The sequence below is a fragment of the Kineosporia sp. NBRC 101731 genome, assembly GCF_030269305.1.
Taxonomy (GTDB): domain Bacteria; phylum Actinomycetota; class Actinomycetes; order Actinomycetales; family Kineosporiaceae; genus Kineosporia.
On sequence record NZ_BSTC01000011.1, the window covers coordinates 1 to 113,454 of the forward strand.

Here is a 113,454-nt window from a genome sequence, read left to right on the forward strand (position 1 = left end):
CAAGCCCATGATCAAAGGAAGATCACGTACCAGCCCGACCGCGACACCGACCTCCACCGCCGCCGTCAGCGGATGCAGATTCAACTCCGGAGCAAGCCGGGCCGAGAGCAACTGCTCAGCAGAGATCTTCGACCTCCGAACCTTCGTACCGTCCTCATCTTCGCCATGCTCCGGACGGCCCGTGTCATCCTCGTGGTCTCGATGCGCGCCGGTGCCGGTCGCCGGATCGTGCAGGGGATCGCTCGCGGCAGCTCGCGCGGTGCGGTCACCTGCACGCCGCGCGTGAGATCGCCCGCTACGTCGGGCCGGCTCGATCAGCGCCACCGCCTCGGCCACGGTCCGCATCTGCGCAGCCTGCGTTCGCCGGACCATCAGCTCCTGCGCCAGGATTCGCCCCACGAACCGATAACCCGGTGGGCGAGCGCCTTCTGGCATCTCATCGGTCATGTGCCCGGAGCCACCCCCGGCAGGAGAATCGTCGATCGCCTGCAGTTCTTCCAGCAACCAGTCGGCCACGTCGAGAAACTGGATCGGTAGTTCGCCTGTCAGGCGACCGTCACTGAGTCTTCCCACCCCGTACACCCCCCGATGGCAACGTATTTCACGACCCCCATCGCGACAAACCCATACTAAACGTCGCCACCGACAGAATGAGAAACAGTGGTCTGGCGCTCCCTGCGCAGGAGACTCCCCGGTCCGGGTGCTGTTCGTCTTCACCCCGTCCGGGGCCGGGGATTTCTTCGTCGAGGCCGGGGAACCAGGAGCGCCGGGCCGGCCCATACCGGTCGCGACGACGGAACAGACGGCCCGCGCCGTCGACATCGTCCGGCGTCATCATCTGGTCGCTGCCGCGCCGCCGGGAGGGAACGCCGGCGGCGCAGCAGGGGGCCGGTGAGGGCCAGCACGGCCAGTTCCGTCACCAGAGGAACAAGTACGGCGATTCCCTCGCTGTGCTCGTGTCCCTGAACCGGGGCCGCTTCCTGAACCGGGGCCGCTTCCTGAACCGGGATCACCACGACCTGATGGTGCCCCGTGGCGGTCGCGCCGAAGGGGGCCACGGTGGCGAACAGGTAACCCAGGTGCAGCACGATCATGGCGGCGGCCATAGCCGCCGTCATGATCAGACTGCGCGCCGATCCCGAACGGGCCAGGTGGGCGGCGCATCCCAGGCAGGTCAGGGACATGACCCCGAACAGTGCCGTGTGCGACGACCAGCCGGGGTGCTGCAGCAGCACGGCCAGGTGCGTCGCCGCACCGGCCGCCCCGAGCGCCGCGACCGTCCGGGCACCCATCAGCTGTCCTGCACCACCGGCAGAGCACCGGCCCCGGGCCGGACCGCGGCCAGCACCGGCCCGGCCACCAGCGACAACACCAGCACCGCGTCGATCCCCAGGGCGAGGGTCTGGGATCCGCCCACGAGCAGCGGCAGGTTCTGCACGGTGATCGCCAGGCAGGCCGCGAGCCCGACCAGGCCCAGGCCCGGCGCGATCCGGGTGTGCCAGAGGCGGGTGTCGGCCCGCGAACGGTGGAACCAGACCAGCACGGCCACGCTGGTCACCAGCATGAGCAGCAGGATGCCCGCCGTGGCGGCACCCGACAGCCAGGCGAAGACCTCGGCTACCGGATCCAGCCCGGCGCCCGCACAGACCACGAGGAGCGCCGTGGCGGTGGCGGTCTGGGCGAACGAACCGTTGTGCGGGGAGTGGTGCCGGGTGTGGCTGCGGCCCAGCGCCGACGGCAGCACGGCGGCGTTGCCCAGCGCGAAGAGGTAGCGCGAGAGCACGTTGTGGAACGAGAGCACGCAGGCGAACAGACTGGAGACGAGCAGCACCTGTACGACGTGACCCGCGGCGGGACCGAGGTACTGCTCGGTGGTGGTGGCCACCATCGTCCCCGGGTCGGAGGTCGCCTCGGCCACGGCCGCGGTGTCGCCCCAGCCGCTGATGACGGCCCACGCCGACACCGAGTAGAAGATCCCGATCAGGGCCAGCGCGGCGTAGGTGGCCCGGGGGACGGTGCGGTCGGGATCGCGGGCCTCGTCCCGGAACACGGCGGTCGCCTCGAACCCGATGAAGCCCGCGATGGCCATCATCAGGCCGATGCCCGGGGCGCCCGAGGTGATCGTGTCGAGGTGGAACACGCCGGTGGACAGCCCTTCCGCGTCACTGCCGCCGCGCACGACCACCGACGCGTCGAGCAGCAGCACGATGGCGATCTCGGCCACGAGCAACACCCCGAGCACCTTGCCGGAGAGATCGATGTGACGGTAACCGAGCAGGCCGGTGACGGCGATCGCCACGAGCGACCAGAGCCACCAGGGCAGCGACGGCGCCCCGTAGGTGACCAGCAGCTCGTTCAGCGCGAAGCCCAGGTAGCCGTAGACCGCGCCCTGTACCGCCGTGTACGTGATCAGGGCCAGGAAGGCCGCCCCGAGACCGGGCCCTCGTCCCAACCCTTGCTCGACGTAGCTGTAGAAGGCCCCGGCGCTGGGCACGTGCCGCGTCATCGCGACGAACCCGACGGCGAAGAGCATGAGGATCACGGCCGCGACCACGTACATCGCCGGGTAGCCGGCGCCGTTGCCGAGGCTCATCCCCAGCGGCACGCTGCCCGCGACGACGGTGAGGGGCGCCGCGGCGGCCACCACCATGAAGACGATGGCACCCGGCCCCAGCGTGCCCTGCAAGCGGTTCTCGGTGTGGTTGCGGGCGGCGGTCTCAGTCATGGCACGAACCTCCGGTGCTTGAGGACGAGGTGGCACAGTGCGCGCTCGTGGACGCGGGCACATCGAGAGTCGGGTTGCGCCCGAAGAAGCCCACCGGCTTGAGGGTGAATCCGGTGTAGTCGACGGGCATGATCGGCCAGTCCTCCGGCCGCGGGGTGTGGGTCAGGCCGAAGGTGTGCCAGAGCACCAGGTCCTGGCCGTCCAGGTCGCGGTCGCCCGCCACGTAGGCGGGAAGGCCCGCGTCCCCGGGGTGCTGATTGACGAAATCGCCCGCCGGGTAACGCTGTGACCGGTCGTACTGCGTCACCCAGAGGTGGTTGGTGGCGAAGGCGGCGCGGTGGGCCACGGAGGATTCCGGGTCGGCCAGCAGGGTGGGCAGGCCCTCGGGGATCAGGGCGTAGGCGACGGGCCGGCCCAGTCGGTTGAGCTGGTCCGGGTTGCTGATGTGCCACACCCGGTTCTTCGCCGGGTCGGCGTCGCGGCGCGCTGCGGCCTCGCTCGCGAGCACACTGGACTGCGTGCGGAAGGCGTTGCCGCGCGGGTTGTCCGGTCCCATCGGCACGCGGACCACGTCGATCTCCTCGATCCGGTTGTTCACGCCGTCGACCGCCATGTCGAGGCGGGCGCTGAACAGGTGCTGGTGGAACGGCGCGCCGAGGCCGGGCGCGATCTCGGTGGCATAGGGGTAGTCGCCGCCCGGGTGGGCGCTGGTGAACACGACACCCGTGGCCTTGGCCTCGAACTCGATGGTGCCGTCGAGGCAGAGGTACCAGTAGAAACCGTAGTCGTAGTTACCGATCGTGGTGAAGAAGCTGACCACCAGACGGCGCTGGCGGCGGGTGTGGTGCGAGCCGGACCACAGGTCGGAGTGCTTCCAGAGAATGCCGAAGTCTTCCTCGTGAATGCAGACGGCGTTGGGAAGGCGCTTGGCCCGGCCCTTCTCGTCAGCGATGACCGCGTCCAGGTAGGTGATCTCACCCAGGCAGTCGCAGCCCAGCTCGAGGGCGTTCGCGTACCGCCCGACCAGGTACTCGCCGGTGTCGAAGTAGTTCTGCCAGGAACGTACCGGCGCCGGGTCGGCATAGGGCACGACCATCTCGGCGATAGAGGCGCGGTGGATGACCGGTCGCACCCCCTCGCCCTCGTCGAAACCGATCTGGTGCAGGACGAGTCCCTCACGGGCGTCGAAACCTACTCGTAGTGACCATTTCTCCCACGTCAGCAGGTTGTCCTCGTCGACGCTGAGGCTGGACCCCTGAGGTTGCGTGATCAGCAGCGGCTTCTGGGTGATGCGCGGCGGACCGCTGACCGCGGGGTCGTCGAAGTTGCCGGACTCGGCCGGTACCGGCACGATTCCGTAGTCGATGACCTGGTCGACCACGCGGTTCACGGTGTCGACGTAGGCCACCAGGTTGTCGATCGGGTGGGCCCAGGCCGAGTCGGCCGGGTGTTCCTGGTAGAACGCGAGCCCGCGCAGCACCCGGCGGCCCGACTCCTGGGGGTACTCGTCGGCGTAGACCCCGGCCGACAGCGGTGCCACGCGGACTTTTTCGATGTCCAGTCCGCGGACCGCGACGGCTGCCAGCCAGCGTTCGTCCTGGGTCAGCAACTGCTCGACGAGCTCGAACTCCTCGTCCAGCACCGGCAGCTGACCGGTGGCGGCGACGTCCAATACGGTGTCGGAAACCACTGTGCCGCAGCTAATGTCGATCACGACGTCACGGGATACCTGGCTGTTCAGGTCGAGCAGCAGGGCCCGGAACCGGCGCGCGGACGGGGTGCCGGGGGTCCAGGCGAGAACGTCGGCCTTGTCCGGTTCTTCGAGGCCGATGTAGACGAAGCGGGTGCTGTCGGTGAGCAGTCCGGCCGTGTCGGCCAGGGCGCGCACGGCGTCGATCTCGGTCTCGGTCACCGGGCTCAGTGGATGCCGGTCATGAGGTGAAGTTGTCTGAATCACAGCAGTTTTCCTTCGGGAGCGGGCTCCGGCCCGGACGGGAGCGCACAAGGGGCACGGAGGAGGCGCAGGAGTGCGAGGTGGCGGTGGCGACCCGACGGCCTCGGCGGCTGCGACATCAAGGTAAATCAACAGATGTACAAAATAAGATGTCGGCTCGTTACATCGAGGTAAACCCGGGACTGGTGGCCGGGAGGGGACGGGCCAGAGGTCCCGTTCTGTCCCCTACTAGGCTGTGGGGACGCGCGTACCAGGGAGGCCGGCGAGGTGCCGAAGATCGTTGATCACGACGAACGGCGGCGGGAGATCGTCGAGACGGTGTGGCGGTTGGTCGCCGACGAGGGCATCCAGGCGGTGACCACGCGGCGCATCGCCGAGGTGTCCGGCACGTCCAACGGGGCCCTGCGCTACTACTTCCCTAGCAAGGAAGCCGCGCTGACCGCGGCCTTCGAGCACATCGTGGCCGCGACCAACCGGCGGGCCGACGCCGCCGATCCGCGCCGGCACGGGCAGGACGGCCTGCGCACGCTCTGCCGGGAGATCATGCCGCTGGACGCCGAGCGTCGGGCCGAGGCCCGGCTGGCGATCAACTTCTGGCAGCAGGCCCTGAACTCACCGGACAAGGCCGAGCTCTACGCCGGCATCACCGGCCGGTGGCGGGTGGAGATGGCCGAGCGTCTGGCCGAGGCCGAGCGCGACGGTGACGTCGCGCCCGGCGCCGTCAGCCCGGCCACCGTCGACGGGCTGCTCTCCCTGCTCATGGGGCAGCAGATCGAGGCGGTGCTGGCCCCGGCACGCAGCACGCCGGAACGGATGCTGGCCCAGCTCGACGACTTCCTCGCCCGGTTGCGGGGCTGAGCAGGGTTTCAGGCCCGGCGGGTGTCCAGGAACTCGGCGATCCGGCCGATCGCGTCTTTCAGCACGTCGGCGGAGGGCAGCGTGACGATGCGGAAGTGATCGGGCGCCGACCAGTTGAAGCCCCGGCCGTGCACGACCATGACCTTCTGCTCGCGCAGCAGGTCGAGCACGAAGGCCTCGTCGTTCTCGATCGGGAAGACCTTCGGGTCGAGGCGAGGGAAGCAGTACAGGGCGCCCTGCGGTTTCACGCAGCTGACCCCGTCGATCTGCTGGAGCATCTCGTAGGTGACGTCGCGCTGCTCACGCAGGCGGCCGCCGGGCAGCAGCAGGTCGTTGATGCTGCCGTGGCCCGCCTCCAGCCGGTTGCCCAGCGCCGTGGCGATGATGTGCTGCGAGGGCACGTTGGCGCACAGCCGCAGGTTGGCCATGATCTGCAGGCCCTCGAGGTAGTCCTTCGCCTGGTGCCGGGGGCCGGACACCACCATCCAGCCGGCCCGGAAGCCCGCCACCCGGTAGGCCTTCGAGAGGCCGTTGAAGGTCAGGCAGAACACGTCGGGAGCCAGTGAGGCGGTGGCCACGTGCTGCGCGTCGTCGTACAGGATCTGGTCGTAGATCTCGTCGCTGAGCAGCATCAGCCCACGCCGGCGGGCGATCTCGACCAAGCCCTCGAGCACCTCGCGCGGGTAGACGGCGCCGGTCGGGTTGTTCGGGTTGATGATGACCATGCCGACGGTGCGGTCGGTGATCTTCGCCTCGATGTCGGCCAGGTCGGGCATCCAGCCCGAGGCCTCGTCGCAGCGGTAATGCACGGCCTGGCCGCCGGCCAGCGTGGTGGTGGCGGTCCACAGCGGGTAGTCGGGGCTCGGCACGAGCAGCTCGTCGCCGTCGTTCAGCAGGGCCTGCAACGACATGCTGATCAGTTCGGAGACGCCGTTGCCGAGCCAGACGTCGTCGATGTCGATGTCCTCGACGCCCTTGGCCCGGTGATACTGCACGACCGCGCGCCGGGCCGGGACGATGCCCTTGGCGTCGCTGTAGCCGTGGGCCGCCGGCAGTTGCTGGATCATGTCGCGCAGGATGTCTTGCGGCGCGTCGAATCCGAAGGGTGCCGGGTTGCCGATGTTCAGCCGCAGGATCTGGTGGCCCTCGGCCTCCAGCCTCATGGCCTCGTCGAGCACCGGCCCACGGACGTCGTAGGCGACATGATTCAGCTTCCGCGACTGCCTGATCTCCACGCCCGCCAGAGTAGACCGACCCACCGGGGCGCCGGGGCCGGGTGCCCGGTGTAGTTTCCGCCGGAGCGGCCCGTTCGTTTCAATTCGGTCCTCACTTCATTAATCGTGTCGTGCCTGCCGGAGTCGCCTGATAACTTCTGGTCAAGGAATTTGAGATATCAAGTTTCCGTCCTTGGGGGAGGGAATCGATATGGCGATCTCGTCGTCGGTGCCGGTTATTCAAGACCGGGGGAAATCACCTGACAATGACCCGGACTGGGCCAGTAGCGAGGCCACGCGATATCTCTGCGTAGGCGTCTACCTGGACCGCGACTTCCGCCGTCAGGTGCTGCACGAGGTGCTCGAGGCCGGGCACCGGGCGGTCGCGCCGTCGTACGGCATCGACATCGTTCCCGTTCTGCGGCATGCCATTCAGGCGCAACGGCGGGAGTTCCTGCGCAACCTGGCCTTCGTCGTCGTCCTGCTGGTGATGCTGTTCATCGACAGCACGGCGGTCATTGCCGGGCTGTTGCTGGCGCAGTCGCTGAGCCAGATCGTGCGGGCCTGGAAGGCCTTCGCCGCGGGGCGCATTCTCCGGGGGTTCATGCACGCGTTCGTTGCGATGCTGTTGAACTTCCTGACCCTGGTTTTCCTCAACGGCGACGCCCAGCTGGCCAATTCGACCGACGGTGTGCTCGGGTCCGGCCAGGGCACCGGAACCGAGGGCGCGCTCAAGGCCTCGGTATTCGTGTTTCTCGTGCTGTGGGGGCTGGCCTGGGCGGTGCGTCTGGTCGAGCTGCTGGTCAACCACCACACGATCCTGACCGAGCTGTCGCCGGGCCGCTTCGTGCCGCAGCTCGCGCCGCGCGAGCCCGAGCGTCACGCCGGCCGTGTCGCCTTCCTGGCCGACGCGCAGAAGGGCAATGTCACCTACTACTCGCGTTCGGTGGCCGACCGGCCGTTCGTCGGGTCGGGCTTCCTGGAGCAGCCGTGGCACCTGGCCATCCCCCTGCGACCGCGTTCCGAGGGCGGGCCGTCGGGAGACGAGCCGGCCGACACCCCCGCGCCTTCGCCCGGCGAGCTCTCCCCGCAGACCCTGTACCGCCGGATGCGCCTGGCCATGCTGTCGCTGGCCGACCCGAACACCCCGGCCGGGCGCCGCATCGTGGGTCTGTCCATGCAGCCCCGGCTGTTCGTGCCCGGCCTGCTGCGCCGCCAGGACGGATTGCTCGACGTGGCCCAGAGGTTGCCCCGGCACCATCTGAGCCGGGCCGAGCTGGACAGCTTCGAGCAGTACGACCGCAATCGCGCCACCGAGTACCTGACCATCCGGATCGGGGCCTGGGAGGGTGAACTCGAAGTCACGGTCTTCCTCTACTTCAGTGTCCGGGGCGAAACGCTCTACATGGAGTTCGTGGGCGCCCAGCTGCCCTCCATCCGCGAGCTCTACCACAGCGCCGACAGCTACCAGCAGCTCGAACCGGCGGTGTACCTGCAGCTGGCCCGCAGCGCCCTGGGCGGCCTGCCGATGAAGCTGCTGCGCTCGCCGCTGGATTTCGTCCGCTCCACCCGCGACCGGGTGCGGGAGCAGCTGACCTACCGGGGCGAGATCCAGGAGATCGGCAACCGGCTGGCCTTCGACTACGGCGTGCGCACCAGCGTGCGGGAGCTCGGGGCCGAGAACACCTCGGAACAGTTCTTCCAGAGGCTCGACGGGCAGCGCTACATCTATCTGGTCGAGCGCCGCGTGCGGGACGCGGTGGCCGAGGTGCTCGAGGAGTTCGGTTACTCCAACGAGGAGTTCATCGAGCGCACCACCACGATCATCAACAACTCCACGCAGATCAGCGGCGGCACGTTCAACGCGTCGTCCCTGGCGGTGGGGGCGAACTCGGTGGCCGAGACCACGGCGCCGAACCGAGGGGGAGGAGCATCATGACATCGGACGAGCGGGTCACCATCAGTGGCGGTACGTTCACCACGCAGGGGGCCATGGCGGTCGGGGCGCACAGCCGCGCGACGGCGAACGTCACGGAATCCGGGCAGGAGTTGCCCGAGGTCCTGGCGGCCGACGAGATCCGTCTCCTACAGGGACATCTGGCCGACCTGCGAGGTCGGCTCGAGGCCCTCGACGACCAGGACACCGAGGCTGCGCAGCTGCAGATCGGCACCGTGGAACAGGCCCTGGCCGCCCCCGCGCCGAAGCGCCGCACCGTGCTGACGATCCTGACCGGGGCCGCGACCATGACCGAACAGCTCACCGGCATCGGAGAGTTCGTGAAGCGACTGGTGAATCTGGTTTCCACGGGCGTTTTCTGATGGCAGTGCCACCGGTTGCGCCCTGCCCCGTGTGTGGCACCGCGCCGCGCGACGGAGACCGGCTCTGCCGTCTGTGCGGTGAGGAACTGGCGGGTGGGCAGGCCGTCACGGGTTCGTTCACGCCTCCCCCTCCTACGGTGGGGCCGGGAACCACCGCCGAGATCGACGTCCCCCCGTTGTCCCGGAACCGACCCTGGTACGCGCAGCGCCAGTTCCAGGCCGTGGGGGCGGGGCTGGTGCTGCTCGTGCTGGTGCTGTCGATCGGCCTGGCCCTGGGGCGGCGTGAGAACAGTGAGTCACCGGCGGAACCGGCTGCGGCACAGGACATCGACGAACCGGCGACGCCGTCGTACGGGACCGACGACTTCTGGACCACCGACGACCCCGCCACGTACACCGCCACCCCGACTACACCGACCACGCCGGCACTCTCCGCCGACGAGCAGGCCAGGCTGGACCTCGACGCGCTCGCCGACGAAGGGCTGAACGGCGCCGGCGAGGTGTACGGCACCTGGCTGGCCCAGCTGTCGTCGAAGGCCCCGGGCGTACGGGACGCGTACCAGACCACGGCAGACGGCTCGCACGTCTTCGAGGCGGCCGACATCCTGGCGCAGGTGCAGGAACTGTCCGCCCGCCCGGACCTGGGCCGGATCATCGTGCTCCGCAGTACCGACTACGGTGAGCGGCAGACTTATCAGGGTCAGACCATGTGGGTCGTGTTCTCCGACAACGGCTTCGGGTCGAAGAAGGAAGTTCGCGCCTGGTGCCGGGAGCATTTCGACGGCACCGGTGACGAGCTGGAGAACGCCTGCACCCCCCGTCGGCCCAGCCCGTAGAAGGCGACCCATGGTGGACGCCGACGGGCCCCCTGGGGGGCCAACGACGTCCACCATGGGTTGCCTTTAGATCAACTGGTCGAACTGGCCCGCCTTCGCGCCCTCGACCCAGGCCGCGAAGCCGCCGGGAGCCAGGCACAGAACGGCCCCCCGCTCGCCCTGCTTGGAGTCCCGTACCCGGACCTGCCCGTCGCCGGCCAGCATCTCCACGCAGTTGCCGGAGTCTGCGGACGCGGAGGCCTTCACCCACTGCTCACGCTGATTCATGGTCCTAGATACTCCTCGAGAGGGACCGACATTGCCTTGAGCGAGGCATACCTCCACCTCAGCTCCTCCATAACTTTGGGCTTGCTGGAATACTGGCCGGACAGGTAGGTCTCGACGTACGCGACGTCCGGTTCCTCGTCGCTGTCGAACTCCAGCACGATGAACTCGCCCTTGCCACCGGCGTGCGCGCCGGCCTCCAGCGGCAGCACGTACACCTGCGTCCCGGTCCGCGAGGCGAGTTCACGCAGGTGCGCGACCTGCTCGGCCATGACCTCCTTGCTGCCCACGACCCGCTGCAGCGCCGACTCGTCGATGATCGCGGTGACCGCCACGTCGCGGTCGAACACCACGTCCTGCCGCCGGGCCCGCACCGCCACCTCGCGCTCGGCGTAGGCCTTGTCCGTGACGTAGCCGGGGTTCATCTGGAACCAGGCCTTCGCATAGGCCGGTGTCTGCAGCAGGCCGGGTACCAGGGAGCCGCTGTACAGGTAGATGCGGTCGGCGACGCCCTCCAGATCGAGCAGCAGGGTGAACCAGTGCTGCACCGTTCCGTACGCCTCCCACCAGGTGTCGGTGTCGGCCTGGTCGGTCATCGCCAGCAGCCGGTCGGTGGTGGCCTGATCGGCCCCGTAGACCTGGCAGGCACTGCGGACGAAGGTGTGCTTCGGCCGGGCCTGTCCCGCCTCGATACGCTGCAGGTTCCGTACGCTGCCGAGGTGTGCGGCCTGGGAGTCGGCCAGGGACTTACCCGCGCTTTCGCGGAGCTGGCGCAGTTGCCGCCCGAGTGATCTACGCACGGTACTCGCGCTGCGCCTTTCGGTCATCATGGCAGGTTATGGGACACCCCACACATGTCGCCAGGGCCTGGACAAAATGGCCGCGCCAAAATGTCATGTAGTGATGGAGGTCGGCAGGCGCTGACAGTGGGACGTGGGAACCGGCACGGGGTCCGCCGCAACGGGGAGGGGACGATGGACATGGGACTGGACAGCGGTCCGGAAGAAATCGACCTGGCGGTGATGACCACGCACGGCGAGGCCTCACACGTGCGGGCCCGGGTGAAGGAACCGGATTCGGTCGAGTTCTGGTACGCGGAGATCCTCCACGGCGTGGTGCCCCGGCCCTGGCTGCACGCCTGGGCGACCTCCCGGCCGCCCCGCGCGGTGACCCGGTTCGACGGGGTGGTGCTCTCGTCGGGCCCGCTGGGGCAGGTGCTGCTGTCCATCCCGCCGGAGGTCGTCGACCATGCCCTGACCGACGACGAGGTGGGGTTGCTGTTGAAGGGACTCCCCTGAGCCCCTCGTAGTCGTTCGCCTGTTGTTCGCTCGCTGCCGCCCGTTCCGGTGGCGCTGCGTTCAGTCCCCCCTCCCCATGATTCCGCCATGAAGCCACGGGAGTTCGTCGTTGCGCACCGGCGGGTGGTGCGCAACGGGTTGTTGCTGCTGTCGATCCCGGCCGTGCTCTGGCTCGTCGTGCGCACGGTCGCGGCGATGGGTGCCGGGTGGTCGCAGGTCGGGCAGACCGTGCTCGGCCTGGAACTGCTGTGGCTCCCGGTACTCCTCCTTCTCTGGTGGGCCGGGCACTGCGCCCGGGCCGGCCAGGTCTCCGCCTGCCTTCCCGGTCTCAGCGTGGGCCGCGCCCTGAGCCTGTGCTTCGCGGGGAGTGCCGTGGCCAACAGCCTGCCGCTCGGCGGGGCGCTCAGCTACGGGGTCAGCGCCGCGATGATCCGCTCGTGGGGGTTCGACGCCCGGGCCATGACCAGCTACTTCACCCTCAACCAGGTCAGCACGGTGCTGCTGCGGGTGGGCTTCGGCACCGTGTCCCTGACCGGATTCCTGCTCTACGGCCCCGGTGCCGAGATCGCCTCGGCACCGGTGATGATCAGTGCCGGGGCCGGCGTGGTGCTGTTGGTGCTCTGTGGGATCCTGGCCCGCGGACGCGTGTCCCGCCGGGTCGGGGAACGCGCCGGTGCGGTGGTGGCCGCGTTGCGCGAGGACATGGGAAAAGCGTTGCGGCGCTCAGGAATCCAGTTGGTGCTCAGCGGTCTCGGCTACATGGTGCTGCTCGGGGTGCTGCTCGACACGTGCCTGCTCGGGCTCGGCGTGCACCAGCCCTTCCTGCTCATCCTGGCCGTCGTCGGCATCGAGCGCATGATCACCACCGTGCCCCTCACCCCCGGCGGGGCGGGTGCGGCCGAGCTGACCATCTTCAGCTGCCTGACCGCTGCCGCCGTCGCCCCCACGAGTGCGCTCGCGGGGGCCCTGCTGTACCGCTTCTTCACGTTCCTGCTGGAGATCCCGGTCGGGGCGGCGGTGATCGTGGGGTGGCGGTTGCGGCACCAGGCCACCCCAGCCTTCAGTGCTCCTGCCAGCCGTTCATGACATCGGCGGGGGTCATGTCGGGGGTGAGGACGACGTGGCCGCTGTAACCCTGGTCGACGAGCCAGAGCTCACCCGTTGCGGAGAAGGCCTGCATCGCCCAGACCGCGAACTCGGCGGCCTGCTCCTGGGTCCCGTCGGTCGAGAGCATGTCGTCCCTGCGGTAGTGGATGACGAGAAAGCCTGGCTGCCCAGGCCGATTCACGTCGAGGTAGGCATCGGTACCGTGATCGTCCGGTGGCACGGAGAGCGTCGCGTCCGGGCCCCAGTAAGAAATGGCGGAACGGAACTGCTCCAGGGTGACCTGGAAACTCCCCGGTTCCGGTGACGTCACGATCCAGGAGCGGCTCATGGTCGGATGACGCCGTGCCAGCCGGAGATCCGGCACCGCGCGACCTGGCGCTCGGCCAGGGCCAGCCCGCTGCCGGCGCGTTCGCGGGAACGGCCGGCAGCGGCGGCGAGGGCCCGCAACACTTCCGGAATACCCTGCTGCTGATCTCCCCGGTACGCGGCATCCCGGCCCCTGTGCGTGCTGACCCCGGTGTGTGCTGATCGGACAGCACATTTCAGCGGACGGCAGGTCGGGGCCGGTGGGAGGCGGCATCACGGGGGCCGGTTGTGGGAACCGTGTGGCGTCAGTTCTTCTTGAGGGCGCGCTCCAGGATCCAGGCGTAGACCAGGGCCTCGTCCTTCCAGGAGTCGTAACGCCCCGACGGACCGCCATGACCTGCGCCCATCTCGGTCTTCAGCACGATCTCGTTCGGGCCGGTGTTGTGCTCACGCAGCTTCTGCACCCATTTGGCCGGCTCCCAGTAACTCACCCGCGGGTCGTTCAGGCCCGCGGTCACCAGGACGGCCGGGTAGGCCGCGTCCACCACGTTGTCGTAGGGCGAGTAGCTCTTGAGAACGTCGTAGAACTTGGGCTCTTCGGGGCTGCCCCACTCCTCGTACTCGTGCACCGTCAGCGGCAGCGACGGGTCGAGCATGGTGGTGAGCACATCGACGAAGGGCACCTCGGCGATGATCCCGGCGAACAGGTCGGGGCGCAGGTTGGTGACGGCGCCCATCAGCAGGCCGCCCGCGCTGCCGCCGCGCGCGATGAGCTGCGACGGTGAGGTGTAGCCGGCCTGCACCAGGTGGTCGGCCGCGGCGACGAAGTCGCTGAAGGTGTTGGGCTTCTTCTCGAACTTGCCGTCTTCGTACCAGAGCCGGCCCAGGTCACCGCCGCCGCGCACGTGCGCGATGGCGAACACGAAGCCGCGGTCGAGCAGGCTGAGACGGAACGAGGAGAAGTACGGGTCGGTCGAGATCTCGTAGGCGCCGTAGCCGTAGATCAGGGCCGGGCCGCCGTCTTTCGCGCGGTCGGAACGGTAGACCAGGGAGATCGGGACCTCGACACCGTCGGGAGCCTTGGCCCAGACCCGCTCACTGGTGTACTGCGAGGAGTCGTAGTCACCCAGCACCGGCTGCTGCTTGAGCAGGGTGCGCTCGCCGGTGAGCAGGTCGTACTCGTACACCGAGCGCGGTGTCACCAGCGAGGTGTAGGTGTAGCGCACCACGTGGGTGTCGAACTCGGCGTTACCGCCGGCCCCGGCCGCGTAGACGGTCTCCGGCTGGTCCATCACCGAGTGCGTGCCGGTGGCCAGGTCGTACAGCGCGATGCGGGCCGTGCCCTCGGCACGTTCGGAGAGGATCAGGTGCCCGGCCATGGTCTCGGCGCCGTCGAGCTTCACGTCGGGGCGGTGGCCGATGACCTCGCTCCAGTGCTCCCGGCCGGTTGTGGCGGCCGGGGTGACCATGAGCTTGAAGTTGGGGGAGTCTTCGTTGGTGACGACGTAGAACTCGTCGCGCTCGGCGTCCTTGTAGTGCGACAGGTGGTACTCCACCCCCTGCCGGCGGGGCTCGAACACGGTGAACTCGCCGGTCGGGTCGTCGGCCCGCAGCACCCAGCTCTCGCTGGTGAGCGAGCTGCCCAGTGAGATGACCAGATACTCCTCGGACTTGGAGCCGCCGACGCCGACGAAGAAACGCTCGTCGTCCTCCTGGAACACCAGTACGTCGTCGGCGGCGGGCGAGCCGATGACGTGCCGCCACACCTGGTAGGGGCGCTTGGCCTCGTCCTGACGGGTGTAGAAGAGCACGCTGCCGTCGCGGCTGAACGTGGCGCCGTAGTAGACGCCCTCGATCACGTCGTCGAGGTCGGTCAGCGTGCCGAGGTCGCGCACCCGCAGGGTGAAGGTCTCGCTGCCGGTCAGGTCGGTGGAGTAGGCCAGCCGGTTGCCCGTCGGCGCGACGGTGAAGGCGCCGAGCGCGAAGAACTCGGCGTCGCCGGCAACCTCGTTCTGGTCGAGCAGCACGATCTCGTCGGGGCCCGGCTCACCGTCGACATCAGCCTTGCGGCAGCTGATGCCGTACTGGCGGCCTTCCTCGGTGCGGCTGTAGTACCACCAGCCGTGCTTGCGGACCGGCACCGACAGGTCGGTCTCCTGGATGCGGGAGCGGAACTCCTCGAACAGGTCGCTCTGGAGCTGGCCGGTGCCCTCCAGCTGGGCGGCCAGGTACTCGTTCTCCGCCTCGAGCAGCGCGATGACCTCAGGGTCGGTCTTCTCCCGCAGCCAGTACCAGTCGTCGGTGCGATCGTCGCCGTGCTTGCTGAGGACAGTGGGGCGCTTGGGCGCCACCGGGGCGCTGGTCTGAGGGGTCTGCGAAGTCACGGCAACAGCTTGCCGTAAGCCCCCGACAGTCTTCGAGCCTGTTCAGCTCTCAGCCGATCCGCTCGCGGTGGAAGAGCCGGGCGGTTCCTGGGCAGCGAACGGCCGGATCTTGACCTGGAGCGGACCTGGAGCGGACCTGGACCGGACCTGGACCGGACCTGGACCGGTCCTGGACCGGGCCTGGAGCGGGCCCACCGCCGACGATGCCCAGGTCACGGCTCTGGTCCGCTCCAGGTCTTCCCGGATGACCGGGGAGGTTTGCCTGATCACGGCAGAAATGGTGGATGATCAGGCAAGCCTTCCTCGGCCGGCCCGATGGACCAGGGGGACGAGCGAGGGATCAGCGGCGGAACACCCGCACGGCCCCCGCGGGGATCTTCGTGCTGCCGGTGCAGGGTTCGCCGGTCAGCAGGTCGACACCCTCGACCGGCAGATCGGCCGGGGCCCCGGCGTGGTTGATCGCGAACACGTACTCGCTGCCGTCGGCACCGTGGCGGGACACGATCTCCAGGTCCCACGGCAGGTCGCGGTCGATCGTGACGCCCGCCCGTTCCAGCACCGGGTCGAGCACCACGGTCAGGGCGTGGTGGTCGAGCACGGTGGACACGTACGTCGCCGTACCGCCGCCCAGGGCCCGCCGGGTCACGGCCGGGCGCCCGGCGGCCGGGCCGTCGGTGTACTCCAGCACGGTCTCGGCGTTCTGAGGGGCCAGATCCTCGGCCCAGACACCGGCGCGGGTGCCGCCGGTCAGGGTGACGGCGCCGTTCTCCGGCAGGGGCAGGACCTCCTCGACGCTGACCTGGAGCAGGTCGCGCAGCACACCGTTCCAGCCGCCCGGGTGCACGGCGTCGTCCTGGTCCACGACCCCGGAGAACGGCCCGACCACCAGATGGCCGCCCGCCTCGACGTAGGCCGTCAGGTTGGCCGCGGCCTCGCCGGTCAGCAGGTACGACGCCGGTGCCAGCACCACCGCGTACCGGCTGAGATCGGCCGTGGGATGGGCGAAGTCGACGGTGACCTTGTCGTGCCAGAGACGCTCGTAGTACTCCCGCACCTGCCGGCGCGGCTCCAGGTCGACGCTCGGGCGCCAGTCCAGATCCTGGGCCCACAGCGACTCCCAGTCCCAGAGAATGGCCACCGGCGCCTGCACCCGGGAATCGAGGACGTCGGTGAGGCTCCCGAGAGTGGCCCCCAGTTCGGTGACCTCCCGGAACACCCGGCTGTTCTCCCCGGCGTGCGGGAGCATCGCGGAGTGGAACTTCTCGGCACCCCGCCGGGAGGCCCGCCACTGGAAGAAGAGAATCGCGTCGGCCCCCCGGGCCAGGTGGCTGAGGGAGTTGCGGGCCAGCTCGCCCGGGCGCTTGGCCAGGTTGCGCGGCTGCCAGTTCACGGCCGACGACGAGTGCTCCATGAGCATCCACGGACGCCCGTCCGCCAGCGACCGGGTCAGGTCCGCGTCCAGCGCCAGCCCGACCTGGCTGCGTGGGTCGGCGGCGGTCAGGTAGTGGTCGTTGGCCACCACGTCCACCTCGCGCGACCACTTCCACAGGTCCATCGACGGGCAGTTCGTGGCCATGAAGTTCGTCGTCACCGGGACACCGGGCGACTTCTCGTGCAGCACGTCGCGCTCGCGGGTGAAGCAGCCCAGGAGCTCGTCGCTGGAGAACCGGGCGAAGTCCAGGCGGTGCGCGGGGTTGGACATGCTGGCCGACTGCGCGGGCGTGCCGACCTGGGCCCAGTCGCCGTAGGTCTGCCCCCAGAAGGCCGTTCCCCAAGCGGTGTTCAGTGCATCAAGGGTGCCGTAGCGAGCCTGCAGCCAGACCCGGAAGGCGGCCGCGCTGACCTCGCAGTAGCACTCGGAGATCGGGGCGCCGTACTCGTTGTGCACGTGCCACAGCACCACAGCCGGGTGCTTCCCGTAGCGCTGTGCCAGCTCGGTGGTGATCCGCAGGGAGGCCTGGGCGTACTCGGGCGAGGAGGGGCAGCAGATCCCCCGGGAACCGGGCGCGAGGACCGTGCCGTCGCGCAGCACCGGCCGCACGTGCGGGTTCTGCTGCCAGAACCACTGCGGGGGAACGGTCGTGGGAGTGCCCAGATCGACCCGGATGCCGGCCTCGTGCAGGCCCTCGATGACCGCATCGAGCCAGGCGAAGTCGAACTCGCCGGGCCGGGGCTCCAGCAGGCCCCAGGAGAAGATGCCGATGCTGACGATGTTCACGCCCGCCCGGCGCATCAGGTCCAGGTCCTGTGCCCAGATCTCCTGCGGCCACTGCTCGGGGTTGTAGTCACCGCCGAAGCTCAGTTCCCGCACCCCGGGCAGCCAGCCGTCGCGCAGCAGGCTCTGGTCGCTCATGGATCCACCCTCGTTCGCAGATGACGTCGTTGTGCACCAGGCACGGGCGCCGACCGGTCCGGAAGGGCCTGATCGACGAGATGTGTGTGCACGGTCCCACACCTGTCGAGATTCGCCAAGACCGGGCTGTAGTCGACGAATAAGATTCTTGTTTTCGTTGACAAGTGCGTGTGTGGCTGTCACGTTGTGACCGGTCCCATGCGGCGCAGCACGGCGGCGCCGCCACGCTTCAACGACGAAGCTGATGCTTCGCAAGGAGGACGTCATGCGGCGAACGCTGCGCGGCAGTCTGGTTGCACTCTCTGTCTCGGCCCTCTTCCTCACCGCCTGTTCGGGCGGCTCGTCGGACGGCGCGAGCGGATCGCAGGACGAGGCCACCAAGCCCGGTGAGAAGGTCGAGCTGAACTTCTGGGCCTGGGCCCCGGAGATGGATAAGACCGTCGAGGTCTGGAACGAGAGCCATCCCGACATCCACGTCACGGTGAACAAGCAGGACGGGGGCGACCCGGCCGTGACCAAGCTGCTCACCGCGACCAAGGCGGGCAGCGGTGCTCCCGACCTGATGCAGGCCGAGTACCAGGCCCTGCCGACCATGGTCGCGGCCGGTGCACTGGCCGACATCAAGGGTGAGCTGTCCGGCGAGGCCCAGGGTCACTTCTCGGACGGGGTCTGGAACGCCGTGACCCTCGGCACCGACGCGGTCTACGCGGTACCCCAGGACGCGGCGCCGCTGATGTTCTTCTACCGCAGCGACGTGTTCGACAAGCTCAAGATCAAGGTGCCGACGACCTGGGACGAGTACGCCCAGGCCGCGCGCACGATCCACCAGGACGACAAGAAGAAGTACCTCGGCACGTTCTCCTCGAACGACGCCGGCCTGTTCGCGGGTCTCACCCAGCAGAACGGGGCCAGTTGGTGGGGCATCGACGGTGACGCGTGGAGCGTGAACATCGACTCCGACGCCTCACGCAAGGTGGCGCAGTACTGGGGCGGGCTGGTCGAGGAGGGTGTCATCGACAACACCCCGATGTACACGCCCGGCTGGAACTCGGCCCTGAACAAGGGCACCCAGGTCGGCTGGGTCAGCGCGGTCTGGGCCCCCGGCGTGCTGGCCGGCAACGCCGCCGACACGAAGGGCAAGTGGAAGGTCGCCCCGATGCCGCAGTGGACGGCCGGTGCGAACGTCAGCGGTTCGTGGGGTGGTTCGTCCACCGCCGTGACCTCGCAGTCCAAGCACAAGGCGGCCGCGGCCCAGTTCGCCGAGTGGCTGAACACCAGCGCTGACGGCGTCAAGGCCCTGGCCACCATCTCCAACGTCTACCCGGCCGACCAGACGAACTCCGCGGCCGCGCTGAGCGAGCCGCCGGCGTTCTTCGAGAACCAGCCCGACTTCTACGAGGTGGCCGCGAAGATCGCGGGCACCACGGCTCCCTTCACCTACGGCCCGAACACCAACGTCGCCTACAGTGCCTTCAACGACGCCTTCGGCAAGGCGGCCCAGTCGAAGTCGGCCGCGGCGTTCACCCAGGCGCTGACCAGCATGCAGACGCAGACGGTCGAAGACCTGAAGTCCAGCGGGTTCACCACCAAGTAGCCCGGGAGCGACCGAAGATGACCAGCCTCACGAACGACCGTGTCTCGTCCCCACCGGAGAAGCTTCCGGACCCGTCGCCGGGCAGTCGGCGGGTCCGGAATCCCCGGGCGCCCTACGTGTTCATGCTGCCCGCCGTGGTCCTGTACGTCTTCTCGATCGCGGTACCGATCGGGTACACGGCCTTTCTCAGTCTGCGCACCGTCAAGGTGCAGGGGCTGGGTCTCGGGCCGGGTTCCCGGACCGAGGTCTGGGCAGGACTGTCCAACTACGGGGGCACCCTGAGTGACGCGGACTTCCTGTCCAGCGTGCTGCGGGTGCTCGGCTACGGTCTGGTCGTCATCCCGGTGATGCTCGGCCTGGCCCTGCTGTTCGCCCTGCTGCTGGACTCCGTGCGGGTGCGGGCGAGGCGCTTCGCCCGGCTGGTCATCTTCATGCCCTACGCCGTTCCGGCCGTGATCTCCTCGCTGCTGTGGGGTTTCCTCTACCTGCCGGCCGTCAGCCCGTTCACCTACGCGGCCGACCAGGTGGGGGTCACCCTGCCGCAGCCGATGGCGCCGGGCCTGGTGCTGTTCGCCATCGCCAACATCGCGGTCTGGGGAGGCGTCGGCTTCAACATGATCGTGCTCTACACCGCGCTGCGCTCGATCCCGTCCGAGCTGTACGAGGCCGCGCGTATCGACGGTTGCAACGAGCTCCAGATTGCCTGGCGGATCAAGATTCCGGTGATCCTGCCGTCGCTGATCATGACCAGCGTGTTCGGCATGATCACCACGCTTCAGGTGTTCGCCGAGCCGACCGTGCTGCGCCCGCTGACCAACAACATCTCCACCAGCTGGAGCCCGCTGATGATGATCTACCGGGATGCGTTCACCCGCAACGACATCTACTCGGCCTCGGCCACCTCGGTCGTGCTGGCCGTGGCGACCTTCTTGCTGTCCTTCGGATTCCTGCGCCTGGTGCAGAACCGAGCCTTCGCCCAGGAGAACCGATGAGCACCTCCACCCGTGAGAAGCCCAGCATCGTGGGCTCGGGGATCCTCGTGATCGGCGCGATCTACTGCCTGGTCCCAGTGGTCTGGGTGTTCATGGCCTCGTCCAAGAGCCCCAGTGACCTGTTCTCCACCTTCACCTACGCTCCCGGTGGCAGCCTGTTCGACAACATCGCCGAACTGACCGACTACCGCGACGGCCTGTTCTGGCGCTGGATGCTCAACACCGGTCTCTACGCCGGGGTCGGCGCGGCCCTGTCCACCCTGGTCTCGGCGATGGCCGGCTACGCGATGGCGAAGTACCGGTTCCGCGGCCGCACGGCGATCTTCAACATCCTGCTCGCCGGGGTGCTGGTGCCCGGTGTGGTGCTGGCCGTGCCGCAGTACCTGCTGTTCGCCAAGCTCGGAATGACGAACACCTACTGGTCGGTCCTGCTGCCCAGCCTGATCAGTCCGTACGGCATCTACCTGGCACGGATCTACGTGTCGGCGGCGGTGCCGGACGAGGTGATCGAGGCCGCCCGCACCGACGGGGCCAGGGACGCACGGGTTTTCCGCTCGGTGGTGATGCCGATGATGGTGCCCGGCCTGGTGACGATCTTCCTGTTCCAGTTCGTCGCCATCTGGAACAACTTCCTGTTGCCCTACGTGATGCTGGGCGACGACCGGTTGTTCCCGGTCACGGTCGGGCTCTCCAGCCTGCTGAACCAGGGCGCGCAGCAACCGGCGTTGTACTCCATCGTCGTGACCGGCGCTCTCTTGTCCATCCTGCCCCTGCTGGCGCTGTTCCTTCTGCTCCAGAGGTTCTGGCAGGTCGATCTGGCCGCCGGGGCGGTCAAGAGCTGAGAGTAACCTTCCGCCGTGCACCATCAACCGGGCGATAAGCGCCCCACCATCCGTGACGTGGCGAGTGTCGCGGGCGTGTCCCGCGGCACCGTCTCGAGGGTGCTCAACGGGGGCGACCGGGTCAGCCCGGAGGCACAGGACGCCGTCACCCGGGCGATCGCCGAGACCGGGTACACCGCGAACCATGCGGCGCGCACCCTGGCCCTGGGTCGCTCGAACACGATCGCCTTCCTGCTCAGCGAGCCGCAGCACATCCTGTTCGAGGACCCGACCTTCGCCCGGCTGATGGGCGGTTGCACCCGGGCCCTGGCCGAGCACGGTCTGCTGCTCACCCTGGTCACTGCCGGCACCCCGGCCGACCGGGAACGCGCCGTCGGCTACGTCGCGGCCCGGCACGTCGACGGGGTGCTGCTGGTCTCCAGTCACGACGTCGACCCGGTGGCGGGAGAACTCATCGCCACCGGGGTGCCGACGGTGGTGTGTGGACGATTTCCCGGCCTGGAGTCGCGGATCAGCATGGTGGGTGCCGACGACCTCGACGGCGGCCGTCAGATGACCAGCCACCTGATTGACCGGGGTGCGGGGAAGATCGCGCACATCACCGGCCAGATGGACACCCCCGGTGGGTTCGCCCGGCTGGAGGGCTACAAGCAGGCCCTGGTCGCCGCCGGGCTCCCGGTGCGACCGGAACTCATTGTGCACGGCGACTACTCGCGGGAGAGCGGCGAGGCCGGCATGCGGGCCCTGCTGGAGACGACGCCCGATCTGGACGGCGTGTTCGTGGCCTCCGACCTGATGGCGGCCGGGGCCTGCGCGGTGCTGCAGGAGACCGGGCGCCGCATTCCCGACGACGTGCGGGTGGGTGGCTTCGACGACGCCGGGGTGGCCGAGCACCTCACGCCGTCACTGACCACGATGCGTCAGCCGTTCGACCGGATCAGCCGGGAGATGGTGCGCCTGCTGCTGGCCCGGATCGACGGCGACTCGGACGCCTCGGTGTTCCTGCCCTCCACCCTGATCCAGCGAGCCTCCACCTGAAAACAAAACCCTCCGTGATCATGCAAAACCTCCCTGGAGTTCTAGAACTGCCAGCGCTGGAGTTCTAGAACTCTGGGGAGGTTTTGCATGATCACGAACAAAGGGGGGTTGGGGGAGGGGCTCAGCGCAGGACGACGTCGGCCAGCACCGTCATCGGCAGCGAGCCGTGGCCCAGGACGCGGCGGTGGAACTCGGTCAGGTCCAGGCCCGAGGCCTCGCGTAGACGCAGGATCTCCTGGCGGCCGGTGGCGTAGCCGAGCGCCTGGCCGGGCCAGCCGATGTAGCGGGTGATCTCCTGCTGGATCTCGGTCTCGGTGGCCGTGGTGTTGTCGCGCATGTATTGCACGGCCCGCTCGCGCGACCAGCGGTGTGCGTGCATACCGGTGTCGACCACCAGCCGGGCGGCCCGCAGGGCGGACAGCGAGAGCATGCCGAGTAACTGCAGGTCGTCGGAGTACAGCCCCAGGTCGTCGGCCAGCCGCTCGGCGTACAGGCCCCAGCCCTCGGTGTAGGCGCCCAGCTCGATGTCGATGTGCCGCCGCCAATAGGGGATCTCGAGCTGCTGCAGGCCGGCCAGCTGCAGGTGGTGGCCGGGCACCGACTCGTGGAAGGTCAGGGCCTCGCAGTCGTAGCGCGGGGTCTGCGGGGCGCCGGCGGTGCTGAGGAAGAACACCCCGGGCCGGGATCCGTCGAGAGCGGCGGGCCGGTAGTAGGCCGTGGCCGCACCGTCGGCGTCCGCCCCGCTGATGGACTCGATCGTGCAGGGCGGGATCGACCCCAGGTCGAAGGCCCGGCCGGCGGCGGCCTCGGCCTTGGCCAGGGCGGCCTGGCTGCTGGCGATCATGTCGTGCGCCGAGGTGTACCGCAGCGCCGGATCCTCGCGCAGCCGTGCGGCGATCGTCGGCAGGTCACGCAGACCGAAGGCCCGGGAACCGATCTGCGCCCAGCGACCGTTCAGTTCGTCGATCAGCTGCAGGCCCAGGTCGTGCAGTTCCTGGGCGCTGTGCGTGCTGGTGGTGTGACGGCGCACCGCGTCGTCGTACCCCGCCTCGCCGCCGTCCACCCAGCTGATGCCGACGGCATCGTCGTGACGGGCGTCTTCAAGCAGTGATCGATGGGCCGCCGCGAGCTCGGCGAGAGCCGGGCGGATCTGCCCGCGCACCACGTCCACCGCCCGGTCCCGCACGGCCTGACCGGCGACGGAACCCGTGGGCGCGAGCAGCGCGTCCTGGGCGAGATCGGTGCCCAGCGACGTCTCGATCTGGGTGAGAGCCTGTTCCAGGCCCACCCGGGTGGAACGTCGGCCCCGGGCGGCCTCGGCCGCGCCGCGCCCGGCCAGGGCCCGTAAAACTCCCGGAATGCCCTGCAACCGCTGCAGATACCGGTCGGCACCGGCGGAATCGGTGATGGTCATGGCCGGCACGGCCTGGAAGATCAGGCCCTGCCGCGAGACGTAGCCGCCCGCCGAGGTGCTCGCCGCCCACAGGGCGTGCGTGGCGTCACCGTGGGCACCCCGCACCAGTTCATGAAGGACGCCGTGGTCGACGCGCTCGTCAGCGCTCAGTCGCGTGGTGTCGAGGGTCTCCAGCTCGGTGAGGATCCCGGCGAACACCGAGGCCGCCTCGGCCCCGGCCTCGATCGACGGATCGCCCGCCAGGTGGTCGAACTCGGACAGCCCCAGCATCGTCGAGTTGAACGGCTCCAGCGTGTGCTGGGTGCGGAAGTACCTCTCGCCCAGTTCGTTCAGCGTGCTCATCGCAGGTTCGCGAACGTGTCGGTGGCCGTGATCAGCGCGTCGAGGATGCTCGGCTCGTCGTAGGCGTGGCCGGCGTCTTCCAGCAGGACGAACTGCGCCGAGGGCAGGGCCTGGTGCAGGTCCCAGGCGGTGATCGCGGGGGTACAGACGTCGTAACGCCCCTGCACGATGACGGTCGGGATGTTGGCCAGGCGCGGTGCGTCGGCGATCAGCTGACCCGGTGTGAACCAGCCGTCGTGACGGAAATAATGGTTCTCGATGCGCGCGAACGCGGTGGCCCCCAGCGGTTCCTGGGCGCTCTCGATCAGGTCGGGCCGTGGCTGCACCGTCAGGTTGGAGAACTCCCAGGTGGCCCAGGCGACGGCGGCGGGCTGGTGCACGGCCGGGTCCGGGTCGAACAGCACCTTGCCGTAGTTCTCGATGAGACGGCCCGGAACCCGCTCGCTCTCGGGCAGGCCCCCGACGAAACCGGCCCAGGTGTCCGGCGCGATGTTCGACGCCGGTCCCTCGTAGAACCAGTCCAGCTCACCCCGGCGCAGCGTGAAGATGCCGCGCAGCACCAGCTCGCTCACCCGGTCGGTGTGCTTCTGGGCGTAGGCCAGGGCCAGCGCCGAGCCCCAGGAACCGCCGAACACCTGCCACTTCTCGATCCCGCGCTGCGTACGCAGCAGCTCGAGGTCGGCGACCAGGTGCCAGGTGGTGTTCGCGCCCATGTCGGCGTCCGGCGTGCTCGCGTGCGGGGTGCTGCGCCCGCAACCGCGCTGGTCCATCAGCAGGATGCGGTACTTCGCCGGGTCGAACAGCCGACGGTGCGAGGGGGTGCATCCGCCGCCCGGCCCGCCGTGCAGGAAAACGACGGGCTTGCCGTCCGGATTGCCGCACTCCTCCCAGTAGACCGAGTGTCCGTCCCCGGCCTCCAGCAGGCCGTCGGCGTAGGGTTCGATCGATGGGTAGAGCTCGCGCACTTCAGTCCTTCGGGTTGATCGGCGGGTCTGTCGTCACTGTAGCCAACCCGTTGGCGAACCCGTTGGAATGAGTGTCAGGACAGGGGCTCGACCCAGAAGAGAGCCTCGACGGCGCCGGCCACCGAGGCGTCGCGGGCGACCCGGTACAGGCCCTCGGCCAGCACGGGCAGATGCACCTGGAACGAGGTCTCCTCCGAGCTGAGGTCGCTGTCGATCGTGCGGATGGTGGCGGACGGCACCGCGACCCAGCGCTCGCCGTCGTGTCGCTCCACCCGGGCCGTCGAGGTGTAGCGGCCCAGGTGCTCGTCCTGGTCGAAGTTCCGGCCCACCGGATCGCGCAGCTGGGCCTCGAGGGTGAGTACCGCCGCGGACCCGGCCTCGACCACGGTGGTGCCGTCGAACGTGACCTCCGTGGTGGGGCGCTCCACCGTGAATCCGTCCGGCCCTCCGACCTGCACGATGCCTGTCGCACTGCCCAGGGTGAGCCGGTACCAGCCCGCGTCGACGCCCTGCAGACTGGTCCAGACCGGATCGGCGAACGAGCCGGGCCGGGCGACCAGGGCGATCGCGGGCACCATGATCTCGTCGTCCAGGGCCTTCACCCCGCCGGCGGGCCGAAGCGGCCCCAGGCCGGTGGTGATCTGGCGGAATTCCTGCCACCCGGTGCCGTCCCAGCGGTCCAGACGGCCCAGCGGACCGAACGTCACGTCGGTCGTGCCGGGATTGGCCAGAATCAGCGCGATGTCGGCCTCCGGAGCGACCGAGGCAGGACTCACGATCAGGTGCGGACCGCTGGTGTCGCCCGGCGGAGGGCCGGGTTCCGACAGGGCAGGATTCGTCGTTGCATCGGACATCGGCTCTCCTCGCCAGGGGCCTACCACCACGGTCACGATGGCCACGATCGCGGTCACGGCCATCGCCGTTGCCATTATGTGCTGTCGCCTGGTCGTGTCCATGTCGTCCGTCATGCCCTTCATGGCTGATCGCCCCCTCCGGCAGACCGGTGCGGGCCGGTGTCGTCCCACCGCCCTGGACGTAGGACGCGCTGTACGGCGGTCGCGTTCCCGGTTGCGGCGCGCCCTTCGCCCGGCGGGGCGAACCGCGCCGGGCGGTGCGAATGTCCGCCCCGGCCGTGTCGATCAGAAAGGACGAAGTGACCGGCGGATGTCCGGCCCGTCCGGGTGCGGAGGTGGACCGGTGCCGACAGAGGAATCGTCTCCCTGGTTGCGGGCCCCCTGGGACCAGCTCGCGGCGCAGGTGAAGTGCCCCACCTGTGATCTTCTCGTGCAGGACGACTGGGACTTCTGCGAATACTGCGGCACCGAGATCGATCACGCGGCGCTGTCGGAGGACGGTGAAGGCCGTGGTCCCGCTCCCTCGACGCCGGGCCGCTCCGTGCGCGACCAGGCCCCGGCCGCCCATCTCGACCAGACCCCGTCCCCCCTGGCCGTGCTCCAGACGACCCAGCAGCAGGGCCATTCCGCCGTTCAGCCGCACCTCCAGGCGGCCCCCGCGCCCGGGCCGGGCCTGTCGCAGACGCCGGGCCTGTCACAGACGCTGGGCCAGATCGGCGCCGACCTGGCCCGGTTGACGGCCGGTCTGTCGGCCCAGGCCGGTGCTCAGCCGGGGCAGTTCGGCGCTCACTCGGGGCAGGCCGGTGCTCAGCCGGGGCAGGCCGGTCCGCCGGACGGGACATCGGTGCCGGGCCTGGCGAACCTGCTGCGCGCCGAGTTGCTTTCGGCGTACGAGGGCAGGTCGGTCGGGGCGGTCGGGCATCACGCCTCGTTCGGGCCGGGATCGACCGGATGGCCCGGGCCGACCGGTGGCACCGGTCCGGGTGCGGCGCCCGGTGTCGGAGGTGTGCCGGGGGCGGGGCATCTCGGGGGAGTTGGAGCCGTTCCGGGGGCCGGGACGATACCGGGCGGGGGAGTGGGCGCCGGTCATGGTGTGGGAGCCGTCCCGGGTGTGGGAGCGGCGCCGGGTGCTGGTGTCGTTCCGGGCGCGGGTGCGGGCGCCATGCCGGGCGCCGGAGCTGTGCCGGGGGCCGGAAGTTTTCCGGGAGTCGGAGGTTTTCCGGGAGTCGGAGGGTTGCCCGGCGGTGGGCTGCCGGGCGCCGGAGTGTCCGGATCCGGGGTGCCCGGGGGAGTGCCCGGTGCTGGGACGGTACCTGGCCTGGGCGGGGCCTCAGGGCCCGGAGCTGTCTCTGGTCCGGGCGGTACCGGCCCGGCGGTGATCCCGGCCCCGGGTATCAGCGGTTCCCCCGGAAGGCCCTCCGCGGCCAGCAGTCCACCACCGGCCGTCGGTACGGCGGGCAGTATTCCGCGGGTGGCCCAGCCCCCCGCGCTGGGGGGACCGACAGTGCCGGCGCGTTCCTCGTCCTCCATCGGTGAGACGAAAACCCCAGCACCGCCAACGCCCCCTCCACCGAAGGCCCCCGAACGCCCCGCCCCCACCTACCAGGTGGGCCCCCGCAGCTACACGAACCCGGTCTCCGGCCCCGGCCGCATCTGACACGAGCCGACCCGACGTCGAGCGACATCCAGCGCAACCGGGCGAGGGGGTGCGGTGCCCCAGCCTTCGGCCGGAAGGTGCCCCACGTCCCCGGGAAGGTTTGCATGATCACGAACAGAAGAAGGGGTTGCGGTCGATAGGCCCGAATTTCACATCCGCGATAACAGGCTTTCGTGTGGTTAACGGGCCGAACGGGTCCCCGTGCACCAGACTGGCGCCATGACCAGTGAGGTTGAAGAGCGCGTCGTACGGGTCGTCCGGGACATTGCCGCGACGCCCGGGAGGATCTTCGAGTTGATCGCCGATCCACGCCTGCAGCCGGTCTGGGACGGTAACGACAATCTGGCCCGGGCGGAGTCGGGTCAGCGGGTGCGGGCCCTGGGCGAGGTGTTTGTCATGGCCCTGACCCGGGGCGGGATCCGGGAGAACCGGGTGGTGGAGTTCGAGGAGGGCCGGCTGATCGCCTGGAACCCGTCCGAGCCCGGCTCGACGGCGCCCGGCCATCTGTGGCGCTGGGAACTGGAGCCCTTGGACGATGCGAACACCCAGGTCACGCACACCTACGACTGGTCGCAGCTGACGGACGAACGGCGCTTCGAGCGGGCTCGCGCCAACACCGAGGAAGCCCTGGCGTCATCACTGCGCAGGCTGGCTGTGGCGGCCGAGGCTCCCAATCGGTCCTAGGGTCCGCCGACCTTGGTCCTCCCGGGTGAGGCCCTCCGCCGCTAGCCGACAGGTGTCGCTTATCCTGGTGTGGTCGGCCACCGCGGGTCGTCATCCCGGATGGCCCGCGCCCGTTAGCACGAGGAAGTTCGGATGATTACCGCCTGGCAGTTCACCAACACGCACGAGCCGCTCCGTCGCGTCGAGCTCGACGACCCGATCGCCGCCGCCGGCGGGGTTGTCGTCGACGTCAAGGCGTCCGGCATCTGTCACTCTGACGTCGGCATGCTCGAGGATGAGGGCTGGCTGAAGATCCTCGCCAAGCGCCCGATCACCATGGGCCACGAGGTCGCCGGCGTGATCTCGGCCGTCGGTGCGGGCGTCACCGAGTGGAAGATCGGCGACCGCGTCGGCCTCTGCCCGACCACCAGCGCCGGTACTCCCGGTTACACCTTCGACGGTGGGTACGCCGACAAGGTGGCCATCGGCCAGGAGGCCCTGGTCCGGATCCCGGACGGCGTCAGCTTCACCGACGGCGCGTACGCCACCGACGCCGGGATGACGAGCCACCATGCGGTGGTCGCGCTCGGCGGCGCCACCACGGGGATGAAGGTCGGCATCATCGGGCTCGGGGGCCTCGGTCAGATCGGTGCCCGGGCGGCGGTGCTGAACGGGGCGAGCGTTGTCGCCGCGGAACCGAACGAGAAGGTCTGGGAGATCGGCCGCTCGCTCGGAGTGGGCGACATCCGCAAGGACATCAGTGATTTCGACGGCGATGATCTCGATCTGATCGTCGACTTCGCCGGTTTCGGGAGTACCACGGCCGGTGCGATCGACGTCGTCAGGCCCGGTGGCACCGTCGTTCTCGTCGGCATGGGCCGGCTCACCTCGGAGATCAACACCTACAACCTCATTGTGAACCGGATCCGGTTGCTCGGTTCGGCGGGCGGCGACCCGTCCGACATCGCGAAGATCTACGGGTACATGGCGGACGGCTCGCTCACCACGACGACCACCACCGTCTCCTTCGACGAGATCCCCGACGGGCTCGGTCGTCTCGCGCGCGGTGAGGTCGTCGGTCGCCTGGTGGCCTCGTTCGGGGACTGAAACCCTAGGTGCCCCACACTGCCACGCTGCGCCGCACGGGCACGGCGTTCGGATCGGCGGCGAAGAGCTCGGGGGAGCGGCGGCGCACGCGCTCGATGTCTTCGAACACCGCGCGCAGATGGCCGCGTAGCGTGGCGCGGGCTGCTTCGGTGTCGCCCGACAGCACCACGCCGAGCACGTCGGCGTGCTGGTCGATGAAGGGCCGGGGTGAGGCGGCGTCGTAGAGGCCGAGGCGGCGGGCCCGGTCGAGGTGCCCCTTGGCGGAAGCCACTGCGGACCAGGAGTTCCCGTGCCCGCTGAGGCTCATCAGGTGATGGTGGAACTCTTCGTCGAGGCGGAAGAACTCTTCCCGGTCGATGTCCGGGACCTGTTGCTGCGCCAGGTTCTCGCGCAGGGCGGCGACAATGTCCGGGTCGGGTGAGGCGGGTACGTCGTCCAGGGCACTCAGTTCCACGGCCTCGCGCAGGAACTGGGCGTCGGCGACGCGACCGGCGTCGACCCGGGAGACGAACGTGCCCACCTTCGGGAAGACCTGCACCAGGCCCTCTTCCGAGAGCAGAATCATGCTCTCGCGCACCGGTGTGCGAGAGACCCCCATCTCGGCGGCCAGGTCGTTCTCCGACAGCGCGGTGCCCGGGGCCAGCTCGAGGCCGAGGATGCGGCGGCGCAGTGAGTCGTAGACGGCCTGCCGGCTGCTGCCACCAGCTTTTCGGGGGGACATGCCCGCCATCGTAGGGGACCGCCCTTCTGTGGCCCAGTTCTGATGAACAAGTTCTTGTATACTAGGGCTGCATCGCACGGTGGCCGCCGAAGGAGATGGGTCAAATGAGCACGATCGAACGTGCGGAGGTCTTCGTCGCCTCCCCGGGACGGAACTTTGTCACCCTGAGGATCACCACGTCGGACGGGGTGACCGGTCTGGGTGACGCCACCCTCAACGGTCGGGAGCTCGCGGTGGCGAGCTATCTGAAGGACCACCTCGTCCCCCTGCTCATCGGTCGTGACCCCGCCCGCATCGAGGACATCTGGCAGTACCTCTACAAGGGTGCCTACTGGCGGCGCGGCCCGGTCACCATGACGGCGATCGCGGCCGTGGACATGGCCCTGTGGGACATCAAGGGCAAGGTCGCGAACCTGCCCGTCTACCAGCTGCTGGGCGGGCGCTCGCGAGAGGGCGTGATGGTCTACTCGCACGCCTCCGGCACCGACGTGCCCTCGCTGCTCGACGACGTGGCCCGCTTCCGTGACCTGGGCTATCAGGCCATCCGCGCGCAGGCGGCGGTGCCCGGCATCGGCGGTTCCTACGGGGTGCGCAAGGGTGTGGTCTACGAGCCGGCCAGCACGAGTCTGCCCGACGAGCAGCCCTGGTCGACCGAGGCCTACCTCGACTTCGCCCCCACCTACCTGACCCAGGTCCGGGAGAAGTTCGGGTTCGGGTTCCACCTGCTCCACGACGTCCACCATCGGCTCACCCCGATCGAGGCCGCACGCTTCGGCAAGGCGGTCGAGGACGTTCGCCTGTTCTGGATGGAAGATCCGACGCCGGCCGAGAACCAGGACGCGTTCCGGCTGATCCGGCAGCACACCACCACGCCGATCGCGACCGGTGAGATCCTCAACTCGATCTGGGACGTCAAGGACCTGATCACCGGGCAGCTCATCGACTACGTGCGCACGACCGTCACCCATGCCGGCGGGATCACCCACCTGCGGCGTATTTTCGACCTGGCCGCGCTGTACCAGGTGCGCACCGGGTCGCACGGCGCCACCGACCTGTCACCCGTGAGTCTGGCCGCCGCGGTGCATGTCGACCTGACCGTGCCGAACTTCGGTATCCAGGAGTACATGCCGCACGTGGCCGAGACGATGGAGGTCTTCCGCACCGGCGTCACGCTCGAGAAGGGCATGCTGAACCTCTCCGACGCACCGGGTCTCGGCGTCGAGTACGACGAGAAGGCCGCCGAGCGGTACCCCTACGACCCGAAATATCTGCCGGTGGCGCGTCGTCTCGACGGGTCGGTGCACGACTGGTGAATGACGAAAATCCCCTGAGGGACGCGGGTGGGCCCCGACCGTCGTATCGCCGCTGATCACCCACACCTTCGAGCTCGACCAGGCGGCCGAGGCGATGAACGTGGCCCTCGACCCGGACAGCGGTAGCAGTAAGGTCATGCTGCACATTGGCTGACAACCGCGACGATCGGAACTTCACGTGGCTCTGACGGGTAACGGAGTGGTCACCCTCGGCGAGACCATGGCGCTCCTGACGCCTCCGGCGGCCCCCCGGCTGCGGGACGGCACCCAGATGCAGCTGGGTATCGGGGGCGCCGAGTCGAATGTCGCGATCGGCCTGGCCCGGCTGGGTTTTCCGAGCGCCTGGATCAGCCGGGTCGGCGACGACGACTTCGGCACCCTGATCGTGCGGGAGATCCGGGCCGAGGGCGTCAGGGTGCTCGCCGATCGCGACGCCGGGGCCCCGACCGGGCTGATGGTCAAGGAAGGGCGGGCCGGGCGCACCACCCGGGTGCGCTACTACCGGGCCGGGAGTGCGGCGTCGCGTCTGGACGCTGCCGATGTCGGCCGGCACGCCGGGGCGATTGCCGAGGCTGCGATCCTGCACGTCACCGGGATCAGCCCGGCGCTGGGCGCCGGTCCGGGCCAGGCTGTGCTGGCGGCGGTCGAGATCGCCCGGAAGAACGGCACCTTCGTCTCTTTCGATGTCAATCACCGTGCGGCGCTGTGGTCGTCCGAGCAGGCCCGTCCGGCGCTGGCCGATCTGGCCCGGCGGTCCGACCTGACCTTCGCGGGCCCGGAGGAGGCGTGCCTCCTGCTCGGTGAGGAGCCGCGAGCGGTGGCTTCTTTCGAGGAGGGCGAGACGCTGGCCCGGCTGCTCGCCGCGGCGGTGGGTGGCATGGTGGTGCTCAAGCTGGGGGCGCTGGGCGCTATCGCCCTGACCGGGGAAGACGCGCACCACGGCCCGACCACCCCGATCGTGGCGACCGACCCGGTCGGTGCGGGGGACGCGTTCGTCGGCGGGTACCTGGCCGCCCTGCTCGAGTCCGGCTCGCCGCAGCAGTGTCTGGCTCTCGCCAACCGCGTCGGCGGGGCGGTGTGCCAGGCCCCCGGTGACTGGGAGGCCCTGCCGACCCGTGCCGAACTGGACGCTCTCGACGCGTCCACCGACGTCGTCCGTTAATTTTCGCTCTGACCCCCTGAACTCATTGGAGTCGTCCCCATGACCGCCCCGTTGCTCGCCGCCCACCCGGTCGTCCCCGTCGTCGTGATCGACGCCGCCGACCAGGCCGTACCCCTCGGTGAGGCCCTGCTGGCCGGGGGGATCGCGGTGATGGAGGTGACGCTGCGCACCGCCGCCGGGCTGGAGGGTATCCGCCGGCTCTCCGCGCTGGAAGGCATGACGGTGGGCGCGGGTTCGGTGCTGACGGTCGAGCAGGTGGACGAGGTGGTGGACGCCGGGGCCACGTTCGTGGTCAGCCCGGGCATCTCACCCGAGGTGGTGCGACGGGCACAGGCCCGGGGAGTTCCGGCGCTGCCGGGCATCTCGAGCTCCACCGACCTGATGACCGCGGTGTCGCTCGGCCTGGAAGAGGTCAAGTTCTTCCCGGCCGGCCTGCTCGGCGGCCCGGCCATGATCAAGGCCCTGTCGGCCCCGTTCGGTGGCCTCACCTTCATGCCGTCCGGTGGCGTCGGCCTGGGCAACCTGCACGAGTACCTGGCGCTGCCCTGCGTGCCGGCGGTCAGTGGCTCCTGGATGGTGGAGAGGTCGCTGGTGAACGCCGGGAAGTGGGACGAGATCAGCGCTCTCGCCGCCGAGGCGGTCGCGGCGGCGAGAGCTGCCCTGGCCTGATCCGCGGTAGGCACTCAACGGTAGGCACGCGGGTCTGCGTTCGAGCGCCCGAGGACGGCAAGATGTGCGACAACTGTCGAACCGATCTCGACGGGTCGGGAGTGTCCGCCCGCCGTATCGTCAACTCGTGCCACGTCATACCGTCGTACCTGTGAACCGCACGGACGTACCCGGCCGGCAGCGGGAGGGGTCCGGGCGCCCGGACCTGGCGACGGCGTGCCGTCAGGCCTCGCGCCAGTCGCTGGCGGCGGTCGAGCAACTCGCCAGCGGTCTGAGCACCGCGACGGTGGCGTTCTTCGTCCTCTTCCTCGTGATCGTCACGGCCGTGCTGTGCCTCGTCGGCGTGGGGCTCCTCCTGGCCCCGGCCGTGTTGTACCTGGTACACGGTGCGGCCTCCCGCGAGCGCGACCGGCTCTCCCGCTGGGGTGATCCGGTGCTCGGTCCGCCGCGGCGCATCACGGATCTGCGGGCGGCGCTGGCTGATCCGACGACGCGACGTGAGCTGGTGTGGCTCGCCGTGCACGCCTGCGCCGGTTCGCTGCTCGGCCTGATCGGGGTGCTGCTGCCGTTGATGGCGGTGCGGGACGCCTCGTTCCCGCTGTGGTACCCGTTCCTGCCGCCGGGGTGGGGTAGCGCGTCGATCGGGTTGTGGACCGTGGACACCTGGCCCGGGGTGCTGGTGGTGTTCCTGATGGGTGTCGGCTGGACCGCGATCCTGCTCGGCCTCACCCCCGGAATGGCCCGGCTGCAGGGGCGTGCCGGCCGTCGGCTGCTGGCCCCGCCGCCGGGGACCGACCTGACCGGGCGCATCGCCGAGCTGACGTCGTCCCGTGCTAACGCCCTGGACGCGCACGCGACGGAGTTGCGGCGGATCGAGCGCTCGTTGCACGACGGTACGCAGAACCGGATGGTGGCGGTCACGATGCTGCTGGGTACGGCGCGGCGGGCGCTGGCCCGGGAGGACCGGGAGCTGGCCGACCGGATCATCGCGCAGGCCCAGGACGCCGCCGAGGACGCGCTGAAGGAGTTGCGCGGGGTGGTGCGCAGCATCCTGCCGCCGGTGATCGAGGACCGGGGCCTGGCGGGGGCGTTGTCGGGTCTGGCCGCGAACTGCGGGGTGCCGACCGCGGTCGATGTCGAGGTGCCCGGCCGGTGTGCCGCATCGGTCGAGGCCACAGCGTATTTCGTGGTCGCGGAGGCGTTGACGAACGTGGCGCGGCACGCGGGGGCGGGTGCGGCCGCTGTTAGGCTGCGCCGCCGTGACGAGCGTCTCCTGGTCGAGATCGAGGACGACGGTCACGGCGGCGCGGACGAGGCCGGCGGTTCGGGTCTGGTCGGGCTGCGCCGCCGGGTCGAGGCGCACGACGGCGTCGTCACGATCGACAGTCCCGTGGGTGGGCCGACAGTGCTGAAGGTGGAGTTGCCGTGCGGATCGTGATCGCCGAGGACGACGCCCTGCTGCGGGAGGGGCTGGCCTCGCTGCTGCGGGCGGAGGGGCTTGACGTGGTGGCGACGGCGAGCGGGCCGGAGTTGTTCCTGGAGGCGGTGGACGAGCAGACGCCGGATGTGGCGATCGTGGATGTCCGGATGCCGCCGACGCACACCGACGAGGGCATCGTGGCGGCGGTCGAGGCGCGCCGGCGGCATCCGGGGCTGGCGGTGCTGGTGCTGTCGGCTTACGTCGAGCGGTCTTTCGCCACGGACCTGTTGGCCGGTGGGGCCGACGGGCTGGGGTACCTGCTGAAGGAGCGGGTGGGGCGGGTCGAGGAATTCCTGGTGGCGCTGAACCGGGTGGCCGGAGGCGGGACGGCGATCGATCCGGAGGTGGTGGCGCAGCTGATGACGCGTCATCGCCCGGACGCGGGGATGGAACGACTGAGCCCGCGGGAGCGGGACGTGCTGGCGCTGATGGCCGAGGGGCTCGGTAACACGGCGATCGCGGAGAAGCTGGTGGTGACGGAAGGTGCCGTGCACAAGCACATCCGCAGCATCTTCGCCAAGCTCGACCTGGCACCGGCCGACCACACCGACCGGCGCGTGGTCGCCGTCCTCAAATACCTCGACGAGAACCGGACGTCCTAATGGTTCACTGGGCGGATGGGAGACACGGCTGAGATCCTGAGCCTGTATCAGCGCGGCGAGTCCACGCTGCCGCGGGCGGTCGCGGTGCTGATGCTGGATGTGTGGGACGTGTCCGACGACCGGCCCCTGAGTGCGCGGGTGCTGGTCGAGGTGCACGAGCCCGGTCTGCCCGCGCATCCGCGGGTGGTGCTGCGCGGTAATGGGGTGGCGTTCGCCATGTTCCTGCGGCAGGACGGTTTACGGGTGCGGTCGCTGGCGGCCCGGGCGGTGGCGCTGACGGAACAGTCGGTGGGTGCCGATCATCCCTACGCGGCCACGCAGCTGGGGCATCTGGCGGTCGCGCTGACCCGGGTCGGGGAGTGGAGTCAGGCCGCTGACCTGCTGGAGCGGGCGCTGGGGGTGACGGTCGCCGCGGTGGGGCGCTCGGACCTGCGGGTGGCCCGGCACATGAACAACCTGGGTCTGGTGCGCCTGCGGCTGGACGACGTCGATGCGGGCCTGGCGATGCTCGAGCGGGCCCGGTCGATCGCCGAGCAGGAGGGGTCGGCGGGGCCGGAACTGGCCGCGGTGGCGAGCAACCTGGCCCGGGCGCGGCTGATGGCCGGTGACGGCGAAGGGGCCCGGCAGGCGCTGGCGGAGGCCACGCAGCTGGCCGAGCGGCTCAGCCGGGTGCGCCGCCCGGAGGCCGCGGCCTACGCGAACAATCTCGCGGTGATGCTGTCGGCGCACCTGGGTCTGCCGATTGCCGCCCGGCCCCTGGCCCGGCAGGCGCTCACGCTGGGCGAGAGCAGCGGGCACGGCACGATCGACACCTACCTGCGCAACCTGGCCGCGGTGATGCGGGGGCTGGGCGAGGAGGAGACCGCGCGCGACCTGGAAGCCCGGGCGGTACGGCTCATTTCCTAGGGGTAGCGGTTTCCTAGGGGTAGCGGCGGAAGTCGCGGCCGGCGGCCAGGCGCCGGTCGAGGAGTTCGCGCAGGGACATGGACTCGCCGTCGCGGGCGCCGCGGCCGACGGCCAGGGGCGGGTCGCCCGGGGCCAGGTGGACCCCGCGCAGCCGGGCGATCAGGCCCGCGGGCGCGATGAGGGTGTAGAACCCGCCCTCCTGGTCGATGGCCAGGGATCCGCTGGGCTGTAGGTACCAGCCGATCAGTCCGGTGCGGTAGGTGGCGCTGCCGCTGTAGGCGCGCGCCCGCAGCGGCTGGGTGGGAAGGCCCAGTGCGCGGGCCCGGGTCACGAAGTCGGCAACGATCTGCCGGGCCTGCTCCGCCTCGGCCTGTTCGGCCCGCTGCCGGGCCCGGTCGTGGGCCTCGAACGCCTCGCGTCGTCGCGAGGGCCAGTCATCCATGAGGTGGACGTTACGCCACGGACAGTTCTAGAACACGGGGGAGGTTTTGCATGATCACGACCAAAGATTTTTTGTGATCATGCAGAACCTCCCCGGAGTTGCCGGGTGATGGCGGCCTCGGTCTCGGCCCAGTTCGCCACCCGGGTCGCGTCGCCGGAGACGCACGGGCGCTGGGGGCCGAAGAGGTAGCGGTGGGGCACGACGTCGGCGATGGCGGCGTGCACGTCGGGGCGGTCGTCGACGACGTGGGTCAGGCCCAGGTCGAGGCAGTGGATGCGCTTGTCGCGGCGTTCCCGGCAGAACCGTAGGTGCTCGGGCGGGATGCCGGTGCGGGCGTGGAAGTCGTGGGCGGCCAGCCAGCGCCGGCTGCGCTGCTGCACGCGCTCGCCGCACTTGGAGACGAGCCAGGCCCGTCCCTCGAAAAGCTCGGTCAGGCGGGCGATCGCCGCGAAGGCGCCGGCCATCTCGGGGGTGGCGAGCATGATCTGCTCGGTCCCGCTGAAGAAGGCGGTGTCGCCGCCGCCGGGGTGGGCCGATCCGTCGATGATGACCCGGCCGATGTCGATGCCGAGCCGGGGCTGATGTTGTCTGTGCATGATCCCCAGCCTGGAACCGGCGAGGCTAGGGCGGAACTATTCGTTCGTGGCCTGGAAATAGGTGCAGGCTATAGTTGAGATATGGACTCGGACGGGCTGCGGGCCTTCGCGGTGTTCGCCCGGCACCTCAATCTCACGGCCGCGGCCGCGGAGCTGCACATCGCCCAGCCATCGCTGCACGCCAAGATCCGCAAGCTCGGGCGCACGCTCGGCGTGGAGCTGTACGAGCGGGAGGGCAGAGGGCTGCGCCTGACTCCGGCGGGTCTGAACCTGGCCCGTTTTGCCGCCGAGAACACCCGCCGCATGAACGATTTCGTCGCCGAGATACAGGGCCGGCCGACCTCGGTGACGATCGCGGCCGGGCAGGGCGCGTTCCGCTGGGTGATCGGCCCGGGGATGCGGCGCATCGTGGGCGGCCGCCGGACCCTGCAGGTACGCACCCAGAACCGGGAAGGCAGCCTGCGTGACGTGCGCTCCGGCCGGGCGGATGTCGCCGTGTTCGCCGGGGACCCGCCGCCGGGTGGCTTCGCCCGGAGCGAGATCGCCCGCTATCCGCAGGTTCTCATGGTGCCTGCCGGTCATCGTCTGGCGGCCCGGACCACGGTGACGGTGCGCGACCTGGCGGCGCAACCCCTGGTGCTGCCACCGGCCGAGCGACCGCACCGACGGCGCCTGGACCGGGCCCTGCTCGATGCCGGGGTCGACGTCACGGTGGCGGCGGAGGTGGACGGCTGGGACCTGATGACCCATTTCGTGGCCCTGGGTCTGGGGGCCGCCGTGGTGAACGGCTGCGTGCTGCCGCCCGAGGCAGTGGCCGCCGTTCCTGTCCGCGACCTGCCGGAGGTGCCGTACTGGGCGGCGTGGCGTCCGGAACGCGACGACCTGCCCGCCGACGTCGTCGAGCACCTGGTGGCCGGGTGAACCACAGTCGCTTCCTCAGCTACGTGCTGAGGCACCGTCCGGAGGTGATCGGGTTGCACCTGGACCCGGCGGGCTGGGCCGACGTCGGCGAGCTGCGGCAGGCCCTGGCCTCACACGGGCGGGTGCTGACGCGGCTCGACCTGGAGGCGCTGGTCGCGGCCTCGGACAAGCAGCGCTTCCAGCTGGAAGACGGCCGGATCCGGGCGGCCCAGGGGCACTCGATCGATGTGGACCTGCACCTGGAGCCCCGGGTGCCGCCGGAGATCCTGTTCCACGGCACCCACCCGGGCGCCCTCGACCTGATCGCCGCCGGGGGACTGCTGCCGATGGGCCGCCGGCTGGTGCACCTGTCGGCCGATGAGCAGACCGCCCGAACGGTGGGCGCGCGCCGGGGCCGCCCGGTGGTCCTGCGGGTGCTCGCCCTCGCGGCCCACGAGAGCGGTCACCCCTACTACCGCGCGGCCAACGGCGTCTGGCTCACCGATCGGGTGCCGTCCCGGTTCCTGCCCGCCCTACCGTCGTGACGGGCGTCCTTACTCGTTGCGTTACTTGTTGCGTTCCTCCCAGGTGTGCAGGTCCACGTAGTCGCGCACCTGGCTGATCAGCCCGTCCTCGAGCTCGATCACCCCGACGCACTCGATGAAGATCTCCCGGTCGTCATGGGTGAAGAACCGGTCGAGACGCTCCACCCAGACCCGGTCACCGTCCACCGCGGACTCGGTGACCTCCCAGCTGATGCGTTTGTACATGGTGGCCTGGCCGGAGAACATGCCCCGGATGTGGTCACGCCCCTGCACCGGCGGATGCGGCATCGCGTAGTAATAGACGGCGTCTTCGGTGAAGCACTCGGCGGCACCGATCGCATCGCGATTGCTGATCCGCTCCAGCCACTGGGTGACGATCGGCGGCAGGACTTGGCTCATGACGAAAGATATTACTGCGCGTGGCGACGCGATAACGGAATCGACACATTGATCACCGCGTCGGCGCAGTCGTGGCCGGCCATCAGGGTGAACTTCGCCGTGTGCTTGACTGCGGCCTGTGCTGGACGTGCTGCTGACAGGTGGTCGGATCGCCGACGGTACCGGGGCCGAGCCCCGGAGAGCTGACGTCGGTGTGCTCGACGGCCGGATCGTGTCGGTCGGATCAGCGGGTCCGGTCGAGGCCCGGCGGCTGGTGGACGTCAGTGGTCGCCTGTTGCTGCCCGGCCTCGTGGACGCCCACTCACACGCCGAGACGCTGGTCGGCACGCCCGACCTGGAGCTCGCCTGCCTGCGGCAGGGGGTCACCACGGTGATCATCGGCCAGGACGGCGTCTCGATGGCCCCCACGGCCGGTGCGGTCGCGACCGAGACCTCCCTGTACTTCGCGGCGGTCAACGGGCCGTTCGGGCGGGGGTTCACGGTGGCGGAGCTGCTGGACCACTACGACCGGCGCGGCGCCCTGAACGTGGCCTACCTGGTGCCCGGAGGCACCCTGCGGGCGTCGGTGCGCGGGTTCGGTGCGAGCCCTCCGGGCCCAGCGGGAAAGGAGGACGAGGACCTGGCCCGCGAGGTCACCCTCCTGGAGAGCGGGCTGGCGGCGGGGGCCGTGGGACTGTCCACCGGTCTGGAGTACGTGCCCGGCGGCCTGGCCGGGATCCCTGAGCTCATGCGGTTGTGCCAGGTGGTGCGGGAGGCCGGCGGGGTCCACGTCTCGCACATCCGCGGCTACGAGCAGGACGCCCCGGCCGGGATGGCCGAGTTCCTCGCGATCGGTGCGCAGTCCGGGGTGCGCTCGCACGTCTCGCACTTCCACGGGCCGGCCTCACTGCTGCTGCCCGAGGTCGCCCGGGCCCACGACCTGGGCGTCGACCTGACCTACGACACCTATCCCTACCGCCGCGGCAACACCATCCTGGCGATGCTGGCCCTGCCTCGTTCCCTGCAGGACGCGGCTCCTTCACAGACCCTGGCCCGGCTGCGCTCGCCCGCGGTGCGCGAGCAGCTGCGGGCCGACTGGTTCCCCGGCCTGGCCGATCTCTTCCCCCGTGTCACCCTCTCGCACGTGCCCGCACCGTCATGGAACTGGGCCGAGGGGCTCTCGCTGACCGAGGCGGCCGACCGGGCCGGCCGGGAGGTCGGCGACCTGGTCTGCGACCTGGTGCTCGCCTGCGACCTGGCCGTCGGCTGCGTGGTGCGCCAGCCCGCCGCGAACACCCCCGACGACATCCGTACCCTGCTGAAACAGCCCGAGCAGATGGGCAGCTCGGACGGCATCCTGATCGGCGGCCACCCGCACCCGCGCGGGCGCGGGGCGTTCGCCCGGATGCTGGCCCGTCATACCCGCGACCTGGGCGACTGGACCTGGGGCCAGGCCGCCGTGCACCTGTCCGCCCGGGCCTGCGAGCGCTTCGGCCTGGCCGGGCGCGGGCAGATCCGGGAGGGTTACGCGGCCGACATCGCGGTGATCGACGTGCCCGCGCTGGCCGACACCGCGACCTACGAGCAGCCGCTGAACCTGGCCCGGGGCGTCGACACGGTCTTGGTGAACGGCGAGATCGTGCTGGAGAACGGGCAACTCACGGGCGCGACGTGCGGCCGGGCCCTGCGGCGAGGGGAGATCATGCGGTGAGCACTCTGGAGGATCTTCCGGTCGCACCGACGGAGAAGGGCTGGGGGCCTCTGGCGGCGCGGGGCGAGGTGAGCGCGCGCTCGCTGCGGGCGGCGCCGATTGCCCTGCACGGCGGTGATTTCAGTTTCCCGCTGGCGGTGCTGGAGCGTGCGGCCCTGGCGGGGAACATCGCGGCCATGGCGACCTGGTGTGCGGCGCAGGGTGTCGAACTGGCCCCGCACGGCAAGACCTACATGTCGCCCGAGATCGCGCACCAGCAGATCGCCGCCGGGGCGTGGGCGATCACCGTGGCGAGCGTGGCGCAGTTGCAGGCGTATCACGCCCACGGGGTGCGCCGGTTCATCGTGGCGAACCAGCTCGCCGACCGGGCCTCGATCGCCTGGCTGGCCGGGGTGGCGGATGCGCAGGTGTGGGTGAACGTCGACTCCGTCGAGGGGGTCGGTTTCCTGGCGGACGAGCTGGCGCGCGCCGGTGGGTCGGTGAACGTCTTCGTGGAGCTGGGGCATCCGGGTGGGCGCACCGGGGCCCGGTCGGTGGCGGTGGCGCTGGAGGTGGCGCAGGCGGCGGCTGCCCGGCCTCAGCTGCGGGTGGCCGGGGTCAGCGGGTACGAGGGCACGCTGGGCCATCACGGGCTGCCGGAGGAGAACGCGCGGGTCGCGCAGTGGGCGCAGGAACTGGCGTCGCTGGGGGCCACGCTGTACGGGAAGGGGCTCCTGCCGGACGGTTACGTGGTGACGGCCGGTGGCAGTGCCTTCCCGGACGTGGTGGCTGCGACGCTGAAGGGTTCGGTGGGTCCCGGTGATCCGGTGGTGGTGCTGCGCAGCGGTGCCTACGCCGTTCACGACGACGGCTACTACGCCTGCGTGACCCCGCACGACCGGGGGGCCGACGGGCCGGCGCTGCGCCCGGCTCTGTCGTTGTGGGTGCCGGTGCTCTCGCGCCCGGAGCCGGACCTGGCCCTGCTGCTGCTGGGTCGCCGTGACGCCGGGTTCGACGAGGGGCTGCCGATCCCGCGGGAGGTGCTGCACCGCGACGGGCGCCGGGTGGCGGCGCCGGGCCTGACCGTCACGGCGCTCAACGACCAGCACGCCTTCCTGTCCCTGCCCGCCGGCTTCGACCTCGGGCCGGGAGACCTGGTGCACGTGGGCATCTCGCACCCGTGCACCACGCTCGACAAGTGGCGCGTGATCCCGGTGATCGACGAGGACGAGCGCGTGGTGGACCTGGTGCACACTCTGTTCTGAGCTGTTCCGAGCTGTTCCGAGCTATTTCTGGGTGCTCAGCGAGCGCACGTCGGGGTCCAGCGCCAGCCGGGCCCCGACGGCGAGCACGGGCAGCGCCGCGATCGCGAAACCCCAGGGCAGGCTGCGGCTGAGCAGGACCCCGAGCACGGCGATCGAGACCGGTTCGAGCACCACCCGCGGGAGGTTCATGACGCTGCTGACCCGGCCCAGGACGTCCACCGGTGTGCGGGTCTGGATGATCGTGGGCAGGGCGACGTCGCTGGAGTAGGCGACGCCGGCCCCGAGCAGCGCGAGCACGGGCACGGCGACCTGGACGCTGGTGGTGATCCCGATGGTCAGGAAGGCTGCTCCCTCGAGCAGGCTCATGCCGACGATCAGCAGCCCCCAGCGCTGCGGGAGCCCGGTGACGGCGGCGGCCAGCGTGCCCACGAGCTGCCCCAGGCCCCAGGCGGACAGCAGCAGTCCCAGGACGATCGGGCCGTCGGGGTAGGTCTGTGCCAGGGCCGGCAGCCCGACCGAGAACAGGCCGCTGTAGGTCAGGGTGGCGGCGCTGATCAGCAGCAGGGCCGTGCGCAGCGGTTTGCTGCGCCGGGCGTGACGCAGGCCCTCGGCGATCTGTGGGAAAACGCTGCTCCGGGGCAGTTCTGGGGTGGCGGTCCGGGGTGCTCCGGCGACGGTGGCCGCCGCGACGAAGAAGCTCACCGCGTTGATCGCGCAGGCCCAGGCCGGCCCGGCCGAGGCGACCAGCACACCACCCAGCACCGGCCCCAGCAGGCGGGCGATCTGCTCGCCGAGACCGGTGAGGGCGTTGCCCCGGGGCAGGAGCGGTTCGGGCAGGAGGCTGGGCAGCAGGCTGTCGGACGCCGGCCAGAAGAAGGCCTCGGCCACACCGGTGACCACGCCCAGCGCCACGAGATACGTCAGATGTGCCGGACCGGCGGCGAGCAGGACCGCGAGAAGCCCCACCGCGCAACCCCGCACCAGGTGCGAGGCCAGCATCACGGTGCGCGGTGAGAGCCGGTCGGTCACCGCGCCACCCAGCAGCAGGAGCAGCCCTCGGGGCACGGCCTGGGCCAGCAGCACGACCGCGAGCGTCGACGGCGACCCGGTGGTCTCCAGCACCAGCCAGATGAAGGCGGTCTCGAAGCTCAGATCACCGACGACCGAAACCGTCTCCCCGAACCACACCCGCCGGAAGGCACGGTGGCGCAGGGGCTGGAAGACGGGGCTGGACATCGGGACACATCATTGAGTGCCGCGGATTCGATGTGCCAGCGATTTACCTACCCCCTCAGTTCTTGCCGTGATCACGAGGGGTGTGGGGCGCTCTTCCGGCAACCAACTGCCTCATCGTGCTCACCGGCCTCTGCAGCGTCAATGTGCGTTGACAGGTCCACCGGCGTCAACAAGCATTGACGGATGGACAGTGCCCATCTCGTCGACCTGGCGCGTGACGCCCAGGCCCCCGACCCGCTGAGCGCCCTGAGTGCCACGGCCGAGCTGGCCCGGGGCCTCGAGCAGCGCCAGGCCACGCTGGTGTGTCGCGCCCGCCACGACGGGGTGACCTGGGCGCAGATCGCGCAGGCCCTCGGCGTGACCAAGCAGGCCGTGCACCGCCGGTACGGCGGCGATCGACTGCTGGGGGCGCATTCGTGAACACCTTCTGGGGGGACCCGGCGCTGGCCGAGAGGGCGCAGGGCCTGCTGGGCGCGCGGCACCCGGTGGCCGCGGTGGCGACCGTGACGCGTAGCGGTGTGGTGACGGCGGGCTGGGGCTGCGCGCCCGAGGCCGACTTCGAGATCGGTTCCATCAGTCAGGGAATCACCGGTCTGCTGTACCGCGACGCGGTCGAGCGGCAGGTGGTGCGGGCCGACACGGCACTCGGCGAGCTGCTGCCGCTGGACGACGGCCCGGTGGCCGGGATCGGGCTGGGCGCGATCAGCCAGCACCGTTCCGGGCTGCCGAGCATCCCCTCGTCGCTGCGGCGGTTGCTGAAATACCGTGTCCGGGGCGAGAATCCGTACGGCGATACGCTCGATGAGCTGCTGGCCCAGGCCCGGCGGACCATTCCCGGACCGTCCCGGCCGCGGTCCTCCCCCTTCGCCTTCGAGTTGCTCGGCCACGCGCTGGCGGGCGCGGCGGGCACCACCTATCCGGAGCTGGTGGCCGATCGCCTGGCCGGGCGGCTCGGGCTGAAGTCCTGGTACGCGCCGTCGTTGCCGGTGGAGCTGCGGGCCATGTCGCTGACCGGGCGTGACCGGCGGGGCCGGCCCCGCCAGGTCTGGACCGGTGAGGCGCTGGCGCCGGCGGCGGGAGTGCGCTCGAGCGTGGGCGACCTCGCCGACCTGGCGAAGGCGCTGCTGGAGGAGCGGGCCGTGGGGCACTCGGCACTGGATCCGGTGGCCCGGTTCGGTGGCGGCGGCGTGATGATCGGGGCCGCCTGGATGACGCAGGAGCACAAGGGCCGGGCCGTGACCTGGCACAACGGGGGCACCGGGGGGTTCCGTAGCTGGCTCGGGCTGGACCGGGAGGCCGGTACCGGCGCGGTGGTGCTGTCGGCGACCTCGGCCTCCGTCGACCGAGCCGGGTTCCGGCTGCTGCCCTAGCCCTGAAGACCAGGCAGTCCTGAGGACCGGGACTCGCGGGCGTTGAACCGCAGCCCGTCGATCAGGAGCCGGACCATGCGCAGCGTGTGGTCCGGGTCTTCGGCGGAGGGCAGTGACAGGTTCGCGACGGCCCGCAGCAGGTCGATGGGCTCCACGTCGGCCGCGTTGATCTCACCGGCCTCCTCGGCGGCGTACAGCAGACGGCCGAGGACGGGGGAGAAACGGGTGTCGAAGTAGCCGGGCAGCTGCTCGAACGCCGGGTCACCGGACTGCAGGGCACCGGCCAGGCCCCGCTTGGTGATGATGAACCGGGTGAAGCGCATCAGCCAGCGGATCAAGGCCTCGAGCGGATCGTGCTCGGTCGCCAGCACCGGCGCGACCTGCGCGCAGGCGTCCACCTCGGTCTTGAAGACCGCCACGATCAGGTCGGAACGCTGCGGGAAGTGCCGGTAGAGCGTGCCGACCCCGACACCGGCCCGGACAGCGATCTCCCGCACCGGTGCGTCCACCCCCGACTCGGCGAATACCGCCGTGGCCGCCTCCAGCAGGAGATCGACATTGCGCTGCGCATCGGCGCGCACCCGTCGAGACGGTGCTGTGCCCATGTGCGGCGGCCCGGGTGATGTCGGCCCGGGTGATGTCGGCCCGGGTGATGCAGGCTCGGGCGCGGCTGGCTCGGACATGCGGTGGTACTCCCAGGAAGACCGGACAGAGGTGACCGCGAAGTTTACCGGAATGCTGTTCCGGCTCATCCGCCGAGCTTGCGGAGTACATCGCGGAAGCCCCAGGGCCCGGAGCGAAAGCCGTGCGTTGTGTACACCTGGTACATCCGGTACACCCGGTACCAGGTGGACCGTGTGTACACGAAGCTCGCGCCTCGTTCGGGCATAGATCGCCGGGGAGAGTGGGGTGCCCGCCGGCGCGGGTTCTCACCGGGGCGGGGTGCCTGCCGGAGCCTGGTTATGCCGATCCGGGTGATTCCGGAGGTGGGCGCCGAACGGTGGTGCGGTCCGTGACGGCGGTTCGTCACCTGATGCTGAACTGGTCCAGGTCCGGTGCCGGGCCGACGGGGTTGTGGAACAGGAGGGTGTTGCTGCCCTTCTTCAGGTTGATGCGCAGCGTGGTGCCGGCCGGGGTCTCCCAGTCGCCCCGCCCGGGCAGGCCGGCCAGGTGCTGGTCGGCGCCGCCGTTCACGCTGACGTACAGGTCGCGGGGGCCGTCGCTCTCGTAGAGGATCGTCAGGGTGCGGGTGCCCGCGACCGCCACCCCGGTCACCGGCACGGTGAGACCGGCGGCCCCGGCCAGGTAGGCGATGCGGCTGCCCGCCGCACACGTGGGGCAGGCCACGGCCTGGACGTCGGTGCGGGTGTTACCGCCGTCGGTGGCGTTGATGGTCACCGGGGCGAACGTCGGGGACGGTGGCGTGCTGGTCGAGGTTGTCCGTTCGGGCGCGGCGGTTCTCGGGGCACCTGCGGTAGTGGTGGACGAAGCGGCCGGCTGGGTGGTGGACGCCGAGGGGGCCGGTGGTGTGCTCGCGGCGGCCCGGGACGTCCCGGCGGCCTTGGCGGCCTCGGCGGCCTCGGTCGCCCGGGTGGCCTCGGTCGTCTGCGTCATCGCCGCCGGGACGCTGGGCTCGTTCGTGGGGGCCTGTGCCCTGACGGCGGAGGGCGTGGCCGGGGGTGACCCGGCCTCGGCGAGCACCGGCGGCAGGAACGGCACGGCCAGCGCGGCCAGGCCTCCGGACAGACCGATGAGGCTGATCAGCCAGACCGGGCGCCCGGAGGGCCACAACGAGGTGGTGGGCGAGGCGACCAGGGAACGGCGGGAGGTGGCGCTCATGCCGGCAGCCGTACGCTGATCGTGGTGCCGGAGTACAGCTCGGACGTGACGGTCAGCGTCGCGCCGATCCCGGTCGCGTGGGCGGTCATGAGCCTCAGTCCCTCGTAGCGGCCGGTGTTCAGGACCTCGTCGTGGCTGGGGACGGTGAACCCCCGGCCGTTGTCCTGGATGGTCAGTTCCACGTGCTGTCCCTGTCCGCGCAGTTCCAGGCCGGCCCGGGTGGCGTGGGCGTGGCGCAGGACGTTCTCCAGGGCCTCGTCGAGGATCACCGCCAGGGCGTGACGCACGGGCGGGGAGGGCGCGAGCGGGGCGAGTTCGGTGCGCACCCGGATCGGCCGGCCGGTCGCCCATTCCCGCGACATCCGGCCGACCAGATCGGCGAAGTCCGTCCGGGGGTCGTCGAAGCGCAGCCCCCGCACCGGCGTGCGCGCCAGTTGCCGGGCGGTCGAGGCGTCGTCGACGAGGACCTGGGCGAGCCGGTCGGCGAGGACGGGCCGGCTCCCGGCCCGCACCACCGAGAGCGAGGCCGAGCGCAGCAGGCTCCGGACCCGATCGGCCGCCGGGGCGTCGTCCTGCTCGAGTTCCTCCTGGAGCCGGGCGAGCAGCCGGCCGGTGGCGCCGGAGGCCGCGGCACCAGCCAGGAACACCAGGGTGGGCACGACCAGCACGAAAGCCACCCCGGCCGGTGAGGTGGCGCTCTCGCCGAGCACGACCCCTTCGGTGGCGGCCGCGAGCAGGGCCTGCCCGACCCAGACCGGCATGGCCATCCGGCCCAGCAGGGCGCCGGCCAGGGCGGAGGTGCCGACCTGGTAGATCAGGCAGACCGGGTCGCCGATGCCCAGGAGCAGGACGCCCAGTCCGATCACGGTGTCGGCGGCGATCAGGGCGACGCGGGGCCGGCCGGGCCCCAGCCGGTCCAGCACCCGCTCCTGGACCAGCGTGATGGCCAGGACCAGGGCCAGGGGGAGCAGGAACCGGGCCCAGGTCTGCGGGCCGTGGACGGCCAGCCCGGTCAGGGCCGCCATCAGGCAGCCGACCAGCCGCAGGACCAGGACCGCGCGGGCCAGGGTGAGGGCCGCCGCGGCCTGGGCACCGGGACGGCCGGTGCGGACGATCCCGGGCCGGGCGGGGAGGGTGCGCTGGACCAACGTGCTGCCTCCGGGGGAGGGGATGCAGGACCGGTGCAGCCCTGCACCTGTCCTGCATCACGTGCGCATCCCGGGCGGGGTTCAGCTCAGCGTGATCTGGTCCAGGTCAGGGGCCAGGCCGAGCGGGTTGTGGAACTTGATCTGGTTCTTTCCCGGCTTCAGCTCGACCGTGACGCTGGTCCAGCCCGGGGTCTCCCAGCCGCCGGTGCCCGCCACGGTGATCTTCTGCGACGAGCCGCCGTTGACGCTCACGTACAGGTCGCGCTCTCGGAGGGTCTCGTACGCGATGGTCAGCTGCCGGCTGCCGGCTGTGTCCACCTCGACGGGCACGGTGAGCGTGGCGAGCAGCCCGATGCCGATGACCCGGCTGCCCGAGGCGCAGGTCGGGCAGCCGGTGCTGCTGGCCAGGAACCGCTGGTTGCCCGGGTCGGACGCGGCGAGGGTGACCGGCTGGGTGGCCGGGTCGGTGGCGGGGTCGTCGATGAGGGGCGGTGTGGTCGCCGGGGTGCCGTCGGTCGCGGTCGGTGTGGGGACGCCGGTGGCGGCCGGTCCGGCGGTCGGCGTGGCGGTCGGGGTGGCCCGGGGGTCCTGCGACGGGGTCGCCCCTGACGTCTGCGACGGGGTCACCGCGGTGACGGTGGGCACGGAGGCCGGGTCGGTACCGGGGGAACCCGCGGAACCGTTCCCTCCGGACACCGTGCCCTCGATCCGGCCGCTGTCGTCGGTCACCGGGGCGGCCTGGGTGTGCGCCGGGGCGGGCTTGTCGGGCAGCACCGTGGGCAGGGCCGGTACGGCCACAGAGGTCAGCGCCACGGCGGCACCGAGCGTCGAGATCTGCCAGATCGGCGGCCCGGCCGGCCACAGCCACGAGGTGGGCAGCGCGGTGAAGGTCCGGCTGACGGGGGCCTTGAGCTTCGTTCTCATAGCGACATCCGGACCTTGATCTCGGTGCCGGAGTACGGCGCGGTGGTGATGGTCAGATCGGCGCCCAGGTAGGAGGAGCGCGAGATCATCCGGCAGATTCCCGCGTACTCCCCGCCCCGCAGCTGGGCGGGGTCGGTCGGGACGGTGAACCCCTGGCCGTTGTCCTTGACGATGAGCGTCACGACCTGCTTCCGTTCGGTGATCTCCACCTGGGCGCGGCTGGAGCGGGCGTGATCGGCGACATTGGCCAGCGCGTCGTCGACGATCAGGGCGAGCTGGTGGCGCACCGGGATCCGTAGCCAGACCGGCCGCAGGTCGGTGCGCAGGTTCAGGTGGGCCGTGTCGTCCCACTCCTGGCACAGCAGGGCCAGGGCGTCGGCGAACTCCTTGCCCGGGTAGTCGAAACGTACCCCGCCGACCGGCCGGCGGGCCTGTTCCAGGGCGATCATCGTGTCCTGGGTGAGGCGGCCGGCCAGGGCGTCGGCGAGAGACGCGCGGGCGCCGAGCGCGGCCAGGGAGACCGCGCGCAGGGTGCGGGTGGCGCGGTCGTGCACGACGTGGGCGGGCTGTGCCGGGTCCAGGTCGTGGTTGAGCCGGTCCCGGACGAGCTGGCTCAGGGTGACCGCCGTGGCCCCCGCGGCCACGATCAGGGCGGGAGCGGTGACGAGCAGCACCGTGGTGGGCAGCGGGGCGACCTTGTCGGCCAGCACCACCCAGCAGGTGACGCCGGCCTGGACGGCCTGACCGATCCACAGCGGGGTGCCGTTCAGCCCGAGCAGTGCCCCGGCCAGGGCCGCGGCCCCGACCTGGAAGATCACGTAGACCGGGTCGGCCGTCCACAGCAGGAAGATCACGAGTGCGACCGCGCTGTCGCCGAGAACCAGGAGCACCCGCGGGGGTCCGGACGAGACCCGCGGCAGGGCGCGCAGTTCGATGATCGTGACGACGGCGATGATCACGAACGGGACGGCGTAACGCATCAGGGAATCGGTGTCGGCGCCGCTGAGAAGCACCGAGACAGCTGCATAGACGACAGCGGTGGACATCCGGGCGATCAGGATCGCCCGGCCCAGCGCGAGCACGGAGGCGGCCTGCACCCCCGGCTGTCCGGGCGGGATCAGCCCCGGGGCCGCACCGTGCACAACGGTGTCCCCGACGACGGTCTGGACCAACGAGCCCTCCGGGCAAGAGAAAAGGACGATCAGGTGTGAACCATGTCCGCCGTGACATGCCGGAGTGTAATAGTTGCAACTGGAGTTCACCGAAGGGGTCCGGAATCCGGGCCGGGATCAACAACTTTCAGGCTGTTTCTGTGAGCTTCCGTGACCCAGCGTGTAGTTGGCCGCGGGTCAGGACTCGGTGTGGATATCGGCCCGGGCCGCTCCGGTGGCCGCTGACGCGTCTTCGAGAAACTGTGCGATCACAGCCAGTTCGCCGGCGCTCCGGGAGGCCAGGACCGGTGCCATCCGGGCTCCGACGCGTCCGAACATCGACGCTCCCACGGTGTGGGCGTGATCGGTGGCGACCACCACGATCGAGCGCCGGTCGTGCGGATGTGGGCGCCGCGTCACGTGGCCCAGTCGTTCCAGCCGGTCGAGCATGGCCGAGGTCGCCGGGGCGCTCAGTTGCAGCGCCTCGCTCAGCCGCCGCGGGGTGACGGGCTCGTCACCGGCCGACATCACCACGCGCAGGCCGTTGAGGTCGGTGCGGTGCAGGGCCTCGTCGCGCCCGGTCGCGGCGAGGTACATCTCCGACTCGGTCGCGAACGCCGCCATCGCCCGCACGGCCCGCACCGCCTCCGGCCTCCGGTCGCCGTGGGCGGGGGAACGGGGGGTGGCCTCGGCGTGTGTCGAATTGTGGTCCTGCACGTCATCATTCTACTCTTTCGACTGTGGAACTATTCGACGGTGGAACTAAGCGCCGATTGCCGCATCTGGTGGGCCCGCGACTGAGCTGGCTGGTCGTACTCGTCGCCGTGGTGTTCTCCGGTCTCGCCCTCGCCCTGCCGATCACCGCGCAGGAGTCGGACGCCGGGGTGGCCAACGTGCCCACCAGCGCCGAGTCCCGGCAGGCCGAGCAGGTGCGCGACGACCTCGGGGGCAGCGAGATCGTCCCCGCGATCGTGGTGATCGATCGCACCGGCCAGGGGGGCCCGAAGCTCACCGACGACGACCGCGCTACGGTCGAGACCCTGGTCAAGAGTCTCCAGCGCTACGCCGTCGAGGGTTCGTCGGTGTTCCAGCAGTACTCCGACGACGGGGCGGCCGCGATCGTCGGGGTGCCGCTGTCGGCCCGGGCCTCCAACGACGAACTGGTCGCGACGGTCGGCGACATGCGCACCTACCTGGGCCAGGAGCTGACCGGCGGCCTGCGCGCCCAGGTGACCGGCGGCCCGGCCTTCACCGTCGACCTGGCCGGAGTGTTCGACGGCGCCGACACCCGGCTGCTGATGGTCACCGCCCTGGTCGTCGCCGTGCTCCTGCTCCTGACCTACCGCAGCCCCTGGCTGTGGCTGGTGCCCCTGATCGTGGTCGGGGTCGCCGATCAGGTGGCCGTCTCCGTCGTGGCCATCGGCACGAAGGTGCTGCCGTTCACCACCGACGGCGCCTCGGTCGGCATCACCTCGGTGCTGGTGTTCGGCGCCGGCACGAACTACGCCCTGCTGCTCATCGCCCGTTACCGCGAGGAGCTGCGGCGTCACGAGAACCGCTACGAGGCCATGCGGATCGCCGTCGACCGGGCCGCCCCGGCGATCCTGGCCAGCTCCGGCACGGTCGTACTCGCGCTGCTGTGCCTGGGCTTCGCGCAGAGCCCTTCCAGCCGCAACATCGGCCTGGGCGGCGCGCTCGGCATCGTCACCGCCGTCCTGTACGCCCTGCTCGTGCTGCCCGCCGCCATGACCGTGCCCGGCCGGCGACTGTTCTGGCCGTTCGTGCCGCGAGCCGGGCAGGAGGTGGCCGAGCGCTCCGGGTTCTGGTGGCGCGTGGCCGAGGGCGTCACCCGGCGTCCCGTGCTGGTGGGTTCCGCGAGCCTGGTCCTGCTCGCCGTCCTGATGATCCCCCTGGTCGGCCTGCGCACCGGCCTCTCACAGACCGAGCAGTTCCGGGCCACCCCGGAGTCGGTCACCGGCCAGGAGACCCTGGGCGAGCACTTCCCCGCCGGATCGTCCCAGCCCACGATCGTGGTGGTCGCCCGGGACGCCGCCGAGAAGGCGCAGACCGCGCTCGCGGACCTCGACGGGGTGCGCTCGGCCCGGCCCGAGCAGAGCACCTCCGCCACCGCCGACCGCACCGTCATCGACGTGGTGCTCGACGCGGCCCCGGCCTCCGACGCCGCGTTCGGCACGATCGAGCGGATCCGCACCACCGTGGACGGGATCGATCCGCAGGCACTGGTGGGTGGCTCCGACGCCCAGGCCCTGGACGCCGACCGGATCGCCGACCGCGACCGCCGCATCGTCATCCCGCTGGTGCTGCTCGTCGTGCTGGCCGTGCTGCTGGTCCTGCTGCGCTCCCTGGTCGCGGCGGTGCTGCTGGTGCTGACCGTGGTGGCCACCTACGCCGCCGCGATGGGCGCCGCCTGGTTCGCGTTCGACCGCTGGTTCGGCTTCCCCGCGCTCGACCTGATCGTGCCCCTCATGGCCTTCCTGTTCCTGGTGGCCCTGGGCGTCGACTACAACATCTTCCTCACCACCAGGGCCCGGGAGGAAGCCGCGAAATCGCCGGAAGACGTGGCCCGTGGCCCGATCTCGCTAGCCCTGGCGGTGACCGGAGGGGTGATCACCAGCGCCGGCATCCTGCTCGCGGCGGTGTTCGCGGTGCTCGGGGTGCTGCCCCTGATCACCCTCACCCAGATCGGCGTGATCGTCGGGTTCGGCGTGCTGCTCGACACCCTGCTGGTGCGCAGCGTGCTGGTCCCGGCCCTGGTCACCCTGCTCGGGCGCTGGTTCTGGTGGCCGGGCGAACTGTCCCGCCGGCCCGCCGAGCAGGAAGAACCGGAGAAGACCCCGGTGCAGCCCATGCGGTGACCACGAACGTTCGCCACCCCCGCACGGGGCCAGGCGTTAGGCTCGGGCGTCATGCGGGAGCTGACCTACTACGTGGCAACGAGTCTCGACGGCCGGATCGCCGCCCCCGACGGGGACTGGAGCGCCTTCCCGGCCGAGGGCGACCACCTGGAGGCCATCGTCCGCGAGTACGCCGACACCCTGCCCAGCCACGTGCACGAGGCGCTGGGAGCCCACGCCGACACCTCGCGGTTCGACACGGTCTTCATGGGCTGGGGCACCTACACACCCGCCCGGGAGGCCGGGATCGACAGCCCGTACGCGCACCTGCGGCAGGTCGTCGCCTCCCGGCAGCCCCGGCCGGTCCCGGGGAGTATCGAACTCACAGCCGATCCCGCCGGCCGGATCGCGGAACTGAAGCAGGAGCGGGGCTCCGGCATCTGGCTGGCCGGCGGAGGCACCCTGGCCGGTGCCCTGATCGACCAGATCGACCGGCTCGTGCTGAAGATCAACCCGGTCGTGCTCGGCGCGGGTATCCCGCTGTTCGGTGGGATTCCCTACCTTCCAACGCGTTTCGAACGGATCGGCTGGCGCCCGTTCGAGTCCGGAGTGGTTTTCGCCGAATATGCCCGGCGCTGATCACCCAGAATGGTGGACGCGGATCACGACGGTCGCCGTCGTGGCGGCCACGGGTCTGCTCACGGGATGAAGCGCTGCTGACGTGCCGACTGAACGGCGCTGTACCGGTTCGTCGCCTGGAGTTTGTGCATCGCGGTGCGCAGATAGCCCTTGACCGTCTCGGTGGTCACCCCCAGGCGCTCGGCCGCCTCGCTGTTGGTGGCGCCCACCCCGACCACGGCCAGCACGTCGACCTCCCGCCCGGTCAGGTGCTGGGGATAGACGACCCGGCTACGCCGGGGCCGGCTGGTCGACGAGGAGGACAGCCCGGACGGGGACAGGCCCTCCAGCAGCAAGGACGCCTTCTGCTGCAGATGCCGTTTCGCCTCCGGATCGCTCGTGGCACCGGCCAGGCAGCGCAGCTGCGCGAACATGCGCCGGGTGTCGTCGAGCTGCGACGCCGTGACGGTCATGACAGCACGCCGAACCGCTCGCTGACACCCAGTTCCTCGCGGGCCCGGCGCACCCGCTGCGCGGCCACCCCCGAGGTGGTGGCGGTCAGGCGGGCGATCTGGCTGGCGGAGTATCCCTGGGCGCTCAGGGCCAGGGCGTGGCGCGCGGGGGTGGTCAGGCGCAGCACGGTCGCGGCTGCCACGCCGGAGTGCAATCCACTGAACCAGCCGCTGCGCCCGGCAACCGTCGGCGGTGTGCTCTCGCCAGGGAAATCCATTGCCAAACGGCGGATCTCGGCAATGATGCAGGCGACGTCGTCGTGCATGTGGGCTCATCCTCCCGTGGCCGTACGCACCCCATTACAGGCAGCCACCTAACGGGAAGTCAACGGCCTTAAGCTCCCGATATGCCCCTTTCTCGTCGAGCGGTTCCCGGCATCATCGGCTGCGCACCCGGTTTGGGCTGACCATCAGGGATTTTCGCGAGAGCCGATAGCCTGGGCCGACCACGAGGACGTCTGATCAAGAAGGAGCACCGTGAAGCACGGCGTCACCATTCTCACCGACCAGCCATGGGCGCAGTCACGCCCGATGTGGGCCGCGACGGAAGAGATGGGGTTCGACCACGCCTGGACCTACGACCACCTGATCTGGGGCGGCCTGCCGGACTCACCCTGGCTGGGGGGCATCCCGACCCTCACCGCCGCGGCCACCCTCACCTCCCGCATCCGGCTCGGCACGGCGGTGTGCGCGCCGAACTTCCGCCACCCCTTCGCCCTGCTGCGCGAGGCCCAGGCCGTGCACGACATCTCCGGCGGCCGGTTCGTGCTGGGCGTCGGCACCGGCGGTGACCTCGACTCGCGCGTGCTCGGCCAGGCCCCGATGACCACGAAGGAGCGCGTCGACCGGTTCCAGGAGTTCACCGGTCAGCTGCTGCGCCTGCGCAGCGAGGACCACGTCACCGAGCGGGGCCGCTGGTTCTCCACCGACGACGCGCGCACCCTCCCGCCGGTGCCGGACCTGCCCGTGGTGATCTCGGCCAACGGCCCGCGCAGCGTGCGGTACGCGGCCCGGGCCGGCGACGGCTGGATGACACTCGGCCCGGCCGCCACGACCCTCGAGGAGTGGTACACCGGGCTGGCCGGTCAGCAGAAGCTCCTGGACGAGGCCCTGGCCCTGGCCGGTCGCGAGGGGGCGACCTTCCCCCGCTACCTCATGCTCGACGCGCCGGGCTCCCGCCCCGACGTGCCGTTCTCACTGTCCAGCGCCGACCTCTACGAGGAGATCACCGGCCGGGCCGGCGAACTCGGCTTCACCGACGTGATCAGCCACTGGCCGCGCCCCTCCGGTCCGTACCGGGGAGAGGTGAAGGTGCTCGAAGAGGTCGCCTCCCGTCTGGCGACCCGGGCGACCCTGACGACGCGCGCCTGACCTCGTTCGCGCTGCGTACTACCGGCGGGCCGGTCAGGCTCGAGAGCGCAACCGGCTCCGGCGTCCGGACCCGGAACGTGTGCGACTCGCCGGCGAGGAGCGAGACCAGCGCCTCGTCGGCGGCCGCGTCCGGGTGGGCACGACCGGCCAGCAGCGTGACGTCCCGGGTGAACGACTGAGCGGTCACGGTCACCGCGTAGCCGTCCCGGGTTCGCCGGGCCGACGTGAGCACCGGCGCGGGCGCATAGGAAAGATCCCGGTCCCGGGCGAAAAGGTGCGTGGCGCGGAGGTTTCCGGCCTCAGCCACCAGGGTCTCGCCGACCGGGTCGCCGGGGGTGGCCAGCACCCGTGGCACCGTCAGCACCTGGGTCGACCAGGCCGCCACGTCGTGGGCCACCGACGCACCGGCCAGCACCGCCCCGCCGAACGTGATCCGGCGCAGAGTGAGATGGCCCCGGAACGGTTCGTCGCTGTCGTTGACCACCGCCACCCGCAGGCCCCCGGCGCCATCCGGCCGCAGACTCAGCAGGCGCGGCGCGTAGGCCCGGCGCAACGCGAACCAGGCCGGGAGCGGCCGGTTCTCGCCGTCCACCAGGGCCCAGGACGTGCCCGGGGCATCACCGGCCGGCCCGATCACACAGCCACCCGGGCGGGGCACCCGGGCGCGGGCCTGGTCAACGGCGAACATCGTGGCCCGTGCCTGCCGGAGCTGGCTCTCCCACTGCCGATCAGCGTGCCGATCAGCGTGCCGATCAACCTGCCGGTCTCCGGAGCTCTCCGGGCCGGGCACCTCACCCACCGGCGTGTGCCGGCTGCCGCACACCACCAGCGAGGGGTGCGGGTCGGGCCGGGGCGTGTCCTGCCACACCAGCACCCCCTGCTCGTCGCACGCCTCGTAGAACTCGCGACTCTCCCCGCGCCCCTGGCCCCGGATCCGCAGCAGGTTGACGTTGGCCGCGACCACCCGGCCTACCACCGCATCCCGATCGCGCCGGGTAAGACGCTGGGGCAGCGTGGCTCCCGGAGACCAGACGACCCCTTTGACGAACACCGCGCGTCCGTTGACCGTGAGCCCGCAAACCTCACCGTCCGCGTCCACCGGCTCCTGGACCCGCACCGAGCGGAACCCGATCCGTCGCTGGTACCGGTCTAGTTCGTCGTGCTCGTTGGGCTCGTCGTGCTCGTTCTGAGCGGCGAGAGTGACCACCAAGGTGGCCAGTGGTTGCTCCCCGTAGCCCACCGGCCACCACACGGGGGCGTCCGGCACGGTGAGGGCGAGGGTCGCGGTGGTGTCGCCGGCATCAATGACGGACGTCGTGGAGCCCCGGTCTCCCGGGTCACCGAGCGGGTCGCTGACTGCGAGGCGAACCTTCAGCGGCCCGGCGCTGCCGGGCGTGCGCCCGATCGTCACGTGCACCTCGACCCGGCCGGTGCCGTCCTCGTCCAGCGTCACCAGCGGACGCACCTCAACCAGCCTGGCCACGACCACGCGCCCTCCTTGGCGATCACGGGCCGGTAGCGCGCCCGAGATGCCATCTTCACCTCAGCAGCGATGAAAGTCCGCTGAGAGATGGCGGTCCGTGCCGGAAAAGTGGCGATCGCCGGTGATGTGCGGTGAACGGTCAGCTCTCGCGGACCACCAGATGGCCCGCCACCACGTGCTGGCCCGGCGCCGGCGATCCGGCGATGGCCTCGAGCAGCAGTTCGCCCGCGCGGCGCCCGATCTCCTGAAGGCCCAGGTCCACCGTCGTCAGCGGCGGGCGCGCCGCCTCGGCCACCACGCCCCAGTTGTCCACCCCGACCACCCCGACCTGAAGGGGCAGGGAGGCGCCGGACTCGCGCAGCGCGTCCGTCGCCCCGCGCGCGATCACATCGGCACCGCAGAACACCCCGTCGACGTCCGGGTGTGCGCGTAGCAACTGGGTCACCGCGAACCGCCCCCACGCCTCGGTCCAGCCCCCGAACCACGGCTCACCGACCAGCTCCAGACCATGGTCCGTGAGCGCTTCGATCGTGGCCGACGCGCGCTCGCGGGCCGAGGCGTGCGAGTGCGGCCCGGTGATGTGGGCGATGCGCCGGCGCCCGGTGCGCACCAGGTGCTCGATGGCCAGCCGGGCCGCCCCGCCCTCGTCGCTGGTGACGCTGATGTCGCCCTCGTCGGCGCTGGGGGCCAGGGCGTAGACCACGGGCACGGGCAGGTGCGTGCCGATCGGGGGCCGGGCGTCGGTGCGGCGTCCGGCCACGATGATGCCGTCCACCCGGCGTTCCAGAAGTCGCCGCAGGTGATGCTGTTCGCGAATCGGGTCGTCGCGGCTGTCGCACAGGAAGGCCAGCATCTCGCCCAGGCCCAGGGCGTCCTCGGCCCCACGCATGATCGGGATGCTGAAGCGGCCGTAGCTGTCGGAGGTGATGATCCCGACGGTGAACGTGCGCCCGGTCAGCAGGCTGCGCGCGACCGTGCTGGGGGCGAACTCCAGCTCCTGGGCCGCGGCGCGCACCCGGGCCCGGGTCTCCTCCTTCAGGGTGCCGCGCCCGTTCAGCGCCTTGGAGGCGGTGCCCACCGAGACTCCCGCCCGCGCGGCGACATCGGCGATCCCGGCCCGGCGGGGGGAAGCGGGGTTGGTCGGGGGCACAGAGCTGGGGTCGGTGTCGCTCATGGTCGTCGGGGGTCCGTTCCTGGTCGACGTACCCCCTGTTCGTGATCATGCACAACCTCCCCCGGGGAGGTTGTGCATGATCACGAACAGGGATGAGAGGAACCAGGTAAGCAGGAAACCGTTTGCCTAGCAACTCGCCGTTCCCCGACGTCCATCAATCGGTGGCTTTTGAGGTCTTGACCGGTCTAAACCAGCGACTTACGTTATGTCACGGACAAACGGTTTCCTCAGTTTTCCGGCAGTGGGGCGACGGGCTCCGGGCCGGCCCGCGAACGAGAGGGCGACACGTGAGCCTCGAAACCGATCTCCGGGCCCCGGGACCGGCCGCACCTCGCCGGCCGACCGCTCTGAGCCCGCTGCCGTTGCGGGGCGCGACCCTGGACCCGGCGTCGATGCTCGGCGACTGGCAGCGGCGCAACGGTGTGGCGACCATTGCGCACTGCGTCACGCATCTCGAATCCTCCGGTGTCGTGCAGAATTTCCGTCGTCTGGCCGAGGCCGGGGCGGACGGTCCGGCGGGGGAGTTCGCCGGGTTCTGGTTCGCCGACACCGATCTGTACAAGACCCTCGAGGCGATCGGCTGGGAGATCGGGCGCACCGGCACCGACCGGTGGAACGACTGGCTGGTCGACCTGGCCGGGCTGCTCGAGAAGGCGCAGGCCGACGACGGGTACCTGAACACGTTCGTGCAGGGCGTGGAGGGGGAAGAGCGCTTCGCCCAGCCCGAGCGCACGCACGAGCTGTACACGGCCGGGCACCTGATCCAGGCGGCGGTGGCCCTGCACCGGGGCAGTGGTGACGACCGTTTCCTGGGTATCGCCCGGCGCGTCGCCGACCTGGTGGTGACGCTGGACGACGGGCAGGGCAACCCGATCCTCGACGGGCATCCCGAGGTGGAGACCGCGCTGGTCGAGCTGTACCGCGAGACGGGGGAGGCGGACTACCTCACCACGGCGCAGCGGCACATCGATCACCGGGGGCGTCATGCCTTGCCCCGTGGGCATTTCGGATCGATCTACCTCCAGGACCATCTGCCGGTGCGGGAGAACACCGAGGCGATCGGGCACTCGGTGCGGCAGCTGTACCTCGCGGCCGGAGCCACCGACGTGTACCTGGAGAACGGTGACGAGACGCTGCTGCGGGCCATGGAAGGGCTCTGGCGCAGCGCCTTCGGCACCAAGATGTACATCACCGGTGGGCACGGCTCGCGGCACCGTGACGAGGCGTACGGTGACCCGTTCGAACTGCCGCCCGACCGCGCCTACGCCGAGACCTGTGCGGCCATAGCAGCTTTCCAGTGGTGCTGGCGGATGCTGCTGGCCACCGGGCAGGCGCAGTACGCCGAGGAGATGGAACGCGCCCTCTACAACACCATCGCCGCCTCGACCTCGCACAGCGGCACGGCGTTCTTCTACTCCAACCCGCTGCAACTGCGCACCGGGCACGAGGGCTCGGACGAGGACTCGCCGAGCGAGCGCCTGCCCTGGTACCGCTGTGCCTGCTGCCCGCCGAACATCGCCCGGCTCCTGGCCTCGTTGCAGGCGTACGTGGCCACCGGCGCCGACCGGGCTCTTCAGCTGCACCTCCTGCACGCCGGAACCTACGCCACTGAGGGCTTCTCGGTGACCGTGGAGACGGGTTACCCGTACGCCGGAGAGCTGGTCGTCACCGCGGCCGGCTCCGGTGAGCTGAGTGTGCGCATCCCGTCCTGGGCCGGTGGGGCAGTGGCGCGGATCGGTGACACGCCGGTGGACGCGGTCGCCGGGCACTACCTGAGAACCTCGCTGACGGACGGACAGGAGCTGCGGATCAGCCTGCCCCTGCTGGCGACGCCGGTGCGGGCGGACGAACGGGTGGATGCCGTGCGCGGCTGCGCGGCCATCACCTACGGGCCGCTGGTGTTCTGTCTGGAACAGGCCGACCTGCCCGAGGGCGTGCTGGTGGAGCAGGTGCGCCTGGACCCGGCCGCGGCCATCGTGGTCGGGGCCGGGGACATCGCACCGGTCCGGCTGCGGCTCTCGGGTGCGGTGAAGGCCCCGGAGCCGGCGCTCTACACCTCCGGTGCATCGGTGAAACCCGTTCAGGAGATCGATTTCACCATGATTCCGTACCATGCCTGGGCCAACCGTGGTCCGGGCGCCATGCGAGTGTGGCTCCCCCTGCTCTGAGCTCTTTCCCATCATCGCTGAATCCGGCAGCCCGCTGTGCCAAGGACGGACGCGGGCGGAAAGCGAAGTCGTCATGCGCAGAACGGTCAGGACAACGAGGTTCGTGGCAGTTGCCGCCGCTGTCGCTCGGCCCAGCTGATGATCGTGCTGGGCGCGGTGAGCGCCGTCCAGATGCTCCTGCTGCGGAAGACGGACTTCTCATGAGAACTCTCACCGACGTGCGCCAGAGTCTGCCCCGGGCTGCCTGGTGGGCCGCCTGCCTGTGTGTCAGCGTGATCGTGCTGTACCCCCTGTGGATCATGCTGAGCCAGTCGCTGAAGAGCTCGGCGGAGGCCACGCAGAACCCGCCCACCCTTTACCCGCACGGGATCTCGCTGGACAACTACCAGGCCCTGGGAAGCACCGGGGCCGTGAGCATCTGGACCCATGTCGGCAACAGCGTGCTGGTCTCGGCCGGTGCCACCCTGCTGACCGTCGTTCGCCACGCTCGCCGGGTACGGTTTCGCCCGCCTACGGTTTGTCGGCAGCGGGGGGTTGTTCTTCCTGATCCTGGCCACCTTCATGATCCCGTTCCAGGCGGTGATCACCCCGCTGTTCTCGATCCTGCACACCCTGGGCCTGAACAACAGCCTGCTCGGTCTGGTGCTGGTCTACACCACGTTCCAGCTGCCGTTCGGGATCTTCCTGATGCGCAACAGCTTTGCCGCCCTCCCGGCCGGCATCGAAGAAGCGGCCCTGATCGACGGCTGCGGCTACCTCTCGGCCCTGTACCGGGTGATGCTGCCCATCGCGATCCCCGGCCTGATCAGCACCGCCTTGTTCACGTTCTTCACCTGCTGGAACGAGTTCTTCGCGGCCCTGGTCCTGGTGACCGACGAGGCCAAGTTCACCCTGCCGGTCACCCTGACCGTGCTCGCGTCCAACCAGCTCGGCGCGCTGAACTGGGGCATCATGCAGGCCGGGGTCGCGGTGACGGCCATCCCCTGCGTCGTGCTGTACCTGCTGCTCCAGCGGTACTACGTGGCCGGGCTGGTGGCCGGGGCGGTGAAATAGGCTTAGTGACAGGCTAAATGATGGACGAGAGGGTCAGGTCCCGAGGAATCCCGGCCCCAGGGCGGTGACCAGAGGACGCAGCCGGTCGGCGACGTAGGCGTCGAGGTCGCCGGGTGGGTCGGTGTGGGTGGCCCATTCCTGGGTGGCGCGGGCCGCCACCGCCATCAGGGCGTGGGTCAGGTCGCTGATCAGGGTGGCGCCGGCGTGCGGGGCGCGCTCGAGCACGAACGTGACGATCTCGCCGGCGAGATCGGTGGTGCTCAGAGTGGTGTAGGCCCGCAGCTCCTCGGAGCTCTCCATGATGCGCAGGCGGCGGGTGAACTGCTCCTGTTCGTCCGCCCGGTACTGGGCGAGGACACAGATCGAGCCGGCCACGACGTCCACCATCGACCCCGGCGGCTCATCGGCCAGATACGCGCGCAGGCGGGTAGCGCGGTCGTCGAACTCCTGCCAGAGCAGGTCCCGCTTGGCCGGGAAGTAGGAGAAGAGGGTGGTGCGGCTGATGCCGGCGGCCCGGGCGATCCCGGCCAGCGAGGTCTGGTCGTAGCCGTGCTCCTCGAACAGGGTCAGGGCCAGGGCCCGGATCTGGGCGTGGGTCGTCTGCCGGGGCCGGCCCGGTGGGCGTGAGCTCACGGATCATCCTCCCACGGGGTTTCCGAACACTGTTAGGTTATTGCCTGGCATCTGTATTCTCCCCGAGAGAGGGAAGCCCTCATGAGGTCCATCCGCGTCACCGGCCCGGGTACGAACGAGTTCGTCGAGATCGACCGGCCGCCGGTCGGCCCCCACGACGTTCTGCTGCGGATCCGGGCGTGCGGCATCTGTGGATCCGACGCCCTGTACTCCCAGGTCGGGGGCATTCCCCCGCGACAGGGAGCGACCCCGCTGGGCCACGAACCGGCGGCCGAGGTGGTCGAGGTGGGCGAGCAGGCCGAGGGGGTGCGGGTCGGCGACCACGTCGTCATCGACACCATGGCGTTCACCGACGGGCTGCTCGGCTCCGGTGGCGCCCAGGGGGCCCTGTCGGAGTTCGTCGTGGTCCGCGACCACGTGCCGGGCCGGCAGCTGAGGGTCATCCCGCCGGAGATCCCGTGGACGGTGGCGGCCCTGAACGAGCCCATGGCGGTGGCGCACCATGCCGTCAACCGTTCCGGCGCGAAGCCCGGGGACAAGGCCGTCGTGTTCGGCGCCGGGCCGATCGGGCTCGGGGCCGCGATCAGTCTGCTGTCCCAGGGCGTGGCCCACCTGGTGGTGGTGGACATTCAGCCCTCCCGGCTCGAGATCGCCCGGCAGATCGGGGCGCACGAGGTGATCAACTCGGCCGAGGACGACGTGGTGCAGCGCCTGATCGAGCTGCACGGCCCGGCCACCGACGGCCTGGGCCGACCCGGTTTCGCCGGGACAGACGTCTACATCGACGCCGCCGGGGTCGGGGCTGTCGTCCAGACGGTGCTCAAGGTCGCAAAACACCGCGCCGTGCTGACCATCCCGGCGGTGCACAAGAAGCCGGTGGAGGTGGACTTCGGGGCGATCCTGGGCGCGGAGCTCGACATCCGCACCGCGATGGGCTACCCGAGCGAGATCTTCGAGGTGACGGACGCGATCATCGCCAACGTGGAGAAGTACGAGAAGATCATCAGCCACACCTTCCCGTTCGGCCAGGCCCTGGAGGCCCTCGAGCTGGCCCGCACACCCGGGGCGGCGGACAAGGTCGTGGTGACCTTCGACTGATGCCGTTCCTGACGAATCCCACGGTGGCCCGGGCGATCACGGGTCTGCTGTCGCGAGGGCCGGGCCCCCGCGTGCCCGCCGAGATCGCCTTCGCGGAGATCCCGGCCACGACCGAGAGCACCCGGATCCCGACCCGGCACGGCGAGATCGGTGCCACCGTCTATCACCCGCCCACCGGTGTGGCGGGCGCTCCGGTCTACCTGAACTTTCACGGTGGCGGGTTCGTCATCCGTCATCCCGAGCAGGACGACGCGCTGTGCCGCTACCTCGCCGCGAAAGCCGGTGTGGTGGTGCTGAACGTCGACTACGACGTGGCACCCCGTCACCCCTTCCCTATCCCCGTCGAGCAGGGCTACGACGCGGCGGTCTGGGCAGCCGACGAGGGCCGCCCGTGGGACGGCACCCACCTCGTGGTGGGCGGCCAGAGTGCGGGCGGCGCGATCGCCGCCGCCATCGCCCGGCAGGCCCTGGACCAGCACGGCCCTGACATCCAGCTGCAGGTGCTGCACTATCCGCCCCTCGATCTCGCCACCCCCGGCGAGCAGAAGCGGGCGGCCGGCAAGAGCATCATCTCGATCCCGATGACCCACCTGTTCGACACCGCCTACATTCCCGACCCCCAGGCCAGGCATCACCCCCTGGCCTCCCCGGCCTGGGGCGGCAACGCCGAATGCATCGAGGGCATCGCCCCGGCCCTCGTGGTGAGCTGCGAGTACGACCGCCTGCACGACGAGAGCGTCCGGTACGCGGAAAGTCTCCGGGCGGCAGGGGCTCTCGTCGAGCATCTCGACCTGCTCGGGGTCGACCACGGCTACAACCTCATGGGCGCACCCCGGGAGCTCGTCGAGCGGGTCTACGCGACGATCGCCGATCGGGTCCGGGAGACGACAGGCCCGTGACGATCGCGTGATCAGGCCGGGCTGCGCAGCTCGTCGACCAGCGCCGCGAGGGCCGGGTGGAACTGCGGGAAGGTCTTTTTCACGCAACCGGGGTCGTCCAGCGTGATGCCCGGGGTGCGGAGGCCGGTGACGCTGAACGCCATCGCGATGCGGTGGTCGCCGTAACAGGTGATCTGCGCCGGTACGGGCTCGCCGGGCCAGATCTCGATCCAGTCGCGGCCGGTCTCCACCTGGATCCCCAGCGCCCGCAGGTTGGTGGCGCAGGCCTCCAGCCGGTCGCACTCCTTCACCCGGGTGTTGTACACGTCGATGATGCGGGTGGGCCCGTCCGCGAACGGGGCGATCGCGGCGAGGGTCGGCATCGTGTCGGAGATGTCGCGCATGTTCACGGTGATGCCGTGAAGCTGCCCGTTGCCGGTGACCGTGGTCGCGTGCTCGTCCTTGCTCACCGTCGCGCCCATCCGGGCCAGCACGTCCACGAAGCCCAGATCTCCCTGCAACGAAGAAGAACCCAGGCGCGGCACCGTGATGGTCTCGCCGAGCAGTGCGGCGGTGGCGAAGAAGTAACTCGCGGACGAGGCGTCGGGTTCGATCGGGTAGGTCCGCGCGATGTACGGTTGCGGGGCAACGCGGTAGGACCGGTTGCTGACCTCGACGGTGACCCCGAAGGATGCCATCATCGCGATGGTCATCTCCACGTAGGGCACGGAGACCAGATCGGTGACGTCAATCTGCAGGCCGTCTTTCGTGAGCGGGGCCAGCAGCAGCAATGCGGTGAGGAACTGCGAGGAGGTGCCCGCGTCCAGGGTGAGGTGGCCGCCCGGGATGCCCGAGGTGGTGAGGGTGAACGGATGGTGATCCGGCTCGCCGTGGAAATCGAGGCTCACGCCCAGCTGCTGCAGGGCTTTCGTCAGCGGGGCCATCGGCCTGCGGCGCATCTGTTCGGACGCGTCGAATTCCACCGTGCCCTTCCCGCACGCTGCGAGCGCCGGCAGGAAACGTGCCGTCGTCGCTCCGTCGCGGCAGAACACCGAGGCGCCGTCGGCACCGGGCCACTGCGGCTGTCCGGTGATCGTCCACGCCTGGGGTGTGAGATCGACCTGGTAGCCCAGTCGTTGCAGCCCTTCGGTGAACGCCTCGGTGTCGTCGGAACGCAGCGGCGCGACGAGGGTGGTGGGCCCGGCGGCGGCCGCGGCCAGGAACAGGGCTCGGGCGGTGATGGACTTCGAGCCGGGAATCTCTACGTGAACCACGGCGACACAGTAGTACGCCGCACCTGAGAGTGACTTGTTCGCAGTGGTCTTTTCAGGCTGAGATCAGATGGTGGACGAGGTGGGCGGCCAGGCGCGCACGGTCGGGCATCGTGGCGGCCACCAGGTACTCGTGGTCGGCGTGGGCCCCGCCGCCGACGGCGCCGAGGCCGTCGAGGGTGGGTACGCCGATCGCGGCGGTCAGGTTGCCGTCGCTGCCCCCGCCCACCGCAACGGCTTTCAGGGCGGGGTCGAACGTCTGGGCGACGGCGAAGAGGTCGGCGGACAGGTCGGGGGTCATCGGTGGGCGGTGAATTCCCCCGCTCACACTGAGCGTCGCACCGGCGAGGTGCGGGACCAAACCAACTACGGCGTCTTCAATTCTGGCTCTTTCGGTGGCCGACTCGACCCGCACGTCCACCGTGATCGTCGCCTGGGCGGGCACGACGTTGCTGGCGGTGCCGGCCGTGCTCATGCTCGGCACCACCGAGGTGCCGAGCTCGGGGTCGGCCAGGGCGGCGATCGCGAGGACCTGGTGGGAGGCCTCGACCAGGGCGTTGATGCCCTTCTCGGGCTCCAGGCCGGCGTGCGCGGCGCGGCCGGTGATGGTGATGCGGAAGGTGCCGCAGCCCTTCCGGGCGGTCTTCAGGGCGCCACCGTCGCCGGATCCTTCGAAAACCAGCACAGCGCCGCACTGCTGGGCCAGTTCCTCGATGAGGGGGCGGGACACCCGGGAGCCGACCTCCTCGTCGCAGGTCACCAGGATCTCCACGCCGGTGAGGTCGTCGAGGAGGGTCAGGCCGTGAACGGCCTGGACCAGGCCGCCGAGCATGTCGAACACGCCTGGCCCGTAGACATGTCCGTCGGTCACGGCAAAGGGACGCCGGTGCAGGGTCCCGATCGGGAAGACGGTGTCGTGGTGGCCCAGGATCAGGACGCGGGGCTCACCGCCGCCGCTCCAGCGCACGTGCGGGCCGACGGGGCTCTCGACCAGAGTGGCCTTGCCGCCCAGCCGCGTCTCCAGCAGCGCGGCGACCGCCTGGGCCGAGGCATGGAGAGCGGTCAGGTCCCCGGACGGGGACTCCACCTCGATCAGCGTGCGCAGGTCGTCGAGCATGGTCGTCAGCTCCGGGGTCATGTGATCAAGGGTAGGGTTTCGCGCCGCAAATCGGCGATGAAATGCCCTGGACGGACATTGCTCCCGGTAGTCGTCTGATTGCCGAGGGTTCCAGTGTCACGGTAGGTCTGATGCGATGTGCGCTGAGTGCCCGATCTGCCACTAGCGTGGGCGCATGTCCGAGAATGGCCCTCGTCCGCTGGAGTACGAGCGGGTGGCCGGCGAGCTGCGGCGGATGATCGTCGAGGGAGACCTACGGCCCGGCGACCGCCTGCCCCCGGAGGGTGAACTCACGGCGCGGATGCGGGTCAGCCGCGGCACCTTGCGCGAGGCGCTGCGGGTGCTGTCGGCGCAGAAGATGCTGACCAGTGTGCGCGGCGTCAATGGTGGCACCTTCATCGCCGAGCCGTCACCCGACGACGTCGCGGACTATCTGCAGACAGCGCTCACGCTGCTGTCGCGCAGTCGCATCACCGTCGGTCAGCTGCTGGAAATGCGCTCTCAGCTAGAGGTTCCGGCGGCCGAGCTGGCGGCCCGGCGGCGTAGCGACGACGACCTGTGGCGGCTCGAGGCGACCATGACCGGGCCCGAGGCCGACCGGGGCCACGATCACGGCGAGTTCCACATCCTGCTGTTGCGGGCGGCGGGCAATCCGGTGCTCGACATGACGGCCCGGCCGGTGTTCGCCGTGCTGCGCGACCGGTTCGGGCGCGAGCAGAACGGTCCGGAGTTCTGGGACCAGGTCGCCGCCGACCACACCGAGATCCTTCAGCATGTGCGCGATCGCAACAGCCGGGCCGCGAGCCGCGCGATGCGGGGTCATCTGGCTGCCCTGCGGGAGGTCTACACCCGCATCGACGTGAACCGGCTCTGAACCGGCTCGGCGAGCGGTGAGACCCGGCCTGCGAATAGGTTGAGCGGGCAACCACCTGTCCTTCGAGATCTGGGAGACCGAGAGTGACCGACTTTTCCCCCGTGCATCGTGACCTGATCGACCGTGTGCCGCTCTCACCGGACGCGCGGATCGAGGAAGAGGTCGTGGTCTACGACCACAACGGCGTCACACTCGAGGGTTTCGTGGTGTTCGACGCCGCGCTGACCGGGCCCCGCCCGGCCGTGGTCGTGGTGCACGACTGGACCGGCCTGCGCGAGTACCCCAAGGCCCGCGCCCACATGCTGGCCCGGTTGGGTTACTTCGTCTTCTGCGCGGACATCTACGGTCAGGGCCGCCGGTTCGAGGCGGTGGAAGACTGTCAGACAGAGGCGGGCAAGTATTACGGCGACCTGCCGTTGCTGCGGGCCCGGGTGGGTGCTGCCTACGACCGGGTGGTGCTCGACGAGCGCTCCGACAACGCCCGCATCGCCGTGATCGGCTACTGCTTCGGGGGTAGCGCGGCGCTGGAGTTCGCCCGCGCCGGTGCCCCGGTGGCCGCGACGGTCTCGTTCCACGGGGGTCTGGTGGTGCACGAGCCGGCCGACGTCGACAAGATCACCGGGCCGTTGCTGGTGCTCACCGGTGGCTCCGACCCGGTGGTGCCCGACGAGACCCTGGTCGCGTTCGAGAACGAGCTGCGCACCCGGGACGACCTGGACTGGACCGTGACCACCTACGCCGGGGCCCCGCACGCATTCACGCTGCCCGGCACCCCGCCGTACCGGGAACTCGCCGACCGGCGCAGCTGGCGGGCCATGCTCGACCTGTTCTCGGAGACCTTGAGCTAAGTATCCGCGGCGCGGTGCCCGGTGCGGGACAATCGCCCGGTGAACGCCGTCCGCTTCCACGACCTCGCCGGTCGCAGCGCCTACGAGGTGCTGGGGGTGGCCGAGACCGCCGGGCCGGACGAGATCAACAAGGGCTACCGGCAGCGCATGCGCGAGCTGCACCCGGACCGCCGGCCGGAGCGCGGTGATGACCCTGGCGCGGAGGACGAGACCCACCAGGTCACCACCGCTCACCGCTGGCTCCTCCGGCACCGGGCCGCCTACGACGCGTTCGTGCTGACCCGGCGCCAGGCCGACCCGTACTGGGGGCGGTTCTCGGGGCGGCCCGACGGGGCGCCGCGCACCTCGGCCCTGAGAAGCTCGGCCCTGAGAAGCTCGGCTCCGAGAAGTCCAGCCCTGGGAAGTCCAGCCCTGCGAAGTACGGCCCTGAGAAGCTCGGCGAGCGAGCGTATGGCTGAGCGGGCGGCGGAGTGGGCCGAGCGGCAGCGTCGTGAGCAGTGGGACGGCCGGGATCGGGATACCGCGCTGTGGCAGTCCGGAGGTGACACCGGGCCTCTGGACGCCCGTCGCGCGGAGGTGGCCAAACGCCGCCGGCAGCGGCAGGAGGCCGAGGAAAAACGCCGAACCCGGCCCGAGCCGGCGTCCGGCAGTGGGCTCTCGGGCCCTGGCCCAGCACCCCCCACCCCTGTTCGTGATCAGGCAAACATTCCCCGGGAAAGTTTGCCTGATCACGAACAAAAGGGTGGGCCAAGGGCTCGCCCCGATGCCCGGACGACCCCGCCTACCTCGTCCACCCCGCACACCTCGTCCGTACCCTTCATCGATCCTCACCGGGCGGGTACCGGTCCACGGGTCTCGTCGCCGCGGGTTCCTCGGCGACGGCGGCGTATTCGCCTGCCGCGCCTAGGATTACCGCGGCTTCCCCGTCTGGGCGTACCACGCAGGCCTCGGCTGGGTCTGCCCGGGTTGCCGTCGCTGGGTCTGCCCCGGGTGAGGGTCTTACCGAGGCGCCGGGCGGCTTCGGCGCCAGACCTGGGTGTGGTGGTGCTGGCCGTGGTCTTCGTGGTGCTCGGGTTTCTCGTGGCGGTGCGGGTGCCGTTCTGATCAGTGCTGATCACGGCTGATTCACGGCTGATTCACGGCTGGGCAGAACGGGCACTGCTGGTGGTGAGCACGGCCAGGATGACGAGGATCCCGGCCGGTCCGAGCACGAGCCAGGGCGCGGTCTCCAGGTAGCCGACACCGGCGGCGAGCATGGCGCCCAGTTCCGGGCGGTCGGGGTCGGCACCCAGCCCGAGGAAGCTCAGGCCGGCGATGCCGAGGGCCGCGGCGGGCAGGCGCACCAGGGCGTGACGTACCAGCGGTCCGAGCACGGCGGGCAGTACGTGCACCCGCAGCAGCCGCCCGGGACCGGCACCCGTCAGGACCGCGGCCCGCACGTATCCGGCCGACCGGGCCTCGCAGGCCAGGGTGCGGGCGTGCACGGCCAGCGGGATCCAGGCCACGAGCAGCACCGCCAGGCAGGCCCCGCGCAGACCCGGGCCGAGCGCGGCCGCGACCAGCAGCCCGGCCAGGTTCGACGGCACGGTGGCCAGTACGTCGAGAGCGCCCGGGGTGGAACCCGGCCCGGCCAGACCGGCCGACGTCCCGACCAGCACCCCGATCACCAGCGCGAACAGCGTGATCCCGGCCGCCAGCGACACCGTGAGCAGGGTGCCGTGAGCGAGACGGCCCCACTGGTCGTGTCCCACGGCGTCCGCGCCCAGGGGATGGGCGAGGCTCGGTGAGGCCAGGCGCAGGGAGAGATCGGTCGCGGTGCCGTTGCGGAACCAGCCGACCGACAGCACCACCAGCGCCAAGGTGAGGACGAGGACCCAGGCGGGGCGTCGTCCGTCATTCTGGGTGCCCAGGTGGGTGGGCTCGCCGGCGGCGCGCTCGGCGTCGGGCACCGCGAGCACCCGGTGCACCGCGGCGGCCATCGCCGCCGCGACCAGACCGACCACGACGAACCCGGCCAGCACCGCCTGCACCACGGGCAGGTCTTCGGCCAGCACCGCGTCGAGGGCGAGCGTGCCCGCACCCGGGATCGAGAAGACCCTCTCCACCGCGACCGACGAGCCGACGATCGACATGCCGACCACCACGGCCTGCGGTGCCCCCACCGCGACCACCCGGCGCACCACCGCGCGGCGCAGAGGACGCAGGTCCAGACCGGACGCCCGCCACGCCCGCACCCACGGTTCGGTCAGGGTCTGCTCGGCACTGGCCGAGAGCATCCGGGCCAGCAACCCTCCCGCCGGAAGACCCAGCGAGAGCCCCGGCAGGACGGCGCTCGCCGGTCCGTTCCAGCCGAAGACCGGCAGTACCCGCCAGGTCACGGCGAACAGCAGCACTGCGGTGACCGCGACCACGACCTCGGGAAGCGCCGCGAGCGCGGCCGGTACCGGCCCGGACAGCAGGTCCGGACGGCGGGAGCGGGGTTTCGGGCCGGACCGGGCGCCCTGCCGGATCACCGGGGTGAGCAGCAGCCCGGCCACGGCGACCGCGATCACCCCGGCGGTGCCGGCCAGGGTCAGCGACGTGCCCAGCGCCGGGCCGACCAGCTCGCCGACCGGCCGGCGGCTCACCCAGCTGGTGCCCAGATCGCCCCGGAGGGCGCCGGACAGCCAGGTGAGAACCCCGGAGACGGGGGACGAGGGAAGGTCCAGTTCCCGGCGCAGAGCCTCGACCGCGGCCGGGTCGTCACCCCGTGCGGTGAAGCGCACCCGCAGCACGGTCCGGGCCGGGTCTTCACCCCGCAGCCAGGGCAACGCGGCGACCACGACCAGCAGGAGCAGGACCGTGGCGAGCGTGCCGGTGATCGAGCGCAGCCCGGACGGCGCTGATCCGCGGCTCATCTCGCGATCCCGGCGATTCCCGTGATCCCCGCGAGGTGAAGAGCGCGAGTGCGAGAACGGTGGAGCCCGACCTCGTTCGTGATCATGCAGACTCTCCCCGGCCGGGTGCTGAGGGATGGCCCGATCACGAACGAGGTGGTGGGGCGGGCGTGGTCGGCCACCGGGCCCGGCCCGCCGCATCGCGGGGCCTCTGGAGTGGGCAGGAGCGGGGACACGACGGGTACGTTCACGGCGCGGGGGATCAGTGGCGGATCGTGGTCTTCGCGGTGATCACCGCGCGCTCCCAGGGGTCACCGGCCAGGCCGGAGACCCCGTCGGCCAGGCCGAACTGGGTGCGGTCGTGGACCAGGGGGATGACGGCGACGGCGGACAGCACCACGTGCTCGGCGGCGACCGCGGCCTGGTTGCGGGCGTTCACATCGGTCTGCGGGGCGGCCTTCGCCAGGTCCGCGTCGAGAGACCGGTCGCAGAACCGGCTGATGTTGTAGCCGCCGTCGCAGCCGAAGTCGGCCTGCAGGTAGCTGATCGGGTCGGCGGTGTCCTGCCCGTACGAGCGGCTCATGATCACGGCGTCGTAGGTGCCGGCCAGGAGGTCGCTCTCCATCTGGTTGTACTCCTGCACCACCGTCTTGACGTCGAACCCGGCCTTGCGCCACCGGTCGGCGACGACGGTGGCGATCTCGGCCAGTTCCGGGCGGTCGGAGAACGTGGCCAGCGTGATCTTCTGCCTCTGCGGGGTCGCGGCCTTCGGGTAGTCCGGGGTCGGGCGCTCGTCGGCCCAGGTGGACACGGACGAGAACAGCCCCTTCGCCGGGTCGGCGGCACCGGCGTAGATGGTGCCGGCCAGGTCCAGACCGTCCGGACCGTCGAGACCGTCCGGACCGTCCGGACTGTCGAAGGCCTCGCGGGCGGCCTCGCGCTGGGCCGGGTCCTTGAACACCGTCGAGCTCTGCGTCAGGTGCAGCGACACGGTGCGCGGCAGCGGGACGGCCAGCACGTGGTCGGTGCCGATCTGCTCCAGCTGGTCGGCCGGGACGGCCTGGGCCACGTCGGTCTGACCGGCTCGCAGCGCGGACGCGCGCTGGTCGCCGTCCGCCACGAAGCTCAGCTCGATGCCGGCCAGGGCCGGGGTGCCGCCCCAGTAGCTCTTGTTCGCGGTGAGGTCGGCCGAGGTGGTGCCGTTGAGCTGGGTGATCGTGTAGGGACCGGTGCCGGTGCCGACCACGGACGGCGAGGCCGGGTCGGCGTAAGCCTTCTCCGAGAGGATCGCCAGCTCCGGCGAGGTCAGCCGCTGGATCAGCACCGGGTCTGCGGTGCGGGTGACGATCCGGACCACGCTGTCGCCGTCGGCGGTCACGGTCAGGTCGGTGCCCGACAGCGACCGCGGCGCCGGGTCGGCCTCGGTGGCGTGGGTCAGCGAGTCGGCCACGGCCTGGGCGTCCATGGCGGTGCCGTCCTGGAACGTCACGTCCGGGCGCAGCGTGAGCTCCCAGGTCTGGGGGTCGGTCTGCTCCCAGCCCGTGGCCAGCGACGCCTCGGGACGGCCGGAGGCGTCGAGCTGGGCCAGGGTCTGCGTGGCGCCGACGCCGTAACTGGTCACCGCGTCGTCGCTGTACGGCGAGAGCGCCGCGACCGGCGTGAACGCATAGGCGTACCGCAGGATCTGGGGACCGTCGCTACCGGCAGCACCGGAATCGCTGCCGCAGGCGGCCAGCGGGAGCAGGGGGAGGACGAACGCCGCAGCGATCGCCGGGATCTTCAGAAAACGCGCAGGGCCCATGGAACAGACCGCCTCCAGCACCTCGTGGTTGCGAAACAAGTGCCGTGGCCGGTCTCCTGGCTCTCGGGTCAAGCGCTGCCGGCGAACCTTCCCAGGCGGTCCCGTCATGACGGTCCCGCCCAGTGGCGCCCGATGCGGACTGTGCGAGCCGGCAGCTTCCCGATCACAGTGGCGAGGGCCGCTCCGGTATCACACCGGAATTCCCGAACACCACGACGTTGTCACGCTACCTCAGAGATCACCCAGCGCTGCCACCGGCCTCTCGACGCAGTCGGCGACGAACCGCAGGAACCCGCCCGCCACCGCGCCGTCACACACCCGGTGATCGAAACTCAGCGTCAGCTGCGTGACCTGTCGCACCACCACCTGACCAGCTACGGCCCAGGGTCGCTCGATGATTCTCCCGATCCCGAGGATCGCCGCCTCGGGGTGATGGATGATCGCCGCAGCGCCGTCGGTGCCGAACACCCCGTAGTTGTTGACCGTGAACGTCCCGCCGGTCAGATCACCCGGCGTGAGTGCACTCTCCCGGGCCCGGCCCGTCATCGCGCTGATCGCGCCCGCCAGCCGTCGCGTGCTGAGCAGATCCGCGTCTTTGATCACCGGCACCACCAGGCCACGATCGGTCTGCGCCGCGAACCCCAGGTGCACAGCCCGATGCCGGTGGATCTCCCCACCCTCGACCGTCGCGTTCAGCTCCGGATACCGCCGCAACCCCGCCACGCCGAAACGGGCGAGCAGCGCGACGATGCTGACAGGGGTGCCCGGGGGTGAACCGGGGGGTGCGCTGTTGAGCACGGCCCGGGCCTCGAGCAGCCCGGTCGCGTCGGCATCGACCCAGAGGGTGGCCTCAGGAATCTCCCGGCGCGATCGAGAGAGTTTCTCGGCAGCCACCCGCCGTATCCCGGTCAGGGGGACCCGCTCGAACCCGCGGTCGGGGGGCCATGCTGAGGCGGGGAGGGATGGAGGCGGCGGAGACGCTGCGGTCCGGAAGCTTTCGGAGGAAACCGTTCCTGAGGACGTGGTCTCGGGGAGCGTGGGCGCAGGAGGCGTCGGCCCGGGACGCCGTTCAGGCTGGGAGCGGGCCGCCTGCTCGACGTCGGCCCGCAGGATCAGACCGCCAGGGCCGCTGCCGGTCACCTGGCGCAGATCGAGACCGGATTCACGGGCCAGGCGCCGCACCAGCGGAGAGATGACGCGCAGGGCGTGGGTTTCCGTGCCCGGCGGAAGAACACGGGGAGTCGGTGCGACGGCGCCAGCGTCTGGTGTGGCAGCGTCAACTCCGGGTGTAACGGCATCAGTTTCTGGGACGAGGGCCGGGGCGCCCGGCCGGCGCAGGGGCCGACGGCGCCGGGGTGTGGGGGCACCGGCTGATGATGTGCCGTAGCCGACCAGAACGTTTCCGCTGCCTGCGTTCTCACCTCTGCCGGTGGTCTCACTGCTGCCTGCGGATTCACTGCGGCCGGCGCCTTCCTCGCTCTTTTCGTCGAAGCCCGGTGGGGCGACCTCCACCCCCGGCTCTCGCAGACCGCCGAAGGAGGTCTCCCAGCGACGGGTCTCGGCGATGGTGATCAGAGGTGTGCCCACGGCCAGGACATCACCCGGTTCGGCGTGCAGCACGGTGACGACACCGGCGAACGGGACCGGGACCTCGACCGAGGCCTTGGCGGTCTCGACCTCGACGACGGGCTGGTCGACCGTCACCTCGTCACCGACATCCACCAGCCAGGTCATGATCTCGGCCTCGGTCAGGCCCTCACCCAGGTCGGGCAGGAGGAAATCAGCCATGATGGGGCTCGCCCTCCCACTGCAGCCGGCTGACCGCGTCGAGGATGCGTTCGGCGTCGGGCAGGTGATGATGCTCGAGTTGGGGCGGGGGATAGGGAATGTCGTATCCGGTGACCCGCAGGATCGGGGCTGCGAGGGAATGGAAGCACTGCTCGGTGAGGCGCGCGGCCACCTCGGCGCCGTATCCGCAGAACCCCGCGGCCTCGTGTACGACCACGGCCCGGCCGGTGCGCCGCACGCTGGCCGTGACGGTCTCGTCGTCGAACGGGCTCAGACTGCGCAGGTCCACCACCTCCAGGTCGTACCCCTCGTCGCGGCCGATCCGGGCGGCCTCCAGTGCGGTCTCCACCGTGCCGCCGTACGTGATCACCGTGACGTCACGGCCCGGCTGCACCACGCGCGCCTGGTGCAGCTCCGGTCCGTCTACCGCGCGATCTATCGGTTCCTTGGTCCAGTAGCGGCGTTTGGGCTCCAGGAAGATCACCGGATCGGGGCTGTCGACGGCCTGGCGCAGCAGACGGTACCCGTCGGAGGGTGTGGCGCACGTGACCACGCGCAGCCCGGCGGTGTGCGTGTAATAGACCTCGGAGGAGTCGCAGTGATGCTCCACCCCGCCGATGCCACCCCCGTACGGAATACGCACCACGATCGGTAACCCGACGCGTCCGCGGGTGCGGTTGTGCATCTTGGCCAGATGGCTGGTGATCTGCTCGAAGGCCGGGTAGGCGAAGGCGTCGAACTGCATCTCCACCACCGGGCGCAACCCGTTCATCGCCATGCCGATCGCAGTGCCGACGATGCCGGACTCGGCCAGCGGCGAGTCCCAGACCCGGTCGGGCCCGAACCGCGCGGCCAGGCCGTCGGTCACCCGGAACACCCCGCCCAGCGGCCCGACGTCTTCCCCGAACACGACCACCCGATCGTCGGCATCCAGCGCGTCACCGAGTGCCTGGTTCAGTGCCCCGGCGAGCGAGACCGGCTGATGCACCGATGATTCCACCTGACCTGCGCGCTCCGTCACCGTACTCACCGGATTCCCCTCCCGCCGGGTTCATGTCCGTCCATCGTGGCCCTTCCCCCTACCGGAAGGTCCAGCGCGTCCGCGCGCTGCCGGGCCAGCGCGGCTGTCGGCCGCGCGTAGACGTACTCGAACAGATCCGACGGTGAGACCGGTGCATCGGTGCCCATCCGCGTCCTCACTCCGGCAGCCAGACCCTCAGCCTCGGCGTCGAACCCGGTTGCATCGAAATCCCCGGACGAAGAGAGAAAGACGGCGAGCCGCCGGACCGGGTCGCGCTCCAGCCAGCCGGCCACCTCGTCGTCCTGCCGGTATCGCGAGGCGTCGTCGGCATTGGTGTGCGCCTCGATCCGGTAGGTGAGCGCCTCGATCAGCGTGGGACCACCTCCGGCGGCAGCGGAGGCGATCGCCGAGGAGACCGTCGCATACACGGCCGCCGCATCGTTCCCGTCGATCTGCTCCGATCGAATGCCATAGCCAATACCCTTGTGGGCCAGGGAAGGAGCCGCCGTCTGCCGGTGAAGCGGCACGCTGATCGCATACCCGTTGTTCTGCACCACGAACACCACGGGCGCCTTCCACACGGCCGCGAAGTTCAGTGCCTCGTGGGTGTCTCCCTCGCTGGTGGCCCCGTCGCCCAGCAGCACCACCGCGACCGCGTCCTCACCCCGCAACCGGGCCGCGTGTGCCACCCCGACCGCGTGCAGCGTGTTCGTCGCCAGAGGGGTGCACTGCGGCGCGACCCGGTGCTCGTAGGGGTCGTACCCGCAGTGCCAGTCCCCCCGGAAGCTGACCAGCACGTCGACCGGATCGACCCCGCGGGTGACCACCGCGACGCAGTCGCGGTAGGTCGGGAACAGCCAGTCCTGCGGGCGCAACGCCAGCGCCGTACCGGTCTGGCAGGCCTCCTGGCCCCGCGAGGAGGGATACACCGCGAGGCGTCCCTGCCTCGTCAGCGCCGTGACCTGGGCGTCGAAGCGGCGGCCCACGACCATCGCCCGGTAGAGCGCGACCAGCGTGTCGTGATCGGGCAGTTCGTACGTGCCGTCACCGGTCGCGACACCGGCGGCATCGATGAGCCGCACCGGCCCCTCCGACGGCAACAGGCCCAGCCAACCCTCAGTCACCCGGTTCCACCTTCACCCTTGAATGCGGACGCGAAATACTGACCGTACGGTCATTAATCCTTGCCTGCGGGTGGCGGTGCGTCAATGGTGGACGCGCACGGGCTCGCGTCGGTGGGGTGGGCAGCGACGCACGAGAGGCCCGCCGGATGATTCCGGCGGGCCTCTCGTGAATGGATCAGGCCAGGAGAGAAGCCGTCTCGGTGTACTCCAGGCCGTGGGCCAGGGCGACGGGGGCGTAGGTCACCTTGCCGTCGTGCGTGTTCAGCCCACGGGCCAGCGCCTGGTCGGCGGCCAGTGCGTCCTTCCAGCCCCGGTCGGCGAGCGCGACCGCATAGGGCAGGGTGACGTTGGTGAGGGCTCGGGTGGAGGTGCTGGCCACCGCGCCGGGCATGTTGGCCACGCAGTAGAAGATCGTGTCGTGGACCGCGTAGGTCGGCTCGGCGTGCGTGGTGGGACGTGAGTCCTCGAAGCATCCGCCCTGGTCGATGGAGATGTCGACGAGCACGGCGCCCGGCTTCATCCGGCGCACCAGGTCGTTGGAGATCAGGGTGGGGGCCTTCGCACCGGGCACCAGCACGGCGCCGATCACCAGGTCGGCCTGCAGCGCGGCCTGCTCGATCTCGAAGGCCGAGGAGGCGATGGTCTGCACGCGGCCGCCGAAGACCTGGTCGGCGGCGCGCAGCCGGTCCACGTTGAGGTCGAGCAGCTGCACGTCGGCGCCCATCCCGGCGGCGATCGTGGCGGCGTTCATCCCGGAGATGCCCGCGCCGATCACGACCACGCGGGCCGGGCGCACCCCGGGCACGCCGCCGAGCAGTACGCCCCGGCCACCTTCCGAGCGCATCAGCTGGTGGGCGCCGGCCTGCGGGGCCAGTCGGCCCGCGACCTCGCTCATCGGGGCCAGCAGGGGTAGCGCGCCGGCGTCGGTCTGCACGGTCTCGTAGGCCACGGCGGTGGTGCCGGCGGCGAGCAGGGCGTCGGTGCAGGAGCGGGACGCGGCCAGGTGCAGGTAGGTGAACAGGGTCTGGCCGGCCCGCAGCCGGGCGTACTCGGCCTCCACCGGCTCCTTCACCTTGAGCACGAGTTCCGCGGAGCTCCAGACCTCCTCGGCGGTGTCGAGGATCTTGGCCCCGGCCGCCTCGTAGTCGGTGTCCGGCAGGGCCGAGCCGATGCCGGCGCCGCGCTCGATGACCACGTCGTGCCCGCGCAGCGTCAGCTCGCGGACGCCGGCGGGGGTGATGGCCACGCGGTACTCGTGGTTCTTGATCTCCTGGGGGACACCGACCAGCATGCTGCGCTCCTCGTCACGAAGGGGCCTCTCCGGCCACGTGACGGCAGAGTGCGTGATGATTCCGTTTCCAGGTTGTTTCGTCGAAGATTATTCGATTCTCAGCGGTTAATCTGTTGATGAATTCGTATCGGCCCAGGTGGAAGGCTTGCCATGGCGAATAATCGTCGATCCGGTCACGGGCCGGCCGAACTCGACGAGATCGACCGCCAGATCCTCGCCGAACTCGTCGCGGACGCCCGTCTGCCGAACAACGCGCTGGCCGCCCGGGTCGGGGTCGCGCCGTCCACGTGCCTGTTGAGGGTGCGCCGGCTTCAGGAGGCCGGGGTGATCCGGGGGTTTCGGGCCGAGCTGTCGCCCGAGGCCCTGGGGCGTTCGCTGCAGGCGCTGGTGGCGGTACGCCTGACCACCCCCTCCCGCCACCGCATCGGGGCCTTCGCCCAGGAGATGGCGGCGCTCGACGGCGTCCTCAATGTGTTCTTCCTCGGTGGGGCCAACGACTTCCAGATTCATATCGCGGTCGAGTCGCCGGATGCTCTGCGCGATTTCGTGGTGCGGAACCTGAGTGCGCGGCGGGAGGTGGGTTTCACCGAGACCAACGTGATCTTCGAGCACCTGGTGGCGGGCGTCAGCCCGTAGGCGTAAGCCCGGGGGCCGATGCGCTCGCGGCGGTGCCTGGCTACCGTGGCGGCATGGACCTCTTCCTCCCGCGGAGATCCCCTGGGGTCCCGCCGCGGGTGATCGGGCTGCTCGTGGTCGGATCGGCGGTGTTCTGGCTGGGTAACGACCTGGACGCGATCGTGACCGTCGCGGTCTTTGTGCCGCTGCTCGTGCTGCGCGGTCCGGTGGTGAGCCTGATCGCGGTCCTGCTGGTGGCGTCACTCCTGGCCCCTTTGCCCCAGTACGACACCGCGATCATGATCGGGATGCTGGCGGAGTACCTGGCGGTGGCGCTGCTGGCCCTGCGCCGGCCGTGGCCGGTCTCCCTGCCTCTCGCCGTTGTGGTGGCGGTCGGTCAGCAACTGGTCGGGTTCGCGTTCGTGCAACAGTTCGCCGGGTCCGGCAGCCTTCTGCTGATCATGGTCACCGTGTGGACGCTCGCGAACTCGGCGGGCGCGGCGCGGCGACGGGCCGAGGTGGCCCGGGTCCGGGAGACCGAGCAGGCGATCGAGGCCGAGCGTCTGCGGATCGCCCGGGAGATGCACGACCTGATCGCCCACAGCCTCGGGGTCATCGCGATCCAGGCCGGGGTGGGGGCCCGGGTGATCGGGAGCCGGCCCGACGAGGCGGCCAAGGCGCTGAGAGCCATCGAGAACACGAGCCGGCAGACGCTCTCCGAGCTGCGGCGCACCCTGACTGCCCTGCGCCGCGCCGATCCCGAGGGCGTGCCCGGCGAACCGCTGCCCGGACTGGGCGATCTGGAGCGGGTCGTGTCCACCGCCGGATTGTCCGGGGTGGCGGTCGAGGTGGAGCGACTGGGCTCGGTGCGGGAACTTCCTGCCGACGTCGAACTCTCGGCCTACCGGATCGTCCAGGAGTCGGTCACCAACGTGGTGCGCCATGCCGGGACGCCGCACTGCCTGGTGCGTCTGGACTACCGGAGCGCCGAACTGTCGGTGGAGGTCCTGGATTCGGGACGCGGCCCGGCCGGTTCGTCGGAGGGCGGCTACGGGCTGATCGGGATGCGGGAACGGGCTACGCTGCTGGGCGGATCGTTCGACGTCGGGGCCCGGGCCGATGGCGGGTTCCGGGTGGCGGCCCGGCTTCCGGTTCCGGGGTGAGGAGAGGGCTTGTGACGATTTCGGTGGTGCTGGCCGACGACCAGCCGCTGATCCGGGCCGGCCTGCGGGTCCTGCTCACCGACACCGGCGATCTGAGGGTGGTGGGGGAGGCGGGGGACGGGTTCGAGGCGGTGTTGCTGGCTGCCTCGCTGCGGCCCGATGTGGTGGTCATGGACCTGCGGATGCCCGGGCTGGAGGGTATCGAGGCCACCCGGCGCATCACGGCGCACGACCCCGGGGTGCGGGTACTGGTCCTGACGACGTTCGACGACGACGAGTCGCTCTACGGGGCCCTGCAGGCCGGGGCCAGTGGATTTCTGGTCAAAGACGTTGCCCTGGAAGACATGCTGTCGGCGATCCGGGTGGTCGCGGCCGGTGACGCGCTGATCGCGCCCCGGCTGACCCGGCGGCTGATGAACGCCCTGACCGGCCGGGTCGCCCGGCCCACGGCCCGGGGGAGCCTGTCGGTCGTCACCGATCGGGAACGGGAGGTGCTCACCCTGGTCGGACGGGGGTTGTCGAATGCCGAGATCGGCGCCGAACTGGTCATCAGTGCGGCCACGGCCAAGGCCCACGTCTCCCGGCTGCTGACGAAACTTGATGCCCGCGATCGGGTTCAGCTGGTGATCCAGGCCTACGAGTTCGGTCTGGTGAAACCCACCCGCTGAACGGTCAGGCCATCAGGGCCAACGTCCCGCCGGGATGCCCGGTCATCGGGAGCCCGAGCGCGGCCGGGGTCTCGTAGGTCACCGGCTCCAGCACCTCGGGATCAGCGAAAGCCGTTGCCGCTCAGCTGCGATGCGTGACCGTTCCGGGTCGTCCGGACCGGACCCGGAGCCTACGCCCAGGGGATGGCAGCGGTGTGGCCCGTGGGCCGATGTGGCGGGGCGGGGCCGACGGCCACGGTGGGGTCATGTCTGGAACGCAGATCTTGAGGACGCGGGTGGGCGTCCTGACGTTGCCGGTACGACTCTCATGGAGAGACCCCGGATGGTGGCTCACGGCACAGATACTCGTGGTCACTGTCTTCTCGTTGTTCTGGAACCCCTTGGACTTCTCCATCTATCGTCTGGGTGGCTCGGCCGTCCGGTCGGGGACCGACCTGTATCTCGAACGCCAGGCCGGGCTGTTCTTCACCTACACACCCTTCGCAGCACTGAGTTTCACGCCTCTCTCCTGGATCCCGCTGGTCCCGTCCCGGTTGCTCTGGGAGCTGGCCACGGTCGCGGCGTTCGCCCTCGCCTGCCGCGAGATGCTGCTGCTGGCCAGGCTCTCGCGGCTGCGACCGGGCTGGGTGGTCGTCGGCGGGCTGATGCTCGAACCGGTCTGGCACACTCTGTTCCTCGGCCAGATCAACGTGTTCCTGCTGGCCCTGGTGCTGTTCGACGTGCGCCGGGTGGCCGGGGGGACCGGTCTGGGGGTGGGCGTCGGGATCGGCGTGGCCGCCGCGATCAAGCTGACGCCGGGAATCTTCATCGTGCTGCTGCTGTGCGCCGGGAAGGTCCGGGCCGCGGTGACCGCGGCTGTCACCTTCGTCGCGTGCACCGGGCTCGGGGTCGTCGCTGCTCCCGGTGCCTCCCGGCTGTACTGGAGCAAGGTCTTCTTCGACACCTCCCGGGTCGGGGCGTCTTACATCAGCAACCAGTCCCCGTTCGGGGCGCTGGTCCGGCTGCTCGGAGGCCGCGAGAACGTCGGCAGCTGGTACCTCGTCGTCCCGCTGGTGCTGCTGACCTACGGGCTCGTCCTCGCCACCCGCCGGGCCCGCAGCGGTGACTGGGCCGCCGCGGTGGCCGTGGGCGGTCTGACCAGCCTGGTGGTCTCGCCGATCTCGTGGAGCCACCACTGGGTGTGGGCCCTGCCGGCGCTGGTCGTGCTGGTGCGGGACGGGCGCCACCGGGTGGCTCTGGCCGCGGGTGCGGTACTGGCGCTGTCGCCGATGTGGTGGTTACCCCGTGACCTGCCGGTGGACTGGCTGACGGCGAACGCCTACCTGGTCATGGGCCTGGCTCTGCTCGGTCTGCTGGGGGTTTCGGGTGAGCGCGCTGGCGATGTGTTGCCGTTGCGCCGATCGGGGACGATTGTCCGCTCCGGGACCTTCAGTCGGCGCTGCTTCGAGCCGAAGAGCGGGGTGTGACAAGATTGCCGCGCACCGTGACCCTGCGGGTCACCCTGTTGTTGCTGGGTGTCGGAAGCATTGTGCTGACGGCCGGAGTACTGGGAGGGGTCGCTGCCTGGCAGAGCGGTGTCTTCAGCAGCAAGGCCGACGAGACCATCGCCGACCAGCGCGACAGTGAGCTCGACAGCCTCACGTCCCAGGTCTATCAGCTGGTCAACAATGCGGGTGCGGCCACCCAGGACCGGGTCAACCGGGCCAACACCGTGGCCCTGGCCGATCTCGCCGAGAAGGGTGGGCTCGAGCTCGGCGACTCGACGGTGACGTGGAACGCGGTCAACCAGGTGAGCCAGAAGGCCGGCACGGTCCAGCTGCCGCGGGTGAACGTCGACGGCACCTGGCTGGGGCAGAACCGGGACGTGAAGAAGGCCACTCCGGTCGTCGACACCCTCGCGGCGAAGGTCGGCGGCCGGGTCACGATCTTCCAGCGGATGAACAAGGCCGGTGACCTGCTCCGGGTCGCGACGAATGTGCCCAACGCGGAGGGGAAACGGGCCATCGGCACGTACATCCCGTCGGTGGGCGCCGACGGCAAACCGAACGCCGTGGTCGCGGCCATCACGGCGGGCAAGTCCTACCGCGGCGTGGCCCAGGTGGTCGGTACCTGGTACGTCACGGCGTACGACCCACTGAAGGACGCGAACGGTGACGTGGTCGGGGCGGTCTTCTTCGGTGTCCCGCAGGCCGACGCGATCAAGGAACTGACCGAGAGTATCGCGGCCACGAAGATCGGCCAGCACGGTGGTGTCTCGATCTTCAGCAACGAAACTGCCGACCGGGGAAGGGTCATCGCATCGGGCCTGCCGGCCCCGGCCGGTGACAAGCCGCTCGAGGCCGTGGACGCCTCCGGAACCGCCTACGTCCAGCAGATCGTCGATGCCGCGGCCCAACTCGAGGACGGCCAGGTATGGACGGGGGAGTACAAACTGCCGGGCCGGGACGATGCCGCGGCGGCCGACAGTACGATGCGGGTGATGTACTACTCGCCCTACAAGTGGGCCATCGCGGTGCAGACGTACAACCCCGACTATGCCGCTGCCAGTAACGCTCTGAGCGACGGCCGCAGCAGCATGCTGATGATCCTGGCCCTGGCGGCCGGGCTGCTGACCGTGATCGGTGGTGGCCTGGCCTGGTACTGGGCGCGACGTACGGTGCTGCGGCTGGACACCCTCACCGGGGCCCTTGACAAGGTGGCCCACCGTGACCTGAACGTGCAGGTCACCGAGGGAACGGACGAGATCGGCAAGATGAGTGCGGCGCTCAACACCGCGGTCGGCGAGATCCGTTCCCTGCTCTCGGACATGGCCCGCACGGCCACCGGGGTGGCCCGGGCCGCCGGGCAGGTCTCGAGCGTGGGGGATGAGGTGGCCGGGGCCGCCGACGCGGTCGCCGCCCGCACCACCCACGTGGCGACCGAGGCCGACGACGTGGCCCGCACGATGGCCACGATGGAGACCGGGTCCAACGAGATGTCCTCCGCCATCGGCGAGATCGCGCGCAACGCCACCCAGGCCGCATCCGTGGCGCAGGAGACGGTGCAGCGCACCGAACAGGCCCGGGCCGTGATCAACCGGCTGGGCAACTCCAGCGCCCAGATCGTCGACGTGGTGGAGGTGATCAACGCGATCGCCGGGCAGACCAACCTGCTGGCGCTCAACGCGACGATCGAAGCGGCCCGGGCCGGTGAGGTCGGCAAGGGCTTCGCCGTGGTCGCCAACGAGGTCAAGGAACTGGCGCGCCAGACGGCCGAGGCCACCGTCGACGTGACCACGCGCGTCAATGCGATCAAGACTGACACGGACGACGCGGTGGCGGCGATCGTGGCCATCGGTGAAGCGATCGAGCGGGTCAGCAGTTTCCAGGACGCCATCGCCGGCGCCGTGGAGGAGCAGAGCTCGGTGACCTCGGAGATGAGCCGGGCCGTGCAGCTGGTCACCGCGGGCGGGACCCAGATCAGTGCCGGTATCGGCGAGGTCAAGAACACCGTCGCGAGCACTCTGACGGCGGTGGGCAGTTCGCGTGAGGCGGCCCGCACGCTGGACGAGAACGCGCGGGAACTCACCCGTCTGGTGGAGCGCTTCGCCCGCTGACTTTCCAGCAGAGCACGTGGTGGATTCGTGGCTCGGCCACTGATCTCCCGGAGGGCCCGCGTGCGGGACGAGATCATCGCCAAGGTCCCCACTTCTTCGTGATCATACAAAACCTCCCCAGCGTTCTAGAACTCTCGGTCTCGCAGTTCTAGAACTCCGGGGAGGTTTTGCATGATCACGGAAGGGTTGGAGGGGGTTGGGGTCAGCTCGCCGCGGTGGCGGGTTCGAGGGTGGGCTGCGGTTCCGGGGCGGCTTCGCGGCGCAGCAGCAGGAACACGATCACCGAGCCGAGCAGACCCACCAGGCCGGCGATCAGGAAGGCGCCGTGCAGGCCCGCGGCGAAGGCCTCGTGGATGGCGGTCTCGAGCTGCCCCCGGACGTTCTCCGGGGCCGCCTGCAGGACGGCCTGGGTCTGGCCGCCGGACACGGCCGAGGCCAGCCCGTCGGCACCGGGGACGTCGTGCGAGGCCAGGGTGTCGGCGGCGCGGGAGGTGAAGACCGACCCGAGGATCGCCACCCCGAAGGCCAGGCCCAGCTGGCGGGCGGTGTTGAGCACGCCCGAGGCCATGCCGCTGCGCTGCACCGGAACGGCGGAGAGGGCCGCGGCGGTGAGCGGAGGTGTGGCCAGGCCGACGCCGAGACCGACGACGAGCAGGCCCGCGAGCAGGGCGGTCCACGACGACTGCGGGTGCACGAAGAGCATGAGCAGGGTGCCGCACCCGATCAGGAACAGTCCGGCGCCGATCGGCCGGGCCACCGGAACACCGTGCATTCTGCGGCTGAGACCGCCGGCCACGACGAACGCCACGGCCGACATGGGCAGCAGCACCAGGCCGGTCTTGAGCGGGCTGAGGCCGACGACCGACTGCAGCCAGATCGAGATCAGGGCGCTGGAGCCGAAAGCGGTGGAGGAGAGCACCGCTGCGGCCAGCACGGCACCGGTGAAGACCGGGCTGCGCAGCAGGGCCAGGTCGATGAGCGGGTTGGCGGTGCGGCGCTGCAGCACCACGAACACGGCCAGGGCGAGCACCCCGAGCACGGCCGTGACGATCGGCGTGGTGGCCGTCCAGCCCTCCTCGCCGGCCTCGATGATCGCGTAGGTGATCAGGCTGGCGGCCGCGGTGAAGGTGATCATGCCGGGTACGTCGAGACGCACGCGGCGGCGCTCGGCGTCCTGGAACACGATCAGCGACAGCGCGATGGCCAGGATCGAGACCGGGAGGTTGACCCAGAACGCCCAGCGCCAGGACAGCAGGTCGGTGAGCACGCCACCGATGACCGAGCCGACACCGGCGGAGGCCCCGGCCACGGCGCCCCAGATGCCGTAGGCGGTGCCCCGGTCGCGCCCGGAGTACGACACGTTGATCAGGGCCACGGTGGTGGCGAACATCGCGGCGCCGCCGATGCCCTGCACGGCCCGGCCGATGATGAGCACGGTGATGTCTTGCGACAGGCCGCAGGCGACCGAGGCGGCCGCGAAGACCGTCAGGCCGGTCAGGTACACCCGGCGGCGGCCGAGCGCATCGGCCAGGGCCCCGGCGCCGAGCATGAGCGCGGCCAGACTCAGGGCGTAGATGTCGATGACCCACTGCACCTGGCTGAAACTCGCGTCCAGGTCGCGGGTGACGTCGGGCAGGGCGACGTTCACGATCGTGACGTCGATGAGCAACATAAAGGTGCCCAGGCAGACCGCCAGTAGCGGGGTCCACTTACGCATGGAACGACTCCCAGTAGTTTTTGTGGTGTTGAAAGGAGCATGGGGCAGGTGGCCCGGCGAACGTCGCCAGAAGTCCCGAGAGCGTTAGAATCCTCCATCGAAGGGCGGTGGTTCGATGGAAATCCTCACGACCGATGATCTGGATCAGAAGCTCATCCATGCGCTGCGGCTGGATCCTCGCATTCCGTTCGCCCGGTTCTCGTCACTTACCGGCGTTTCCGAGCAGACCGTGGCCCGCCGGTTCCGGCGGCTGCGCGAGCACGGCGTGGTGAGGGTGATGGGACTCGTCGACCCCTTCGCCAATGGTCAGGGCAATTGGATGGTGCGCATCCGGGCCCGTCCCGACGCGGCCGGCCCGCTGGCCGACGCCCTGGCGCAGCGTCCCGACGTCTCCTGGGTGTCGCTGACCTCGGGCGGCACCGAGATCCTGTGCGCGGCGCGCTCGCACACCGGGCACGGCACCGAGCCCAGCCAGGAACTGCTGCTGCGCCGTCTGCCGCACACCAAGGAGGTCATCGACTTCACCGCCCAGATGGTGATGCACCGCTTCGACGAGCGCCTCGGCTCGATGGGGCACCTGACGGAGCTGGACCCGGCCCAGGTGACCGAGATCCGGCGCGGGGCCCTGATGCGTGTCGAGGGCGCCGACCCGGCGGTGCCGATCGGGCCGGACGACGACACACTGCTGGCGCAGTTGCGGGCCGACGGTCGCGCTCCGGTCTCCCGGCTGGCCCAGGCCACGGGCTGGAGCGCGGCCCGGGTGCAGCGGCGCCTGGACGAGCTGGTACACGCCGGGATGTTCTACTTCGATGTCGAGATGGCCATCGAGGCGCTGGGTTTCGCCACCCACGCGACGCTCTGGCTGACGGTCTCCCCGGCCGATCTGGACCGGGTGGGGCTGGAACTGGCCGAGCACAAGGAGATCGCCTACGTGGCGGCGATCAGCGGCAACCGCAACCTCACGGCCTCGGCCATCACCCGCGACCCCGAGCATCTCTACCAGTACGTCACCCGGCGACTGGGAGCCATCCCCGGGGTTCAGCAGCTCGAGATCTCACCCATCCTGCGCCGTCTCAAGCAGAACGGGACGTTCATGCGGGACGGGCGTCTGGCCGCCCCGGCCGGCTAGCCATCGTTCGTGATCAGGCCACGTCTCCCCGGGGAAACTCTGCCTGATCACGAACAGAGGACGCGCGTCCTCACTTCTCGGGGGTTGCCGAGACCTCGGCCCGCCGCTGCGGGAAGTCACCGGTGGCGAGGTGTTCCAGGACCTCCGAGAGCTGGCCGGCCTTCCAGGGTTTGGGTAGGAAGTCGTCCATCCCGGCCTCCAGGCAGGCGTGCCGGTCATCGTCGAAGGCATTGGCCGTCATCGCGATCACCGGAGTACGAAGACCCAGCGGACACTCGGCCGCGCGGATCCGCCGGGTCGCCTCCAGCCCGTCCAGCACCGGCATGTGCACGTCCATGAAGACGGCGTCGAAGGTTCCGGCCAGCACCGCCGCGACCGCGGCCTCGCCGTCGTCCACCATGTCGACCACCAGCCCGCGGGAGGTGAGCATGGCCCGGGCGATCAGCTGGTTGGTCTCGTTGTCCTCGGCCACCAGGACGTGCTTGCCCGCCAGGGTGGCCTCCGGGGACCGGCGCGGACGGGGCACCGCCGCGACCGGCACCGGTGCCGCGGTCCGGGGCAGCGCGACGAGCAGGGAGAACCGGGTGCCCTGACCGGGGTCGGAACTGACGCTCAGCTGCCCACCCATCGCCAGCGTGAGTCCTTGCGCGATCGACAGGCCCAGGCCGGTGCCGCCGTACCGCCGGGTGGTGTCGGAGGAGGCCTGCACGAAGGGCCGGAACAGGTTCTTCATCTGCTCGGTGTCCATCCCGATCCCGGTGTCGGCGACCACCAGACGCACGCGGTCACCCGCGTCCTCGATCGTGACCGTCACCGACCCCTGATCGGTGAACTTCACCGCGTTGGCGATCAGGTTGGTGAGGACCTGCCGCAGTCGGGTCGGGTCACCCGTGCGGTAACGGTGCAGGCCGTCCGCGGTCTCGAGAATCAGCTGGATCCCGGCCTGTTCGGCGCGCGGGCGGGAGGGAAGCAGCGCCTCCCGGGCCACGGCGACCACGTCCAGCGGGACCTGTTCCAGGTCGATCCCGCCGGCCTCGATCTTGGCCACGTCAAGACTGTCGTTGACGATGTCGAGCAGCACGTGCCCGGCCCGGTCGGCGCCCGAGATCCACTCGGGAGTCTGCGGGGAGCCCGGGTTCTCGGCCAGCAGCGAGGTGTAGCCGAGCACCCCGTTCAGCGGTGTGCGGATCTCGTGGCTCATCGTGGCCAGGAAGTCGCTCTTGTGCCGGGACGCCACGCGCAGTTCCTGCGCCTGCTCCTCGGAGGTGGCCCGGGCCCGGCGCAGTTGCGCGATCAGTTCCTGGCGCTCGTCGCGGTGCAGCGCGAGCACGAGGGCCACCAGCGCCGCGATCGCCACGAACGCCTGGGCCAGCAGGACGCGGGTGGCCGGGGAGGTGGCCACGAACGGCCCGTGGCCGGTCAGGGTGAAACTGAGGACGCCGACGGCCACCAGCCACACATGCGCGGCTACCAGCGTGGTGTCGAAGCGCAACGAGAACCACATCGACAGCGGCAGCACCAGATAGGACAGCGGCAGACCGTCCGCGAGCCCGAAGACCACCCCGTAGGCCACGGCGAACAGCAGGGTGGCCACCACCAGTTCGAGTTCGCGCTCGCGGGGCGGGACCAGGCCGGCCAGGCCGTTGCCGGCGATCCGCAGGGCCAGCGCGGCGAAGACGAAGGTGTTGGTGGCGTTGCGCAGCGTCCAGGCCCCGGCCAGGTTCCAGAACTCGAGGTGGGACGAGGTGGCCAGGGCGGCGGGGCCGAGCAGGGCGCCGGCTGCGGCCCCGGCCAGGGCGGCCAGTACCCAGAAGGCCAGGTCGGCCGAGCGTCTCAGTCGCCAGGCCTGCGGCCGCAACCGGCTCAGCACGGCGGTCTCGACCAGGGCCTGGACCACGTTGGCGACGCCGAGCGCCAGTGAGATCGGCAGGGACAGGTCGCCGGCGAGGTGGTTGATCGCGGTGGCCACGGCGGCCATCACCACCGAGCTGACCACCAGCGGCGCCCGGCCCCGGGAGCAGGCCCACAACAGCCAGACGAACCCGACGGCAGCGGCCGGCCAGACCAGGGACAGGGAGGTGCCGGGCAGCCGGGAGAGCCGCCCCAGCAGCACCGCCACGGCGTAGACGACGGTGAAGACCGGCACCATGATCACGACGGGTGCCGACGGCCACGGACCCAGGTGCCGGGTTGTTCCCTGATCCGTGCCCACGCGACTTTTTCGACGCCCGGAGCTGGACGGGTGAGCAGCCGCTCCGGTCGTCACCCGGTCGGATCAGCCGGGGCCAGCCGGGGCCAGCCGGGGCCAGCCGGGGTCAGCCGGGGTCAGCCGGGGTCAGCCAGGTCAGCGAGGGTCGGGGAGGGTGGCCGGCTCGGTGGGGCGTGTTTCTGCCGGCTCAGCAATCTGCTCCCGCGATTCACGGACGGGCAGTGGAGCGTTGTGTACACCTGGTACATCCGGTACCGGATGTACCAGGTGTACACAACGCGAACCTGTCGGCCCATGGACCGGGGCCGTCGGCCCGGCTCCCAGGGCCGCCCGCAGCCGTGGCCCGGGAAGGCCTCAGAAGGTGAGGTCCCCGCCGGGTGCCTCGGTGAACGCCCGGGCCACCACGGCCGGGTCGATGTCCTGCACCCGGGCGGGGTTCCAGCGCGGCTTGCGGTCCTTGTCCACCACCTGCGCGCGGATGCCCTCGCGCACGTCGTCGCGGTCCAGGCTGTGCGACATCATCCGGTAGTCCTGCACCAGGGCGGCACGCAGGTCGGGCAGGTCGGTGCAGCGGCGGATCGCGGTCAGGGTGATCTGCAGCGAGGTGGGCGAGCGGGTCAGCAGTACCCGGGCGGCCTCCTGCGCGGCCGGAGCCGGATCGTCCTCGAGGCGCTCGATGATCGCGGCCACGTCGTCACCGTTGTAGCAGCGGTCGATCCATTCCCGGTCGGTGGCCAGATGCCCGGGCTCGGGGGTGGTCGCCCAGGTGTCGAGGATGTCCTGCACGACCTTCCACGAGGTGGCATGGGCCAGGTCGGGCAGGGCACCGGCGGGAGTGTGCACGTCGGCCAACCCGCACAGCATTGCGTCAGCGGGCCCCACCGGCAGGCCGGTCAGGGCCAGGTGGGTGCCCAGTTCACCGGGCGCCCGGGCCAGCAGCCAGGTGCCGCCCACATCCGGGACCAGGCCGATGATCGTCTCCGGCATCGCCAGCCGGGAGTCGGCGGTGACCACCCGGGGCCCGGCGTGACAGCCCAGGCCGACGCCACCGCCGTAGGTGATGCCGTTCAGCAGGGCGACCACCGGCTTGCCGTAGTCGGCCAGCACGGCGTTCATCCGGTACTCCTCGCGCCACAGCGCCCGGGCCGAGTCGCCGCCGTCGATCAAGGTGGAGATCGACACGGCCTTGATGTCGCCGCCGGCGCAGAACCCGCGTGGGCCCTCGCCGTCCAGCAGCACACACTCGATCTCGGGGTCGTCCTGCCACTGGAGCAGACTGGCGAAGATGGTGCGGATCATGGCGTGGGTCAGCGCGTTGATCGCCTGCGGGCGGGTCAGGGTGATCCGGCCGACCCGGCCCTGAACGACCACACGGACAAGCTCGGGGGCATGGGAATCAGGCATCGGGACGAACGCTACCGGCGCGCGCTGTGCTCTGCGCTGTCGCGGTGGCCGGAATGGGCGAGGATCTTTCCATGACCTTCCCCACCATCCGGATCGGGATCGGGCTCGCCGCGGCGGCCCGCCCCGCCTACATCACGCCCGCCCGGGGTGCCGACCTGGGCGGGGACCGGGCCGTGGAGCGGCTGCGCGCCCGCAGCCACGACCTGCTCGACGCCGCCTACGCGGCCGGGGTGCGATATGTGGATGTGGCCCGTTCCTACGGTCTGGCGGAGGACTTCCTGGCCGGCTGGCTGGCGCTGCGACCGCAGGCGGTGGACGTGGTGGTCGGGTCCAAGTGGGGCTACCGGTATGTGGGCGACTGGCGCCTGGACGCGGACGTGCACGAGGTGAAGGACCACTCGCTGGAGGCGTTCGGCACGCAGTACCCGATCAGCCACGGGCTGCTGGGCGAGCGGCTGGCGATCTACCACCTGCACTCGCTGACGCCGGACTCCCCGGCGCTGGGCGACCAGGCCCTGCACCTGGCCCTGGCCCGGCTGCGGGCCGCGGGCACCCGGGTCGGTTTCTCCACCTCCGGCCCGCACCAGGGCGAGGTGGTGCGCCGGGCGCTGGAACTGGAGGTGGACGGCCAGCCGCTGTTCACGTCGGTCGAGGCGACCTGGAACGTGCTGGAACCGTCGGCCGGACCGGCCCTGTCCGAGGCGGCCGAGGCGGGGGCGACGGTGATCGTGAAGGAGGCCGTGGCCAACGGCCGGCTGACCCCGGCCGAGAACGACCCGCACCCGGCGGCCGTCCAGGCCCGGCGGGTGGCGGCGGAACTCGGCGCGGGGGTGGACCAGGTGGCGACGGCCGCCGCGCTGGCCCAGCCGTGGGCGTGGCGGGTGCTGTCCGGGGCGGTGACGACGCAGCAGCTGCGGGCCAATCTGGGTGCGGCAGCCCTGGATCTGGTCCAGGACCTCACCGGACTGGCCCAGCCCTCGCAGGAGTACTGGGCGCAGCGCTCGGCGAGAGCCTGGGCCTGAGAGCTGAGGATCAGCCCTTGAACTGGATCCCGGAGAGGATCTCCTCGATCTGGGCGACCTCGTCGTCGGACAGGGCGATGTTGCCCAGCGCCTCGACGTTCTGGTCCAGCTGCTGCACCGACGAGGCACCGATGACCAGCGAGGTGACCCGCTCGTCACGCAGGGCCCAGGCCAGGGCCAGCTGGGCCAGTGACTGACCGCGCTTCTCACCGATCGCGGCCAGGCTGCGCAGACCCGCCTGGAGGTCCTCGGTGATCACGCCCGCGTCGAGGGTCTTGCCCTGGGTGGCGCGTGAGCCCTCGGGAATGCCGTTGAGGTACCGGTTGGTCAGCAGGCCCTGCTGCAGCGCCATGAACGCGATCACGCCGAAGCCCTCGTCGGCCGCGGCGTCGAGCAGGCCGTCGTCTTCGATCCAGCGGTTCAGCATCGAGTAGGACGGCTGGTGGATGAGCAGCGGGGTGCCCAGCTCGCGCAGCAGCCCGGCGATCTCGCGCGACTGTGCGGCGGTGTAGCTGGAGATGCCCACGTACAGCGCCTTGCCCTGACGGACCGCGGCGTCGAGCGCGGTCGCGGTCTCCTCCAGCGGCGTGGTCGGGTCGAAGCGGTGCGAGTAGAAGATGTCGACGTAGTCCAGTCCCAGACGCGTCAGCGACTGGTCCAGCGACGACAGCATGTACTTACGGCCGCCGCCGCCCTGGCCGTAGGGGCCGGCCCACATGTCGTACCCGGCCTTGGTCGAGATGACCAGCTCGTCGCGGTACGGCTTGAGGTCGGAGGAGAACAGCCGGCCGGCGTTGATCTCGGCGCTGCCGTAGGGCGGGCCGTAGTTGTTGGCCAGGTCGAAGTGGGTGATGCCCAGGTCGAACGCGCGCAGTGCGATGTCCCGCTGAACGCTCCACGGCTTGTCGTCGCCGAAGTTGTGCCAGAAGCCGAGGGACAGCATCGGCAGGTCGAGCCCGGAACGACCCGTGCGGCGGTAGCTCATGCTGCCGTCGTAACGGGCGGGATCGGGGCGGTAGGTCATCGGTGCGCTCCAACGGGGTGGGTCGAGTCGGTGGCCTCGTTGGCCGAGTCACATTCTGTCCTGCGCCCGGCCCGGCGACGACATCGGCCTCGCTCGCCCGTCGGGGTGACCGCCCCGGTCAAGCTGCCACCGGTTCCGGCCGAACGGGAAATGTGAGTCCGGAGCAGAGGGGGACCCCGGGCCCCGGGACGGGCACGGCGTCGGTCGGTGTGTCCGTCGACCTACCCGATTTCGAGGTACTGGGTCAGCTGGGTGGGGGAGCAGGCAGCACCGTGTACCGGGTGCGCCGTCGCCGGGACGGGGCGACACCCGACACCCACGAAGCCCTCGACGCTCAGGATGCCCGGGACGTCCAGGAGTACGCCCTGAAGCTGCTGGACCGGCCCGACGGGCTGGCGGGCCTGCGGCGCGAGGCCGCGCTGCTGACCGCCGTGGACCACCCCGGTCTGCCCCAGGTGCATCAGGTGGGGATGGCCGACCGCCGCCCGTACCTGGTGATGGACCTGGTGCGCGGCACCTCCCTGGCCGACGAGCTGACCCGCGGCGCGCTGCCCGCCGAGCGGGTGGTGGCGCTGGTGCTGGACGTGATCGAGCCGCTGGCCGCGGTGCACGCGCGCGGTCTGGTGCACCGTGACCTGAAGCCGCAGAACGTCATGGTGCTGCCCGACGGGCAGGCCCGGCTCATCGACTTCGGCCTCACCGCCCGCGAGGGCGAGGACGAGGAGAGCGAGACACCGGTCGCGGTAGGCACGCTCGCCTACTCGGCTCCCGAGCAGTCGGGCATGCTCAAGCGCCCCGTGGACAACCGGTCCGACCTGTACTCGCTCGGCGTGATCATGTTCGAGGCCCTCTCCGGGGTCCTGCCGTTCCCCACCGCCGACGTGGGTGAACTGCTGCGCGCGCACGCCTCGCTGGCTGCGCCCGACCTGACCGGCCTGGTGCCCGACACCCCGCCGGAACTTGCCCTGATCGTGGCCACCCTGCTGGCCAAGGACCCGGACGACCGGTACCAGGACGGTCGCGCGCTGGCTGAGGACCTGCGGGCCGTGGCCGGCAAGCAGACCGCCGCGGCCCGGGCGGACAGGGCGCCGATGTTCGGGCGGCAGAACGAACTGGACACCCTGCGACAGCAGTGGACGCGGGTACGCGCCGGCCGCGGCGGGTTCGCCTTCGTGCGCAGCGACAACGGGCTGGGCAAGACCCGGCTGGTGCACGAGTTCGGCGACCTGGTCGAGGAGACCGGCGGCCTGGTGCTGCGGGCCCGGGTGCTGCCCGACGAGGCGCTGCCCTTCGCGGCGTTCCGCGAGGTCTTCGTCCATCATCTGCAGCAGATCGCCCGCCTGCCCCGGGGCGAGCGCTCGGCGTGGGCGGACCGGCTGCGTGCGGCGTTCGGGAGCTGGTCGCCGGTGATGCTGGCCCGGATCGCGCCCGGGCTCGACGCCGTGGTGCGGCCGGGCGGGGAGGCTGCCCCGGATGCGGCTCTCTCCTCGGCCTCGGCCGAGGAGACGCTGCACTCGCCGCGCGAGATCGCGGCCCTCACCGGGCAGCTGCCCCCGGACGGGGGACCGGCCGAGGGAGCCGGCGAGCTCCGGGCCGACGCCCTGGTCGAACAGCAGAACGACGAGCAGTTCGGGGCGGCGATCGCGGCGGCACTGCTCGACCTGGCCCGCACCTCCGGCGGGCTGCTGCTGATCCTCGACGACGTGACCGCCGCCGACGCGTCCGTCCGTCAGGTGATCGGGCATCTCGCCGAGCAGGTCCGCGACGTGCCGATGCTCTACCTGGGCACCGGCCGCGACGGTGAGCTGGAGCGGGTGCTCGGCAACGCCGACCTGACCGCCTACGTGGCCCAGGCGACCCGGGTGCTCGACATCGACCTGCGGCTGGCGCCGCTGGACGAGTCGGCCGTCGGCTCCCAGATCCGCTCGCTGATCCCCGGCCAGCGCCTGCCCGACGCGGATCTGGCCGCCCTCACCACCCGCAGCAACGGCAACCCGTTCATCGCCCAGGAGTACCTGTGGGCGGTGCTGGACGCCGGCCTGCTGTGGCCGGACTGGGGCACGTGGCAGCTCGACCTGGACCGCCTCGACGCCCTGGACCTGCCCCAGGATGCGATGGGCCTGCTGGTCAACCGTGTGCAGAACCTCGCCCCGCACGCCCGCGACCTGTTGGTGGTGGCCGCCGCCATGGGGGCCGAGGTGCGGGTCGACGTGGTCGCGGCCGTCGAGCGGCGCAGCACGGCCAGTGTGCTGGGCGTGTTCACCGAGGCCGCCCGACAGCGACTGGTCGAGCCGGCCGAAGGGGGCACGTTCCGGTTCCTGCACGGCCGTATCGCCGAGGCGGTGCTCGCCGAGCTGACCCCCGCCCAGCTGGAGCAACTGCACCTGCGCATCGCCGACGTGCTGGCCACCCGCCGCTCCGCCTCGTTCACCCAGGCCGTCGCCCACACCTTCGCGGTGGCCCGGCACTACCTGAAGGCCGGTTCCACGGCCTCGGCCGACAAGGTCTACGCCTCCTGCCTGGAGGCGGGCAAGCTCGCGCTGGAGGAGTCCGCGGCCGAGGACGCCGTCATGTTCCTCGAGCACGCCGCCCATCTGGCCCGCCGGCGCGAGAACGGTTCCAGCGCGGTGCTCGTGCTGCTGGGCCGGGCCCTGAAACAGGCCGGGCAGTTCAGTGCCTCCCGGCGCCGGCTGGAACAGGCCCTGGCGGTCGAGAAGGACCCGCTGGCCCAGGCCGCCATCCACACCCTGCTGGCCGAGGTGCACCGGGCCGGCTACCGCAGCGAGGAACTGCGCGACGCCATCGCCAAGGGCTTCGCTGCAGCCGGAAAAACTCTGCCGCGCAGCACTTTCTGGTTGATCTTCAGCTCAGTGGCGATGGCCCTGGCCTCGGTCGTACGGCGGCGTCTGCGCCCGGTGCTCGGCGATGTCAGCGGCGAGGCCCGGCGCCGCGCGCTGACGATGGCGGGGCTGCACGAGGCCGCGATCGTCGGCGCGAACCTGGGGATGCGGGTACCCGAGTTCATCGCCCACAACCTGCGCGCGCTGTACTGGGCGGCGAAGCTCGGCCACGGCCGCCGGTTCGTGGCGGCCCAGGCCAATGTCGGCGTGCTGTGCGCGGCCGTGGGCCTGAACCGGGCCGCGGAGCGCTGTTACCGTCGCTGCGACGGTGACCCCTCGGCGCACACCCCGCAGACCCGCTCGATGCTGCGCTCGTTCCGCCTCGGGGGTTCCTGGGCGGGCAACCGCCCCGAGGGGCGCGAGTGGCCCCGCCAGTTCGACGATTTCAGCTCCTGGCTGGACTTCGTGCCGCTGATCGACTCGATCAGCACCTTCAACCTCAACGCCTGCTTCGCGGGGCGTACCGAGGACGCGCAGCACTGGCTGGCCCAGGGCCGGATGCGGCTCAGCGACCGGGGCGAGGAGATCACCTCGTTCGTCATCGCCCCGGCGATGACGGCCGCCCTGCTGGGCCGGTCGGTGGAGGCCGAGACCGAGATGTCCCGCCTGAACCGGGTGGCGGACGAGATCGGCGCCCGGCAGCTGAACTTCATCCGGCTGATGGCCGGTCTGTTCGTGCAGCTGGAGGACGACGGCACCGACGAGTCGGTCGATCACCTGGTCAGCGATATCGAGGCGCTGCGGCTGTCCCCGAGCCTGGTCTGGCGCGCGCAGCGGCCGATCTTCTGGCTGCTCGCCTCGGCCCGCCTGGCCCAGGCCCGGGCCTGCGCGCACCCCACCACACCCGAGGCGATGAAACAGCAGACGCTGCGGATGAGCCAGGCGCACCAGGCGGTCGAGACGCTCGGCCGGGCGGCGAACACCGAGGAACTCAAGGCCTTCTGGGCCGTGGCGCGGGCCGACCTGCTAATGCTGCAGGACCAGCCCCGCAAGGCCCTGGACGTGCTGGCCGGCCTGGACGTCGCGGTCGAGGACGACCTGCCGACCGTGGCCTTCGAGGTGGCCCGGATCGCGGCGCGGGCCCTGCACTCGCTGAATCCGAAGGAGAGCCATCGCCGCGCCCGTACGGCCTACACGGTGGCGGTCGCGGAGGGCTGGCCCCAGCGGGCCGCGTCCGTGGTCCGCGAGTTCTCCCTTCCCGTGGAGGACCGGGTCCTGCGCACCGGTGGCAGCCACGACAACACCTACTCCGGCAGCCACGAACGCGAGCGCCTGGAGGCTCTGCAGGAGGTCAGCGCGGCTGCGGCCAGGGTGCTGGACCCTCGCGTGCTGGCCCGTATCGCCCTGGACGAGACCATCCGCATCCTCGCCGCCGACCGCGCGTTCCTGTTCCTGGTCGATTCCGACACCGGCACGCTGACCCAGCACCTGGGCCGGTCGGCCGCCGGGGAGGACCTGGAGAGGCTGACCGGTTACAGCACGAGCGTGGTCGAGATGGTCTGGCGCACGGGCGAGGCGAAGGTACTGGCCGGGACGGAGGAGGGGGCCGCGCTCGGGGCGCAGAGCGTGGTGCTGCACGGTCTGCGGTCGATCCTGGTGGCCCCGATGATGCTCGACGGCCGGATGCGGGGCGTGGTCTACCTCGACAGTCAGGTGGCCAAGGGCATCTTCACCCACCACGACACCGTCATCCTGGGCGCCCTGACCAGTTTCGTGGCCTCGTCCCTGGAGACGGCCCGCGCCGCCCAGCTGGCGATCAAGGCGCAGACGGCCGAGCGGTCGGCCGAGCTGGCGAAGGCGCTGCAGCAGGCGCAGGAGCGGATGGCCGAGCCGGTCGAGCCGATGGGTGTGCTCAACCAGCTCCTGCTGTCGGCCGGCCGGGGCGGTGGGGTGCTCGGCGCCGACACCGCGTTCGTGGTGCGCCCGGGGCGTTCCGGGGTCGGGAACCGCACCGGCATCGTCCTCACTCCGGACGTGCGACTGCCCTTGATGACGGCGTTCACCGACGACGGCAGCGCGTCGGCGATCTCCGGTGTGCTGACACCGGTCTCGGGGGATGCGAGCAACGCCCCGGCACCCCTGCCCGACCGGCTGCCGGGCCTCTCCTCGTGGGTGGCCCTGCCGTTGCGGGCCACCGACGTCGACCTGGGTCTGCTCGTGCTCGGGGCGCAGGACGCCGAGAGCCCGCTGTCGGCGTCGGTCGACCTGGCCGCCGCCCTGGTGGCGCAGGGCATGACCGCCTACGACCGGGCCGCCTTGTTCGAGCGGGTGCAGGAACTGGCCGTGGTGGACGAGCTGACCCAGCTGGCCAACCGGCGCCGGTTCTTCGAGATCGCAGCCCGCGACCTGGAGGCGGCCCAGCGCCAGGACCGGCCGCTGATCGGCATGATGATGGACATCGACCACTTCAAGCGGGTCAACGACAACCACGGCCACCCGACCGGTGACGACGTGATCGCCGAGGTCGCCCGCCGCCTGGCTGCCCAGGTGCGCACCACCGATGTGATCGGCCGCTACGGCGGCGAGGAGTTCGCCGTGCTGCAGCAGGGCGACGACCCGGATCTGGAACTCGCCGAGCGGCTGCGGCTCTGCATCTGCGAGAAGCCGGTCGAGACCCGCACCGGCCCGTTGCCGATCACGATCAGCATCGGCGTCGCGCACCTGCGGGCGGACGACGAGGATGTGGCCTCCCTGCTGGCCCGCGCCGACCAGGGCCTCTACAAGGCCAAGGAGGGCGGGCGCAACCAGGTCGGCGTCGTCTGACCTACCAGTCGGTGGGCTCGTAGTCCTTGAGGAAGATGCCGTACAGGTCCTCGCCGGCCTCGCCCCGCACGATCGGGTCGTAGACCCGGGCCGCTCCGTCGACCAGGTCCAGGGGGGCGTGGAAACCCTCGTCCGCCAGCCGGATCTTGGTCGGGTGGGGCCGCTCGTCGGTGATCCAGCCGGTGTCGACGGCCGTCATCAGGATGCGGTCGCTCTCCCACATCTCCCGCGCGCTGGTGCGCGTGAGCATGTTCAGCGCGGCCTTGGCCATGTTCGTGTGCGGGTGGCCCGGGCCCTTGTACCCCCGGCTGAACTTGCCCTCCATGGCCGACACGTTGACCACGTACTTGCGGTGCGAACCGGCCGCGGCCATTGCCGGGCGCAGTCGGCTGATCAGGATGAACGGCGCGACGCTGTTGCACAGCTGCACCTCGAGCAGCTCCACCGGGTCGACCTCCTGCACCGGCTGCACCCAGCTGTTGGTGTGGTGCAGGTCGGGCACCAGGCCCCCGGCGTCGATCGCGGTGTTGGCGGCGATGCGAGCAGGGGACGCGGAACCGGCCGTGAGCGCGAGAGCTGTCAGGGCGTGGGGGGAGGGCGCCCAGTGGCCGTTGCTCACGCCGCCCTCCTCGTGCACCGCGCCCGCGATCGCGTCGATGGACGCCGGGTGCGCCTCCGGGGTGCGGCCGATCGTCAGCATCTCCGGCAGCGGGCCCTCGGGCAGCGGCGCCGACTCGGCAGCGGCCAAGGGGGCGTACGAGCCGGGGGAGCGGCGCACCGTCTGCGCGGCGTTGTTGATCAGGATGTCCAGCGGACCCTGCGCGGCCACGTCGTCGGCCAGCGCGCTGACCTGGGCCGGGTCGCGCAGGTCGATGCCGATGATGCGCAGCCGGTGGATCCAGTCCTGGCTGTCGTCCATCGAGGTGAAGCGGCGCACGGCATCGGCCGGGAAGCGCGTGGTGATGGTCAGGTGCGCGCCGTCGCGCAGCAGCCGCAGCGCGATGTGCATGCCGATCTTGGCCCGCCCGCCGGTGAGCAGGGCGCGGCGGCCGGTCAGGTCGGTTCGCGCGTCGCGGCGCTGCCGGTTCTTCGCGGCGCAGTCGGGGCACAGCTGGTGGTAGAACACGTCGACCCGGGTGTAGCGCTTCTTGCAGGTGTAGCAGCCGCGCGGGCGCATGTACTCGCCGGCCGAGCCGGTCTCGTCGCCCGTGCCCTGGTTGGCCTCGGCGGCCGCCGAGGACAGGGGCAGACCCTGGGTCTCGTCGTCGATGCGGCCGGGGGCCCCGGTGGCTGTGGCTGCCGTCACGGCGGCGTCGTTGGCGTTGATCGTGGCCCGGCGCTGGGCGCGGCGGTCCAGCTTGGCCGCCTTGAAGATCTTCGCAGTGGCCAGCCGCACCTTCAGGAAGTCCGGGTGCTCGGCCGGCAACTGCTCCACACGGGCCAGTACCTGCAGGCAGAGGTCCAGGTCAGCGGGGTCGATGCCCTCGGCACCGGGGTCGCCGGTGCCGTCGCTCGGGTCGGTCTCGGCCTGGTCGTCGAGTTGCGCCGTCATGATGTGTGAACCGCTCGGGTTTCTGCTCGGGAAGCTGTCGGGGTGACCTGAAGAAGATACGCAATCGCCGGACCAGGTCGCGACGCGTTCACCCCTAGCCGTCAGACCGCCGTCAGACCGCCGCCAGACAGCCGTCAGATGGCCGTCAGATGGCCAGGGCCAACTGGGTGCGGGAGGGCAGGGTGACGCGGCCCGCGTCGAGCGAGCTGGGCATGGCCTCGGGGGCGTGGTCGGCCAGCCACTGCCGCTCCAGGGCCGAGAGCCGGATCCACTCCTGACGCAGGAACCCGACCAGCTCCACCGCCTTGCGCGAGCCGATCGGCGCGTGGATCAGCAGGTAGGAGATCGGCATCGCGGGCGGCAGTGCGGCCCGCCGGGGCCCGCGCTCGATCACCTCACCGGCGAAGAACTCCATCACCGAGTCCCAGGCCCGCCCGTCGCCCACGTGGTAGAGCAGGTCGGCCGCGCACTCGCGGACCGCCCGGGTGCGGTCGGTCAGGAGCGCGGCCAGATCCCCGGTGGCGCCGGTCCCGGCCAGGCAGGCCAGGGCCACGACGGCGGCGCAGCGCAGGTCCTGCCGCCCGGGCCCGGTCGCGGCGATGAACTCACGCAGCTCGACCGAGGCCTGGGGCCTCGTCGACGTCCCCAGTTCGAGGGCCCTCAGAATTTCGGTACCCGGATTCACCGCGCGTCGTCCTCCCTGGTGAACTCCCTGGTGAAAGGACCTCACAAACTAGTGGATCGGCGCTGCGTAATTCGCTGGCTCCGGGGAGCCGGTCCCGGGAGTATCCGGACATGGACCGACACCGTGTCTCCCGTCTCGCCCACCGTGACCATCCGATCGCCGCCCCGCTGAACGACGAGGCGGTCGACGAGGTGCTACGGCACGCCCTGGTTCCCGAAGAGGAGCTGCATCTGCTGGATCTGGGCTGTGGCGGCGGGGAATGGATCCTGCGGGCCCTGGAGCGGTCCGGGTCCGCGAGCGCCGTCGGCGTCGACGTCTCGGAACCCGCACTCGCGCACGCCACGGCGCAGGCGCAGCGGCGCGGGGTGGCGGAGCGGCTGGTTCTCGAGCGTGAGGACGCCGGTCAGCTCGCCTCCGGGGGGTCTTACGACGTCGTGTTCGCCGTGGGGGTCAGCCACGTCTTCGGGGGACTGGCCCCGACCCTGGAGGTGGCGGCCGAACACCTGGCGCCCGGCGGACGGCTCGTGATCGGTGACGGTTTCTGGGCCGCGCCGCCCTCGCCGGAGGCCGTGGAGATGCTCGGGCCACTGCTGGACCTGGCCGGGAGCATGGCCGTGGTGACGGGCGCGGGCTGGACGCCGGCGCACGGGCACATCAGCACCCGCGCCGAACTCGACGCCTACGAATGGGCCTGGACCGGGTCGCTGGCCGGCTGGGCGCTGGACCAGCCGCCCGGTTCCCCGGACGCCGCCGATGCCCTCGCGGTGGCGCAGGGACACCTGGAGGAATGGCTGCGCGACTACCGCGACACGTTCGGATTCCTCACCCTCGTGCTGCGCCGCCCGCCGTCTGCCCTGTTGCCTCCGGCGTGACCACAATGCTCCTGTCGATGGCCGGGCGATTCAGGCGTGCCTGCCCATCGCTGTGGACTCACGTCTTCATGCACGCCAAGGGTCAAACTCGCCAGTGCTTCTCGCGCAGCAGGCGGAGCCCGTTCAGCCCGACGATCACGGTCGATCCCTCGTGCCCGGCCACGCCCAGCGGAAGGGGCAGGTCGCCCAGCAGGTCCCAGAGCACGAGCGCGGTGATGAAAGTGGCCGCGATCGTCAGGTTCGCGATCATCACCCGCCGGGCCTTGCGCGACAGGGCGATCACCGCCGGTACGGCGGTCAGGTCGTCGCGCACCACCACCGCATCGGCAGTGTCCAGCGTGAGGTCCGCCCCGGCGGTGCCCAGGGCGATGCCGACATGGGCCGCCGCGAGTGCGGGGGCGTCGTTGATGCCGTCGCCGACGAAGGTCAGGTGTTCGCCCTCGGCCTGCAGTTGCCGGATCGTGTCGAGCTTCTGGTGGGGGAGAAGGCCGGCCCGCACGTCCCGCAGGCCGGTCTGCCGGGCGACGTGAGCGGCGGCGGCCGGGTTGTCGCCGGTCAGGAGCAGGGGCGGCCGGCTGGTGAGGGTGGTCGCGGCGGCGATCGTTCGGGGTGCGTCCGGGCGCAGTCGGTCGGTGAACCCGGCGACGGCGGCGAGGTCACCGTCGATGTGCACGAGGACGACGGTCTCGCCGCGGTTCTGGAGTTCGGTGACGAGGGGGAGGTGCTGTCCTCGGGGTGAACTGATGACGAGGTGGTGGCCCTCCACGGTTCCCTCCACCCCCACCCCGGGGTGGGCCGAGAAGTCTTGTGCGGGAGGGACGTCCATCATCTGCTCCCTGGCTTCCCGCCCCACGGCCCGGGCGATCGGATGCTCGCTGCCGTGCTCGACGGCGGCGGCCAGGCGCAGGATCTCGCTCGTGGACCAGGTGCCGAACGGGTGGACGCCGGCGATCACCGGGGCGCCGTGGGTGAGGGTGCCGGTCTTGTCGAACGCGACCTGGGTGGTGGTGGCGAGTCGTTCCATCACCACGGCCGACTTGATCAGCACGCCGTGGCGCCCGGCGTTTGCGATCGCCGCGAGCAGCGGGGGCATGCTGGAGAGCACGATCGCGCACGGGGAGGCGACGATCATGAACGTCATGGCGCGCAGCAGAGCGTCTTTCGGGGCCTCACCGAGGATGAGGGGCACGGTGAGCAGGAGCACGGTGGCGGCGACCATGCCGATCGAGTAGCGCTGCTCGACCTTCTCCACGAACAGCTGGGTGGTGGCCCGGGTGTTGGCGGCCTCCCGCACGAGTCCGGCGATGCGGGCCACCACCGAGTCCTGGGCGGGCCTGGTGACCCGCACGCGCAGCATCCCGGTGCCGTTCAGCGTGCCCGCGAACACCTCGTCGCCGGGCTGCTTCCCGGCGGGCAGGGGTTCCCCGGTGATCGTGGCCTGGTCGACGTCGCTGACGCCGGAGACGACCTGGCCGTCGGCCCCGATCCGTTCCCCGGGGCGGACGATCACCTCGTCGTCGACGGCCAGGTCGGTGGTGGGAACGGTCTGCTCGCCGCGGGCGGTCACCCGTACGGCGGTCTCGGGCGCCAGCTCGAGGAGCCCGCGTACCGAGTCTTCGGTGCGGGCGGTCGCGAAGGCCTCCAGCGCACCGGAGGTGGCGAAGATGACGATGAGGAGGGCGCCGTCGAGCACCTGCCCGATCGCGGCGGCGCCGATCGCCGCGACCACCATGAGCAGGTCCACGTCGAGGGTCTTCTCCCGCAGCGCTCTCAGGCCGGCGAGTGCGGGCTCCCAGCCGCCGGCGGCGTAGCAGCCCAGGTAGAGGGTCTCGGTCAGGGCCGGTGGGGTCGCGGCGACCTGGGTGAGCAGGCCCAGCAGGAACAGGCCGAGTGAGGCTGCTGCCCATCGCATCTCGGGGAGGGCGAGCCAGCGGGTGGATCGGGCGCCGGGTGCCGGGGTGGACGGGGCCGGGTGTTCGGCGACGGCCGTGGGCGGCATGGGAGCCCCTTCCGGGAGGAACGGCGGAAGGCCGAAGCTATCAGAACATGTGAAGAGATATTCATATGAGCCGATGTCTGCGGTGCCGGGTGGGCGGGGACTTTCGGCCCTGGTCAGTGACGGCACGGTAAAGTCGCGCCTGTGGGACACGGAGTGCAGGGACGCGACCGGCCTCCGGTCCGTCTGGACGCGGAGACCGCGGCTCACGTCGCCACCACCCTGCAGGCCCTGGCCACCCCGAGTCGCCTGCTGATCCTCACCGAGCTGCGCCAGGGTCCCCGGGCCGTGAGTGAGCTGGCCGAGGCCGTGGGCATGGAACAGTCCGCGGTGTCGCACCAGCTACGGCTGCTGCGCAACCTCGATCTCGTGGTCGGGACCCGGTCGGGCCGCAGCATCGTCTACAGCCTGTACGACCAGCACGTGGCCCAGTTGCTCGACGAGGCGATCTATCACAGCGAGCACCGCAGGCTCGGCGTGAGTGACAAACTCGCCTGACACCTGGGCTACCCGGGCATCAGACGACACAATGGCATCTCGTTCGAGGTGCTGGACCGTGTGGGGAGTCGCCGGATGACCGAGTCGAAGACCATCGGGATCGTGCTGTTCGACGGGGTCGAGGAGCTGGACGCCGTCGGCCCGTGGGAAGTGCTGGCGTCCTGGACGCTGAACCATCCCGATGACGGCTACCGGGTGCTCACCCTCTCGCCCGACGGTGAGGTCGTGACCTGCGCCAAGGGCATGCGGATCACCCCCGACCACTCCTTCGCCTCCGCCCCCGCACTCGACGTGGTGCTGCATCCGGGCGGCCAGGGCACCCGCCGGCTCCTGCGCCAGGCCCGCCACCTGGACTGGGTCCGCGAACAGGCTGCCCGCGCCGAGCTGATGACCAGCGTCTGCACCGGGTCGCTGGTCTACGCCGCGGCCGGCCTGCTGACCAACCGCCCGGCCACCACCCACTGGGGCTCGCTCGACCTGCTCACCGAACTCGACCCGACCGTCCGGGTGGACGAGAAGGCCCGGTTCGTGGACGACGTCACCGTCGTCACCAGTGCGGGAGTGTCGGCGGGCATCGACATGGCCCTGCACCTGGTCTCCCGGCTGAGCTTCCCCGACCGGGCCCGCGACGTGCGGCGGGGGATCCAGTACGACCCCGAACCACCGGTGTAGCTTCATACGGCCGCAGCGCTGAACGCCGGTGAGGGCATCCCGATGAGGCCGTGGCGGGAGATCGAGATGGAACGCAGTCTGTAGCTGCACCTGGCCAGGGTTCCTGAATTGGTCGAGGGGCAGATCGCAGCACCGCCGACCAGCGCCTTGGCACAGGTTGCCGAGGCTATGGTCGCTCTCGAAGGCCGGCCGGATCGGGGAAGTTCTGTGCGCTGTGGCCGCACGGAACTTCCCCAGTACTGGATAACGGTGGCCCCGGGTCGATCGGTGAGCTAGCAACTCAAGAGGGCGACTGTCCACGCCGATTCAGCGGCCCATGCGGCCCGAAGACGTGATCTCCGAACTTCCGCCAGAGTACTCGGACTGGACCTGCGCGAAGACGGCCGTCAGCCGGGGCATGTCTCCAATGCAGGTCATTTGCACGATCGCCCTCTACCGATGCCCGGTGATTTGGAGCGAGGAGTTCACCGCCGCCGGGGGCCCCGAGTCGTCTGTACCGGCGGAGGTCCTGGAGCGTCGCGTGGCCAGACGCCATAACAAGCACGATGAGAAGGACAAGAGGGTGCAGCGATGTGTCTTTCTGGACACGGCAGGAGAAGTCATTCCGTCTTCGGCCACGAGTGGGCACATCGCCCGTTGCGATCTGCGGACAGTTCCTCCCCGGTAAGGCATGGTCGAGGTGCTGGCTCTATCCGGTGTCGACCGGGCGATCCTGCCCGGCCGCCAGCTATTTGACCCGGACAACCGCACTTGGCCCACCTCATCAGGAAGGAGTGATCCGGCGGGAGGTCAGCGCGAGGCGACCTTGTTCATCTCGGACTGGTAGTACAGCGGGAAGGTGCCGAAGACGAAGATCAGCAGCAGTCCCAGGACCCCGTTGCAGGTGGGCGGCAGGCCCGCGGCTTTCTGGGCGTCGGCGATCCGCTGCCCGGTGCGGTAGATGCTGACGAACGGCGGCACGACGACGAACGCCCCGAACGTCACCGCGATCAGCGAGACGAGCGGGTTGACGTCCGAAGCCGGGTTGATCCGCGTCTCGTTGTTGATCTTGTAATACCAGACCAGGTTGTAGATCCCAGTGACATCGGGCGATTGTCGACGAAGCTGGGGCCTCGGTGGGCCGCAGCGGTCTGGCCACGCAGGCCATCGCGGCGATCGACGTGTGTCTCTGGGATCTCAAGGCTCGCCGGGCCGGCCTGTCGGTGGCCAAACTGCTCGGTACCCATCGTGACTCGGTGCGCACCTACAACACCTTGCCCGGGCTCTGGACACCCCCATCGCCACCGGGGAGATGCTGACGAGCGTCGCCGAGCACGTGCGGCTCATCGACCTCGGCGCCAGTGACATCGTGCAGCCCGATGCCCGGCGCGTCGGTGGCATCACCCAGTTCCAGAAGCTCGCCGTCTACGCCGAGCACCGCCGGCTCGACCTGGCCCCGCACTTCGCCATGGAGATCCACCTGCACCTGGCCGCGGCCTACCCACTGGAGCCGTGGGTGGAGCACTTCGACTGGCTCGAGCCGCTGTTCGAGGAGTCATGGGTGACGGCCGATGGACGCATGCAGGTTTCCGGGCGACCCGGACTGGGCATCACCCTGACCGGTCAGGCCCGGGCCTGGACCGTGGCCACGGCCGAATGCGGAAAGTTTCCCTGAAACACCCGCCCCGGGGGGCGGGCGCGCGTCCATCATCGACAACTCAGCACAGAGGCACATTGACGGCCAGCCCGCCCAGTGCCGTCTCCTTGTACTTGTGACTCATGTCGGCGCCGGTCTGCCGCATGGTCTCGATGACCTGGTCGAGGCTGACGTGGTGGCGGCCGTCGCCGCGCATGGCCATCCGGGCCGCATTGATGGCCTTCACCGCCGCGATCGCGTTGCGCTCGATACACGGGATCTGCACCAGCCCACCGATCGGGTCGCAGGTCAGGCCCAGATTGTGCTCCATCGCGATCTCGGCGGCGTTCTCCACCTGCAACGGGGTGCCGCCCAGCAGCTCGGCCAGCCCGGCCGCGGCCATCGCCGAGGCCGAACCCACCTCACCCTGACAACCCACCTCGGCGCCCGAGATCGACGCGCGCTCCTTGAACAGCAGCCCGATCGCCGCGGCGGTGAGCAGGAACTCGGCCGCCGCCTGGTCACGCTCTTCCTGCGGCGCGACCTCGATCCACGGAATGTAGGTCATCGCGTAGTACAGCACCGCCGGGATGATGCCCGCGGCACCGTTGGTGGGAGCCGTGACCACGCGTCCACCGGCGGCGTTCTCCTCGTTCACCGCCAGCGCGATCAGGTTGACCCACTCGATCGCCATACCCGGTTCGTGGTCGGGGTCTTCGGTGACCAGGTCGTCGTGCCACTTCTTCGCCCGACGCCTCACGTTCAGGCCTCCGGGCAGGTTCCCCTCCTCGCGCACACTGCGCTCCACGCAGTCGTTCATCACCTCGTGGATCCGCTTGAGCCCCAGCCGGACCTGCTCCTCGGTGCTGAACGTCAGCTCCTGCCGGAGCATGACCTCGCTGATGCTCAGGTCCAGGCGCTCGCAGCGCTCCAGCAGATCGTCGCCGGAGGTGAAGCAGTCGGGGGTGTGCTCGCCCTTCTGCGGTCCGTCCACGCCGGCCGGTTCCTCCGCGCCCTCGCGCACGATGAACCCGCCACCCACCGAGAAGTAGGTGTCGCAGGCCAGTTCCAGGCCCATCTCGTCGTAGGCGGTGAACCGCAGGGCGTTCGGGTGCCGGGGGAGTACGGTGAGCGGGCGCAGCACCACGTCGTCGTCCAGGCTGAAGGCGATCTCGTGCCGGCCGCCCAGATGAAGGACGCGGTCCTTGCGGATGCGCGCGGCGATCCGGGTGTAGTCGTCGGGTTCGACGGACTCCGGGCGCACGTTCTCCAGCCCGACCGCCGAGGCGATCAGGGTGCCGTGCCCCTCACCCGTGGCCGCGAGCGACCCGAACAGGTCGACCCGGACCCGTCTGACCAGCTCGGTGCGCCCGAGCTTGTCGAGGGTCTCGGCGAACTCCGCCGCCGCCCGCATCGGCCCGACCGTGTGCGAGCTCGACGGACCCAGACCGATGCTGAAGATGTCGAAGACGCTGATCATGTGAACGACCTCCCGCTGAAGCCCAACTTCTCGATGCTAGGCGAATCATGCGTTTCGTCCCGTGACGAATACGTGACCAGCATGAGTCGCACGATGCGGCACGAACATCGCGATGCGCAACTGGTCGGCGCCGAACGGCCGCGGGCGGTGCTCCGCGCTCCGGCTCGGTCAGGAGGCAGACTGGCGGGCATGGCGGACCTTGGCGACCCGAAAGCCGCACTGAAGCATTATCTGCAGGCGACGCGGGACAATCTCATCTGGAAGCTCGACGGGCTGAGCGAGCGCGAGGCCCGACTGCCCCGGACAGCGACCGGCAACAACCTGCTGGGGGTGTTCAAGCACTGCCTCAACGTCGAGGCCGGCTACTTCGGGCCGACCTTCGAGCGTGAGTTCCCCACCCCTGAGGAACTGGTCGCGCTGCCGGCCTTCGAGGAAGACCCGCAGGCCGACTGGTATGCGCGCGAGGACGAGACGAAGGAAGGGCTGATCGACCTGTACCGCCGCGTGGGGGTGTTCGCGGACCGGACCATCGACCAGTTGCCCCTCGACGCTCCGGGACGAGTGTCCTGGTGGCGGCCGGATGCGCAGGTCGTGACGCTGCAGAGGATCATCATCCACGTGACTGTCGACCTCGCCCGGCACGCCGGTCACATGGACATCATGCGCGAGCAGCACGACCGCGCGGTCGGCTTGCGGCGGGAGAACAGCGGTGTCCCCGACGACTACGACTGGCCGGCGTACACCGCCCGGCTGACCAAGATCGCCGACCGCTTCGCCTAGTCAGCATGTCCGGGGCATTTCCGGACGGATCGTCCTCCAGATGGATGTTCGGGTCAGCGAGCCATCAATTCGTCAGCTGCTCGGCTGATGCTTCCGTGGCCTTCCGGTTCCTTGTCGCCGGAACTGTCGCGGTGAAGGAGGGGAGGCGACCTGGCCGCTTCGGCATTCTCTCGCCGGGCTGAAACTGCGCCTGCGCAGATCGTGGCGGCAGTACGTGCTGGCCCTGCTCGGACCGCCGGTGGTCGCGGCTGGAACGGTGCTGGTCGCCCTGCTCGCCGGCTGGTACGAGTGGGACGCCTCGGCGCTGGAGGAGTCGCTCGGTGGGGTCCCGCTGCCCCTGGCCCTGCTCGGCCTGATGCTGATCTCGATCCTGCTGGTGCCGTTGTTCTGGGGCGAGGAGTTCGGCTGGACCGGTTACCTGCGCCCGAGAATGCCTACCGGTCGGCCACTCCTGGCTCTGCTGCTGACCTCGCTGATCTGGGCGGTCTGGCGCTACCCGCTGGTCTTCACCGGCTACACCGAATTCGGCAACGTGTTCCTGGGACTGCTCTGCTGGACGTCGATCTTCTTTACGCTGCAGGCCATCCTGACCGGGCTCTACGAACGCAGCGGCAGCATCTGGGTGCCGAGCCTGGCGCACGCCGGCAACAACTTCGTTCTCTGGATGCTCCCGGCCGTGCTCATGGTGGACACCGGCCAGATCAGCGGGGAGATGCTGAACCTGGTCGGTCTCGTTCCGTTGATGCCGCTGGCGATCTGGGCCTGGCGCAGTTCCCCGCGGCACACCGGGTTGCCGCTGGACACCCAGGCCTCGGCGTAGGCGGAGGGTGGCCTGCACGGTTGCCATATTGATTCACGATATGGAAATATCGCAAATCAATACGAATGACCGTCGCGTTGCCATGAGTAGGACGTTGCCTGATGACCCGAAGAGCTTTCCGGATCGGCGGCTGGGCTGCCTTGGCGCTCGGCGCCCTGGCTGCCCTGTCGGCGGTGATCGTGGTGGTGACCGGCGCCCTGGCGTTGACCGGGCGGGTGACGTACCCGGTAGATGCCAGTCTGGGGCCGTTCTCGGTGCATGACCGGGTATCGATGCCGGTCGCTGTCTGGCAAGAGGTGTGCCAGAAGGCCAGCGTCGATGACTCGGGCGAACCGAGTGACTGCCTGCGACTCTTCCTGCATCAGAATAGCGAGGACAGCGGGTCCGGGCCGGTTCACGTTCAGGACGCGGATGTCCGGCCTACCGACCTGTATGCGACCGGGTCGATCGCCCTGGCCACGACGGGCGGGTGGAGCCCGCTCGTCGCGGCATCGGTGGCCCGCAAGGCCATCGGCCTGATGGTGATCAGTGCCGTGCTGCTCCTGCTCTGGCGGCTGCTGGCGAACTCGGCGGCCGGAGATGTCTTCAGCACTCGCGCGGTACGGCAGGTGCGAGGTATCGGGTGGCTGGTGATCCTGGGAAACCTGGTCAAGCCGGCCGTGGCCTTCGCCGTGAGCTTCGACGATGGCTACTCCATGCCGATGTTCGGCTACGGTCACCCCTTCGTGGAAAAGGTGGGCGAGGCCGGGGTCAATCTCACTCAGCTTGCTCTCGGTGGGCTGATACTCCTTCTCGCCGAAGCTTTCCGCCATGGTGCGGTCGTCGAGGCCGAGCGCAGGCTGACGGTCTGATGCCCATCGTGATCCGGCTCGACCGGGAGTTGGTCGAGCGCAAGATGACTCTGACAGAGCTCTCCGAACGTGTCGGTATCACCGTCGCCAACCTCTCCATCCTCAAGACCGGCAAGGCCAAGGCCGTCCGGCTCTCCACCCTCGAGTCCATCTGCCGGGAACTCGGCTGCCAGCCGGGCGATATCATCGAGTACGTCGCCGAAACCGACGACGATGTCATAGAGACCTAAGGTGATAGGGCTTCAGGGAGCGCCCCTTCCGCTGGAGATTCAGGCCTCGACGTAGGTGGCGAGCTGGTCCAGCGACGAGGCGAGGCCGGTGGCGTGGTCCTCGGCGGAGATCCCGTCGGGTACGTCGTCGGCCCGGATCTCCACCTCGCTGCCCCCTTCGGCCGCGCAGACCTGCCAGGTCATCAGCATCGTGCCGGCGAACGCCGGGTCTTCGGACTCGAAGTCCACCGCCTGCACCAGTCGTACCCCGTCCACGACCTCGACGATTCGCGCGTCCACCACGTCGGTGTTCCCGGTGGTCTTGCCCGGCGCGTTCTCGAAGGTCAGCACGAGCTGGTAGGAGCCGCCGGTGCGAAGATCGAAATGGCGGAACCGGCCGGTCGATCCGGCCGGCGGCAGCCACGCCTGAAGGGCGGCCTGCCCGATGAACGCCGCGAAGACCTTCTCGGGCGGGGCGGCGACGGTACGGGTCGCAACATCGGTACGCGGCATCTGCCCAGGCTATCGAGGTGCTGGTCCCGGCCGCAGGCGCTACTGCGCATACGTGGGGGCGTCTTCTCCGTGGTGGTGCGGGGCGTGGGGGTAGCTTACCGGGGTGCCGTACAGATCGAAGGGGGACGGCACGTAACGGATTTCGCCGTAAGGGCTCGGCGCGGTCAGAAGGTCGGGGTCGGTCAGGGGTTGCACCGGGACCTGGGGTGCCCGGCTGCGGAACAACAGATCGGCGGCCCGGACCAGGGACAGGTGGGCGATGCCGCTCACGCCGTGCCTCAGGCGGGCGGCGGTCAGGCCCACGACCGCCGCGACGATGCCGTAGCCGGTGGCGTGGTCCAGGGCTTGCACCGGCAGGGCACCCGGGCGGCCGTCGCGCAGGCGGTAGACGTCGGCGATTCCCGTTGCGGCCTGGACGATGCTGTCGAAACCGCGGCGCTGTGCCCAGGGACCGCGATCGCCCCAGGCGTCGAGGTTCACCACGATCAGCGACGGATAGTGCTCGTGCAGGACGGCGGGGGACAGGCCGAGCGCGCCGTTGCGGTAGCCGAGCACCACCACGTCGGCCCGGGCCAGGAGGTCGTGCCGGGTTTCGGGGGATGCGACGAGGTCGAGCAGGGCCGTGCGCTTGCCGAAACCGCTGTCCACGTGCTGGTCCTCGAGCTCGGGCAGGTGGGGCGGGTCGATCCGGAGCACGTCGGCGCCGAGCGCGGCCAGGGTGCGGGTCGCGACCGGGCCGGCGACCACCCGGGTCAGGTCCAGCACTCTCATGCCGGTCAGGGGCAGGTCGGTGCCCGGGCGCCAGGCCACGGCGGGCGAGGGTGAGACGTCGAAGGAGATCCAGTCGCGCGGCGGGGATCCGGCGGCCATCGGGGAGGCCAGCCACTGCGCGCGGGTGCGGACGGCGGCCGCGATCCCTCCGGCCTCCCCGATCACCCGCTCCGCCTCGACAGAACTCAGACGCCGCAAGGCGTCCACGACGTCCTGCGCGGTGGAGGCCCCGAGCGCCTGACGCAGCCGGGCCTCGTGGTGCGGATAGTTCGCGTGGGTGCGCACCCAGCCGTCGGTGGTGGCGAAGAACCCGGACATCGACGCGAAGCCGAGCGGACGTCGTCCGTCAATGCGCAGGTGGCCGAGAGAATCGAACGCGGCGGCGACCCGGAGAGGCGACGCGCGCAGCGCACCGGGGTTGTTCAGCAGGTCGTCGACCGCCGCGCAGGCCAGCCCGGTCGAGGCCAGGGCGAGCCCTTCCACGTCGAGCGGGCCGCCCCACCAGCGCCGCGGTCCGTAGGCCGGCTCACCGGCGTGCAGTTCCAGGGGCGGGAGGATCGGGTCTGTCATGCCGGCCTTCCGGAAGATACCCACGGCGTAACCGCCGACCGCTCCATCATGCCGTACGGGTATCGATGGGCCGGGATCTCGCGTACCGTCCGGCGCCATGTTCTCGTTCGAGCAGCTACGCGGTTTCGTCGCCGTGGCCGAGGAACTGCACTTCGGCCGGGCGGCCACCCGGCTGTCGATGACCCAGCCCCCGTTGTCCCGCCTGGTGCAGAAACTGGAACGGGAGGTGGGTGTGCGGCTGTTCGACCGGGACAGCCGCGGCGTGCGGCTGACGCCGGCCGGGACCGCGTTCTACGGGGAGGCCCGGCGGCTGCTGGCGCTCGCGGAGAGCGCGCCGCAGCAGGCGCGGCGCATCTCGGAGGGTTCGGCCGGCACGTTACGGGTGGGCTTCACCGCCGGCGCGGGCTACGGGGTGCTGCCGCGGCTGCTCAACCATCTCTCCGCCCGGCTGCCCGATCTGGAGCTGGAGCTGTTCGAGATGGTCAGCCGCGACCAGGTGGAGGCGGTACAGACCCACGAGATCGATCTGGGGCTGGCGCGTCCGCCGTTCGACGCGGCACTGTTCGGGCACCGGTTACTGATGCGCGAGGCGCTGGTGGTCGCCGTTCCCGACACCCACCCGCTGACGCAACTGGATCGTGCGGTGCAGCCGGACGATCTGGTCGCCGAGCCGCTGATCATGCACTCGGACGCGAAGGCCCGGTACTTCTACGACCTGGTGGTGGGGCTGATGCCGGTGCGGCACGACAACGTCGTGCACTCGGTCAGTCAGATCCTCACCATGGTCTGGCTGGTCCAGGGGGGAAGAGGCGTTGCCCTGGTGCCGCACAGCACCGAGTTGATCCGGGTGGACGGGGTGAGCTTTCTGCCGTTTGCCACCCCGACGCCGAAACCGGTTGAACTGCATCTTCTCTGGGCTCGGGACAGTCAGAACCCGGCACTGCCCGTGGCGCTGGAGGCCTTGAAGGGCCAGTAGACGGCGCCGGGAGGACCGGCGCCGTCTGCACCCGGAACTACAGGGCGCCGCCGGCGTCGACGACGTGCGTCGTGCCGGTGACGTAACGGCCGTCGTCGGTCACCAGGTACATGACCGCGTTGGTGATGTCGATCGGTTCGGTCACCGGCACCGGGAGGGCGTTGAGCGTGTTGGCGGCGACGATAAAGTCGTCGTAGCCCGGCTTCTCCAGGTCGGGGCGGAACAGCGCGTAGGTGGCATCGTTCAGGATCATCGGGGTCTGCACCGTGGTGGGGTGGATGGTGTTGACCCGGATGTTGTGGGGTGCCCACTCCTTCGCGGCGGTCTTCATCAGCGAGACCAGACCGGCCTTGGCGGCCGAGTAGTGGCCGTTGTTGCCGTTGGCGACCATCGCGGCCAGCGAGCTGGTGATGACCACCGAGCCACCCCGTCCACCGTTGATGATGTGGGGAACGGTCGCCTTGAGGGTCTTCCAGGCGCCGGACAGGTTGATGTCGATCATTTCGTTCCACTGGTCCTCGGTGAGGTCCAGCAGCGGGGCCATGCTCGAGATACCGGCGTTGGCCAGGACGATGTCGAGACGGCCGAACTCCGCGACACCCTCCTGGGCGACGGCGGTCAGCGCGGCCAGGTCACGGATGTCGGCCGTGCGGGCGATGATGCGGCGGTCCAGGGCCTCGACGGCCTTGACCGTCTCGGCCAGGTCCTCGGCCGTGGCCGTGGCGTACGGGGCGGACTCGACCTGGTCGACGATGTCGACGGCGATGATGTCGGCACCCTCCTCGGCCAGCTTGATCGCGTGGCTACGGCCCTGCCCGCGAGCAGCTCCGGTGATGAACGCGACCTTGCCTTCGACGCGGCCCATGAGGCTCCTTCGATGGTGGGGGAGAGAAGTTATGGCACAGTGTGACGTAACTTAACGAAGGCGGTTTGCACCTGTCCACCCCGTGATGCACCATTTCATGTCACGGTTTGTTGTGAGGCGCCGTCGGCCGCACCATGACTTCCATGACGCGACCTCCAGGTGGCCGCCCGGCCACGACCAGCGTGCGGGAGCTGGCCGACACGGCGCAGCGGCTGTTTCTGGAACGTGGCTTCGAGAACGTGA

At 70.4% G+C, this 113,454-nt stretch carries 101 protein-coding genes, 2 pseudogenes and 1 riboswitch (1 of these 104 only partly in view); of the genes and pseudogenes, 53 read left to right on the forward strand and 50 right to left on the reverse strand.

Features of this window, described 5'->3' with window-relative positions:
* From QSK05_RS25760 to QSK05_RS25775, 4 genes are all read right to left on the reverse strand, one after another.
* A partial coding sequence (locus QSK05_RS25760) for a hypothetical protein (RefSeq protein WP_285599905.1) occupies window positions 1–516 on the reverse strand: 516 nt, incomplete at its 3' end.
* A 197-nt stretch (window positions 517–713) separates the two neighbouring features.
* Window positions 714–1,292 (reverse strand): hypothetical protein, encoded by a 579-nt coding sequence (locus tag QSK05_RS25765; protein ID WP_285599906.1) that lies wholly within the window; start codon window positions 1,290–1,292, stop codon window positions 714–716.
* Entirely contained in the window at window positions 1,292–2,725 is a 1,434-nt protein-coding gene (locus tag QSK05_RS25770) for an APC family permease (protein ID WP_285599907.1), read from the reverse strand. Before QSK05_RS25770 ends, QSK05_RS25765 begins: the two co-directional genes overlap by 1 nt.
* Window positions 2,718–4,679: a primary-amine oxidase gene (locus tag QSK05_RS25775; RefSeq protein WP_352302742.1), complete on the reverse strand. Its 1,962-nt coding sequence runs from the start codon at window positions 4,677–4,679 to the stop codon at window positions 2,718–2,720. The genes QSK05_RS25770 and QSK05_RS25775 overlap by 8 nt, the downstream gene beginning before the upstream one ends.
* A 267-nt stretch (window positions 4,680–4,946) precedes the next feature.
* Between QSK05_RS25775 and QSK05_RS25780 the strand changes: the two genes are divergently transcribed.
* Window positions 4,947–5,537, forward strand: coding sequence for a TetR/AcrR family transcriptional regulator (locus QSK05_RS25780; RefSeq protein WP_285599909.1), 591 nt, complete (start codon window positions 4,947–4,949; stop codon window positions 5,535–5,537).
* An 8-nt stretch (window positions 5,538–5,545) separates the two neighbouring features.
* Here the strand turns inward: QSK05_RS25780 and QSK05_RS25785 are convergent, their stop codons facing one another.
* A complete protein-coding gene (locus QSK05_RS25785; protein ID WP_285599910.1) occupies window positions 5,546–6,772 on the reverse strand; it encodes a pyridoxal phosphate-dependent aminotransferase in 1,227 nt (408 codons plus the stop codon).
* A 190-nt stretch (window positions 6,773–6,962) separates the two neighbouring features.
* Here QSK05_RS25785 and QSK05_RS25790 point away from each other — a divergent pair, with 190 nt between their 5' ends.
* The 3 genes from QSK05_RS25790 to QSK05_RS25800 all read left to right on the forward strand — a co-directional run bounded on the left by QSK05_RS25790 (window position 6,963) and on the right by QSK05_RS25800 (window position 9,906).
* A complete protein-coding gene (locus tag QSK05_RS25790) occupies window positions 6,963–8,690 on the forward strand; it encodes an AbeC-like domain-containing protein (RefSeq protein ID WP_285599911.1) in 1,728 nt (575 codons plus the stop codon).
* Entirely contained in the window at window positions 8,687–9,070 is a 384-nt protein-coding gene (locus QSK05_RS25795; protein ID WP_285599912.1) for a hypothetical protein, read from the forward strand. Before QSK05_RS25790 ends, QSK05_RS25795 begins: the two co-directional genes overlap by 4 nt.
* Before the next feature lie 137 nt (window positions 9,071–9,207).
* On the forward strand, window positions 9,208–9,906 hold the full coding sequence (locus QSK05_RS25800; protein ID WP_285599913.1) for a hypothetical protein: 699 nt from the start codon (window positions 9,208–9,210) through the stop codon (window positions 9,904–9,906).
* Between the two features lie 66 nt (window positions 9,907–9,972).
* On the opposite strand, the gene QSK05_RS25805 is transcribed toward QSK05_RS25800, so the two are convergent.
* A complete protein-coding gene (locus tag QSK05_RS25805) occupies window positions 9,973–10,173 on the reverse strand; it encodes a DUF397 domain-containing protein (RefSeq protein ID WP_285599914.1) in 201 nt (66 codons plus the stop codon).
* Window positions 10,170–10,997 carry a helix-turn-helix domain-containing protein gene (locus tag QSK05_RS25810; RefSeq protein ID WP_285599915.1) on the reverse strand — a complete coding sequence of 276 codons (828 nt, stop codon included), beginning with the start codon at window positions 10,995–10,997 and terminating at the stop codon, window positions 10,170–10,172. The genes QSK05_RS25805 and QSK05_RS25810 overlap by 4 nt, the downstream gene beginning before the upstream one ends.
* A 147-nt stretch (window positions 10,998–11,144) precedes the next feature.
* Between QSK05_RS25810 and QSK05_RS25815 the strand changes: the two genes are divergently transcribed.
* Window positions 11,145–11,468 (forward strand): hypothetical protein, encoded by a 324-nt coding sequence (locus QSK05_RS25815; protein ID WP_285599916.1) that lies wholly within the window; start codon window positions 11,145–11,147, stop codon window positions 11,466–11,468.
* A gap of 87 nt (window positions 11,469–11,555) precedes the next feature.
* Window positions 11,556–12,554, forward strand: a complete 999-nt coding sequence (locus QSK05_RS25820) for a lysylphosphatidylglycerol synthase transmembrane domain-containing protein (RefSeq protein WP_285599917.1) — start codon at window positions 11,556–11,558, stop codon at window positions 12,552–12,554.
* On the opposite strand, the gene QSK05_RS25825 is transcribed toward QSK05_RS25820, so the two are convergent.
* The 4 genes from QSK05_RS25825 to QSK05_RS25840 form a co-directional block, all read right to left on the reverse strand.
* On the reverse strand, window positions 12,529–12,903 hold the full coding sequence (locus QSK05_RS25825) for a hypothetical protein (protein WP_285599918.1): 375 nt from the start codon (window positions 12,901–12,903) through the stop codon (window positions 12,529–12,531). The genes QSK05_RS25820 and QSK05_RS25825 overlap by 26 nt on opposite strands.
* Window positions 12,900–13,025, reverse strand: coding sequence for a hypothetical protein (locus QSK05_RS25830; protein ID WP_285599919.1), 126 nt, complete (start codon window positions 13,023–13,025; stop codon window positions 12,900–12,902). The genes QSK05_RS25825 and QSK05_RS25830 overlap by 4 nt, the downstream gene beginning before the upstream one ends.
* Before the next feature lie 161 nt (window positions 13,026–13,186).
* Window positions 13,187–15,265, reverse strand: coding sequence for a S9 family peptidase (locus QSK05_RS25835; RefSeq protein WP_285599920.1), 2,079 nt, complete (start codon window positions 15,263–15,265; stop codon window positions 13,187–13,189).
* 340 nt (window positions 15,266–15,605) lie between these two features.
* Window positions 15,606–17,618 carry a beta-galactosidase gene (locus QSK05_RS25840; RefSeq protein WP_285599921.1) on the reverse strand — a complete coding sequence of 671 codons (2,013 nt, stop codon included), beginning with the start codon at window positions 17,616–17,618 and terminating at the stop codon, window positions 15,606–15,608.
* Between the two features lie 265 nt (window positions 17,619–17,883).
* Here QSK05_RS25840 and QSK05_RS25845 point away from each other — a divergent pair, with 265 nt between their 5' ends.
* Genes QSK05_RS25845 through QSK05_RS25860 form a run of 4 tightly spaced genes read left to right on the forward strand, consistent with a single transcriptional unit; the run spans window position 17,884 to window position 22,084 of the window.
* On the forward strand, window positions 17,884–19,212 hold the full coding sequence (locus QSK05_RS25845) for an ABC transporter substrate-binding protein (protein WP_285599922.1): 1,329 nt from the start codon (window positions 17,884–17,886) through the stop codon (window positions 19,210–19,212).
* Between the two features lie 17 nt (window positions 19,213–19,229).
* The gene (locus QSK05_RS25850; RefSeq protein WP_285599923.1) at window positions 19,230–20,204 is read left to right on the forward strand and encodes a carbohydrate ABC transporter permease; all 975 of its coding nucleotides are present in this window, start codon (window positions 19,230–19,232) and stop codon (window positions 20,202–20,204) included.
* On the forward strand, window positions 20,201–21,046 hold the full coding sequence (locus QSK05_RS25855) for a carbohydrate ABC transporter permease (RefSeq protein ID WP_285599924.1): 846 nt from the start codon (window positions 20,201–20,203) through the stop codon (window positions 21,044–21,046). The genes QSK05_RS25850 and QSK05_RS25855 overlap by 4 nt, the downstream gene beginning before the upstream one ends.
* A 57-nt stretch (window positions 21,047–21,103) precedes the next feature.
* On the forward strand, window positions 21,104–22,084 hold the full coding sequence (locus QSK05_RS25860) for a LacI family DNA-binding transcriptional regulator (RefSeq protein WP_285599925.1): 981 nt from the start codon (window positions 21,104–21,106) through the stop codon (window positions 22,082–22,084).
* Between the two features lie 121 nt (window positions 22,085–22,205).
* Here the strand turns inward: QSK05_RS25860 and QSK05_RS25865 are convergent, their stop codons facing one another.
* From QSK05_RS25865 to QSK05_RS25875, 3 genes are all read right to left on the reverse strand, one after another.
* Window positions 22,206–23,840: a DUF885 domain-containing protein gene (locus QSK05_RS25865; RefSeq protein ID WP_285599926.1), complete on the reverse strand. Its 1,635-nt coding sequence runs from the start codon at window positions 23,838–23,840 to the stop codon at window positions 22,206–22,208.
* Complete coding sequence (gene pip, locus QSK05_RS25870) at window positions 23,837–24,805, reverse strand: prolyl aminopeptidase (protein ID WP_285599927.1); 969 nt, start codon at window positions 24,803–24,805, stop codon at window positions 23,837–23,839. The genes QSK05_RS25865 and pip overlap by 4 nt, the downstream gene beginning before the upstream one ends.
* Window positions 24,806–24,879: 74 nt before the next feature.
* Entirely contained in the window at window positions 24,880–25,659 is a 780-nt protein-coding gene (locus QSK05_RS25875; RefSeq protein ID WP_285599928.1) for a hypothetical protein, read from the reverse strand.
* Window positions 25,660–26,002: 343 nt separating this feature from the next.
* On the opposite strand from QSK05_RS25875, the gene QSK05_RS25880 reads away from it, so the two are divergent.
* The 3 genes from QSK05_RS25880 to QSK05_RS25890 all read left to right on the forward strand — a co-directional run bounded on the left by QSK05_RS25880 (window position 26,003) and on the right by QSK05_RS25890 (window position 29,086).
* Window positions 26,003–27,316 carry a zinc ribbon domain-containing protein gene (locus QSK05_RS25880; RefSeq protein ID WP_285599929.1) on the forward strand — a complete coding sequence of 438 codons (1,314 nt, stop codon included), beginning with the start codon at window positions 26,003–26,005 and terminating at the stop codon, window positions 27,314–27,316.
* Between the two features lie 219 nt (window positions 27,317–27,535).
* A complete protein-coding gene (locus tag QSK05_RS25885) occupies window positions 27,536–28,000 on the forward strand; it encodes an SRPBCC family protein (RefSeq protein ID WP_285599930.1) in 465 nt (154 codons plus the stop codon).
* 135 nt (window positions 28,001–28,135) lie between these two features.
* Entirely contained in the window at window positions 28,136–29,086 is a 951-nt protein-coding gene (locus QSK05_RS25890) for a zinc-binding dehydrogenase (protein ID WP_352302748.1), read from the forward strand.
* A gap of 4 nt (window positions 29,087–29,090) precedes the next feature.
* Here the strand turns inward: QSK05_RS25890 and QSK05_RS25895 are convergent, their stop codons facing one another.
* Complete coding sequence (locus tag QSK05_RS25895) at window positions 29,091–29,807, reverse strand: GntR family transcriptional regulator (RefSeq protein WP_285599932.1); 717 nt, start codon at window positions 29,805–29,807, stop codon at window positions 29,091–29,093.
* 104 nt (window positions 29,808–29,911) lie between these two features.
* Here QSK05_RS25895 and manD point away from each other — a divergent pair, with 104 nt between their 5' ends.
* From manD to QSK05_RS25925, 6 genes are all read left to right on the forward strand, one after another.
* Complete coding sequence (manD, locus tag QSK05_RS25900) at window positions 29,912–31,120, forward strand: D-mannonate dehydratase ManD (protein WP_285599933.1); 1,209 nt, start codon at window positions 29,912–29,914, stop codon at window positions 31,118–31,120.
* Between the two features lie 178 nt (window positions 31,121–31,298).
* Window positions 31,299–32,282: a sugar kinase gene (locus QSK05_RS25905; RefSeq protein ID WP_285599934.1), complete on the forward strand. Its 984-nt coding sequence runs from the start codon at window positions 31,299–31,301 to the stop codon at window positions 32,280–32,282.
* Between the two features lie 39 nt (window positions 32,283–32,321).
* A complete protein-coding gene (gene eda / locus QSK05_RS25910; RefSeq protein ID WP_285599935.1) occupies window positions 32,322–32,951 on the forward strand; it encodes a bifunctional 4-hydroxy-2-oxoglutarate aldolase/2-dehydro-3-deoxy-phosphogluconate aldolase in 630 nt (209 codons plus the stop codon).
* Between the two features lie 151 nt (window positions 32,952–33,102).
* A complete protein-coding gene (locus QSK05_RS25915; protein WP_285599936.1) occupies window positions 33,103–34,389 on the forward strand; it encodes a sensor histidine kinase in 1,287 nt (428 codons plus the stop codon).
* The gene (locus tag QSK05_RS25920; RefSeq protein WP_285599937.1) at window positions 34,377–35,033 is read left to right on the forward strand and encodes a response regulator transcription factor; all 657 of its coding nucleotides are present in this window, start codon (window positions 34,377–34,379) and stop codon (window positions 35,031–35,033) included. Before QSK05_RS25915 ends, QSK05_RS25920 begins: the two co-directional genes overlap by 13 nt.
* Window positions 35,034–35,048: 15 nt before the next feature.
* A complete protein-coding gene (locus QSK05_RS25925; protein ID WP_285599938.1) occupies window positions 35,049–35,939 on the forward strand; it encodes a tetratricopeptide repeat protein in 891 nt (296 codons plus the stop codon).
* Between the two features lie 13 nt (window positions 35,940–35,952).
* On the opposite strand, the gene QSK05_RS25930 is transcribed toward QSK05_RS25925, so the two are convergent.
* Together QSK05_RS25930 and QSK05_RS25935 are read right to left on the reverse strand one after the other, a co-directional pair.
* Complete coding sequence (locus tag QSK05_RS25930; RefSeq protein WP_285599939.1) at window positions 35,953–36,381, reverse strand: hypothetical protein; 429 nt, start codon at window positions 36,379–36,381, stop codon at window positions 35,953–35,955.
* Window positions 36,382–36,458: 77 nt separating this feature from the next.
* Window positions 36,459–36,977 carry a hypothetical protein gene (locus QSK05_RS25935; RefSeq protein WP_285599940.1) on the reverse strand — a complete coding sequence of 173 codons (519 nt, stop codon included), beginning with the start codon at window positions 36,975–36,977 and terminating at the stop codon, window positions 36,459–36,461.
* An 81-nt stretch (window positions 36,978–37,058) separates the two neighbouring features.
* Here QSK05_RS25935 and QSK05_RS25940 point away from each other — a divergent pair, with 81 nt between their 5' ends.
* Together QSK05_RS25940 and QSK05_RS25945 are read left to right on the forward strand one after the other, a co-directional pair.
* Window positions 37,059–37,898 carry a LysR family transcriptional regulator gene (locus QSK05_RS25940; protein WP_285599941.1) on the forward strand — a complete coding sequence of 280 codons (840 nt, stop codon included), beginning with the start codon at window positions 37,059–37,061 and terminating at the stop codon, window positions 37,896–37,898.
* A complete protein-coding gene (locus QSK05_RS25945; RefSeq protein ID WP_285599942.1) occupies window positions 37,895–38,422 on the forward strand; it encodes an RNA 2'-phosphotransferase in 528 nt (175 codons plus the stop codon). Before QSK05_RS25940 ends, QSK05_RS25945 begins: the two co-directional genes overlap by 4 nt.
* Before the next feature lie 21 nt (window positions 38,423–38,443).
* Here QSK05_RS25945 and QSK05_RS25950 read toward each other — a convergent pair whose 3' ends face one another.
* Window positions 38,444–38,821, reverse strand: a complete 378-nt coding sequence (locus QSK05_RS25950; RefSeq protein ID WP_285599943.1) for a nuclear transport factor 2 family protein — start codon at window positions 38,819–38,821, stop codon at window positions 38,444–38,446.
* A gap of 118 nt (window positions 38,822–38,939) precedes the next feature.
* Here QSK05_RS25950 and QSK05_RS25955 point away from each other — a divergent pair, with 118 nt between their 5' ends.
* Together QSK05_RS25955 and QSK05_RS25960 are read left to right on the forward strand one after the other, a co-directional pair.
* Complete coding sequence (locus tag QSK05_RS25955) at window positions 38,940–40,511, forward strand: N-acyl-D-amino-acid deacylase family protein (protein ID WP_285599944.1); 1,572 nt, start codon at window positions 38,940–38,942, stop codon at window positions 40,509–40,511.
* On the forward strand, window positions 40,508–41,755 hold the full coding sequence (locus QSK05_RS25960) for an alanine racemase (RefSeq protein ID WP_285599945.1): 1,248 nt from the start codon (window positions 40,508–40,510) through the stop codon (window positions 41,753–41,755). Before QSK05_RS25955 ends, QSK05_RS25960 begins: the two co-directional genes overlap by 4 nt.
* Window positions 41,756–41,776: 21 nt before the next feature.
* On the opposite strand, the gene QSK05_RS25965 is transcribed toward QSK05_RS25960, so the two are convergent.
* Window positions 41,777–42,991 (reverse strand): MFS transporter, encoded by a 1,215-nt coding sequence (locus QSK05_RS25965; RefSeq protein WP_285599946.1) that lies wholly within the window; start codon window positions 42,989–42,991, stop codon window positions 41,777–41,779.
* A 183-nt stretch (window positions 42,992–43,174) separates the two neighbouring features.
* On the opposite strand from QSK05_RS25965, the gene QSK05_RS25970 reads away from it, so the two are divergent.
* Window positions 43,175–43,411, forward strand: coding sequence for a helix-turn-helix domain-containing protein (locus QSK05_RS25970; protein WP_285599947.1), 237 nt, complete (start codon window positions 43,175–43,177; stop codon window positions 43,409–43,411).
* Window positions 43,408–44,361, forward strand: a complete 954-nt coding sequence (locus tag QSK05_RS25975) for a serine hydrolase domain-containing protein (RefSeq protein ID WP_285599948.1) — start codon at window positions 43,408–43,410, stop codon at window positions 44,359–44,361. Before QSK05_RS25970 ends, QSK05_RS25975 begins: the two co-directional genes overlap by 4 nt.
* Here QSK05_RS25975 and QSK05_RS25980 read toward each other — a convergent pair.
* From QSK05_RS25980 to QSK05_RS26005, 6 genes are all read right to left on the reverse strand, one after another.
* Entirely contained in the window at window positions 44,358–44,966 is a 609-nt protein-coding gene (locus tag QSK05_RS25980; protein WP_352302627.1) for a TetR/AcrR family transcriptional regulator, read from the reverse strand. The two genes, QSK05_RS25975 and QSK05_RS25980, sit on opposite strands and share 4 nt — an antisense overlap.
* A gap of 421 nt (window positions 44,967–45,387) precedes the next feature.
* Entirely contained in the window at window positions 45,388–46,200 is an 813-nt protein-coding gene (locus QSK05_RS25985; protein ID WP_285599950.1) for a hypothetical protein, read from the reverse strand.
* Window positions 46,197–47,348, reverse strand: a complete 1,152-nt coding sequence (locus tag QSK05_RS25990; RefSeq protein WP_285599951.1) for a sensor histidine kinase — start codon at window positions 47,346–47,348, stop codon at window positions 46,197–46,199. The genes QSK05_RS25985 and QSK05_RS25990 overlap by 4 nt, the downstream gene beginning before the upstream one ends.
* Window positions 47,349–47,429: 81 nt before the next feature.
* On the reverse strand, window positions 47,430–48,272 hold the full coding sequence (locus tag QSK05_RS25995) for a carbohydrate-binding protein (protein WP_285599952.1): 843 nt from the start codon (window positions 48,270–48,272) through the stop codon (window positions 47,430–47,432).
* A complete protein-coding gene (locus QSK05_RS26000; RefSeq protein WP_285599953.1) occupies window positions 48,269–49,444 on the reverse strand; it encodes a sensor histidine kinase in 1,176 nt (391 codons plus the stop codon). The genes QSK05_RS25995 and QSK05_RS26000 overlap by 4 nt, the downstream gene beginning before the upstream one ends.
* 177 nt (window positions 49,445–49,621) lie before the next feature.
* The gene (locus QSK05_RS26005; protein WP_285599954.1) at window positions 49,622–50,140 is read right to left on the reverse strand and encodes a MarR family winged helix-turn-helix transcriptional regulator; all 519 of its coding nucleotides are present in this window, start codon (window positions 50,138–50,140) and stop codon (window positions 49,622–49,624) included.
* A 23-nt stretch (window positions 50,141–50,163) separates the two neighbouring features.
* On the opposite strand from QSK05_RS26005, the gene QSK05_RS26010 reads away from it, so the two are divergent.
* Together QSK05_RS26010 and QSK05_RS26015 are read left to right on the forward strand one after the other, a co-directional pair.
* Entirely contained in the window at window positions 50,164–52,299 is a 2,136-nt protein-coding gene (locus QSK05_RS26010) for an MMPL family transporter (protein ID WP_285599955.1), read from the forward strand.
* 51 nt (window positions 52,300–52,350) lie between these two features.
* Window positions 52,351–52,917 (forward strand): dihydrofolate reductase family protein, encoded by a 567-nt coding sequence (locus tag QSK05_RS26015; RefSeq protein WP_285599956.1) that lies wholly within the window; start codon window positions 52,351–52,353, stop codon window positions 52,915–52,917.
* A 59-nt stretch (window positions 52,918–52,976) separates the two neighbouring features.
* Here QSK05_RS26015 and QSK05_RS26020 read toward each other — a convergent pair whose 3' ends face one another.
* Window positions 52,977–53,369, reverse strand: a complete 393-nt coding sequence (locus tag QSK05_RS26020; RefSeq protein ID WP_285599957.1) for a response regulator transcription factor — start codon at window positions 53,367–53,369, stop codon at window positions 52,977–52,979.
* Window positions 53,366–53,674: a hypothetical protein gene (locus tag QSK05_RS26025; protein WP_285599958.1), complete on the reverse strand. Its 309-nt coding sequence runs from the start codon at window positions 53,672–53,674 to the stop codon at window positions 53,366–53,368. Before QSK05_RS26025 ends, QSK05_RS26020 begins: the two co-directional genes overlap by 4 nt.
* A 211-nt stretch (window positions 53,675–53,885) precedes the next feature.
* Here QSK05_RS26025 and QSK05_RS26030 point away from each other — a divergent pair, with 211 nt between their 5' ends.
* Entirely contained in the window at window positions 53,886–54,779 is an 894-nt protein-coding gene (locus tag QSK05_RS26030; protein ID WP_285599959.1) for an LLM class flavin-dependent oxidoreductase, read from the forward strand.
* Here QSK05_RS26030 and QSK05_RS26035 read toward each other — a convergent pair.
* On the reverse strand, window positions 54,673–56,262 hold the full coding sequence (locus tag QSK05_RS26035; protein ID WP_285599960.1) for a glycoside hydrolase family 2 protein: 1,590 nt from the start codon (window positions 56,260–56,262) through the stop codon (window positions 54,673–54,675). The genes QSK05_RS26030 and QSK05_RS26035 overlap by 107 nt on opposite strands.
* Window positions 56,263–56,401: 139 nt before the next feature.
* Window positions 56,402–57,436 (reverse strand): LacI family DNA-binding transcriptional regulator, encoded by a 1,035-nt coding sequence (locus QSK05_RS26040; RefSeq protein ID WP_285599961.1) that lies wholly within the window; start codon window positions 57,434–57,436, stop codon window positions 56,402–56,404.
* A gap of 287 nt (window positions 57,437–57,723) precedes the next feature.
* On the opposite strand from QSK05_RS26040, the gene QSK05_RS26045 reads away from it, so the two are divergent.
* Together QSK05_RS26045 and QSK05_RS36680 are read left to right on the forward strand one after the other, a co-directional pair.
* Entirely contained in the window at window positions 57,724–59,604 is a 1,881-nt protein-coding gene (locus QSK05_RS26045; RefSeq protein WP_285599962.1) for a glycoside hydrolase family 127 protein, read from the forward strand.
* 200 nt (window positions 59,605–59,804) lie between these two features.
* A pseudogene (locus QSK05_RS36680) lies at window positions 59,805–60,657 on the forward strand (carbohydrate ABC transporter permease).
* A 33-nt stretch (window positions 60,658–60,690) separates the two neighbouring features.
* Here QSK05_RS36680 and QSK05_RS26055 read toward each other — a convergent pair.
* Entirely contained in the window at window positions 60,691–61,290 is a 600-nt protein-coding gene (locus QSK05_RS26055) for a TetR/AcrR family transcriptional regulator (protein ID WP_285599963.1), read from the reverse strand.
* Between the two features lie 81 nt (window positions 61,291–61,371).
* On the opposite strand from QSK05_RS26055, the gene QSK05_RS26060 reads away from it, so the two are divergent.
* Both QSK05_RS26060 and QSK05_RS26065 read left to right on the forward strand, forming a co-directional pair.
* Complete coding sequence (locus tag QSK05_RS26060) at window positions 61,372–62,388, forward strand: zinc-dependent alcohol dehydrogenase (protein WP_285599964.1); 1,017 nt, start codon at window positions 61,372–61,374, stop codon at window positions 62,386–62,388.
* Complete coding sequence (locus QSK05_RS26065; RefSeq protein WP_285599965.1) at window positions 62,388–63,287, forward strand: alpha/beta hydrolase; 900 nt, start codon at window positions 62,388–62,390, stop codon at window positions 63,285–63,287. Before QSK05_RS26060 ends, QSK05_RS26065 begins: the two co-directional genes overlap by 1 nt.
* Before the next feature lie 11 nt (window positions 63,288–63,298).
* On the opposite strand, the gene aroA is transcribed toward QSK05_RS26065, so the two are convergent.
* Window positions 63,299–64,540 carry a 3-phosphoshikimate 1-carboxyvinyltransferase gene (aroA, locus tag QSK05_RS26070; RefSeq protein ID WP_285599966.1) on the reverse strand — a complete coding sequence of 414 codons (1,242 nt, stop codon included), beginning with the start codon at window positions 64,538–64,540 and terminating at the stop codon, window positions 63,299–63,301.
* Window positions 64,541–64,592: 52 nt separating this feature from the next.
* A complete protein-coding gene (locus QSK05_RS26075; protein WP_285599967.1) occupies window positions 64,593–65,675 on the reverse strand; it encodes a M20 family metallopeptidase in 1,083 nt (360 codons plus the stop codon).
* A gap of 154 nt (window positions 65,676–65,829) precedes the next feature.
* On the opposite strand from QSK05_RS26075, the gene QSK05_RS26080 reads away from it, so the two are divergent.
* From QSK05_RS26080 to QSK05_RS26090, 3 genes are all read left to right on the forward strand, one after another.
* On the forward strand, window positions 65,830–66,528 hold the full coding sequence (locus QSK05_RS26080; protein ID WP_285599968.1) for a FadR/GntR family transcriptional regulator: 699 nt from the start codon (window positions 65,830–65,832) through the stop codon (window positions 66,526–66,528).
* An 83-nt stretch (window positions 66,529–66,611) separates the two neighbouring features.
* The gene (locus QSK05_RS26085) at window positions 66,612–67,376 is read left to right on the forward strand and encodes a dienelactone hydrolase family protein (protein WP_285599969.1); all 765 of its coding nucleotides are present in this window, start codon (window positions 66,612–66,614) and stop codon (window positions 67,374–67,376) included.
* 39 nt (window positions 67,377–67,415) lie between these two features.
* Window positions 67,416–68,480 (forward strand): J domain-containing protein, encoded by a 1,065-nt coding sequence (locus QSK05_RS26090; RefSeq protein WP_285599970.1) that lies wholly within the window; start codon window positions 67,416–67,418, stop codon window positions 68,478–68,480.
* Window positions 68,481–68,512: 32 nt separating this feature from the next.
* Here the strand turns inward: QSK05_RS26090 and QSK05_RS26095 are convergent, their stop codons facing one another.
* The 6 genes from QSK05_RS26095 to ald all read right to left on the reverse strand — a co-directional run bounded on the left by QSK05_RS26095 (window position 68,513) and on the right by ald (window position 77,277).
* Window positions 68,513–70,273 carry an ABC transporter permease subunit gene (locus QSK05_RS26095; RefSeq protein WP_285599971.1) on the reverse strand — a complete coding sequence of 587 codons (1,761 nt, stop codon included), beginning with the start codon at window positions 70,271–70,273 and terminating at the stop codon, window positions 68,513–68,515.
* Window positions 70,274–70,514: 241 nt separating this feature from the next.
* Window positions 70,515–72,092, reverse strand: a complete 1,578-nt coding sequence (locus QSK05_RS26100) for an ABC transporter substrate-binding protein (protein WP_285599972.1) — start codon at window positions 72,090–72,092, stop codon at window positions 70,515–70,517.
* Window positions 72,083–72,283: riboswitch (cobalamin riboswitch) on the reverse strand. It overlaps the preceding gene by 10 nt.
* Window position 72,284: 1 nt before the next feature.
* Complete coding sequence (locus tag QSK05_RS26105; protein WP_285599973.1) at window positions 72,285–73,841, reverse strand: dihydrolipoamide acetyltransferase family protein; 1,557 nt, start codon at window positions 73,839–73,841, stop codon at window positions 72,285–72,287.
* Window positions 73,834–74,871 (reverse strand): alpha-ketoacid dehydrogenase subunit beta, encoded by a 1,038-nt coding sequence (locus QSK05_RS26110; protein WP_285599974.1) that lies wholly within the window; start codon window positions 74,869–74,871, stop codon window positions 73,834–73,836. Before QSK05_RS26110 ends, QSK05_RS26105 begins: the two co-directional genes overlap by 8 nt.
* Entirely contained in the window at window positions 74,868–75,986 is a 1,119-nt protein-coding gene (locus QSK05_RS26115) for a thiamine pyrophosphate-dependent enzyme (RefSeq protein ID WP_285599975.1), read from the reverse strand. Before QSK05_RS26115 ends, QSK05_RS26110 begins: the two co-directional genes overlap by 4 nt.
* A 175-nt stretch (window positions 75,987–76,161) precedes the next feature.
* On the reverse strand, window positions 76,162–77,277 hold the full coding sequence (gene ald / locus QSK05_RS26120; protein ID WP_285599976.1) for an alanine dehydrogenase: 1,116 nt from the start codon (window positions 77,275–77,277) through the stop codon (window positions 76,162–76,164).
* A gap of 150 nt (window positions 77,278–77,427) precedes the next feature.
* Here ald and QSK05_RS26125 point away from each other — a divergent pair, with 150 nt between their 5' ends.
* The 5 genes from QSK05_RS26125 to QSK05_RS26145 all read left to right on the forward strand — a co-directional run bounded on the left by QSK05_RS26125 (window position 77,428) and on the right by QSK05_RS26145 (window position 83,318).
* Window positions 77,428–77,913: an Lrp/AsnC family transcriptional regulator gene (locus tag QSK05_RS26125; RefSeq protein ID WP_285599977.1), complete on the forward strand. Its 486-nt coding sequence runs from the start codon at window positions 77,428–77,430 to the stop codon at window positions 77,911–77,913.
* A gap of 53 nt (window positions 77,914–77,966) precedes the next feature.
* Window positions 77,967–79,055 carry a sensor histidine kinase gene (locus QSK05_RS26130; protein WP_285599978.1) on the forward strand — a complete coding sequence of 363 codons (1,089 nt, stop codon included), beginning with the start codon at window positions 77,967–77,969 and terminating at the stop codon, window positions 79,053–79,055.
* A gap of 11 nt (window positions 79,056–79,066) precedes the next feature.
* Window positions 79,067–79,723, forward strand: coding sequence for a response regulator (locus QSK05_RS26135; protein ID WP_285599979.1), 657 nt, complete (start codon window positions 79,067–79,069; stop codon window positions 79,721–79,723).
* 245 nt (window positions 79,724–79,968) lie between these two features.
* Window positions 79,969–81,189 (forward strand): glycosyltransferase 87 family protein, encoded by a 1,221-nt coding sequence (locus QSK05_RS26140; RefSeq protein ID WP_285599980.1) that lies wholly within the window; start codon window positions 79,969–79,971, stop codon window positions 81,187–81,189.
* Window positions 81,186–83,318: a methyl-accepting chemotaxis protein gene (locus QSK05_RS26145; RefSeq protein ID WP_285599981.1), complete on the forward strand. Its 2,133-nt coding sequence runs from the start codon at window positions 81,186–81,188 to the stop codon at window positions 83,316–83,318. The genes QSK05_RS26140 and QSK05_RS26145 overlap by 4 nt, the downstream gene beginning before the upstream one ends.
* A 202-nt stretch (window positions 83,319–83,520) precedes the next feature.
* On the opposite strand, the gene QSK05_RS26150 is transcribed toward QSK05_RS26145, so the two are convergent.
* Complete coding sequence (locus QSK05_RS26150; protein WP_285599982.1) at window positions 83,521–85,035, reverse strand: MFS transporter; 1,515 nt, start codon at window positions 85,033–85,035, stop codon at window positions 83,521–83,523.
* Window positions 85,036–85,150: 115 nt separating this feature from the next.
* Here QSK05_RS26150 and QSK05_RS26155 point away from each other — a divergent pair, with 115 nt between their 5' ends.
* Window positions 85,151–86,164, forward strand: a complete 1,014-nt coding sequence (locus tag QSK05_RS26155; protein WP_285599983.1) for an Lrp/AsnC family transcriptional regulator — start codon at window positions 85,151–85,153, stop codon at window positions 86,162–86,164.
* A 70-nt stretch (window positions 86,165–86,234) separates the two neighbouring features.
* Here QSK05_RS26155 and QSK05_RS26160 read toward each other — a convergent pair whose 3' ends face one another.
* Together QSK05_RS26160 and QSK05_RS26165 are read right to left on the reverse strand one after the other, a co-directional pair.
* Window positions 86,235–88,376: a hybrid sensor histidine kinase/response regulator gene (locus QSK05_RS26160; protein ID WP_285599984.1), complete on the reverse strand. Its 2,142-nt coding sequence runs from the start codon at window positions 88,374–88,376 to the stop codon at window positions 86,235–86,237.
* A 351-nt stretch (window positions 88,377–88,727) separates the two neighbouring features.
* The gene (locus QSK05_RS26165) at window positions 88,728–89,777 is read right to left on the reverse strand and encodes an enoyl-CoA hydratase/isomerase family protein (protein WP_285599985.1); all 1,050 of its coding nucleotides are present in this window, start codon (window positions 89,775–89,777) and stop codon (window positions 88,728–88,730) included.
* A 71-nt stretch (window positions 89,778–89,848) separates the two neighbouring features.
* On the opposite strand from QSK05_RS26165, the gene QSK05_RS26170 reads away from it, so the two are divergent.
* Complete coding sequence (locus tag QSK05_RS26170) at window positions 89,849–90,799, forward strand: aldo/keto reductase (RefSeq protein WP_285599986.1); 951 nt, start codon at window positions 89,849–89,851, stop codon at window positions 90,797–90,799.
* Window positions 90,800–90,809: 10 nt separating this feature from the next.
* On the opposite strand, the gene mgrA is transcribed toward QSK05_RS26170, so the two are convergent.
* Window positions 90,810–91,823, reverse strand: coding sequence for an L-glyceraldehyde 3-phosphate reductase (gene mgrA / locus QSK05_RS26175; RefSeq protein ID WP_285599987.1), 1,014 nt, complete (start codon window positions 91,821–91,823; stop codon window positions 90,810–90,812).
* 209 nt (window positions 91,824–92,032) lie between these two features.
* On the opposite strand from mgrA, the gene QSK05_RS26180 reads away from it, so the two are divergent.
* On the forward strand, window positions 92,033–97,486 hold the full coding sequence (locus tag QSK05_RS26180) for a diguanylate cyclase (protein WP_285599988.1): 5,454 nt from the start codon (window positions 92,033–92,035) through the stop codon (window positions 97,484–97,486).
* A gap of 1 nt (window position 97,487) precedes the next feature.
* Here the strand turns inward: QSK05_RS26180 and QSK05_RS26185 are convergent, their stop codons facing one another.
* Window positions 97,488–99,038: an SDR family NAD(P)-dependent oxidoreductase gene (locus tag QSK05_RS26185; protein WP_285599989.1), complete on the reverse strand. Its 1,551-nt coding sequence runs from the start codon at window positions 99,036–99,038 to the stop codon at window positions 97,488–97,490.
* A gap of 145 nt (window positions 99,039–99,183) precedes the next feature.
* On the reverse strand, window positions 99,184–99,723 hold the full coding sequence (locus QSK05_RS26190) for a hypothetical protein (RefSeq protein WP_285599990.1): 540 nt from the start codon (window positions 99,721–99,723) through the stop codon (window positions 99,184–99,186).
* Between the two features lie 110 nt (window positions 99,724–99,833).
* On the opposite strand from QSK05_RS26190, the gene QSK05_RS26195 reads away from it, so the two are divergent.
* Window positions 99,834–100,595 (forward strand): SAM-dependent methyltransferase, encoded by a 762-nt coding sequence (locus QSK05_RS26195; protein ID WP_285599992.1) that lies wholly within the window; start codon window positions 99,834–99,836, stop codon window positions 100,593–100,595.
* 82 nt (window positions 100,596–100,677) lie between these two features.
* On the opposite strand, the gene QSK05_RS26200 is transcribed toward QSK05_RS26195, so the two are convergent.
* Window positions 100,678–102,594 carry a heavy metal translocating P-type ATPase gene (locus QSK05_RS26200; protein WP_285599993.1) on the reverse strand — a complete coding sequence of 639 codons (1,917 nt, stop codon included), beginning with the start codon at window positions 102,592–102,594 and terminating at the stop codon, window positions 100,678–100,680.
* Window positions 102,595–102,735: 141 nt separating this feature from the next.
* Here QSK05_RS26200 and QSK05_RS26205 point away from each other — a divergent pair, with 141 nt between their 5' ends.
* Both QSK05_RS26205 and QSK05_RS26210 read left to right on the forward strand, forming a co-directional pair.
* Window positions 102,736–103,089, forward strand: a complete 354-nt coding sequence (locus QSK05_RS26205; RefSeq protein ID WP_285599994.1) for an ArsR/SmtB family transcription factor — start codon at window positions 102,736–102,738, stop codon at window positions 103,087–103,089.
* Window positions 103,090–103,164: 75 nt separating this feature from the next.
* Window positions 103,165–103,761, forward strand: a complete 597-nt coding sequence (locus tag QSK05_RS26210) for a DJ-1/PfpI family protein (protein ID WP_285599995.1) — start codon at window positions 103,165–103,167, stop codon at window positions 103,759–103,761.
* Between the two features lie 789 nt (window positions 103,762–104,550).
* On the opposite strand, the gene QSK05_RS26215 is transcribed toward QSK05_RS26210, so the two are convergent.
* Window positions 104,551–104,835 carry a DUF4234 domain-containing protein gene (locus QSK05_RS26215; protein ID WP_352302757.1) on the reverse strand — a complete coding sequence of 95 codons (285 nt, stop codon included), beginning with the start codon at window positions 104,833–104,835 and terminating at the stop codon, window positions 104,551–104,553.
* Between QSK05_RS26215 and QSK05_RS36465 the strand changes: the two are divergent.
* Window positions 104,833–105,415: pseudogene (locus tag QSK05_RS36465) on the forward strand (enolase C-terminal domain-like protein); the annotation flags it as partial. The gene QSK05_RS26215 and the pseudogene QSK05_RS36465 overlap by 3 nt on opposite strands.
* 43 nt (window positions 105,416–105,458) lie before the next feature.
* Here QSK05_RS36465 and QSK05_RS26230 read toward each other — a convergent pair.
* Window positions 105,459–106,856: an L-serine ammonia-lyase gene (locus QSK05_RS26230; RefSeq protein ID WP_285599998.1), complete on the reverse strand. Its 1,398-nt coding sequence runs from the start codon at window positions 106,854–106,856 to the stop codon at window positions 105,459–105,461.
* A 189-nt stretch (window positions 106,857–107,045) separates the two neighbouring features.
* Between QSK05_RS26230 and QSK05_RS26235 the strand changes: the two genes are divergently transcribed.
* The 4 genes from QSK05_RS26235 (at window position 107,046) to QSK05_RS26250 (ending at window position 109,537) form a co-directional block, all read left to right on the forward strand.
* On the forward strand, window positions 107,046–107,636 hold the full coding sequence (locus QSK05_RS26235; RefSeq protein WP_285599999.1) for a DinB family protein: 591 nt from the start codon (window positions 107,046–107,048) through the stop codon (window positions 107,634–107,636).
* A 214-nt stretch (window positions 107,637–107,850) separates the two neighbouring features.
* Window positions 107,851–108,456, forward strand: a complete 606-nt coding sequence (locus QSK05_RS26240; RefSeq protein ID WP_285600000.1) for a CPBP family glutamic-type intramembrane protease — start codon at window positions 107,851–107,853, stop codon at window positions 108,454–108,456.
* A gap of 101 nt (window positions 108,457–108,557) precedes the next feature.
* Complete coding sequence (locus QSK05_RS26245) at window positions 108,558–109,307, forward strand: DUF2975 domain-containing protein (RefSeq protein ID WP_285600001.1); 750 nt, start codon at window positions 108,558–108,560, stop codon at window positions 109,305–109,307.
* Entirely contained in the window at window positions 109,307–109,537 is a 231-nt protein-coding gene (locus QSK05_RS26250; RefSeq protein ID WP_285600002.1) for a helix-turn-helix domain-containing protein, read from the forward strand. Before QSK05_RS26245 ends, QSK05_RS26250 begins: the two co-directional genes overlap by 1 nt.
* 39 nt (window positions 109,538–109,576) lie before the next feature.
* On the opposite strand, the gene QSK05_RS26255 is transcribed toward QSK05_RS26250, so the two are convergent.
* Together QSK05_RS26255 and QSK05_RS26260 are read right to left on the reverse strand one after the other, a co-directional pair.
* Window positions 109,577–110,029: an SRPBCC domain-containing protein gene (locus tag QSK05_RS26255; RefSeq protein ID WP_285600003.1), complete on the reverse strand. Its 453-nt coding sequence runs from the start codon at window positions 110,027–110,029 to the stop codon at window positions 109,577–109,579.
* Window positions 110,030–110,068: 39 nt separating this feature from the next.
* Complete coding sequence (locus QSK05_RS26260) at window positions 110,069–111,370, reverse strand: CoA transferase (RefSeq protein WP_285600004.1); 1,302 nt, start codon at window positions 111,368–111,370, stop codon at window positions 110,069–110,071.
* Between the two features lie 97 nt (window positions 111,371–111,467).
* Between QSK05_RS26260 and QSK05_RS26265 the strand changes: the two genes are divergently transcribed.
* Window positions 111,468–112,346, forward strand: coding sequence for a LysR family transcriptional regulator (locus QSK05_RS26265; protein ID WP_285600005.1), 879 nt, complete (start codon window positions 111,468–111,470; stop codon window positions 112,344–112,346).
* Window positions 112,347–112,383: 37 nt separating this feature from the next.
* Here QSK05_RS26265 and QSK05_RS26270 read toward each other — a convergent pair whose 3' ends face one another.
* Complete coding sequence (locus tag QSK05_RS26270) at window positions 112,384–113,211, reverse strand: mycofactocin-coupled SDR family oxidoreductase (RefSeq protein ID WP_285600006.1); 828 nt, start codon at window positions 113,209–113,211, stop codon at window positions 112,384–112,386.
* Between the two features lie 143 nt (window positions 113,212–113,354).
* On the opposite strand from QSK05_RS26270, the gene QSK05_RS26275 reads away from it, so the two are divergent.
* Window positions 113,355–113,454, forward strand: partial view of an acyl-CoA-like ligand-binding transcription factor gene (locus tag QSK05_RS26275; RefSeq protein WP_285600007.1) — the start only. 518 nt of this gene lie beyond the right edge of the window; only the first 100 of its 618 coding nucleotides appear in the window; the start codon lies at window positions 113,355–113,357; the stop codon falls past the right edge of the window.

Excerpts from the sequence above, each read along its gene's own strand:
- QSK05_RS25790 (WP_285599911.1), top strand. The coding sequence starts at position 6,963 with ATGGCGATCTCGTCGTCGGTGCCGGTTATTCAAGACCGGGGGAAATCA.
- QSK05_RS26125 (WP_285599977.1), top strand. The coding sequence starts at position 77,428 with ATGGCGAATAATCGTCGATCCGGTCACGGGCCGGCCGAACTCGACGAG.
- QSK05_RS25795 (WP_285599912.1), top strand. The coding sequence starts at position 8,687 with ATGACATCGGACGAGCGGGTCACCATCAGTGGCGGTACGTTCACCACG.
- QSK05_RS26235 (WP_285599999.1), top strand. The coding sequence starts at position 107,046 with ATGGCGGACCTTGGCGACCCGAAAGCCGCACTGAAGCATTATCTGCAG.
- QSK05_RS26245 (WP_285600001.1), top strand. The coding sequence starts at position 108,558 with ATGACCCGAAGAGCTTTCCGGATCGGCGGCTGGGCTGCCTTGGCGCTC.
- QSK05_RS25950 (WP_285599943.1), bottom strand. The coding sequence starts at position 38,821 with ATGAGCCAAGTCCTGCCGCCGATCGTCACCCAGTGGCTGGAGCGGATC.
- QSK05_RS25895 (WP_285599932.1), bottom strand. The coding sequence starts at position 29,807 with ATGTCCCCCCGAAAAGCTGGTGGCAGCAGCCGGCAGGCCGTCTACGAC.
- QSK05_RS26265 (WP_285600005.1), top strand. The coding sequence starts at position 111,468 with ATGTTCTCGTTCGAGCAGCTACGCGGTTTCGTCGCCGTGGCCGAGGAA.
- QSK05_RS25765 (WP_285599906.1), bottom strand. The coding sequence starts at position 1,292 with ATGGGTGCCCGGACGGTCGCGGCGCTCGGGGCGGCCGGTGCGGCGACG.
- QSK05_RS26140 (WP_285599980.1), top strand. The coding sequence starts at position 79,969 with ATGTCTGGAACGCAGATCTTGAGGACGCGGGTGGGCGTCCTGACGTTG.
- QSK05_RS25935 (WP_285599940.1), bottom strand. The coding sequence starts at position 36,977 with ATGCACAGACAACATCAGCCCCGGCTCGGCATCGACATCGGCCGGGTC.
- QSK05_RS26040 (WP_285599961.1), bottom strand. The coding sequence starts at position 57,436 with ATGAGCGACACCGACCCCAGCTCTGTGCCCCCGACCAACCCCGCTTCC.
- QSK05_RS26095 (WP_285599971.1), bottom strand. The coding sequence starts at position 70,273 with ATGAGCCGCGGATCAGCGCCGTCCGGGCTGCGCTCGATCACCGGCACG.
- QSK05_RS26210 (WP_285599995.1), top strand. The coding sequence starts at position 103,165 with ATGACCGAGTCGAAGACCATCGGGATCGTGCTGTTCGACGGGGTCGAG.
- QSK05_RS26185 (WP_285599989.1), bottom strand. The coding sequence starts at position 99,038 with ATGACGGCGCAACTCGACGACCAGGCCGAGACCGACCCGAGCGACGGC.
- QSK05_RS26105 (WP_285599973.1), bottom strand. The coding sequence starts at position 73,841 with ATGGCTGATTTCCTCCTGCCCGACCTGGGTGAGGGCCTGACCGAGGCC.
- QSK05_RS26080 (WP_285599968.1), top strand. The coding sequence starts at position 65,830 with ATGTCCGAGAATGGCCCTCGTCCGCTGGAGTACGAGCGGGTGGCCGGC.
- QSK05_RS25820 (WP_285599917.1), top strand. The coding sequence starts at position 11,556 with ATGAAGCCACGGGAGTTCGTCGTTGCGCACCGGCGGGTGGTGCGCAAC.
- QSK05_RS25815 (WP_285599916.1), top strand. The coding sequence starts at position 11,145 with ATGGACATGGGACTGGACAGCGGTCCGGAAGAAATCGACCTGGCGGTG.
- QSK05_RS25970 (WP_285599947.1), top strand. The coding sequence starts at position 43,175 with ATGGACAGTGCCCATCTCGTCGACCTGGCGCGTGACGCCCAGGCCCCC.
- QSK05_RS25855 (WP_285599924.1), top strand. The coding sequence starts at position 20,201 with ATGAGCACCTCCACCCGTGAGAAGCCCAGCATCGTGGGCTCGGGGATC.
- QSK05_RS26075 (WP_285599967.1), bottom strand. The coding sequence starts at position 65,675 with ATGACCCCGGAGCTGACGACCATGCTCGACGACCTGCGCACGCTGATC.
- ald (WP_285599976.1), bottom strand. The coding sequence starts at position 77,277 with ATGCTGGTCGGTGTCCCCCAGGAGATCAAGAACCACGAGTACCGCGTG.
- eda (WP_285599935.1), top strand. The coding sequence starts at position 32,322 with ATGACCGCCCCGTTGCTCGCCGCCCACCCGGTCGTCCCCGTCGTCGTG.
- QSK05_RS26150 (WP_285599982.1), bottom strand. The coding sequence starts at position 85,035 with ATGCGTAAGTGGACCCCGCTACTGGCGGTCTGCCTGGGCACCTTTATG.
- QSK05_RS25865 (WP_285599926.1), bottom strand. The coding sequence starts at position 23,840 with ATGAGCACGCTGAACGAACTGGGCGAGAGGTACTTCCGCACCCAGCAC.
- manD (WP_285599933.1), top strand. The coding sequence starts at position 29,912 with ATGAGCACGATCGAACGTGCGGAGGTCTTCGTCGCCTCCCCGGGACGG.
- QSK05_RS25875 (WP_285599928.1), bottom strand. The coding sequence starts at position 25,659 with ATGTCCGATGCAACGACGAATCCTGCCCTGTCGGAACCCGGCCCTCCG.
- QSK05_RS25985 (WP_285599950.1), bottom strand. The coding sequence starts at position 46,200 with ATGAGCGCCACCTCCCGCCGTTCCCTGGTCGCCTCGCCCACCACCTCG.
- QSK05_RS25840 (WP_285599921.1), bottom strand. The coding sequence starts at position 17,618 with ATGAGCGACCAGAGCCTGCTGCGCGACGGCTGGCTGCCCGGGGTGCGG.
- QSK05_RS25965 (WP_285599946.1), bottom strand. The coding sequence starts at position 42,991 with ATGTCCAGCCCCGTCTTCCAGCCCCTGCGCCACCGTGCCTTCCGGCGG.
- QSK05_RS25810 (WP_285599915.1), bottom strand. The coding sequence starts at position 10,997 with ATGACCGAAAGGCGCAGCGCGAGTACCGTGCGTAGATCACTCGGGCGG.
- QSK05_RS25825 (WP_285599918.1), bottom strand. The coding sequence starts at position 12,903 with ATGAGCCGCTCCTGGATCGTGACGTCACCGGAACCGGGGAGTTTCCAG.
- QSK05_RS25845 (WP_285599922.1), top strand. The coding sequence starts at position 17,884 with ATGCGGCGAACGCTGCGCGGCAGTCTGGTTGCACTCTCTGTCTCGGCC.
- QSK05_RS26260 (WP_285600004.1), bottom strand. The coding sequence starts at position 111,370 with ATGACAGACCCGATCCTCCCGCCCCTGGAACTGCACGCCGGTGAGCCG.
- QSK05_RS26270 (WP_285600006.1), bottom strand. The coding sequence starts at position 113,211 with ATGGGCCGCGTCGAAGGCAAGGTCGCGTTCATCACCGGAGCTGCTCGC.
- QSK05_RS26060 (WP_285599964.1), top strand. The coding sequence starts at position 61,372 with ATGAGGTCCATCCGCGTCACCGGCCCGGGTACGAACGAGTTCGTCGAG.
- QSK05_RS26195 (WP_285599992.1), top strand. The coding sequence starts at position 99,834 with ATGGACCGACACCGTGTCTCCCGTCTCGCCCACCGTGACCATCCGATC.
- QSK05_RS26065 (WP_285599965.1), top strand. The coding sequence starts at position 62,388 with ATGCCGTTCCTGACGAATCCCACGGTGGCCCGGGCGATCACGGGTCTG.
- QSK05_RS25925 (WP_285599938.1), top strand. The coding sequence starts at position 35,049 with ATGGGAGACACGGCTGAGATCCTGAGCCTGTATCAGCGCGGCGAGTCC.
- QSK05_RS26200 (WP_285599993.1), bottom strand. The coding sequence starts at position 102,594 with ATGCCGCCCACGGCCGTCGCCGAACACCCGGCCCCGTCCACCCCGGCA.
- QSK05_RS25885 (WP_285599930.1), top strand. The coding sequence starts at position 27,536 with ATGACCAGTGAGGTTGAAGAGCGCGTCGTACGGGTCGTCCGGGACATT.
- QSK05_RS26025 (WP_285599958.1), bottom strand. The coding sequence starts at position 53,674 with ATGCACGACGACGTCGCCTGCATCATTGCCGAGATCCGCCGTTTGGCA.
- mgrA (WP_285599987.1), bottom strand. The coding sequence starts at position 91,823 with ATGACCTACCGCCCCGATCCCGCCCGTTACGACGGCAGCATGAGCTAC.
- QSK05_RS26255 (WP_285600003.1), bottom strand. The coding sequence starts at position 110,029 with ATGCCGCGTACCGATGTTGCGACCCGTACCGTCGCCGCCCCGCCCGAG.
- QSK05_RS26230 (WP_285599998.1), bottom strand. The coding sequence starts at position 106,856 with ATGATCAGCGTCTTCGACATCTTCAGCATCGGTCTGGGTCCGTCGAGC.
- QSK05_RS26130 (WP_285599978.1), top strand. The coding sequence starts at position 77,967 with ATGGACCTCTTCCTCCCGCGGAGATCCCCTGGGGTCCCGCCGCGGGTG.
- QSK05_RS26250 (WP_285600002.1), top strand. The coding sequence starts at position 109,307 with ATGCCCATCGTGATCCGGCTCGACCGGGAGTTGGTCGAGCGCAAGATG.
- QSK05_RS25930 (WP_285599939.1), bottom strand. The coding sequence starts at position 36,381 with ATGGATGACTGGCCCTCGCGACGACGCGAGGCGTTCGAGGCCCACGAC.
- QSK05_RS26015 (WP_285599956.1), top strand. The coding sequence starts at position 52,351 with ATGCGGGAGCTGACCTACTACGTGGCAACGAGTCTCGACGGCCGGATC.
- QSK05_RS26155 (WP_285599983.1), top strand. The coding sequence starts at position 85,151 with ATGGAAATCCTCACGACCGATGATCTGGATCAGAAGCTCATCCATGCG.
- QSK05_RS26165 (WP_285599985.1), bottom strand. The coding sequence starts at position 89,777 with ATGCCTGATTCCCATGCCCCCGAGCTTGTCCGTGTGGTCGTTCAGGGC.
- QSK05_RS25940 (WP_285599941.1), top strand. The coding sequence starts at position 37,059 with ATGGACTCGGACGGGCTGCGGGCCTTCGCGGTGTTCGCCCGGCACCTC.
- QSK05_RS25850 (WP_285599923.1), top strand. The coding sequence starts at position 19,230 with ATGACCAGCCTCACGAACGACCGTGTCTCGTCCCCACCGGAGAAGCTT.
- QSK05_RS25995 (WP_285599952.1), bottom strand. The coding sequence starts at position 48,272 with ATGAGAACGAAGCTCAAGGCCCCCGTCAGCCGGACCTTCACCGCGCTG.
- QSK05_RS26170 (WP_285599986.1), top strand. The coding sequence starts at position 89,849 with ATGACCTTCCCCACCATCCGGATCGGGATCGGGCTCGCCGCGGCGGCC.
- QSK05_RS25980 (WP_352302627.1), bottom strand. The coding sequence starts at position 44,966 with ATGGGCACAGCACCGTCTCGACGGGTGCGCGCCGATGCGCAGCGCAAT.
- QSK05_RS26020 (WP_285599957.1), bottom strand. The coding sequence starts at position 53,369 with ATGACCGTCACGGCGTCGCAGCTCGACGACACCCGGCGCATGTTCGCG.
- QSK05_RS25770 (WP_285599907.1), bottom strand. The coding sequence starts at position 2,725 with ATGACTGAGACCGCCGCCCGCAACCACACCGAGAACCGCTTGCAGGGC.
- QSK05_RS25805 (WP_285599914.1), bottom strand. The coding sequence starts at position 10,173 with ATGAATCAGCGTGAGCAGTGGGTGAAGGCCTCCGCGTCCGCAGACTCC.